The organism is Legionella cherrii, assembly GCF_900635815.1.
Taxonomy (GTDB): Bacteria; Pseudomonadota; Gammaproteobacteria; order Legionellales; family Legionellaceae; genus Legionella; species Legionella cherrii.
Map to the genome: position 1 here is coordinate 1,958,674 of NZ_LR134173.1, position 115,343 is coordinate 2,074,016.

The window sequence follows — 115,343 nt, forward strand, 5'->3', positions numbered from 1 at the left end:
GACAAGTTTTCAACTTCCTAAAATTTTGAATGTCAATATGAGCTATTTGCATGACTTAACCTTATTATTCAAATTTTTCTTTATTAAGATGGGAGTTTTTAGATAATAGTATACGAAAAATGGATTGCACAATTTTATATCCAACCTTAAATAAAGCTAACTTAGTTAACTTGTTGGTTGTGCTTAATTTATTTAATTTTTCGATTCAAATAAATTACAATTGCAATGATTTTGCATGAAATTTGATAGTCAATATGAGTATTTGCCCAATCTTCATTTAATGCAATTAATTCATAGACTGGTTCTGTTTTAGAAACAGATAATTGCTTATATTTTCGGATAATAACTTCTTCTTCATTTCCAATTTGAGCAACAACAAAATCCCCTGGATTTAATTTGGCATTAGAATTTAAGATTAGAATATCATTTGTTCTAAATTCAGGCTCCATACTGCTGTCTTTAATTTGTAGTGCAAATGCATTTTCATCAACTTGGTTTGCAATTTCCGGACTAATAGGAACAAATGTTAATTTTTCGGGATGGAGTTCATTTTTTATTTTATCAATATAAAATTTTGGATCACATGCTTGTTTGTAGTCCAGTAAAGGGATTAATGCACCAACTCCAGCATTTCTGCTAATTTCACCATCTCGATCATCAGATAATCCCATCAGAAAAGCAGGGGACACTTCTAACGCTTTTGCTAACTGCGTAATTTCTTCTGGACCAGGAGTCCTTTCTCCACGCTCATAATTGTTGATTCGCGAAATATTTAAATTTTCGGTCAATTCTGCCAATGCCTTCCTAGTCAGCCCTTTGGTTGTACGTTCATGTTTTATCCGTTGTCCAATTTTTTCTTTGACGTTCATATTGTTACCGAGCCTTACAATTTCTGAGAAATAAACAATTAGCAGATATTGACATTAATTTAATGCGTGCTAAATTATACTCTATTTGAGTTAAATTACCCTATTTGAGTATTTATATATAATCCATCGTCTAAAAGATAACACAATAAGAACTTTATGACGATAGGAAGAGGGCGAAGTGAGTAAATGGATTTTAATATTAATTATAAATTATACGATTAGCTCATCAAAAGACATTAAAAGTCAGAACTTTTCACGAGATCAGGTTCGAAGAGCAGTATATGGTTTAGTTCGTGTGGGAGTTATTACTGTACAGTCTGAGGGGATGTATTTAATTTTAAAATGCCAATTAGCGACAAGGCATTATTCCGTCCAAAATAAAGCCGCCATAAACCCGCCACAGAAAGCCACCATAAACCCGCGCGAGGAGTTCCTTGTAAATACTGGCTTATCTGAGTTTGAGCCATTAAAAGCCGACATAGGCGAATCTCAAAAAGCCGCCATACCTCATAAAGATAATATTTATATTTGTTTATTATTGCAATTCGAAAAATTTTTGCTGCTTTATCCTGAGAAAAATTCCTATTTAGCATGGAACGCTTTTTAGCTTCTAAATCCTGACAATTCATTATTCAAAAAAATCTTCAACACATTAACACCGGAAATTCAAAACATTGAAGAAAAACAAGTAAATGATATTTGGTTGGGAAGATGAAGTGACCCCGAATCAAAACCAGGAGAAGAAATATGCAGAGAATAGGCAAAGTACTCGAATTGGGTCAACAAAAGAGATTTTCTGAAATCAATGTGAAGTAGATACTGAACCAACAAAAACAATGTCATTTCATTCAAGTAATGCCAATAGTCAAGCCAAGGGCATGGATGATTTTTCTCAAAGCTCGCAGCTCTATGGCTATATCTGGTGAACGCTGTTTAAACAATGATGCATTTTGGTGAATTTCGGTGAATTGGTGGTGAATGAGTGGTGAAGAACCAATCTCTAATGCAGTAGGGTAAAGGATTATTCTTTCACCACTTGCTTCACCATGTGTTCACCGTCATTTTTTGCTTTTAATTTGCAAAATAAATTAAAAAATAGTTATTAATCATATAGATATGATGCATATTTTTGTGATGCGATAGGTGTGTGTGTATTGTATTCTAAATTCATTTTTCCTGGAGATAGAGATTTTTAATCTGTATGGGAAGTTCTGATCTGAATATTTCTAGAGCGCAATACAATTGCGTGAATGTGATTGACAATTTATCAAAAATAATTGCATTCATTTGTTGATTGTTAATACTCGTTATGATTTAATAAGTGCTCGAAACGAGTAATTAATTGGATTGAGTGAGTATACAGGAGTAACCATGAGAGGACATCAATTTAAACAGCAAATATTGTTCATCAGGGATGTTGAGCAAATTATTGGCCGAAACAGACTGACGCTACGGAGATGGTGGGCAACTGGAAAATTCCCTAAGCCTGTGAAGTTGAATAATAGTGTACTATCTTGGCACTATGATGTTATTGAGCAATGGATACATCAAAATCTTTATTTGAACAATTAATTTACTATTCAACTTTCTGTGGCCTATGAACAAATACAGTCATACTCATCAAACTCATTCACCGAGACGCCCCATCTTTTATTCCTCTAATGTTTCCATCTGTGCTAGTGCTTTAATGCGGCGTTGCTCACAATGGATACTATTAATCACTCCATCACTTCCAATAGGTTCAATGCCGAGTTCGGTTAATGAACGAATTAGATCTTGCATAATGGACTTTTTATTCAAAACAAATGTAGAGGCAAAACATCTCCAAAATTTCCATCCAGCACGTTCAAGAATTCTTTGCCGATTCATATCGTCTTCCCACTTTGACGCATCATGGTAGCGATCCCCATCACACTCTATTGCTAATCGTGTGTCATTATGGCCTTCCACTACCATGTCCAATCGGTAATTTCCGACTTTTACTTGAGGAATAACTCGATAACCACGTTCAACCAGTAAATCATAGATTTCTATTTCGAAACCTGACTCACAGAGTTCACGAAGATTTTTTACTTTTATTTCATCCTGAGCAAAAGGCGAATTAAAATGCTCAATCAAACCACGCCGTAATCGATCCACGGTACTTAAATCCTGTAGTTCAACACTTCGTACCAAATACATTCGATCACGAGCTCGAGAGGCAGCTACATTAAATCGTTGAGCATATGAATCGCGAGTATCGGCTTTAACGTTTTCTCGAGTAGCAACCATTGATAAAAACATAATATTTCGTTCTTTACCTTGGAACGTGAGAGCATCCCCGCAAGTAATTTGGTGATTTGTTATTTTATCGGGTGAGATCTTTTGTTGAATTAGTTCCCATATTTTTCTTGCTTGTTCATTACCTAACAATGAAACTACACCAATTGTCCTGTTTGCCATGTTTGGGTCGTCACAGATTCTATCTATCTCATCAACAATAAATTTTGCTTCGGCAATATTCTCTTTGTTATTACGGAAGCCATCCTCAATGATAATATCTACTAATGGTGGATCAAGGCGTTCTGATTTTGTTGGTAATCGTAATGGTTTGAGTTCATGGTTGTAAAATTCACGTTTTGAATATTCAATAATAGGAGTTACACAACGAAAATGCTCACGTAACATAACTTGTGAATCAGCGAAAACAACTTTACACAGATCATAGATTGATCGTTCGGGTGACATGGCTTGTCTATATATTTCAACTTGATTTGTTAAATATTGAACCATTAAATTATTTATCTTTTCTTCTTCTAAACCAACACCATCGGGTGAAACTTGTTTATCATCTCCAACAACAAGTAATTTATTTGCACGAAGAATAGCCGGGAGTGCGCTCAAATCTGATTGGGAGGCTTCGTCAATAATAACGAGATCAAAACATCCAAGTTCGGGAGGTAATGATTCAGAAATTCTATAATGAGGCATTATCCAGCAAGGTATTGCTTTATTGGTTAGTGCTGCTGCATTTTTAGCATCACGTCGATAACGAATTGCTCGTTTACCTGTGCCTTTCCCTATTTTTGAAATTGCCGATTGAAATGCCTGTAAAGCAGCTCTAATGTCTGGTGTTGCATTCTTGGATAATTTTAACCATGTACGTTTAGCCACAGTATCTTGATAGGTTTTTGCTAATTCCCGTTCAATCTCATGTCTTTGAGATGTTAACTTTTTAAACTCATCGAAGTGATTAATTGAATGAAAGTAATTTGCTAAACGGCGAAGGCGCCAAGCTTGTTGCCAATCATCAGGAAGTAAATGATCTATTGTACCCTCTAATGGATTTTCCTGGAGCTTTCGTGCCCATTGAGTCGCGCCAGATTGCGATATTAAATCAGTTATGGATTGTACGTCATCAAAAGCAGGTTTAAGATTTTGAATACGTCGTAATTCTTCAATCAAGCTTGTCCATTGGTTTTGTAGTTCAATATCGTTAAGCGATGGATCACCCAATGTTTCAGAAAGAAATGTTCTGATTGCATCTGAAATTGGACCATTAAAGTCAAATGTACTGTTGAGGATATTTTCCCTATCGGACCAGGCTTTTGATGAGTGATAGTAATTTATATTTTTTTCAAAAAAATCTACTAACTCAAGCAAGCGATGATCATTTTCAAAAAGATCATCATATAAGTTGTTTTGTAATAATGAAGCTGACTGTTCTAAAATCTCTGATTCAAGCTCCTTACTCTTTTTAATTGCTAAATAAATATCCAGATCTTCTTTTATCAGTTTTAAAGAGTTATCTTGCTCTTCATTAACTAATGTGAAGATTGACATTCCTGTAACAACTGAATTCCATCTCAAAATCAGTTCATTAGTTCGGTTACAAAATAAAACATAACGGTATATATATAGCCATTCTTCTTTGGTCTTGGCTGGTTTATTTAAAATAAAAATCTCATCAATTTTTTTAATTAATGATCGTTTAGTTAATATCCCACTTATACCAAACGGTTGCTTATCTTGGCTTTTATTGGCAATTCCTTGAATAACGTCCTCGGTTAATTGAAGATCCTTGGGTATTGAAAGAGGTTTTTCTAAAAAAGAACTTTTTTCAATATGTAATTCATTAACGTCAGCAGAAATTTTTTCGATAATATCTATTATTTGAGCTGTATCTGTACTTTTCAAAGAAAGGGCTAATGATTTAACCCAAGATTTATTTGCAGCGTCAATCTGCTTTCTTAGGTTTTGCAACTCATAAATGCACTGCAGAACGGATTCAATTACAGAAATATCTGATGATATGTCTACAAACTGAAGAGAGTTGTCAGATAAAACCTCTTCTTTCAGAGTTTTGTTTTTTAATAATTTGGTATGTAAATTTAAAATGGTACTAAGTTTCGGAATTTGTTCAAGCTTAGGTAATGATTTATTAAGATAAATAAGATCTGTTTGTAATTTACGTCGGGCTTCTCTCAAGTGAACTATGTCAGTATTATCGAAACTTGGTTTATTTTCATCAGCGATGGTAATTAAATCGTCAAGCCAATTAAATTCCCCATCTGCTTCAGCTATTTCTTGAGCAGCTTTTTCTGGGTGAATCTCTTGACCATCCATGTAGATAGACTGAATATTATTAATAGCCCAATTTGAAATTGATCGATCGACCCATGCTAATTGAGCATGAAGTTTATCAATAAATATCTCGTCATTTCTAATTTCACTTTCTAATTCAACACGATTAATAGTCTGTAGCTCTTGAGCAATTTTAGAAATTGCAAACTCAAACTGTTTCATTCCATCCTGTTCATTAGTTAAAAGCGAAATAGCAAGAGGTTGGATTGAAGTAGGTAGTTTTTCTTTTAGTACAGATAGAGCTGGTTCTTTCATCGATGTAACAAGTACGCGTTTACCATTTGCCATATAATGAGCAATAATATTTGCGATAGTATGTGTCTTGCCTGTACCCGGAGGACCTTGTACAACAACTCCATTGGAATGTTCTAATTTTTGAACAATTTTTACTTGCTCTTCGTTAAAAGGAAGAGGAAAAAATAATTCTTTAACTTCCGCAGTTTCTGAGGTTGAGGAATAGCTGATAGTTGATAAGCCTCGAAAGTTAGTAAGCTTTATCTCTCGATGCTCATTTAAAGGCTCTGTGACAATTTCTTTGATAATGCTTGTTATTTCGGGGTTAGTTTCATCTTTAAATTGTTTTTTGAAATTTTCTAAGTCTTGAATATAAAGACTCTTACTACGAGGTCTGGCAAATAAAATCCATGTATCAGTAACTTTTAATTCTTCACCGGCCTCGGGTAGTTTGCGGTCATCTTCTTTGGTTTGGTTCGGCCAATAAACGCCTTTAGAATCCAAATGTGTAACTGCCAATTGTAACTGTGGTTCATATGAAAGTCGTTCAAATGGAGATAAGTCTTGAGATTGCTGTGAAATCATATCATTGTATGCTTTCTGAAAGTCAGTTACCCCTATATTATCTATAGACATATACACATCAATTTCAAAAACTGGCTCGACAGATCGCCTTGGACGAATTTCTATGGCCATATCTTTTTGATTTAATGAAATTTCAGCCGACTGAGTAATGAGAGGATATCTAATATTGAATTCTGTTCTTTTCCATATACCAAGTCCAATTCCCCATACTAATTCAATTTGTGTATCGGTAATTGCTCCTTCAAGTTGTTGTTTCAGTGTAAAAAGCTCAGAATATAATTTGATTGTAAGTCTACGTTTTTTTTCTTCGGTTGACCAAATAGTCCATTGATTTTTAATGTAATTTTGAAAGAGAGTTTCTATAGTATCGCGATCTTCATATTCAGATAAAAGAATTATATTCTGTTGTTTTTGTGAATTCTCAGTACCAGGATCGATAGAGTCATAAATTTTATCTGACTCAACAGCTTTTTTTAACTGAGGTTCTGTTTCAGCTTTATTTGATATATCTAACCATACGATTAATCGATCATCTTCCGGTATTGGTGGTGATGTTTCGATTAATCTTTCAATTCGTAACCATACTTCATCTTGCTCGTCTTCACTCGTGTCGAAATGCACTCCTGGTAAAGCAATTAATTCATGCTCAAAACGTTGAAATATTCCATGCTTACTGACATCTTTGATTGGGTTAAGTTTTAAACGAGCAGATTGCTGAGCAAATTCAATAAGAGATAAAAAGCGTTCCTGTTCTATAGTTCTAGGAGTAGTTACTTGTTGAATAGACTCATCGACATCCGCATTGGAGTAATTTTGCATTAATGACCTCAAACCTTTAGCTCGTTTGTTTTATCTTGGATGTTGATTACACAACATCAAACCCATAGAAATTCTTGTCTCACAATTCCATATCTGTATTTTTAGGAGTTAAGAGTGTTTTGATCTAAATTTGATCGAGTGCGCAATATTACATCAATGATGCATTTAATTCCATCTATACGAAATGCATAAGTTGCTCATTTGGATTTAAAATTATCCTTTGTGTGAAAAAAATTATTCATTAATTCCACAGAAGATGATTTTGCCAATTATTTGGTATCCCCATTGAGCTTGCACTCCATTTATATTTCGCCAATATTGGAAGAATTAGCTCTTCATAGGATTTTGCCCACTGTTGAGTTTTATCAGAATGGTTCAATAAGTATTTAAGGATAAGTAGAATAAAAAAGGAACGATCACTTCTTGGGGTTATGGGTGGAAGCCATGCTTGATCAAGTCCATCCAATTTTGGCCTAATTGCAAGTTCTTTATTCCAAAGTCTACCGTGGTGTGCGCATATATTTCGGACGTAAGTTAGAAAATGCAGGAAATTAGCCAATGTTTTGGGATGCAAATTATATTGGGTTTCAGCAATTACTCGTTTATCTTCATTTTTTAAGCCTTTATATAAAAATGAAAGTGAACCGAAAGACGTAACTTCGGTTGCCATCCAAACGGGAAGGGTAGGGAAGCCTTCATATTTATCCATAAAATGTTCTATAAAGGGTTCTTTGGAGCGAATGATTTCGTTTTGTATCTGTAAAAGCCAAGTTTTATGTTCAAACTTGTTATGAAAATTTTCGCTTTTCTCTAGAGCAAATGCACCATAATGATGGGCCAGATGGTAGGTGATATGTGTTCTTATCGATATTTCGATGCGTTCTAAGGCATCCATAATATGGAGCCTTAACTTCCTATCAAACTCGTATAGCTCGATGATGTTTTCAAAGAAAATATTATCTTGAAACTGATTAAGGAGGTTTCCTTGTTTATCTCTTTTTTTGAAAGGTATCCAATACGCACTCAAACGGTAGTAACTAATATTGGATAAAGTAATTAAGGCTTCTTCTTCATTATTGACGATTAGTCCACGATCTTTTAATTGTTCCAGTTGTTCCTGAAAACTAAGGGCGGGCTTGAGGTATTTTATTTTTGTTTTTGTGGTCATAGCGCACATATAAAAAAACCGCCAAGGTTACGCAAGAGCCGAAACTCTCTAGGCGTGGCGGTTATGTTATCTAAATTATACATTCTTGATCACGTTTTTGTAAAGCGACTGTGACTTCAGAATTATATCCAATGCATTCTTGAATGCATATAGCCCATTTCTCCAGAGCCTCTTTTCTCTGGGGGAGCATTTCATTCTTGTTATAGGTTGCCATAATTTTAGGCATCTTATGTCCTAAACATTTTTCAATTACAACAGGGTCTACATGTAAAGACTCACCCAATTGTGTGGCAAAAGTACGGCGTAGATCATGAGCAGTCCACTCAGGTATCCCTATTCGCGTTTGGATTCTTCTGATTGCTCTAGGAAGAGCATGTTTATCAAGAGGTTGATTCTCGATCAAACCAGGTAAGACAAATAATGAGGTGGTCACGCTTTTCAATTCTTCAAATATTGATTTAGTTAAATTGGTTAAATGAATTTTAACTGTTACTGCACCTTTGGTATGTTCGGGAGGGATTGTCCATAGTGAATTGTCAAAATCAATATTTTTCCACTCTGCTAGTCGAATTTCAGCGGATCTAACTCCAGTAAGGATTATTATTTTGATCGCATTTTTTGTTTGCAAAGACATATGGCATAAATCGCTGTTCAAAAAATGCCAAATCTTGTTAATTTCATCTAGGGTGAGATAACGTTCTCGAGGTTTTTCAGGCCCACCGATATCACGTGCACGTATATGGGTAGCAGGGTTTTGTTGCATTCTACCTCTGCTCACAGCGTAATTAAATAACTGTTTTAATGTACTCAAGATCCGATTGGCAAGAATAGGAGCCCCACGTTTAACGATAATATCCAAAGCCATTGAAATGTCTAATGGTTGTATTTTTTCCAATTCTAAATCGCCAAGAAGGGGAATGATATCGGCCTCAATTTGATATTTAATTTGGAGTGGCTGCTTACGGTTTTTTTCAACATAATTCTCATACCATGACGTTACAAGCTTTGCGACGGTATACTTTTCTCTATTTAGTTCCTGCTCAATAAGTAGTTTGGGATTAGTTCCAGTTCGGCGTATTTCTCTTAACTCACCAAAGCGCTTTCTGGCTTCAGCGAGTCCCATATTAGGATAATGGCCGAAGATAATATAATCTTTCTTATTATTGATCTTATAGCGATAGATCCAGCTTTTTGTTCCGGCTGGATAAATTAAAATACCAAACCCTCCACCTTCAAATTTTTCCACTCTTTTCTCTTGAGGTTTTATCCTCTTAATAAAGGTGTCTGTAAAGTTAATCATGAATAGTCCTAATTAATATTCAATGGGTACTTTAGTGGGTACTTTTTACTGTTCTTACATGAAAATAATGATAACTCTTTGATACTGATAATAACGATAAAGTTATTAGCTGGCAAGGATTTATGGGGTGTTTTGAGTTTTTTTAATACTGGTTGATATCAATAAAAAATTGTTTCGTAATCAAAAGGTCGGGAGTTCGATTCTTCCCAGCGGCATTGTAAAATCAATAAGTTACAAGAATTTCTCTAAATAATCCTCATTGTAAGCAAGCGTAGGTCGGGCGCTTCGCCCGGCACTTCACTTTTCTTCATCGCATCCTCAAATCAAAATGGTTAGATAAACTCTCCTAACGTATTCTATAGTCAAAACAACATGAGTTAATGAAATGTCGGGCGAAGCGCCCGACCTACGCTTGCTGTTTTGCTGCCTAGTTACAAAGTATTTACATTGTTCCATAAGTTAATCTGGATTGGGGAAAATGTTGTAACGGTGTACTTTCATTTACAGTAATAACAATTTCCCTACGTGAAAAAATTGAATATGCTGATAATTTTTCATTATTTGTTACGTCTCGTCGTATTACCTTTAATGCCTCAATACAACGCGTAAATATATTAATGGTATCATCCAGGTACTGATCCTGTTTTAACAAGCCAATATCTTGCAATAATTGCACGTGAACTTCATGATGAATTGAGGCGTGAACCCCTTGCATATCAGCCAGCTTATTCGAAATGAGCTCCAATCTTTGAATAAAGCGTTGATATTCAAGATTTGAAATCTTTTTTTCTATATTCCAAAAATTAGCAGAGCATGCAGATATCCCGACTACAGGAATAAGAAGAAGCCAAGGTGTCAATATTACAAGAGCCCCGTATAAGTCAACCTGCTCTCTATAATATCCTCTTGTTTCATAGTCAAGCACTTCTTTATGAGATTCCAAATATTGGTAGGCATCAACAGCACGATAAATAAAATATAATATAATGACTAGTGAACAACAAATAGATCCACCTGACATACTGATTGTTGCCGCCCTAAAACATGGATCAGCTTGTGGAGTGCGTCTTTGTAAGTCAGCTAAATAATCTTCCATCTGCTTAATCAAGCAATTCAAAACAATCCTATCATTATTTGAATGTTGGTAGTGATAAGTGATTGCAGATGAAGGAAAGGCTTTCGAAATATTGCTCCTTGCTACAGTATTCAGATTTCTGTCTGATTTTAAATGATCTTTGAACGCTCGCGGCATCTCCACTAATATGGAGTCAGGGATGACTTCTTGTCCTATCATTAAGACAAAGTCTTCGTCATTTTTATCACCACGATCTTCAACTATTTCTTTACCTTTTTCTGATTCAAGAGATCTTTGATCTGACTCGATAAAAGCATATCCCCTAGCTTCATATGATAATATTTGATCTTTTGGTACGCTCACACTTTGCAGATATAATGCCCTTGGAGTCATTCTTGGATTACATAAATAATTGGCTTTTACTAACTCGAACAAGCTAAGAGTTCCGCTATATCGTATATAAATACTTTTTTCCATGGCATCATATTTGTCTTTTTGTTCTTCGAATAACTGAGCATAAGCACGTAAAAATTGTGCCCTCTCTCTGCTTTTAAGACGAAGCAAAATATGTTCTTGATCGGTGATAGGAAGTTGGCAATGCAACATAAATGGTGTGATATTTTCATTATTGAAAAGATGTAGGTCTGCTCCATTTTCAAATAGTATTGCTATGATCTGAACGTAATTTTTTATTGACTCCTCATCTATTGGTTGATCTTTCCTGCAATCCAATAGTGCCAGATAGCATTTATGCAATGCTGTATTACCATCATCATCTGCCTGATTAATAAATTCATTATCTTTATCTGAAATGACATGATGAAATAAAATATCTATGATTTTATGCTGACCAAGCGAAGCTGTTTTATGTAAAAGTGAAGATTTATATAGGTCACATGCAAAAATCAAAGTTTGTTGCTCGTCCTTTTTTGCCTGATTTAGTAGCTTAATAAAAATATCGCAAAATGAATCTTTTGCTGCATACCAAAAAACCGTTCTTAATTCATGGTCTTTTGTATAAATCACTTTATTATTTTTCATTTCATTAAATAAAAAGTTAGATAGTTCCTCATTACCAGTTGCTAAGGCAAGATGTAAAAGCGTTTTATTGTCATCATCACAAGCAAATAAAGAAGCCGGCGATCGTTCATTGATTAACTTCACCAGGTCTATCACATCCTCGTAGTTATTTTCTTTAATAGCTTTAATTAATGCATCTACTAAATAGTGTCTCGTGTACATCCATAACTTCCTTAATTGTATATAAAATTTTTAATGTCTTTCAGTTTAATCGATAGATCAGAAAGCTCATAAGAAAAACCTTAGTTAGTACTGTTAATTTCATATTATCTAGAGAGTTCAATGAAATTGAAGTATCAAAAATCAATTATAAAAGCAAACGTCCAAAGATATATAACTTCCTCAAATGAAAATTGGTTATATCCAGAGAAAGATATTAGGTCTAGTTGGGATTTTATGAGCAAGCGTAGGTTGGGTTGAGACCCAACATTAGATTTCTATCAAATCACTTTGCGAAATATTAAATGAAAACAATATGGGACTTTTTAAAATAATTGACGAGCAAAAAGCCAGAATCAATTAAAGTGCTTGCTGCTTTAAGTAAACGCCAACCAGGAGGAACCAAATATAAAAAGAGTTGAGTTGTCATGTTTAAAATTCTCGACCAATGCCCTCGAAATCCAAGAGGCCAGGTTAATACACCCAATGATAAAAAGTTTTGTACCCTAAGATGAGTTTGATGATTGCACCGATGCAATGATTTGCTCAATCTAATCTTGTGATTTTTCAATGACCATTGATCAGTTTTTTGCTAGTGTCATTTAATAACCATGCTCCACTTGGGGACAGCAAGGTTAACTAGCAGTTGTAATAAAATCAATAGGTTAATTGGGGAAAAGGATCATCCACTCTGGTTTGCTGCAAAATCACTAGCATCTCGAAAGTGCTTCGTCCTATGAAATCAATATTGAAAAAATATACTATACTTACTACCGGATGTATCTGATCTTCGCTCTGCAATCTGTATCTTCTGACTTAAGGATTAAGGAAAGGAGTATTATTAATGAACAACCTTATTAAATCACTGTTACTTTTTTCATCCATTTGTTTCACAATCTTTACTCCAGCCATTTTGTTTGCCGATGATTGCAACGTAGACAACTGTAAAGGTGCAAAGTCTTCAGATGAAATTGACTGCCCCGGTAAAGGATGCGGTTGTTATTGCGATGAACACGGAAATGCTCGTTGCAAATGTACTCAACCTTTGGATGAAAATAAAACTAATTCAAACACCAAAACAAACAATTAGTAACCCTTATCCTGAAAATTGTTTTAATTTTGCGATCTTATTTACCTGGTTTATTAGTAGGTTAACTGGGTAATTTCTAATTTGAGGATCGCTAATTAACAGAATTTTTTATATTTTTTTGATTACTCTCTCTAAAATTAAAATTCACTAAACTTATAAAGAAATTATTGTTGATTAATAAAATCATAATTTATTAATCATTAATATGCTATATATTGATTAATAAAAGATGAGGTTATTCATCATGAAATGGAATTGGCAGCTTGAGAATTGGCCTAATTTTACTTGGGACTCCGATAAATTAATTGTGTTTGAACAGTCTTTTACTGAGGGTGCGGGTATTATTATTGGTTCCTCCCAACATATTTCTCAAGAGGGTAAGCAAAATTTATTTATCGATTTAATGTGTACTGATGCTTTGGATAGCTCTGAAATTGAGGGCGAGCATTTAAACAGAGATAGCGTTCAATCCTCCATAAAAAAAGAGTTAGGCTTGTCTACAGAAATTCCTAGAGCGAGCTTGGCAGAACGTGGGATCGCTAAAATGATGGTTAATTTATACCAAACGATTTCTAGTCCACTAACACATCAGGTTTTATTTGAATGGCATCAATTTTTAATGGGTAATAGCCATCATTTGGAACATATTGCTTACTATCGTAAGCATGAAGAGGCGATGCGAATTGTTTCTGGGCCTGATTATGATCGAAAAATCCATTTTGAAGCGCCTCCTTCGCACTGTGTTCCGGACGAAATGGAGCAATTTATTAATTGGTTTGAACGGAGCTCTCTCACCGGTTCTGCTCCTTTACCCACATTAACCCGAGCAGGAATAGCTCATTTATGGTTTGAGAGTATCCATCCTTTTGAAGATGGAAATGGAAGAATAGGGCGAGCTATAGCAGAAAAAGCCTTATCGCAAGGATTTTCAAAACCAGTAATGACGGTATTGGCAAAAATATTATTAAAAAAGAGAAAGGAATATTATCAGCAGTTAGGTTTGGCAAGTAAAACCTTAGACCTAACTTCTTGGTTGATCTGGTTTGCCAACATCGCTCTGGAAGCGCAAGAAAGCACTTATTTGTATATTGATTTTATTATTAAGAAGGCTGTTATTTTAAGGGAAGCGGAAGGGAAAATTAATCCAAGGCAAGAAAAGGTTTTATTGAGATTATTTCATGCGGGGCCAGATGGATTCGTAGGTGGTTTAAGTGCTAAAAATTATATGAGTATAACAGGCGCACCGATCGCTACAACAACCAGGGATCTAAACGACTTGGTTAAAAAGGATATTCTCAAACGAACTGGCGAACTTAAAGCGACTCGTTATTTTTTAAATCTCGATAAGACTTAAATCGAATGATTTGAGATTTGGTACGCAGAGCGTAGCAAATAAGTCTCTGGCAGTGAGTTCCAAAATGGAACTTACATAAGCCCTGGTGCTATTGCTTCTATAGATTATTTTAAGGATATTTTCATCAATTTGTTTACGAAATAAATCTAACACGTGTACTAAAAAAAAACATTGCTTTTAATCTTGCTTTTCTAGACAAAACTAGATTGATGATAGAATAATAAATAAAAAATCTACCCTGGAATGTTATCGATATACCCTACATTAGTCATAAAACAAGTCAATTTGTAAAAGAAATGAAAATATCGAGTGAGTCCGCTTTTATTTTTCTTTTTTGATGTACACTTTTCAAGTAAATGAAGTTGAATGGTATTATTTTATGACTAAGACACTTGAAGAATTAAAAAAAATCATTAATGAACAAGAAGCGGCTTTAATGATTAAAGCGCAACAGCAACAATTAAGCCTTGTGGAGCGACAAGCATTTGAACGGCTGCGCACAAGGCTATCCGATGAAGAGGGAGTGGATCAACTTCCTTCAGTAGAAACATTACAAAAAATGTATAAACCTACTCCATCATTTAAACCCAAATCAGTAGGTGAGAATGTACTTGCTGATATAATTGCAGATTTTGAAAAACAATTTGGTAAGGAAAATGTTAGGGGTGATTGTATGTACTTTCCAGACAAAGCAACAGCAAATGTTTTTTTCCAACAACAGGCAAGTAAAGGTCGTGCATTCTTAGAGCAAGAGGTCAATAAAGACAATTATGCTTTTTCTGATGGTAAAGGTCATTATTTAATGGGAAGTAAGGCAGAAATTAACTCTTACTGCGAGAAAAATTCCCTAAAATCGCCATTTGGTCAAGAAAAATCCCTTGAACACGATTATTCACCTGTAATAGCCCCTCAATAATGAAAAAATAAGCTCGGGAATGTTTATTAAAACTATAGGTCTATTACCATTCGGGTCTTAAAGATTTTAAGAGATCAAACCAAGCATCGGGGAAAATAAAAAAGAAAAATAGTTCGAGTCAAGACTGTTTTTTTATTTTTTATTTGTATAACATAGCGATGTCTAAATTCTTTTTTCTTATCCTTGTCTGTGGATATCTATTTTACCAAATAATGAATCATTAATCAGCAACATATAAGAACCCTTACTATGTCTGATTTATATCATTTTTAAATCTCCGCATTTTCATTTAAGTTATTCACATTTTCTGTGGATAAGTCTGTTTATAGTCTGTCAAACCCCGTGTACAATTTAGAAGTTAATCAGATGACTCATCCTTTACCAATGTGTCTTTCTTATCAATATACAAGAAAAATGAACTGGTACTACACTTTAAGTAAATAGTTGAGAACATGATGTGTGGCCGATTTGCTTATATAGCTTCTTATGACAAGTTAAAATACCAATTTCATCTCTCCAATTCGATTGAAATTACCCCTCGATTTAATATTGCTCCAGGGTCTGAGGTAGTGTGTCTAGTGGAAACCAAAGCTTATGAAATTCAAAGTGTGTTATTGCGCTGGGGACTTATTCCTTCTTGGACTAAAGACCGAAAAAAAATAGGAAGCCTTTTCAATGCACGTGCTGAAACCCTTTTTGAAAAACCTGCATTTCGTCAGCCGATGAAATCCAAACGTTGTTTAATGCCCATGAGTGGTTTTTATGAATGGCACCAGGAGGGTGGAGCAAAACAACCTTATTTTTTTCAAAAAAAGAATCATGATTTGCTGGCCGTAGCTGCTCTTTGGGATACCTGGCAAGACAATGATGAGGTGATTCATTCATGTTGTCTTATTACAACTGATGCCAATCCACTTATGCAACCAGTGCATCATCGGATGCCTGTTATTTTGGATGAAGAAGCTCAATCTATTTGGCTTAATAACACTCAATGTGATAAAGCGCAATTAACGGCGTTAATGAAACCTTATCCTTATGAAGATTTGGAAGGGTATAGTGTCACTACCTTAATGAATAGGGCTGATTTTGACTATCCATTGGCGATGGAGCCATTATCTAAGTAAAAAATTTTAAAAGAAATGGTCTTAATATTCTCGAAGACTTAGTATTGATTTCGTTCCGTGTCGCTTTGAGATGGGATTTACAGTTTCTTTTCTTGCGTCTATGATAATTGTACGCAATTCAAAAAAAGAGTCATTATGTCACCACGAGGCGGAAAAAGAACAGGGGCAGGGCGTCCGAAGGGTTAGCCTCATTTTAAAATTAAAGATTTGTGCAAACGGTAGGTATTGGACCTACTAAAACAATAGCGAGGCGGCCAATTATCTTTGTGAGAAAGTCTATAAGGTCCCTGTATATAATATCACACCAAATCGTGAACAATGGGTGCAGCAAATTTCTATGGGGATGTATGGGGTGTAGGGCATTAAAGCCCTTCATTCATTGCTGGTTTTTAGGGTAATTTATAAGTAAAAAATTGATCCTGCCCTTAAATAATCTATAAAAATCAGATGCCTTTGCTGCACAATTCAGCCGCCGAAGGTAAAGAAGCGTAAGACGATGCCAATTCATTTAACCTTTTACAGTTAATTTGATCACATTTTATTACGGGTAACTTATTATCCTGACGTTGGCTTTGAACCACATTCATCGCATTCGTTGCTTGTAGTCTTTCAGTGATTATACATGCCTCCATCAGAGTCGGGACTTCAAGCACAGCGACCAAACCGTTATTTTGATTCAATTTCCAATTTTTTTGGTCGCTTAACTGTTCCAGATTGGCGAGTAACTGCTGTTTCTCTACCTCATTAAGGGGGGAGGCCAAAGAGAATCTTGTATGTTGTCGCGTTTGGTCAAATTTTTTTTCTTCTCCGAGTAATAGATTATCTACTGATCCTTGGCAGGGACTTAAATCCGATTCTTTTTCACCAAGATAGTCTAGTTCAACATCGCGTTTCAGACTTGCTTTTTCTTGAGTGTTTTTCTGTTGTTGGTTTTCTTCCGCTAAGCTAGTCAGCATCGCTCTGCACACCCGAATTGCTGCATAGTAAAAGTAAAAATAAGGCTTTTGCATGGCGTAGGTATCCGCAGCAATCTCTTCATAGGCGTTATCCAGTTTTTTTATCAATTCGGGTAGAGTACCCTTAAGGTCAGCTAAATAGGGGCCTTGATATTGCTGTGGCACAACAATCTCCCATTCATCACCGTTCTGTGCCCATTCAATGCCTAACTCTCTTGCCAAAACATCTATAGGCACTCTATTGATTAAGTCCGTGAAGGCAAGCAGACTTTTTTCATTCAGCGAATCATAATCTTCTTCATAGGCTTTTTTTAGATGGATTCCAAATTTTTGGCGGTTTACTTCATAATAGGTATTGACTTTTTTACCCTGATGCTCCACCAAGCGACGTTGCATTTCTTGCTGGTAATTTTCATTTTTCTTATTGAAGGTATTTTTATCTTCCTCTAATGCTTCTTTAATACGTTGTTCTGGACGGGACGCAGATTGGATAATTTTGGGCAATCCAGTATAAGCAGGAATTTTGGCCCAAGGGATAACCCGGAATCCTTCGCTTTCTATTTTATGGTGTTCATGTATTTTTTTTAAATCACCAAACAAATCCCTGTTTTTTAGTGCTGCAGCAGACAGTCTTTCGGAAATATATAAAACGAAATTATCACACCCGGAAATCGTAAATTGCATTTGTATATCTGTGGTGTAGAGTGTGGCTCCAGGTAAATGTTTATGGATTATTGCCCCCACAGCTGCATTATTTTCCCTGGTACTGGATTCATCATGTCCCAATGTATCTACCCAAAAGACGTTTACTTTTCCATGCTCATCATAATTCAACTGCCCATTAGCCACATGATTGCTTGTTGAATCTCGCGGACTCATTATAAACTGGGTTTGAAACGGTTGTTTCGTCGCTTCAAAACGCATTTTTGCAAATTTAAGAAATGATTCAAGTTGTTCTTTGCCATAAAGTACGGTGCAATCGTGGTCAGATTGCTTTGCAGCTCTGCGTTCTTTTTTCAAAGTCACCAGTAACCCTAGAGTTTCCCAGGTAGGGCTGTAATCAGCAGCTCTGGTCCAGGGAGCAAAAGGCAGAGAAGCTCTGAAGAGCGCAGCTGCTTTTTCTAGTTCCTCAGGTGAACTTTCTTTCCATAGGTGTTGAAAATGCTTCTTGATTGTTGGCATTACTTTTGACTCAATATTATAGCCAATAACAACGTCAAAAAAAGTCTGACCATCGCAGCCGCGCCTAGTTGGGTCAGCTCCATTTTCAATTAAAAGAAGCATCAACTCATTGAGGATCTTGATGTTCTTTTCATCAGCATACTTTAACTGTAAGGCTAAATGATTGAGTAATGGAAATAACTCGGCAACTTGCAGATTACCTATAATGCAATTGGGATCAGCTCCTCGTTTGAGCAGCAAACGAACCATATCCATATCCACAGTTTTTGTGCGGCCAACAAGACAAGCTAAAGATAAGGCTGTTTGAAAGTGATAGCTATCATGAGAAGTATGATTGACATCAATGCCTTGAACATCCAGGGCTAATTTTGCTAACTTTAAAGTGGCTTCATTATTCAATTTGACAATAAGTTGTAAAATGGCCTCTCCAGCACCATTGGTTGTATTAATAATCTTTTTACTATCAGGATGTTTCAATAGCATTTCTGCTAACTTATCCTGTTTAAACAATAAAGAAAAATGTAGTGCCGTTGATTTGTGGCCTTGTTTATCCAGACTTTGTTTGCGGTAGGTATACAGCTCTGGTTGCGCATTAAGAATTTTTTCAACTTCTTCTAAATCACCGCATTTTGCAGCTTTGAATAAGTCTTCCCCTTCATAAGACCTGCTAATCTTTTTTACATCTTTAGAATACACAGCTGTGATTCCTTATATTAACGTCAGTTATAGATAAGGAATTATCTCTGAAGAGTACAAATTTTCAAACAACAAAAATGAATAATTAAAGAAAAACTTACTGGTTTTAATATGAATCTTTTCGCTAAAAGAGGATTCTATTTATGAAATCAGTGAGTTGAAAGAATTGCAATTATCCTGAGTTTTGTAATCGGAACGTTTTTTACACAACAAAAATTTCTTTAAGAGGCATCCAGTTACATATTTTTTTTAAAAATAGGCATTTCCGTGTTTATAGTTATTGTGAGTTATTATGATTACATGATATTGGTACACAGAGTTACAACTATGTGTAACTGACGTCAAATTTTAGCTATAAGGAAGTAGAATTCATGTTAATGCTGTTGCAACAATTTATGACTCTCATTGATCCAGAACAACTTTATGAAAGGAAACATGATGAGTTAACCAATTTCACTATCCTTTTGTTCTGTAAAAATAAAACAGGTGCTTATATCGGATGTAATGATGCATTTGCTGCGCGTCTAGGTTTTGATAATACCCAAAAAATATTGGGACGCACTGATTTTGATTTGTGTTGGTCTGATTCTGCGCCAAGTTTTCGATTAAATGATTTACAGGTTATCAAAAATGAAAAACCCAGAATGACTATTGAAACGGGTAAATTGCTTAATGGTGAAATAGGTAAAGCTATGAGTTATAAGCTCCCTTTACGTTCTGTCTCAACCCATGAAGTAACGGGAGTTATCGGCATTGCCATCGAGTTTAATCAAGAAGACTGTTCCGTGGACTTATTGAGTCATTCAATTCATACTTCTCAGCTAACAAAACGGCAAAAAGAATGTCTTTTTTATTTATGCAAAGGAATGTCAATTAAACAAATCGCTAAGGTGTTAATGCTTTCTCCTCGTACTGTTGAACATTATCTTGAAACTGTTCGAGAAAAACTAAACTGTCATTCACTTGCTCGATTAGTAGAAAAAGTCTTTGAATCCCAAGTTAAAATTAAATAGGGGGATAATCCCCCTGTTTGCTCTCTGTTTAGGTCGTGTATTTTTTCTCTAATACCAACAAAAAGAGAAAAATATATGTTAAGCAAAGTTGAGAAAAAATTAGTAAATTTCATCTTCATTCCCCGACTTCATTTATTCGAATTTGGTGACCTCGCTATCCCTGATATTTTTCACGATATGATGAGAGATTATTTAGGCTTTATCGCCAAGATGGGCATTTATAATCGTACTTATCCTATTATCGAGGAAGTCATAGAGAAACAAAATTGCTCAACCATTATTGATATGTGTACAGGAAGTGGGGTGCCTGCCTTGTTGCTAAGGGAGTACTTAATGAATAAAGGTTATCCTATACATTTAGTTCTAACGGATAAATTTCCTCATCAAACTAAAGCACAATTAGTGAATAATGAGTCAAGTGAGGTAAATTATTTAATAAAATCGGTCGATGCAACAGATCTTCCTCAAGACTTAAAAGGGTTAAGAACTTTATTTGCATCCTTGCACCATTTCAAGCCGAAGCAAGTACAGGCGATTTTGCAAAATGCTGTAGATAATAATCAACCGATCGCCGCTCTAGAGTTTACCGAACGAAATTGGCTGAGAGTATTTTTGATGTTTCCGGGTACCCTGCATCTATTACTAGCTACTCCCTTCATTAAACCCTTTTCTTTATCCAGATTTTTTTGGACCTATGTCATTCCTGTAGTGCCAATGATTTATTTTTGGGACGGATTGGTCTCCAATTTACGTACTTACTCTGAGAGAGACTTAAGGATGATAATTTCTAAATTAAAAAATAATAATTTTGATTGGGATATAAAAAAAATATCGAGTCCGTTAATGCCCATCAACATTACTTATCTAATCGGTCAACCGCAAACGCATCAGCCATCTAACTTATCTTCTGTTGATCACAAAAGAATGAGCACAAACCCTGATTCGGTTCAATTCGCCACGAAAACTCGTGATTCTGTATGTGTCGTACTAGGGATGCTCAGTGGTTTTTTTGCGTTTCTAATAAGTCGCGATCCCAAGATCACTTTAGCTGTCAGTTTACTGACGGCTATACTTTGTTGGGTAGCCCCAAATAACGTTGAAATGAAAATGCAGCAATATGGTCGATTTTTTCGACCCTGTTCTTCTCAACGTAAAGGAGTTGCTGTCAATGAAATGCAAGAGTCCTTATTGGATGCGCCAACCTTAGCGACAATGAATCACTAATTGAATTGATGGGTGCAACCAGTCGCTGCTGTCTTTACAAACGGCAGCAAGAATAATGCCCCCTTATCAGGGGCTAATTTAGATGAGATGATTTGGATTTTAATGAAACTGAGCCTTAGATCATTTCCTGCACGAGCGTGTAGCCTGAGTGCATAATCGAGACAAAACCAAAAAACGCCATGAGGATAACACTTATTAAAATTAACAATGCTCCATCGACTGATTTATTTAATGTTTCCTTAAGAATTGAACATTATAATTGAGTCCAATTTATGAGCTATTCATGCGGATTACAATCAAATAGTTTAATTCCTGCATGAGCGGAGGACTGATACAACTTAGGCAATCTTAGATCAATAGGCTGGAATTATGTTGAGATAGATTTTTTAAGTTATCAGTGTGCTCAAAACAATCCAATAATAAAAACCAAAGATAAAAGCAGTATGTGTATTGCTTTAAGTTTTGATCAAACTTTTTCATCACCTTTCTTAAGCATAATCAAAAATACCTACAGCGAATTGAACCAGATTTCCAGGGCTCCCCGATTATCAGCAATTTTTTATCTCGAATCACTTAGCGGGCTACAGCATTTTGGCTGAGCTCATTATTAATTTTTGAATAGGTATCCCATGAAGGACAAATACGATCAGAATCAACAAGGGCAAATGGAGCTGATAAGAGCAGAACGCGCGCGCCAATTTACGGAGCAAAAAGTAAAGGAAGAGGCAAAAGGATTGTTAGAGCATTTAAACTCGCTTAATGAACTCTTCCATCGCTATATATTTCCAAAAGACTCGCATGAAGATATTTATGCGACTAGGGAAGGTACTGACAAATATGTAACTGCGGTGCTCGAGTTACAACCAGTACTCAATGAGTTAATCAAAAAATGGGATGGTATTGAATCCGATCTAAGACTACTCAATCACGCCCTGCAAGAACGATTACTTGCCACCGGCAAATCCAGTGGTTTGGGCGATTCATTGGAACATGAGTTAGCGCAGTTTTTTAAATGTCTTCCTGTGCTGCAGGAGCATTTAAATGAGGTGACGTCACATATTAATGACCAAGATGAAGAGCGACGTTATCATGATCAGAGTATTATCGTCGAAGTGAGACTGCTTCAGGAGCACTTGCAACACATTCTGCTTCAGTTATCTGGAGAGCAATTGCATGATGTTGATGAACTGACGGATTCAGCCGTTGCGGCCACACCGAGTACTGCACTTGACGCAGCAGAAGGCGTTGAAGACATCAATCAGGATAATCCATTGTTTGCGCTTCCTGATGAAATGATGATGCATATTCTCAGTCACTTACCGCCACAGGATTTGCTTAACGCCCGACGGATGGCGAAATCCAAAACCGCGGTAGTTGATGCCACACTCGAAATGATAACCCGACCTCATTTTATCATTGATTACTTAAGCCATGCGGATGGAATTACAGGGCATCAGTTTACCGCCTTTTATCAGCGAACTCAGCGTTATCAAGAGCTAAAGCGCAAAGTCCTGGCAAATGAGGCACTCACTGCCGAGGAGGCTATTTGCTATACGCTTACTCGCGATTGCAATGTCTTACCCGCTCACTTAAAAGAGGCAATGCACAAACTTTCGTTAGATGAAGCCACCAGGAACCATTTGGAACTGATTACTACTGTATCAGAAGAAATCCGTGCAATTGATGCAAAATATGAAGTATTACATATTTATCAGTATATTAGTGATTCTAAGGATGATCTAACTAATTTATTGGCTCGCTTGAAACCGCATCATCCTCATCAATTTGTTAATGTGTTGGCTGGAGCCAATTTTAGTGGTTTTAAATTTTCAGGTCAGGATTTTTCTTATCTCAACCTAAGTGGCATACGATTTAAATATGCCGATCTTCGCGGAGTCAATTTTAGAGGGGCTTGTCTGACTGGGGCGGATCTGAATAAGGCTTTATTGAGCGGTGCAGATTTTACCAATACGGACCTACGCGGTGCGCAGTTAAGCAGAGCGAATTTTAATGGAGTTGATCTGTCTGCAATGAATTTAGAAGGGGTTGATTTTGAATGGGCCCATATTCGTGGCGCTCAATTATTGGCTTTGGGCGCCCTAAATAGCCCGGAAGAATTATATGCTGCATTAGCTCAATTTGCACAAAGCATTGCAAAACACTCTTCTGGAAGCAAGCGTAAATTACAAGAACAGATGTTAGTGGAAATTGCGCAGCAGCTTGAATCATCTACTGAACACAGCATCAAAGAAAAAATAGCCTTGTTAGATGTTGCTATAGCAGCGATTAAGCCAGACGAGCTGATTGTAGGTATATTTCCTTTCCAAAATGCTTGCCAGGAATTAAAAGAAAAAATGACCGCCACAGAACCTAGACAGGACATTCCAGAGCATCCATTGAAACAAGAGGCGAAGGAGATTCTCGAACGTATTTTTGCTCTTCTTAATGTAACTGATAAAGGCGCAGCAGGGGCATTTGCAAAGAATCAAACTCCAAGAGAAATTAATGAGGACGCCTATAGCGACGAGTACCGGTTGTTGGTGGGTTGTATAGATAAATACCCTGAATTGGACAATAGTCTCAAGATTGCCGAAGCACTAGGTATTAGTCCTGAAATGTCGTATATGCTTTATTTTACATGTCCATCTATAGGTTTTCTATCTTCTTATAAACCACCAATTTTAGCAGGTTATCACAGGGAAAAGCAGCAAACGAATCAAGGAAAGAAATATGCAAGTGAGGTGTTTGATGGTCATATTTTTGATATCGGAGCGTTGCAAAAAATAAAGTCGGACGAATTAGACCAATATTTATATGAAGAAGAAGATTTTGCCATCTTTGAACGCAATGGAAGAAGGAAAGTAAAATTGGGTGACTTGTTTATTACTTGTTTCCCACCTCTAGCAAAGGACTTCGTTTTTTCAACGGTTGAGGTCATTGATTTTGAGACCCATAAGCTTAAACCTGCGTTTTCTTTTGATGTAAGGCGTCATGGAGGCATCCCCTTTGGGGCGTTTATGCCATTTTGGTATAATGTGGGTTATACAGTGCCAAAATGGGACTTTAGGACCGATGATATGCAATATCTTCAAGAAGCGTATACATTTAAAAAGCAAGTAATAGAACGAATTTTTGTTTCTGAAAAAATTAATCGCCATCGTAAGAAAGAGCTATTTTTCCCGAAATTTGAACAAAATAATCCAGTTCAAGTAAAAACAACCGTATCAACTACCTCTGAACAAGGTAACGAGAAGGAAAAAGGCACTGAGAAAGAGGTTATAGGAAAGGAAAATCAACACCCCAAATCTACAAAACTTACTGCATCCAGAGGCCAGGGATTGTTTGCAGCAATTCAGAAGGAAAGAGTAGGGCAACCCGTTCACAATGAAACACCAAGCAACCCCGATCCAACGCGCTTCCCAAGCCGATTGAAGTCGATGTGGTAAGCGATGGAATTTACTTGACCTCATAAATCATCCACTCTGTCGCCAATCGTATTTGTAAGCTCCTGTGTACCGATATGGTTGGCAAATACAGAAGAGAATCACTTAGCGGGCTACAGCATTTTGGCTGAGCTCATTATTAATTATTGAATAGGTATCCCCTGAACGACAAAGACGATCTAAATCAACAAGGGCAAAAGGATTGTTAGTGCATTTAAACTCGCTTATTGAATTTTTCCATCGCTATGTATTTCCAAAAGACACGCATGAAGATATTTATGCGACAACAGAAAGTACCGACAAATACCTAACTGCGGTGCTCGAGTTACAACCAGTAGTCAATGAATTAATTAAAAAATACAACCTCCCAAGGCAACTGCGTAATTCTTTGACTCATTCTCCCAACTTTTATGAACCCCATAAAGAAGGCGCTTATAAGTGAAGCGAGTTTTCAATAAAAAACTCTGCGTCAATCAAGGTCAATAAGGGTTTAGAGGGTCTCAAACTTATGAGTTGTATGTCTATAATATAATAAGTATGTTTAAATCGAGGTCGTTATGAGGGCCAGAATTCTATTTGAATCTAAAAAACTAGATGAAATAGAGGCTTTTTCACCGGATGCGAGGCACGTTAGTGCATATGCTGTATTGTTAAGAGATTTAGTTCAACAACTCGAAAACTATTTTGTTAAAGATGAAAAAACTTTAAAGACATATACCCTGCAATTTTTTGAGCCTCAGTCAAAAATATTTAATATAGATAAAAAGTCTTTAAGTCTCATCCTTGAACATTTGGCGGGGGTGATGGATCAACAAATAGTATCGTTTATTGAATATGACTTAAAACAATATCGTGAACAGGAATACGGAATCCCTGTAGATGCTGATTATAGAACTATAAACAAACTAATGAGAGAAATCGCATTAAATCGTCGGACGGAAAAAAAGCCAATGACTGAACGCGAGGAAGATGTATATTTTGATTCTTTTTTAAAAGAGGAACTTAAAAAATATTATGCTCAGCGCCATGATTTTGCTGAGTACTTTACTCATTATCCTCAAATGGAACAATCGCTTCGTCAAATTCAGCAAGATGCAATACGAAATATCGAGAAAATGCTTCAACGTATTGAACATGATTTCCCAGTGCTGGAAAAAGGATTTTTAAGTCATATGAAAGAGCCAAAACTGGTTGGTATTACGCCAAGCGGTAGCGATATGCATAAGCAAGGCCAACAAGTTTATTTTTTGACGTTTAGAGATAAGGACGAAAAAGAACTTAAAATTGTTTATAAACCAACTTCTGTCCAAGCAGATGCCATGCTCGTCGGTGATCTGAAAAAGTTAAAAGACTTAGATGCAAGCTATGAAGGACATGAGAGTTTGGCCGAAATATTTAATAGGCGAGCCCTGGAGCCTATTCCAACTTATTTAATACTGCCAAGAATTGACGATCCAGCTTCTGAATCTGTTACACAGCACTATGGTTACATTGAATTTTTACCTTCACAATCGCACCTGGACTATGATATGGCCACAAAAGTAGGGCGGACTAAGTTTAGCGAAGCATTATCTTTAGCTGCTCTGGATGAGAGTTCTTCTTGTATTTTGAGAACAGAAAAAGAGGCACAACAATTTTCATACATCATGGGAATGACTACTCTATTAATTCAATCAGTTTCTGGTTCTGATTTTCATCATGAAAATTTGATTATTTCTCGAAAAAAACCCACCATTATTGATGCAGAATGCATTTTTAATCCGCTTGTAACGCCAACATTTTCGGGATGTTCTTTTCTTTTTCAGCCACTACAAGGACCATTAACAGGAGCAATCTCACCATTTTCAATGAATTGTGAGACCTATTATTATCATAGTGATATCAATAATAAAATTGAAGGAGCAAGAGAGTTTACGGCAAAAAATCGTGCATATTATTATGATGCCGATACACAACAATTAACTTCCTTTGTCGTTGATCAAGAGTCTTTTATGGCTGGTTATCGTCACGGTTTAAATGTTATCACGGAAGATAAGGATTTTTTAAAATGGTTTGATCAAGAAAAAGTAAGGGAAATGTGTATTCGGATGCTTCCTTTTGCCACCCAAGATTTTGGACGACAAAATATTCAATATTGTAGCCAAAACTTTTCTTATGACTTATTTAAAGAATATGCTGACAAGAAGTTAAAAGAAGGTTTACAGACATATCAAGATGATTTAAGTCAGTATGATAAGATTCAATCACAAAAAGAAGATAAAGGGGATAAGGAAGAAAAATGTGAAGATAAGATATCAAGATATTTGCCCGTAATGCCTTTACCTAAGGCTGTTATTTACTCTGACGAGAATAATCATGACCAAGAGTTATTAAAAGAAGCGGCATCTGCTTCAATTCCTTATTATTGTATGCGAGCGGATGATCGGCAACTTTATGACTTTAAGGGAAAACCCATTTTTATTCCTTTAAATTTCTTTATGGCTAGAGAAGAAGTGTTTAATCAAGAATATGGTGACGGTATCGGGATAGATGCAAATGTTTTTTTTATCAAATCACCATTAGATTTTGCCCGAGAGAGAGCTGTCGCCATAGTCCATAATCAAGAACTAAGAGAATTAATGTGTGAAGATGCCCAAAATAATCTTGTCTTATTGCATGCTGGGTTAGAATATCATATCCAATTAGAAGCAGAATATGTTGTTTCGATGACAGTACAACCCCAAGTAATTGCGAATAATCCTTTTGCTGGAGGGTAATAAATCCTACTGTGAATTTTTAGCAGCGCATCATTATTTGAATTGCTAATAATAAAAGAATAATATGACTCGACTTCAACCCATTATGCTATGGCAAGCGATAAATCAAAGCGTTAATCTCTTGGTCAGTCGATTTTAACAAATCATCATCATTTATTCTCGCTTGGTTCATCTTCTTCGAAAATCTATTTTTGTCCCTTATTCTCACTAGGATGGAGTTTGATCCCTGTGTGGTTAATAAGCACTCAGTTGTCGTGAGCAACCTAAATTTATTCATCAAATTCATTGTCTGCGCATCGTTCTGCTTAAAGTAATTATTCTGATATCAATTCAAAGACTATTAAAGAATCTTGATTATGACTAACTGAGTGTTATTAATTTTGTCATTTGATTTTAGCCCTTTATTTGGATAATATGCTTTCAGTAAAGGCAACCGCTTATTTATTCTCATGAAATTTTTTGATATTTCTTTACCCTTAAGTGTTGTTCAAAAGATAGTTCGTTATGTACCTTCAGAAGATAAAAAGAAATTAAGTTTCGTAAATCAAAGCTGGAGAGAATTATTGACCCATGAGGGTTCTGAATTATTTATTGAGGCACAAGACTCAACTGATGTCTCTGAGTTACGTCCTCATATTGAAGCCTTTCTGCCTGTAATCCCCCAATCGCCGATCACAATAAAGCGTTTAACAGAAGGATTTTCTCCTTGGGCCAACAGTTATTTAGTACAAGTGGGCGATGAACGTTTTGTATTGCGTCATATAAGACATAAGGAAGGTCGAGCCCGTGAAGTGCTTGCGTCTATTTTTTTCGCGCACAGCAAAGTAGCTCCTGGAGTAGAGTATTTTGATTTTTCTTCAGGTGTTGTGATCATGCGTTATGTAGAAAATGATCCTTCAATTACTGGAAAACTTGATGATGAGCAGCTGAAACTTATTGCAAAAAAATTTGCAGTAATACACAGCGGACCTCATTTCAAAAAGCGAGAGGAAATTGAAAGTTCTACCTTGATTACTGAGCGTAGAGAGACTTTAAAAAGTTACATTAAAGCCTCACCTGTATTTTTCTTGCAACAATATGCACTGATGCAGTTGGATTATTTGTCGTCTTTGGTAAGACAAACCCATTATTGCCACAATGATGTTAACCCCAATAACATACTGGCAACTCCAGATAATTTCTATTTTATTGATTGGGAATGTGCTGGATTAAATGACCCTTTCTTGGATTTAGCTACTGTAGTTGCCACATTACGTTTAAAGACCCCTGCAGCAAAGTCTCTTTTAACTCATTATTTGGGGCATGAACCAAGCAGTGAAGAGTATTTGCATTATGTGCGCATGCAACAAATTGCTTTATTGCGATTTGCAATTTGTTTTGCAGCAAATATAAAGGATCCCTTAAGTGTGAGTCATGTTGAAATTGGATCAATTCCAGCATTTAATGAATATCAACCTAGTGATGGGAAAGTCGATAAAGGAAGTGATTTAGGCAAGTTTTATATTAGTGTGATGCTAATCAAACAAGCCATGCAAACGGTTAATGATTATCAATTTAAGCGACAACTTAACAACAAGCTATTAGGGAGCGAAAGCAAGCCAGCAAAAGATTTTAATTTTGGGGAGTTACAAGTTCCTTATTTTATTATGGGAGGAATTTTAAAATATCTCCGTAAGGATGAAATTCAAACTCTTCGTCTGGTCTGCCGCAGTTGGCGTTTATTTGTAGATGAACAGATTGTGAAACCCAAAGAACTGCTCCCTGAGGGGGCAGTAGAGGTAATCAGTAACTCTAAGGCGATTGCCACTCGTTTAAAGTCAGTAGTGCAGTCGTTTCTTCCTTGGAATGTAGGGGTTATAAAACAACTGAACGGAGGGTTATCCCCCTTTTGTCAGAACTTCCTAGTGGAAGCGTATAATCAGAAATATGTTATTAAAATATTAGAAGAGGACAGTGCGCAGGGATGGGTGGAACTGTATGCAGCCGAAGCCGCATCGTGTATGGGCATTGGTCCACGAATGATTTATTTTAATGCAGCACAAAAAGTCGCTATATATGAATTTGTAGCGAATGATCCCCGTTGGCCACTAGATAAATCATTAGATAGATTGGCATCACTTGGTTCAGTGATTAGTGCATTACATGCAATCAAAGTACCTGAAAGAAAAGTGAGTAAAGAAAGCGATAAATTTCTGCAATTAAAGTCCAGGGTTAACGATCTTGCTGAAATTAATGCTCAGTTCGAAGATTTTTCCTTGGTTATCTCTCTATTTAATGATTTAGATTATTTGTTAAGTCTCAATCCTAAAGCCAGTCTGTGTCACTATGACATGAATCCCTGGAATATATTATTTCAAACGGAAGAGAATCAATTTTCGTTAATTGACTGGGAATTTGCTCGGGTTGGTAATCCGCTTTTTGATGTGGCAACAATCGCCAATTTTTTACGTTTAAACGCGTTAGAAGAAACTTTTCTACATATTGCTTACAAGAAAGGGCGAATTAGTGCACTGGATGAAGCTTCTTACCAAATCACTAAAGCTTATGTTTATTTGCGATATGCTATTTGTTCACTTGGGCTCAATACAAGTTATGATTTGAAAATTGATCAAAGTATCTTAAGTAATTTACCACCTTTTAATCAATTTAATCCATTTCAGTTAAAAATTGATAAAAACACAAATGAAGGGCGTTATTATATTGCTCTAATGTTTGTAAAAGCAGCTATGAATTTGCTTACGGACAAACAATTCATTTCTCATTTAAAGACTTATCAACAAGGGTTTAAAACGGACTATATTCCCTCCTTTTTTGCACCTTCATCAGACAGGTTAGATGAACAAAATGGACCAGGAATTAACGCGAGTTTCAAACAAGACTTGTACTCTTGAAGATACGACTCCTGTATTGATAGGCTTAAGCTTAAGACTTCCCCACATTGAAAATGAGGAAGCTTTGTGGCAATTTTTAGTTGCCGGTAAAAAAACACGTTGTACTGTAGATAGCTCGAGAATGTGGCATAGTAAAAATGAAATGACCTATGCCAATTTATTCTCTGATTGGGACTTCTTTGCTCCAGAATTATTTAATCTCACCGCAAAAGACATCGCTCACATCGATCCTCAACAGAAATTGGCTTTGTATGGAGTACATACTTGTCTGGAACAGGTCGGCATTATGCGACAGGAGTTGCAACAGGCAACTACGGGGGTTTATGCAGGAGTGATGACTGTTGATAACTTGCATACCTATGCAAGAACTATGGTGGAAAGTGACAGTCGTTTTTTTTTGAATAATTGTGAGGCTAGTGTTGCAAATCGGGTTTCGCACTGTTTTAACTTTACTGGAGAGAGTAAAAGTATTAATGCAGCATGTGCCAGTTCTTTAGTTGCCTTAAAAGATGCGTGTGACAGTATCAAGTATGGTCAAAATGATTTTGCTTTTATTATTGGTGTGAATTACATCGATAGTGCTTTAAGGCATCAAAGTTTCAAAAAAGCAGGAATGCTCTCGAGAAGTGGTTGGTGCCATACTTTTTCGATGCAAGCAGATGGGTATTTACCTTTGGAAGGTATGGTTACTTTGCTCGTTACTTCAAAAGCAAAAGCTGATTCATTAAATCTTCCCATTTTAGCAGCTGTGGCAGGTATTAGTTGTAATCACAATGGAACCACCAGTACGATGACTGCACCTTGTGCTTCGGCACAATCTAAACTCATTCATTTGGCGAAAAAGCAATGTTTGAATCTTGATGTAGGATATATTGAAGCTCATGGAACAGGGACTAATCTTGGCGATCCTATCGAACTTGAGGCCTTAAGTCGGAATTATCCTGGTTGCTTCGTTGGCTCGATTAAAGGAAATTTAGGGCATATGGAAGCTGGTGCCGGTTTATTAGGTGTGGCTAAGTGTCTTCTTATTTTAAAAAAACGACAAATTCCTCCTCATCTACTATCTGATGCCGCTAATGTTTTATTACCAGAAACTTTAAGGATCAATACAGAATCAATTCCTTATAACCATTCACAAATTGCGGTAAGTTCTTTTGGGTTTGGTGGTGCAAATGCGCATGCTATTTTGCAAACAGTTCCTGCGCGCTCACCGATTCGTACAGAAGAACCTTTTAAATTACCTTTATTGCTGAGCGCAGCGACCAAAGAAGATTTGGAATCACTAGTGACGCTCGCTGAGGATTATGTTCTACAGAAGCAAAAGTATCATTTGGCACTAAACTCAATTTATACCCAGGAGCACCATTCTTCTTTTCGGCAGGCTGGATGGCTCAATGATCATGATGAGTCCATTAATTGGGTGTCATTGAAACATGACTTTATCACTCTTCCTGGTTGTTGTGCACAGGGTTCAGTTTACTTAAGACCCTACATGCAGCATACTTTTTTTGAACGGTTGCCGGAATATTGGATTACTCTGATTTGTGATTTTTTACCTGATATTCGTTGTATAGAGGCTTTTGGAAATGCTGTTTCTCTGGCGTTGCAGGCCAATCAAAGGATGCAAACACATTTAATATTAAATGGTGAACAATATCCTGCTTTAAGTGATTTAGATGAGTATGTATTGGAACTTATGGATGGTTTGGTAATCGACCCATCTGAGGTGAATCGACTTATTGCTGAAAGTATGGCGCTGTACCAGCATCAGTATACATTTAACGCGCTTTTGCAAAATCAACTCGATCCTGAATTAATTGCCTTGTTTGAACAACGTGATGTAGCGCTACTGTTACAAGAAGGAATTATAAATCATCAAATTATAATAATTCTTTTGTGGGCAAGAGTTAGTGTGATTAATAAATGGCAATTAAGCGCTGTCAAAAAAGAATTACTAAACCGTTTTCCTGCTGCGTTGGTTGAACTAATTGCTTTGCTTGAGCGGCAACTTCTTGTGCCAGAAGAGCTCCTATTATTATTCAAGAGGGATTCTGTTTTTATCGATCTTTTTAAGAATAGATTAATTGAGCGGGTAACCACAATTTCTGAAGCTAACTTATTTACTTTATTAAGTGCTTATTATAAACCGATATTGACGTTAACTTGCGATTCCCAGAGCAGTGTTTCTAATCAATGTATTGTTCATTTTAAAGAAGGGCAACGTATCTGTATTGATCTGGATCAAGCGGACAAACTGGATGTTTTGACATTAAGCGATGACGTAGTTCTTCAGTTATGGCTTATGGGGTTTGGTATCGATTTTGAACGTTATTTAGGAACGATGTATTTTGAGCGTAAGCCTTATTTTAAAAAAATAAAAAAGAACACTTTAGATAAGCAATTTGACACATTGCAAACCACGTTGAAATGCATCAATTATCATGAATTGTCTCACCTGAAACAGGTTCATTGGACTGAGTTTTCCTTAAATGAGCTATTCAGGCAAGATGTTTGGATCACAATGGATTATCCGGATATAAATCCAATCCATTACGTATTAGAAGCGATACGTCAAATCACGATAACATGTGGTGTTCAAGTTAAAAAGCAACGCGTGATTTACCTGCAGCTGGATGAGCTTTATTCTTCTGAAGAAGTCCAATTAGTAACTCATTTTGTAAAAGCGATTAATTTAGAAATAAGTCCACTTCTCATTAAGGTCATTGATTTTCAAGGAAAATTTTATCAATACGATAAAGTCACTTTACAATTTTCTAAGGTGCTAAATAAAGGCCTGGAATACCGCGGAATCTATGTTTTAGTTGGTGGGGCTGGTGGAATCGGCTTAAAACTGGGCGCCTATCTCCAAAAGCACTACAAGGCACAAATTTATGTGCTAGGCCGCAAACCCTATAACCAATTGAATGAACAAGTAAAAATCCAGTTACAACAAGCTAAGATGATTTATCATTGCTATGATCCGGATAAAGATGAAGTTCTTCTAACCAGCTTAAAACAAATAGCTTCCATACAGAAAATTTCGGGTATTTTCCATTTAGCTGTTGCACGAGATGACGAATGGTGGATTAAGCAAAGTGAGAACTCATTATCCACTGCATTGATGCAAGTCGTTCAACGCAACAATTGGTTAGTTGCTGAAGAATTATCTCAGTACGCCAACAACCTGTATGTCTTTACATCCATCCAGGCCTATTACCCCAATTTAGGGGCTACGATATACAGCTTTGAGGCGGCTTTTAAAAGTTATTTATCGGCGCAACAAAAAAGTCTTCCCTGTTTTGTCACCGCATTAGGAGTGATCGAAGGCATTGGCTTGGCAACATCTGCTGATTATTCACAGTACATGGCGAATAATAATTTGGCTCCTTTGTCTTTTTCTCAACTGATGACACTTTTTGAACTGCAAATTGACACCAATACGCCTTTTGCTTTAATTACCGGAACTGCAAAAAAAAGCGATTTTATTGCTCGTGTAGCGATCAACAAAAATAAGAGCCTGGACGGATTTGTTGCACTAAGTCTCTTGCTGCAGATCAATCAGTCTTTTCCCATGCATGGTTGTTGCATTGCGACATTTCTGGCACCTTTTCAAAAACATTTGCAACTATTGGTCCGAGAGTTACTTCATATCTGGCAAAAAATGCATTTTATTCATTTGGATAATGACTTTATTTTTATTGCCAAAGATCTAAAGCAACTTGAGGCACTAAAAAACAGCTATGAGGATGAATTAAAAGAAGGGGATTATGCCTCCCGACTTAAATTATTTGCAGCAGTATACGAACACTATAATGATCTATTATCAGGGAATCTACTACCGCAGCAGGTTATTTTTCCTCAGGGTAATACAGAGTTAGTCCAAGGTTTTTATGAGCATCATGCAGTTGCTGATCATGCCAATCAGGTTCTGGCAAGTAAATTGAGAAAATACTGTATGTCGGCTCAAAGAACAATAAAGATTCTTGAAGTAGGTGCTGGGAGCGGCGCTTCCACTCGGGCTATTTTAGCGGCATTACAAGGTCAATCCTATGTGTATTATTTCACGGATATTTCGCCTGCATTGGTTAATAAGGCAAAGCGTTATTTTTCTGAGTACGAACACTGCATGGAGTTTCGAATCTTTAATATGGAGCACATGGATGCTCAGCATGAATTTTATCAAGAATTTGATTGTGTCATTGCGACCAATGCTATCCATGCAACGAGCGATATTTTAAATTCCATGAACAGCTTGAGTGAATGCTTGGTTGATGGGGGACATTTATTATTGAATGAGTTAGTGGAAAAGACCCCTTTTACCACTGCTATTTTTGGCTTATTTGATGGATGGTGGAATGCGAAAGACCCACATTTACGCCAAATAAATTCACCTTTATTAAGTGCCGAACAATGGATGTCTGTATTACAAACCATGCAATTAACCGAAATTGAATATCAAAGTTCATGTTTAAATTTTTCATCAGCGGAACAAATAGTCATAGATAGCACAATAAAGCGACAGGGCAAGATAAAAAAACAATCCAATTTGTTAATTCCCTTATCGAAGGTATCCATGGCTCCAGTGAACAAGCCACAGGTCGAAGAACAGCAATCCCCAATTCATAAGACAAACAATCAGAGATGGATTATCGAGCAATTGGCACAAACACTTTATTTGGATAGTGAAACAATTCAATTAGATGACCGATTATCTGATCTTGGATTTGACTCATTAAGTTTGAGTGATTTATATCAAAAATTAAAACCCAAATATCCTGAATTAGGGATTGCTGAATTATTTGCAGTAGATACAGTAGAGGCATTGGTTCAACGATTCACTAATGAAGACTTTGAAATTCCTGATGAAGTGAATCCTGATTTAGAACATTATAATTGGGAAAAAGATATTGCCATAGTGGGTTTAAGTTATCAGCTTCCGCATACCGGATCAGATGATTTTATTTCCATGCTGCAACAGGGTAAGACAGCATTTGGGCCGATTCCTAAATCACGTTGGGCGCATGGCTCATTTGCGTACAGCGGTAGCTTTCTAAATGAGATTGATTGTTTTGATGCAGCTTTTTTTAAATTGTCTCCACGTGAAGCTGCTTTTATCGATCCGCAGGAACGTTTGCTGTTGCAAAATGCTTATTCTGCTCTTGCCGATGCGAATGCTTTTCCCATTGCGTCTGACAATACAATTGCAGTATTTGTCGGCATTAGTGGTGCTTATTATGCGTGGTTGAATGAAGATTGGACCACCCAAAAACATGCTAATTCTTCTTGTGCTTATTGGTCAGCTGCAAACCGAATTTCCTACAGTTTTAATCTACACGGACCCAGTATGGCGGTGGATACCGCGTGTTCTTCTTCATTATCAGCACTTCATTTAGCGTGTCAAAGTCTATTAACTGGTGAATCGAACATGGCCGTAGTTGGTGGGGTCAATTTAATTGTACATCCACGACAAATGGTAGAACTCTCTGATTTGCATATGCTTTCAGCACAAAACATCAATGCCACTTTTTCTCAAAATGCAGATGGGTTTGTTTACGCCGAAGGGGTGGTGGCTTTATGTATTAAAAAATTAAGTGACGCGGTTGCCGAAGGCAATAAAATTTATGGAGTAATTAAGTCGAGTGCACTCAATTCAGGTGGCAAAATGCACGGATATACAGTGCCAAATCCTGAAGCCCAAAAAAAAGTAATCCTTTCTGCTTTGCAAAAAGCAGAAATTAATTCGTCGCAAATCAAATATATTGAAGCTCATGGAACAGGAACAGTCTTAGGTGATCCAATCGAAATTAAAGCATTGAGTGATGTTTATCAAAATAAAGTATTTATTGGTTCGATTAAGAGTAATATTGGCCACAGTGAAGCATGTGCTGGTTTAGCAGGTTTAGTGCGAATTTTATTACAATATCAGCATGAAGAAATCTTTGCTGCGGTTAATGCTTGGCCGTTGAACGAGCATTGTCATTTTGAAAAAACACAATTTATTATCCCAGAAAAAAATACGGTTTGGGGACACAGTAAAGGATTTCGTTATAGTGCGCTAAGTTCTTTTGGTGCAGGTGGCTCCAATGCACATGTTATTTTACAAGACTATCCCATTATTGCTGAGCTGAATACAAAACAGCATTCTTTTAAAAAGCAAAGACATTGGATCGTTCCACGTACTGATTCAGTGGCTATTCACGAATACCCCTTATCTCTGGAAACTAAAGCGTATTATTTTGAGCAACACCGATTGCATCAACGTCCGATATTACCTGGTGCTGCACATATTTATTTTTGTTATCAAGCTTATTTGCGTTATAAAAATAAGATATCCAATATCAGCATTCGTGACATAAAATGGCTTCATCCCATTTATGCGGATCATCACGCGGACAAGAGTTCATTTAAGATTCAATTTAAACCTGAAAAGAGCCAGACGGTGTGTGAGTTATCTGGGGAGCTATTGCATTCGAGTAGCATTTATTATTCTTTAGATGAGCGGACTGTTATTAAGGACTATGCGCCATTTACTGTTGAGTGTACTCATGATTGTTCCGTGGAGGACATGTATGCTCAATTTCGCCAAAACAATTGGTATCATGGCAAAGCATTTCAATGTGTACAAACAATTCGGATTAATCCTGATAAAAATAAAGCAATTGCTGTATTAACTCTCTCAGAATCTCTTGAGGATCCTACACTGGATCCGCGATTGTTTGATAGCGTTTTGCAATGTGTTTCAGTGTTACAAGAAGAGTTACCTGAAGATCAGGTATATATTCCACATGGAATTGAGGCATTGAATTTAATTCACGTGTGGACATCTAAACTTTATGTCGTTGTTGAAGACAAATCCCAACGAAAATTTTCTCCACGTTATGATATTTCTATTTTTGATGAAAATCATCATTTGGTAAGTCAGATTGTGGGCTTTTGTATGATTCCCATTCATAAGCAGCAAATTATTCCGCAAAAAATACCAGTTCATTATTTTAAGCCATTCTGGCAGCGTATTCATTGTGAGAAAGCAGTAGGAAGAACTCTTGAATGGTTGCAAGTTACTGATAGACCAAGCACAGACTCAGAATGTTCCATAATTTTGGTGAATCAGGTGCAAGGTTCACCGCAATTCATCAGTTTACTGCAAAATATACAGTACGCTTTACAGTCAAGAAAAAAATTAAACCTGATTTTGTGTTTTGATGATTTTGGGGAAACAGCAGTTTACGCACAAGCAGTTCATGCTTATTTACGTACGGCACGACTCGAATTTCCTGAATTGCACTTCAGTGTTGTTCTTTTGCCTTGGGAATTTAGTACTCAATTGTTGCCGCTGATTGCACAAAGCCAATTGCCTACTTGGGTTAAAGTAAATCAAGAAGGCTTGCTTCATACCCAATATTATCATGCAGTCACCCCAGAGAAGAAAAGTACGCACCTATTATTTAAAAAATCGGGTGTGTATGTCATTGCGGGCGGCATTGGAGCGATTCCAAAAATTATAGCCCAGTATCTGGTAACTCAATATCAAGCTCGTGTGTTACTTCTTGGTCGACGTTATCCATCAGCAGAACATAAGCATTGGATGCAACAAAACAACATAAGCTACAAACAAGTTGATATAAGTGATTATGAAACACTCCATTCAGTCATTGCTCATTTTGTTTTAGAACAAGGAGGAAGGTTGGATGGCTGTATTCAGGCAGCAGGGATTCAGCAAGATAGTTTAATCCTTAATCAATCAGCTGATTCAATTAAAATGGCTTTGGCGGCAAAAGTAACCGGTACCTTGAATTTAGATGATGCAACAAAGGAATATCACCTGGATCATTTTCTTTTGTTGTCATCTTACTCCTCTATATTAGGCAATATTGGACAATCTATTTATGCGGCTGCTAATGGATTCTTAGATGGTTTTACTGTGTTACGTGAGTCAATGCGTATCAAAGGTGAACGTACCGGGTTTACTTGCAGTATTAATCTGCCTTTTTGGGAGCAAGGGGGTATGCAGGTTAGTGATTCGGTTTTAGCTCGTATGCATAAAGAGTGGGGCATGCAAGCAATTAGCAATGCTACTGGATGCCGTATTTTGGAAACTTTATCCGCTTTACCTTGGCCGCAAATTATTGCGCATCAAGGAGATCCAGAACTCATTTTACAGCAATTAAATCATTCGCAATCAGCGAAACAATACAGGTCTGAAGCACATATGGAATTTAAACTTTTTGTAATCAACACCATTAAAAAAGTATTGGAGCTTGACGATCATTTTGATGTGACCTCATCTTTTGGTGATCTTGGTTTTAACTCGATTTTATTTACTGAATTGGCAAACCATTTGAATGATGCTTATGATTTAGCAATTACTCCCGCAACATTTTTTAGTTATAAGACGGTTTCTGAGTTTATCGACTATTATGAACAACACGTTAAGACTTTCGTGGTAACGCCGATTCAACCAGAATTAGGTGTTGTTAACAACGCATCAATGATACCGAAGTCCCACGATTTATCCATGCTATCCATGGGCTTGCAGAGCGATGTCCCAGTTATAGTGGGGTACAGTGCATTATTGCCAGGATGTAAGGATTTGAATGATTTTTGGCAATTGTTATTAAATCAAGGAAACGTTTTTAGTCAAACGCCAGCGAATCGCTTGCACTACATGCAACAACATCCTGGAGCATTTATTGAGGGTGTCGATGCATTCGATGCCTCATTTTTTAATCTTTCTCCGCTTGAAGCAATGGTGATGGATCCTCAGCAAAGATTGTTATTGCAAGAGGTATGGCATGCTTTAGAAATGGGCGGAATCAATCCATTACAATTAAAAGGATCTGCTACTGGTGTTTATGTAGGCGCGTCAACTTTTGATTATGCCAAGTTATTGACCCGTAACCAAATTAATAATCCCTACATCCCAGTTGCCACAGTACACAGTTTACTGGCGAATAGAATATCTCATTATTTTGATTTAACTGGACCGAGTGAAGCAGTAGATACTGCATGTTCTAGCAGTTTATATGCTCTGGATCGCGCCGTGAAAGCCATCAAACAAGGAGAGATTGATCAAGCGATAGTATGTGGCGTCAATTTATTACTGGACGATGAGTTTTTTAATGCATTCACTCAATCAGGGATGTTGTCTACTACGAACGCGTGCAAGCCATTTGATAAAAATGCAGATGGATACATTAGAGGAGAAGGAGTTATTGTTATTCTTCTTCAGAAGCAATCGTTAGCACAGGCACAAAATAATACAATTTATGCGCGAGTTCTTGGCAGTGGTACCAATCATACGGGTAAAGCCAATACACTGACATCACCCAGTTCAAAAGCACAGCAACAACTGTATGAGCAAGTCTATAACTCAATTGATATAGCACGTATTAGTTATATTGAAGCTCATGGGACGGGAACTCCATTAGGTGATCCGATTGAGTTGGAAGGTTTAAAGAATTTTGTTGCCGATAAAAATGTAGCAATTGAGGTGGGTTCGGTTAAAGGGAATATTGGCCATTTGGAGCCTGCTTCAGGATTGGCGGGATTAATAAAAATTTTGTTGATGTTCCAGCATCAAATGATTCCTGGGCAAGCGAATTTGTCTGAAATTAATCCTTATCTGGTTCTGCAGCAATCAGGGCTATCGATTAGTCAAGAAACTCATCCATGGCCAGAAAAACAAAGCAAAGGCGAATTCATTCCGCGTTGTGCGGCAGTGAGTTCTTTCGGATTTGGTGGGGTCAACGCACATGTCGTTTTAGAACAAGGAGATGCAGTCCAGCCACAACAGACAACTACTTTTGTGCCGTTAATTCCTCTTTCTGCACCCAATGAGGCAAGTTTGAAGGCTTTGGTAAACAATTATATTGATTGGTTGCAAAAAACCGATCATTTTGAACCACACAGTTTCTGTTTTACCTTACAAAAAAGACGAGTACACCACCGTTATCGGGTCTTATTTCAATGGCATAATCAACACCAATTGATTGAACACATGCAGAATTGGCTCAAGTCATCTACTGCACCCTATATTGCTGACCGTTACCAGTCCATGGCACAAGCTTATCTGGCGGGTGATGCGGTATTTACCCATGAACCTAATTCTAATGACATATTGGGTGTGCATGCTACCCCAGCCTATCCATTCGAACGCAAAAAAATATGGTTTAAAAATCAAGAAAATCACTTGATGTATGTGACAAAGGAATTGAACGTTGATGTAGAAATGAAACATCAACCTCTGTACCAAAAAAATATCTTAATTATTCATGCAGAATATTTCGCTGAAACAATAGAGCAGATGAAGATTCAGCTTGAAACAAACAATAAGATTTTGAGCTACAGTCTGGATCACTTTGATCCCAATGAGTTGCAATTATTTTTAGCTGCCCATCCTGAGCTGGATTACCTTATTATCTATCCGCAGATACCCGATTTTCATTTAGAGAACAGTCTTTTTAATCATGATCTACTCCAGTTTATCAAGCCTTTATTTGATGTATTAAAGAGTGCATTAAGCACTCCCTTGTTTACAAAAGAGATTCATATAGATTGGTACTCTTATGTCGTTGAAGCCCACCATCCGCAAGTTGCCATGGTCAGTGGTTTGTTGGGTTCTTTAGCTAAAGAAATACCCTATTGGCAATTCAAACATTTCATCATCGATATACCTTTAGAATTATCGGTGGTGGAACGAGTTTATGAAGGGCCACATCAAACCATTTACTATCAAAATAAACAGTATTGGTTAAATACTTTGGATTTAGCTACGGATTGTGACGCGCATGATTTTCTCATAAGCCAAGGGACTTATTTGATTCTGGGTGGCATGGGAGGAATTGGACGTCAGTTGGCGCAATTCTTGATGAAATCTTATCAAGCTAAAGTGATTCTTGTAGGACGTAGCCCTCTAAATGAAGAGGGACGTGCATTGTTACAGACGTATGGCACGCAGATTGAGTTTATTCAAACCGATGTCACCCGAGAGGCAGAATGTGCTTTGCTGATTAAGTATCTGCATGTGAAATATCCAGTCATCGATGCTGTATTTAATTTGGTGATGCATCTGCATGACAGCACAGTTGACTCCATGACGTGGCAACAATTCCGCAGTGTGGTGGATGCCAAATTATTCAGTGCCTATTTTATTTATCAGTTGCATCAACACACTAAAGTGAACGCCGCTGTGATTTTTTCTTCCATGCAGAGCATTGCTTGTCTTGCAGGTCAAGCAAATTATGCGGCGGCAAGTAATGCTCTTGATGCCTATTGTCTGCGCTTAGAGAAAGAAACGGCATTACCCGTTAAGATTATTAATTGGAGTATTTGGCAAGAAGTGGGTGCCGTTACTGATACTTTTTACCTTAAAAGAGCGCGCAGTTTAGGTTTTATTCCTCTGACGACACAACAAGCACTTGAGGCGCTGCAAATGGGTTTAAATAGTCAGTACGTGCAGTTTGCAATTCAACATAAGAGTGAAGGTAATTGCTCTCACTCTTCTACGCCCCGCGACTTGTCTGCGGGATCCAGTGGTTTTCATTCTGTTAGAACAAATCCCAAGGCCATATCGGTTATACCTTTAAAAAAAGGATTAGAGGGAGTGAATCAATTCGTTTCTCATTTGGTTCAGGATTTACGGAAAAAACAAGTTTTTGTAAACAAGGTGATGCCTAAGTATGCACGGTTGGCAGGCTATTTAAATGATTTACCTCATAGTTCTAATGATGAATTATTGAATCAATTGCTTGAGCTTTGTTGTCAACAGGACTCCAACTATGAAGCTTATTATCGCTTAGCTTATCTTTGTTATTTGAACTATGAATCAATATTAACCGGTAATAAGGCGCCTGCAGAGATTGTTTTTTCAGAGGAAGGGCTTAATTTATTGTTTGCTCTTTATGCTAAAAGCCCTGAATCAAGGAAATGTAATCAGCAGATTGCAAAGTATTTAGGTGAGTTTCTCCGCACAACCAACAAACGAGTGAAAATCCTTGAGCTGGGGGCTGGTGTGGGTGCAACTACCGAAACCTTAATGGATGTGCTGAATCAGTATGAGCAGGTTGATTATTACTATACGGATGTTTCTTCATTTTTCTTAAATCAAGGAAAAAAATTACAAGCCAATGTTCGCTTTAATTTGCAATGCGAGCATTTGGATATGAATCATTTAGCAGAATTAGCTGATGGTTCTTTTGACGTTATTCTGGCTTCCAATGTACTCCATCTAGCCAATGATTTAGACCTAACCCTCAAGGAATTGCAGCGTATTCTCAAGCCCCAGGGTGTATTTTTGTTAAATGAGGCAGTGCAAGAACAGGCTTATTTGAATTTTATTTTTGGTTTATTTGATGGCTGGTGGCAAGCGAGCGGCGCGCAACGATTAAATGCCTCTCCTTTATTAAGCCAGCATCTTTGGCTGCAAAAATTAACTGCATCAGGTTTTAATGTGTTAGATCCAGATTTACTTGAGCAAGAAAAAGCGCAAAACGTTTTTTGTTGTCATTCTCGCTTTAATGAAGCACTTTGTGATAAAGAATTTCAAATCAGAAGTCCCTCATCCGTCCTTCGGACCTCTTTGCCCCAGACTCGGGGAGAAGGGCTCCATGATTTTTTAGAGATTACTCAGAAAATTTCTGAATTTGTTATTTCGGCGCTTCATTTGCCCAAAGGTCAGCATCTTGAAGTTGACCGTCCTTTGGCAGAAATTGGCCTTGATTCGATTACTGGGGTAAGTTTGGTTGCCAATATCAATAAAACATTCAATTTATCATTACGTACTGCAGTTATTTTTGATTATCCCACGCTACACCGTTTGGCAACTTTTGTTTGTGCCGAATTAAAAGGGGTAGAACCTGTTGTCATTCAAAAACAGGCAGTCGATTTATTTACAGGGGAGTTGATTGATGACTAAGCATCGGCGTCGGTATACCTACAGTCCTCAAAGCAATCCCTACTGGCTGGCACATCAAATTGATGGCCATTATGTTTTTCCATTAGATAATTTACTGATGATGATTTATGCCGCATTAAGTCCTCTAGCGGCTAATTCACCCATAGTGGAATTAACGGATATTGAATTAAAAAAATTAATAATTGCTGAAAAAGATCAAGAGATCAATTTGCATTTGGAGATTGATCCAATAACCCATGAATGCTTCATTGTGCAAATTGATAAGCATGGCAATGAGGAATTGGTAGTACAAAATCACTATCAATTTAAGTCATACCATGAATTCTCCCGCACAATGGACAACCACAATCAGTTAGTGATGAATGATTTTTATCAGAGTGATTCATTGCATTATTTAGGTGAGTGTTATCGAATTATTGAACACTATAATGATTCTGACGATTCATTTTCTGCTAGCCTGGATCCTAAGGGGAGCCTTCCTGCAGTTTTAGGGAGCATGTTGCATTCATCCATTTATCGCAACGATCCTTTTTTTGCTAAAAACCCTCGTCCTGGGTTACCTAAAGCAATAAAACGGGTTTTGCTACACGTGCAGCATCAGCAATGCAGCTCTTTACATATTAAAGATCAGATCGCCGCCGTTTTTGATGCACAAGGAAATTGGCAAGTCATCATGGAGGGTGTTGAGCTGACAAGCAATGAATCAGCAAAGAACAACAATAGACCTCTTTCCAAACTCGCTGAGGGGAGTGAAGTGCGAGGAGACGCGGAGCGGAGAACCGGAGTCTACACACGAGTACATGAGGATTCGAGCACCGCATTGACGAAGCAATTCACCTCCTCAGTAGATTTTGGAAGGAGATCTACTCTAGATATTGCTGTAATTGGCATGGCAGGAAAATTTCCTCAAGCAGAATCAATTGAGGAATTATGGAACTCCTTATGCGAAGGATTTGATGCGATTACCTCATTAGAGAAGCGCGGGAGAAAATACCTACGAGAGCCTAATCATGCGGGGTGGCTGGATGATGTTTTTGCCTTTGATCCAGATTATTTCCACATCCCCAAAATTGAAGCACAAGCGATGGATCCACAACAGCGCTTGTTGTTACAAACTGCAGCGGGTGCTTTAATTGATGCGGGTTATTCACCGATGGCGCTACCTGATAAATTCTGTGGTGTTTTTGTGGGTGCAAGCCAAAATAATTATTTGACTCACAGTCTGGAAAAACCAATAGCCCAAAGTTTTTGGGGAAATGCTCCATCAGTGATTGCAGGACGAGTTTCTTATACCTTTAATTTGACGGGGCCTGCAATTACTGTAGATACAGCATGTTCCTCTTCTTTGGTTGCCCTGCATCAAGCGTGTCAAGCCATTAAAAATGGAGAGTGCACTAGTGCTTTAGCGGGTGGGGTATTCATTATGGTCAGTGATGAGTTTCTGCAGCAAGCGCATCATGCCAAAATGCTTTCCTCTGATCATGCATGCCAAACATTCAGCGATAAAGCGAATGGTTTTATTCCTGGCGAAGCAGTGGCTTGTGTTTATTTGAAACCTTTAGCTCAAGCGCTTAAAGACCAAGATCCCATTTATGCAGTAATCAAGGCCAGTGGGGTGAATCAAGATGGGCAATCGAATGGAATTACAGCACCTAATGGTTTGGCACAAACCGAACTGATGCGGCAAATATATACTTCTTATGGTTTATCTACAGAAGATCTTGCTTATATTGAAACACATGGAACGGGGACAGAACTGGGTGATCCAATTGAAGTGAGTGCATTACAGCGATTATTTGCGACCCAAGGAAAAGAAAAAAGTAAAAAATCCTGTGGCTTGGGAAGCATCAAATCCAACATTGGTCATACAGTACATGCTGCTGGAATTTGCGGTTTTATCAAAAGTGTTTTATGCAGCTATTTTCAAAAAATTCCAGCAACAATTCATTGTGAGCGTGAAAATCCACAAATCGATTTTGCGAGTACCCCTTTCTATCCAGTCAAAGAGTTAAGTCCGTGGCCAAAAGATAAATCGCTTGCTGCAGTGAGTTCATTTGGTTTTTCTGGTACCAATGCACATATAGTGATCCAACGATTTACTAGTGACAATCAGCGCAAATTTCCAGTACATCCTTTTAAAAAAATTCATTGTTATTGGCAAATGACAAATGACTACTCATTATCAGCAGAGAGGACCTATTTCAGTCAACATCAAGTGAATCATCAAGCGATTTTACCTGGGGTTGTGAGCCTTGCATTAACTCAGCATTTTCTTAATGAGTTGCCACTTTATTGTGTGAATGTTCGTTGGTTAAGGACATTGCCCGCTTTGCATCAAAGGATGAATATCCATAGGAGCAAGACTGCAAATGTCGTGGAATTGTTTTATGAAGAAAGCTCTTTTTTTAGTGCGGAAATTGCAAAAGATGAAAAAATCTCTCCTTTTGACCTCAACGATTTTAAAAAGTGCCCCAATTCAATCGACTGTATCGAATATTATCGCTGTTTTGAACAAGCAGGGATTCAATATGGACCTGATTTAAGAAATATAACCCACCTTTTGGCATCTGAGGACCGGGTATTTGCACACATAGAGTGTAACAAAGATTTTAATGAGTTTTTGCTCAACCCTTACCTCTTGGATGCAGCACTGCAAACCGTGGGTTACTTTACTTTATATCAGCAACAGCCCCTTTCTTTACCCGTTAGCGCTAAAAGAGTTGTACTTCTCAAAAGGCTGTCAAACCATGCTTTGGTCTGCACGCAAAAAGTCGGAGCACTCAGCTTTGATATTCAAATTTTTGATGAATATGGAGCTTTATGTGTTGTTCTTGAAGAACTCAAGGCACATGTCGTGACCCAACATGTGGACAAGGACAGGCTTTCAGCTAACGTTCAGCAGCTTTCCGGAACAGTCTTTACGCTTGGCGAACAAGTAACAGAACGTGAACAGATACAAATTGTTACAGGCAGAGAATCGACTCGCGAATTAATTTATTCTGTTTTTTCCCATCGCTTGAACATGACTTCTGATGAATTACAAAAAATTGGGCAATTCAGTAAGCTGGGATTAGATTCTTTATTGGCCATGGATATTATTTTTGATCTCGAAATTCATTTTGGCAGTCAACCTAAAACTCTTTTATTTGAACATACAACCTTTGATGAGTTAATTGAACATTTCAGCAGCCATGCTCCCAAGAGGGTAGCGGAGCCAACATTTGATCATTCATCACCGCATATGATCCCTGCGGTTTCTGATATAGCAATAATTGGTATGGCCGTAAACTTTCCTCAAGCCCCCGATTTCCTATCATTTATTGACGTCCTGGAAGCGGGTAAAAATTGCGTGCAAGCAATTGGCGATCGCAGTTACGGTTATGGGGCCTTGCTTGAACATGCGAACGATTTTGATGCTTTATTTTTTAATATTGCACCCCATGATGCATTAATTATGTGCCCACAAGAACGGCTTATGTTGCAAAATGCCTGGCATTGCTTCGAAGATGCTGGAATTCAGCTGGATAATCAGGCTCGTTCTGTGGGGGTGTTCATTGGTGCGATGAATAATTTTTATCAATTGGCTGGTTTTGAAAAAAGTTTAAAGGAGCAAAAAACCATACTTGCGAATTCAACTGCAGCGAGTATTGCAAACCGCATTTCAAGTGTCCTTAATTTTACAGGACCAAGTCTAACCCTAGACAGTATGTGTTCTTCTTCATTAACTGCATTGCATTTAGCCATTCAAGCCATTAATGCCCAAGATGCATCAATGGCATTGGTGGGAGGGGTTAATCTCATCAGTCATGATTATAAATATCAAGAACTTTTGCATCGAAATATGTTATCCGCACAAGGGCATTGTGCCAGTTTTGGAGCGCAGGCAGATGGCTATGTTCCAAGTGAGGGAGTGGTCAGTATTTTAATTAAACCGTTACACGCAGCAATTAATGATGGTGATCGTATCCATGCAGTGATTAAAGGCAGTAGCATTGCGCATAATGGCACCAGCTCAGGATATACTGTTCCCAATGCTAATGCCCAAGCAGAAGTGATTAAAAAGGCATTATCACAAGCCTGCTTACAACCTGAAGATATAAGTTATTTAGAGTGTCACGGTACAGGGACGCAATTGGGGGATCCCATCGAAATCAAGGGTTTGAACAAAGTATTTTCTGAACGCGATACTCTTTGTTTTATTGGCTCATTAAAATCAAATTATGGGCATATGGAAGCTGCTGCCGGACTTGCTGGCGTCATTAAGGTGATTGCGCAAATGCAACAGAAAAAGCTTTATGCAAGCCTTCATGCCAATACATTGAATCCTAATATTCAATTACCAGACTCCTTAGTTTTATGTCAAACACCATCGACTTGGTCCCTGCATCCCAAAGACCAGTGTTATTATGCCGGTGTGTCCAGCTTTGGTGCAGGCGGGAGTAACGCCCATGTGATTTTAAAAAGTTATGAGAGTCCTATTAAGCCTAGAGTTAGCCCATTACCGCGAACGGTATTTCAAAGTAGGCGTTATTTTCATGATCTTGTAAAAAAACCGATTTCAGACACATTGTATGAATATGTTTGGCAGCAGCACGAGATAGGCATTGATAATGATATAACTCGTCAATGGATTGTATTAAGTACTCAAAGTAATGCTGCCGAGATAAAAAACATTTTGCCGAAGAACGCAATCCACATCATTTATACATCGGAAAATGAAAACGACTGGTATTTCGCTCAAGAGGGGAGAATAGTTACACAAAAACAAATCATTGACTTGTTGAATCATGATTTTATTCTTCTGGATTGCTGCAATGATGAGTTAGAGTTAGTTGATCATTTGAGCCTTTTGCAACAGGTTGCTCTTAGTGCAAAGAAGGGAAGCATTTTACAAATTAATAACAAAAAATCGCCTGATTTGGAGGTGATCAGTTATTTTTTACACTGTATGAATGTTCAAACTATAGGTTTAAAAACGGGCTCATTAGTGATTGACCAGCAGCCCCTTACTACGAAACTTATTCAACAAGAATTAGGCCAATTAAGCCTTCATTTTCATAAGGCTCGATATGTTCAAGGACAACGATTCATTCAAGTATTGCAAACAAAAGAACATAAAAAATCAGCTTCAGCCTCAATTGACTCTGAGAAAGTATACTTAATTACTGGTGGTACTAGTGGTATTGGTGCTGAGGTTGCAAAATGGTTAGCTGTTCGTGGCGTACGCAAATTAATTCTCACTGGCATCACGCCATTGCCACAAGAAACTTTATGGGAGCATTACCTGCATTCGTCTTGTAAGGCAGGGAAAACCATTCAACTAATTAACCAATTAAAAAAACAAGGGTGTATGGTTTATTACTATATTGGCGATTTAGCTCAAAAGGAATTATTTGTTTCATTTTTAAAAGTAGTCATGAATGAAAAAGACCGTTTTGGCTGGATTTTTCATTGTGCTGGAGTAACCCCAAAGCAAACCAAGTCGTTTACAGAGCTTACCCAAAATGATTTTATCCGGATGTTTCATCCTAAAAGAGCCGGGCTTGAAGGCTTATGGTCGGCAGTAAGTCCTTATGGTATAGAACGATTAGTCCTCTTTTCGTCGGTATCCAGTGTTATCCCGGAGCTTGCAACAGGTGTAGTTGATTATGCTTTGAGTAATTATTATTTAAATGCTTTTGCCCAAGTGCATTCTGGAAAAGTATTAAGCATTGCCTGGCCCGCATGGAGTGAATTTAGCAAAAATGCCGAGACCAGCAGCAGTTATCAACGGAGCCAACTCGGAAGTTATAAAACCGATGAGGCGCTTGCTTTACTCTCCACTTTATTAGAAAACGAAACGGTTTCTTCTGTCATTATGCCGAGTAAGAATAAGCTTTCTGAAGCAACAACTCGAGCTGATCAGGGTTCATCGATGCAACGAACTATTTCAGATACTTTAAAAATGATCCTCATGGAGGTAATCGGTATCACTGAAGATGAGGTTGATTTGGAGAAGAGTTTTGCCGAATATGGAGTTGATTCGGTTCTGTTAATGACTTTATTAAAAAAGATTGAAGCAGTAATGGGCCTAATGCTTCCTGCCGAAGTGATTATTGAACATCATTCACTTGTTCGATTGGCATCACACATCCAGAAACTAAATGGATTATCACGTGAAACGTTGAGTAAAACTGAAGCAGTGCACGATCTCCAAAAAAACACGAAAAAAATCGCAGTTATTGGCATGGCATGTCAATTTCCGGATGCTAATAATGTGCAGGAATTTTGGAATAATTTACTAGAAGGTACCATTTCGGTTACTCCAATTCCTAAGGAGCGAGTCGATCGAACTGAGTATGCTTCTGTTCGGGGCGGTTTTATTCATGAGAATGCATGGGGAACCGCGCTTGATTTTGGGTTTTCGGAGAAACATCAACAACAAGTTAACCCATTAGTGACTCGTGCATTGGCATTAAGCCAAAAAGCAATTATTGATGCTGGGTTGACACAAGAAACAATTAAAGGAATGAATGCTGGTGTATTTGTGGGAACTCGTGCTGATTTTAGTGCTGATCACGAAATTAATCAGTTTACGATCATTGGTCAGGGACAAAATTTTATTGCCGCTCATATCAATCATTTTTTTGATTTAAGTGGCACTGCTAAAGTGGTTGATACAGCGTGTTCTTCTTCTTTAGTAGCTTTAAATCATGCAGTTTCTGCATTGAAATCAGGAGATATTGAACTTGCTTTGGTCGGAGGCATTGATGGTTTAATCAATACAAGGCCTTTTGCTTTAATGGATGCAGCCAAAGCTTTATCACCTGATTTCAAGTGTCGTCCTTTTGATGTTCGTGCTAATGGAATCGTATTAAGCGAGGGAGGCGGGTTTGTTGTTTTAAAACCTTTAGAACATGCATTAGCTGATGGAAATAAGATTTATTGTGTTATTGAAGGAATCGCGGTTAATAATGATGGGAATACGATGGGTTATACTACGCCCAATCCCAAAGCTCAGCAAAAAGTAATTCAAAAAGCATTAGCTAATGCCGGATTAACCCCACAAAATTTAGATTACGTTGAAATGCATGCGACCGGTACAGAATTAGGTGATCCTATGGAGTTGCAAGCATTAACTCATGTTTTGGGAACATCTCATAAAAAATGTGTGGTGGGTGGTGTGAAAGCAAATATTGGTCATACTTTAAGTGCTGCAGGAATGGCTGGGTTTATAAAAGCCGCCTTATCCGCTTACCATCACTGTTTGGTGCCTCAACCGGAACCAGTGACGCCCAACCCTCGTTACGATTTTGCCAACTCACCATTATGTTTATTGGATGAACCGCAATTTTTAGAGCGTCATCAAACCCATTATTTTGGAGTTAGTGCCTTTGGTTTTGGTGGAACAAATGCTCATGTCGTTCTCTCGAGTATGATGCAACAAGATTCTGTCGTTTTGCGACATGAAGAACAGTATTCAGCAACAATGGATGAATTTTTTGATGTCGAATGTATTTAAAATTAAATTAACAGCTGATAATTATCTGGTAGCCGATCACCGTATTGATGGGATCGGCGTGCTACCTGGTATCGCTTATTTGGATATTATTTCTCGCTGTTTTGAATCGGAGTACTTCGAGCTCACCCAAGTAACCTATCCTCATGCAGCCAAAGTGCTCGCGGGGGAAACGATTATTTTGTCTGTTGTTTATGATTCACGATCCCAAACTGTTGAAATTTATCATCAAGAGAATGATAAAAAAATTATTCATTTTAAAGCAGCCATCGCGTTTAAAAGACCGGATTTACCTGAATCGATTGCATTGCAAACTGCTGAGACACCAACTCATTCAATGAGTACGCTATACCGTTTAGCGCGTGCTTCATTGATTGAGCATGGTGAATTTATGCAGGTTAGTGGAACCACACAAATCAATGCATCAACAATTGCGATGAAATTGACGCTTAGCGCCAAGGCTCATCCTTATTTATCACGTTTTTATTTACACCCAGCCTTATTGGATGGTGCTACCTTTGCTATAGCCGCCTTGCATTTTGATGAAGTGTCGCAGGCGGGGCCTGATGTAAGTTATTTACCTTTAGGAATTGATCGGGTGCATGTATTTGCGCGAGTGACAACCCCTACTTTAGTTGTGAAGGCTGAAGTGATACCTACTCACCATGAGTCGTTAATTAAATGCCGCATTCATTTATTGACACCTGATGGAGATTTGGTAGTGGCTCTTGAAGGATTAACGAATAAGCGATTTCAGCGCAAGCAATTTGCACAGCAAGTCATTCACAATCCTATGTACTCACAGCAAATTGTTTCCGGAGATACTCAGAACAAAATTATGGCGCTGATAAAGAATAATTTACAGGACGCGCCTGCAGTTTTACCGCCACATGTTTCTTTTTTTGATTTGGGATTTGATTCCAGTAGTTTAATTGCTTTAGTCGATGTATTGGAAAAACAATTTAATTTGGAGCTCTATCCTACTTTATTGTTTGAACAAAATACTTTAGAAAAATTAACAGCATATATTGATTCTCTTGGCGCTTCTGCAGCATCTCCCATTCGGGAAATTTCTTCAAAAAATGTTGATTATGCACTTTATGTTCCAACAAGAACTCAAATAAATCGGGGTAGCAATAATAAGCAAGTTGTAGTTATTCATGATCAGTTTAACTATGAGCAGGCACTTGAATTTTTGCAGGAGAAAGCAAAAGCAACCTGGATAATTTACGATACCCGTTATCATCAAACCGAGCTTGACTTGCAAACTATTTTAAATCAACTCGCAGAAACTTTTTCCAAATTTGTCCGTTGGTCGCAAGATGCCTTACCTCTTGTTGTTATCAGTTTATCTTCGAAACACCAGAATTTAATTCAATCGGTCTCTGCTTTTTTCTCTTGTCTCGTTAAAGAATATCCTCATCTCAATTATTCGATTTTAGTTAGTGACGCGTGTGTTAAGGATTCTGTTGGTTATTTGGCAAATAGAAATGGTTGTGTTTATCTTCACCAAGACAAATTTTATGCCAAAAGTTATATCAAACTCGATTCTCCAGTGATCCATTCGTCTATCAAAAAAGGGGGAAGTTATTTAATTGTCGGGGGTAATGGCGGATTAGGTCGTTTGCTCACTCATTATTTGATTCAGAAATATCAAGCCCAGATTTATGTGATTGGTCGCAGTGAACAAATTCCTGATGCGCGTGTGACCTATTACCAATTGGATGTAAGCGATGTTGAAGCAGTCAATGAGTTTTTCAACACCCATAATTTCCATATAGATGGTTTGTTTTATTTAGCAGGCGAAAAACATGATTGTTTGCTAATGAATATTCGACCAGAAGATATTGAGAAAACACTGCGCTCCAAATTGGAGGGTTTGCGTGTTATTCACCATGCATTACAACATCATTCACTTGATTTCTATTGTATTTATTCTTCTTTATCAGCGGATATTGGTAATCTTGGACAAAGTATTTATGCCGCGGCTAATGCTGCTTTAAATGCCTATGCTTGTGAACAAGAACAAGCACGTCTCGCTGGAAAGCATACCTCTCGATTTATAAGTATCAGTTGGCCTTATTGGTTAGAGGGGGGGATGAAAATCAACCCGCGTCAATTACAAAAACTAAAAGAAGAATATGGAACTTTACCTTTAGAAACACCTGATGCTTTTGTTTTATTAGAACAGGCATTGAGCGCTCATGTTCCTCATGTAGTGATTGCTAATTCTTCTTTGTTAGCTCATCGAGTCGTCAAATCGACTGATTATCGATTCAATCAATTACCGCAATTTGAACCACCCAGCCCTTATGGCGCACACATCAAACAAAACAATCGTCATCCCCAATGCAGAGAAGGATCTTCTGTAAACAAGGAGATGTATCACTACCTTCGACATGACCTACGTCTTATAGAGTCACCTGAAGTCGCTGAACAAGAGATAGCGATTATCGGGATTTCATTACAATTACCTGATGCTGAAAATTTGGAAGAGCTTTGGAATAACTTGAAAACGGCCAAAAATTCAATTACGAAAGCACCGAGAAATTGGCATTATACTCCTTATCCCTGGGGTGGGTATTTAGAAGATATTGCTGGTTTTGACCCTTTATTTTTTAATATCTCGCCACGAGAAGCCGCATTAATCGATCCGCAAGAACGTTTATTTTTGGCCAATGCCTGGCATTGTCTCGAAGATGCAGGTTACGCGCACATTAAAGAGAAAAAAATTGGTGTTGTTGCTGCATCGATGTTTCATCTTTATCAAAATTATGGTGTGGAACAATGTCAGCAAGAGGCGGACTTAAAGCTCCCACAATCTTTAGGCGCAAGTATTGCAAATCGTGTTTCTTATACGCTGAATTTAACAGGACCCAGTTTTTCTCTCGATTCCATGTGTTCTTCTTCATTGACTGCCATTGATTTAGCATGTCGTTATTTGGCTAATGATGAAGTAGATGCAATGTTAGTTGGTGGGGTAAATGTCTGTTCTCATCCCTATAAATTGGCATCCCTGGTACAAAACAAATTCTTATCTTCAACAGGTAGAAGCGCACCATTTCAGGCATATGCCGATGGTTACGTACCCGGGGAAGGGGTTGTTGTTCTTCTTTTAAAGAAAGCAAAAAAGGCATTCGAAGATGGTGATTCCATCTATGCGTTAATTAAAGGATTAGCGCTGAATCATGGAGGTAAGAGTAGTGGATTTACCGTACCTAATGCTCAAGCACAAGTAAAAGTGATTCAACACGCTTTGACTAACGCAAAGATTAGACCCGATCAAATCGATTATATTGAAGCACATGGAACAGGAACCTCTTTAGGGGACCCTATTGAACTTGCTGCACTAAAGGAAATATTTGGTAACCGTTCTCTAGAGAATCCATTGTATGTAGGATCAATAAAAAGTAATTTGGGGCATTTGGAATCTGCTGCTGGCATGGCCGGTATTGCTAAACTCATTGTGCAATTCCAAGCTCAGGCATTAGCTCCTTCTATCAATGCTTTGCCATTAAATCCAAGGTTAAATATCGATGATGTGCCGATTAAAATATGTACTGAGTTCGTACCTCAGCAAACACTTCATTTTGCTGGCTTGAGTAGTTTTGGTGCAGGTGGAAGTAATGCGCATTTAATTTTACAAAATTTCTCCCATAACCTTTGTGTAAGGTCGAAAACACAATATAAAAAACAGAATTATTGGTTCTCACATTCAGAAAAAATGATGCCCTATTGCTTTCAGTTGGATATGGAGCTTTGCGCGTTGGAGCCGATGTCTCAGTTTGATGAGATTTGTCAATTAGATAATGGTTCTCAACAGATGTTTTTTAACCCAGCAAAGTCCGGCTCTTGGTTCAATAAAGTAGCAATTTTTCTTGCCCTAGCAGACAAGGGATTGGATCGTCTTATTGGATTACTCAATCAATGCATCTCTGAAAATCCAGAGGCTCAATTTATTTTTATTCATCAAACCCAGAGTTATTGGATGGAGTTACATGCATTCATGATGTCCATGCCCAGGCTGCTCAAGCATTATCATAAGAATATTTTGATTCCTCATTTAACGAGTTTATCAAGTTCTGAGGTGGTGAATATCGTAACTAACGAAGCACATCAGTTCGACCATCGAATGATTAAGTATGACAAGACCAGGTCTGCTTTTGCTTTAAACTTAATTAAAACGAATAATCAATCATTACCTTTATTGCACGGAGCGCGAGTTGTCGTATTAGGGGGGTTGGGGTCTATTGGTTATCAATTCTGTCAGACTTTAATTGGTGCTGGTATTTCTCAGTTTGATATTATTGGACGAAGTGATCTTGATCCGAAACGTCAACAAATGATTGAATCTTTAAAAGGACAAGTTCATTACATCCAACATGATTTTTCAGATCCTTATCCGACTAATTCTTCTTATGATGTCATAATTAATTGTCTTGGGATTATGCCTGGTAACAGAGCAAATGAAGTAGCACAACGAAAACGACTGCATTTTCATTTAAGCCAATTCATTCAATACCATCATCCCCAAAAGTTAATTAGTATTTCCTCCTTGTCTGCTTTAGCTGGATTTAGCAAGCAAGTAGATTATGCAATTTATAACGCTTCTTTACTTGCATTAAATGCTTACTGTAAAGAGCATGTTTATGTTTACTTACCCTTTGTAATGACGGAGTCAACTCAGTCATCGGATGAATTGAACTGGTTAACATGGAGTAAGGACAATCAAGGTTTAGAGCCTTTAAGGGCAGATGACTTAAACCTTATTTGCCGGCAGTTATTAACGTTACCAGCCGGTGAGTACATACCGTTTCAGGGGAACCCCAGGCAATTTCATCGCTATTTAACTCAAGAATGTTTTAATGTTCCTCTGCAGAAATTACAGCAAGGGGGTTCAAGGAATAAAGATCATTCTTTACATGAACTCATCGAATCAATCTTGGGGATTTCAGCTCAGCACATTAAATCGGAACAGACTTTCTATCAATTGGGATTTAATTCATTGACACTCACTGAATTAACGGAGGCAATAAGCAAGCACTATGATATGCAAATAAATCCCAATCAATTTTTTGAATTCCAGACGATAGGAAAATTACAGGAATATGTGCAACAAAATAAAAAAAGTGTTCCTGATTCTTTCGTGTTAACCCGATTGGATTCAACGTTATCAAATGTTGTTATTTGTGGTTATTATTGTTCTTTTGCTCAATGTCCTACCCCTGAAGACTACTGGTACGCTTTATTAGCGGGGAAAGATTGTACCCAGATGCCTCTGCAGACGCGTTTTGATAATAAGAAGAATGACTCGATTAAGATGGGCTTTATTAACTATTTTGCAGATTTTGATTTTGCTTTCTTTGATCTGAATTTGGAACAAGCAAAATATATGGATCCCCAGCAACGAAAGTTATTAGAGCTTTCCTGGCATATATTCGAGCAAGCAGGTGTTTCACCGCTCTCTTTGAAAGGTAAAAGCATTGGTGTGTTTGTTGCCATTCAATTTGATGACTATGCGCGCTTATTGGATCGCAGTCAGTTAAGTAGTCTTTACCAAATTACAGGTTGTGCCAAGACTTTTGCTGCAAATCGAATTTCACAGTTTTTTGATTTCCATGGACCAAGTGAAACCATCGATACAGCATGTTCGAGCAGTTTCTCTGCTTTAAATCGTGCAGTACAGGCAATTAAGCAAGGTGAATGCGAGTCCGCTCTTGTTCTTGGTGTTAGTTTGCTTTGCGATTTAAAAACACTTGAATTAACTGCTCAGTTAAATGTTCTTTCTCCAACGAATGAATGTCGCCCTTTTGATGCTCAAGCCAATGGTTATGTGAAAGGAGAAGGCTTGGCTGGTGTTTGGTTAGTGGGGGAGGATGTGGCGGTAACGCAAAAGTTACGTATCGAAGCCAATATAAAAGCAATTCAAGTCAATCACGGGGGGCACTCACAATCATTGACCGCACCTAATCCTTTATCGCAAAAACAATTGCTATCCCAGGTATATCAGAATGGAATATCGATTGATGAAATCGATTATTTTGAAGCACATGCTACAGCAACTCCTTTAGGTGATCCTATTGAATTTTCATTCTTAAGTGAGTTGTTCTCATCACGAGTAAAACCACTTTATATTGGTTCGGTAAAGAGCAATATTGGCCATACAGAACCTGTTGCAGGACTTGCCGGTGTGATTAAAGGATTGTTGATGCTCAAACATCAAATGATTCCACCGCAGGTAAATTTTCAGAAAGTTAATCCTTACATTCGACTTGCAGAGAGTCCATTCCATATTGCCAGTCAAGCCGAACCCGCTGTGTTATCCACGATCGCAATTAATAGTTTTGGTTTTGGTGGCAGTAATGGTCATTGTGTTTTAGCACGCAATAAACCTTTGCCACAACAACTACCTAATTTATCTTATATTCCAATCAAATTATCTGCAAAGACGGAAGCTGCTCTAGAAAAAAAGACGGAGCAGCTTCTGGATTATTTAAGTGCTTTTAACAATAACATAAGCCTGACTCAATTAAGCTTTACCCTCAATGTAGGACGAGCTGATTTTGCTTGTCGCAAGTTGTTTATTGTGGAAAACCTTGATGATTTGATAGAGCAATTAAAATATGGTTCTGATTCAATAGCCCCTCAAGATAATCATACTTTAAGTGAAGAAACTCTTCTTGAATTACAGCAGTTACCCAATCAATTAAAAGATTATTTGAATAAGCTTGCCTATGCCTATCAAGGGGGACAACTGATTAATTGGCAACGCATTTATAAAGGAATTAATGCCATTCCTCTTGCCTTGCCTGTTTATCCTTTTGCCACTCATTATTGTTGGTTTGAAGAGCAAGAGCAGCTAAAACCAATCAATAAAGACCTAAGGTCTATAGAATGTTATGAACCCATTTGGAGGAAGAAAAAGGTTGCGTTCCTTGATCTTGATAGCTATCCGTATGTCGCTATTTTTTTGACAAGGGCGCAAGAGCCATCAGTAAAAAAAGCAGTACAACAAACAGATTATAAAGGATTTATTTATTTTGTATTTGTCGATGACACCGATTCAGTAGAGCAGGGGATGCACTGGTTGAAAGAACACCCTTGCGAATTGATTTATTACTTTGCAGGGATGTGTGACGAAGAGATCAATCCTGATTCCTTGCTTTCTTCTCAACGCTATGGGATGGCTGGCTTTTTACATTGTATTAAAAAATTGGACGAACTGGCGTATGGCGAAAAACCCTTAAAACTCTATGTATTCAGTAATAATGCCTATGGACTAAAGCAATCGACGATTAATCCCTATGCAGCAAGCATTCATGGTTTAGCTCAATCCTTAAAAAAGGAATACCCATCCTGGTTTATTGAATGCATTGACCTTGCAGGCAATACCATTATCCCTCAAGCGTTTACTGTGTCCTATCAAGGCAAGGCTTATCCATTAGTTTTAGCAGATGATGGCGTATGGCATCGACAGCTTAAAGCACTGACTCTCTCTTTAAATCATTCGATACCGAGTCATGAAGTGATTGTGCTTATTGGTGGAGAGGGCCAAGTAGGAAGATACTTGGTTCCTCAGTTCATTGAGCGTCAACCGCGAGCGCTATTTATAGCCAGTCGTAACACGGAGCCAAGAACAGAAGGAGTACAACACTGGCGAAGGGTTGATTGTACTGTTGCCGATGAAGTGGAGTCTTTAATTGACGAAGTGATTCAAAACTATGGAGCAATAGATTGTCTTTATCATTTGGGTGCTTCTTATGCAGAATCCCCGATCACTTTATTAAGCTATGAAGACTATTTAATGCAGATGGGGGCTAAGGTATTAGGAACTTATCATTTGATCAATGCGTGTCGTCGCCATGAAGTGAAGCACATTGTAATGACATCCTCAGTGCAAGTTTATACACAAAATAAAAACAGGGGTGCTTATTCAGCAACATGCTTTTATGCTGATGCATTAATTAATGCATTGCATTCCGAGAAAATAAAACTGGTTCATTGGGGATTTTGGCAGCAAGAAGATGAAGCTGCAAATCAACTGATGCGTGTTTCTGGTATTTCACCAATCACAGCAGAACAAGGTGATTACTCACTGCAATTAGCAAGGTGCTCGGACCAATCCAACCTGAGTTTTTTCAATGTTTCGGAATCAGTTAAAGCGATGCTGCCGATTTGTTCGGATGCCTTGGCTCAGGAGACTGAAGAATTACTCCTGTTTAATCAGGGATTACATGAGTTAGAACATTTTTGTTTTCATTTAATGAAGCATCATTTACTGACCCATGGTGTTGTTTGGAGTCAAAATTATTTGGGGCAAGGAGTATGCAAGGATTATGAAAAATACTATTTTGCATTGATGAACTGCTTAAAAGATTTTGAGCAGAAACATGTTCCTGAAAATAAACATCAAGTTAAATCTGATGCTGAATTGCTGCAAGACCATGTGCAACTAATTAAAAAATACCCGCAAATTAAACCTTTTGTTCAGTTGCTCACAGTGTGTGCTGCACAGTTTACTGAAGTGGTCACAGGACAAAAAACCATACATCAAGTCATGTTTCCTTTTGGACGAGATGATTTGGTCCGTGCTATTTATCAAAAAAATCTTTTGGCAAGCCATTACAATCAAGCCATTGCTTCCATAGTTAAAGAAATCGTTGCTACTCGTCATCAACGAGTTGATGTTCTTGAATTGGGAGGGGGGACTGGCGCTACTACGGAAGCAGTATTAACTCAATGCGCCAATCAGATTCATTACACCTTTAGTGACATCAACCCTCAATTCGTTGCTCAGGCTAAAGACAATTTCTCTGAGTATGCTGGCGTAGAAACCTGTACTTTAGATATCAATAAACCTGAGATGAGCCAACAATTTGATCTCATTATTGCAAGTAATGTATTGCATACTGCAGATGATATTCGTCAATGTCTGATGAATCTTATTCCATTGCTTCGTGATGAGGGAGTGGTTATTATCAATGAAGCAACTGAAAACAGTTTATTCCTTGCGTTTACCTTTGGCTTATTTAAACAATGGCATTCCCCAAAAGATGAATACCGTATTTCTGCGAGTGCTTTGCTCCATGCGCACACCTGGCAAAAGCTACTCCTCGAAATGGGGTTTGCAGTGGATGCCTATGCGATGCCCAAAGAAATCAATCAGTCGATCTTCATTGCCAAATTAAAAACACGACTTAGTTCCGAGGAACAGATACAGGAAACGTTGATTCCTCAAAAGGAAACTCCGTTGATTTTACCTAAAATTGCAGGTACAGAGAATGAATTATTGACACTGTTAGCCAGACATGTAAATTGCTCTACTGCAAATTTAGATTTAAATAAATCATTAACAGATTATGGTTTTGATTCATTAGCGGCAATACATTTGGCAGAACAAATTAAATCGGAGTTAGGGATCAGCATTTCACCTACCGTATTACTTGAAAAGGTTTCTATATCACAACTTATAAATATTATTGAAAAGAAAAAGGAAGCGGTTTTATGTTAAGTAACGAAGAATACACTGAAGTGAGGAAGTCACTGAACTTTAAACGGCGATTGACCAAAAGTCTTGGTTTTCTGATTGCCGATGTGGTGTTGCTTTATGCTGCTGTTGTTTTTTTAGGGAGGAACAGCTTATTTTTTTATTGCTTAGGGGAAGTTTGCCTGGCGATTTTATTTCTCCATAATTTCATTTTACTCCATGAGTGCGGCCATAACACATTATCCAGTAAATCCTGGTTTAATGTGGTTCTTGGTCATTACAACAGCATTTTTTGTTGCATGCCTTTCTATCCATGGAAAATCATTCATGAAGAGCATCACAAATGGACTGGGCATATTGATAAAGATCCTGTATTCGAATTATTGAAAAAAGCAAAAATAAGTAAGAAGCTACCCTGGATCTTTCATGTAGGGTGGAGAACGTTTATCCCTTTAAATGTGTTTTTTTTGCATCTCGTTTATTGGACTTATCCACTGAAGCTCTTAAAACAAAAAAAACTATCGCGAATCATGTTCCGACAATGTTTGTTCTCAGTACTCTTTTTGTTTTTTACTTATGTACTCTTGAAGTGGTGTTTCCCAAGCTTTTTAACGTTTAAAAATCTCTTTCCAGCGATTTTGTTGTATGGGGTACTTTGGGAAACGTTGTCAACACCACAGCATTTAGGTTTGGAACCCACGCAACATCGACCTACATTAAAAGAACATGCTCTAACGACGCGCAGTACCTGGTTTCCACGATGGTTGCAACATTATTTATTTTTAAATTTTGGTTATCATGTGGAACACCATTTCTTTCCCGCCTTGCCCTGGCATGAATTGGAAAAAGCACATTTGAAAATTAAACCCTTGTTACACAATGAGTATCAAATGGTAACGGGGGGAGTTTGGAACATTCAAATGCGTTGCCAGAATATGGAGAGGGCAATTGGGGTCCATGATGATTAAGGTCTCGGAAAAAAATTATCTCGAGCTTCGATCGCTTGAGGCTGCATTGCGTTTGGAGAAACAAATAGTTGTTGGCGATTTTACGTCAGAAGAGCGTACTTTGGAGCACTACATTTCTTATTTAGATTCATCGATTTCTTATGTCACTTTATGTGCAAAAAGGGATGCCAGTTTGGTTTTATGGGAAAGTAGTGCGCTGGTTGAACATTGTGCCAACCATTTTATTGTAAATGCTAATTTAAAATTGTCTTTTGACGATGTAGCACCATTTTTTGATGTGAAAAAATTAGAGCTATGGTGCGCACGAAATCGTATTACTATACATAGGACTCGAGATGAAGCGCACTTAACTTATTATTTTAACCTATTTGATACACATCGCATCACCGGTGAACTGATGGTATCTCCAGTTCTTTATTTTGCTGAAAATCCATGGGTTCGTCTTCAAGCAGATGAGGATCTGATTTCTCGGTTATTGAAGGTCAAGCCCATTGTTTTAGCAGTCAAAAAAAATCAGCTCATTTGTTTTGATAAGTATCATTATCAAATGGCGTATCACTCTGATTTTAATTTTATACGAGTTCATGATGTACATTGAAGTGATTAAAACGCAACGATTTAAATTTATAAATTATTGCCCCGTTGTTGTGGATACTGAAAATAATACCTGTATTTTTATTGATCCTTCATGGGAAAAAAAGAAATTTCAGGATTTTGTAACCCAAAATAATTTACGGGTCATTGCGATATTATTAACGCATCATCATTTAGATCATTCGCATTTGGCGAATTATTTTGCCAAATATTACCAGTGTCCTGTGTATATGAGCAGTACAGAGATTGCCTATTATGAATTCCAGTGCCATAACCTTAAGCCGATTTATCCTGTACAAAACACAATTACTATTGAGCGTTTTCCTAGCATTATTATCCATCAAACACCCGGCCACACTTTTGGGGGGCTTTGTTTTCAAATCGATAACGCGCTCTTTACGGGGGATACTTTATTTAATGAAGGTTGTGGTTTTTGTCATAGTAAAGGTGGGGATGCAGGCATCATGTTTGATTCCCTGAACTATCTTAAAAAAGTGATTCCCGATGAAGTGCTTGTATATCCAGGACATCGTTATCACCATGATTTGGGACAACCTTTTGTTGAAGTAAAAAAAATGAATATTTATCTAAACGTTGAAGATCGCGATGAGTTTATTGACTTTCGTTCTAGAAAAACTAAAGGCTTATTAAATTTTAGGTGAGTTATGAGTGTATTATTATTTCCCGGCCAAGGTTCACAATTTAAAGGAATGGGACAAGAGTTATTTAAATTATTTCCCGAAGTTGTTGCCGAAGCCAATCAGATACTTGGTTATGACCTGGAACAGGCTGTATTGAGTGATGTGATGAATCAAACTTTATATACTCAACCACTCATTTATTGTATTTCCATCATGGCATGGCTTGCTAGAAAAGCTGAATTAAAAGTGGATATGGTACTAGGACATAGTTTAGGTGAGTATGCCGCACTTTATGTGGCCGAAGTTTTTGATTTTGCTACTGGACTGAGAATCGTTCAGCGACGTGCAGAATTGATGAATGAAGCTCGAGAGGGAGCTATGGCGGCAATAGTTGGAATGAGTGCGGCTCAAATTGAGACGATTATCAAAGAAAACCAGTTGCCCCTGGTGATTGCTAATTATAATTCTCCCATGCAAACCGTGATTTCAGGAACAAAGGAATCGGTCGATGCCAGTTCCAAATTATTTGTCGAAGGACGTTTTATTCCCTTAAAGGTTAGTGGTGCATTCCATTCTCCTTTGATGCAAGCTGCTGCTGAAACTTTTTATTCCTATCTCAAACAATTTCAGTTTCACCCACCCCGATATCCCATCATACTCAATGCTACTGCACGAGCCCATGTTGATTGTTCTATCGATATGACTCAATTACTGAGCCAACAGTTAGTGAGGCCTGTATTTTGGCATCAAAGCATCGAATATTGCCTGACTTTAGGGTATTTGGATTTTATTGAGCTTGGGCCAGGCAAGGTACTTACTTCATTGTTGGATGGGATTCTGAACGATCCAGTAATAACAGGTGCCGTCAACTGATTCGAGGGGTTCAGTAATTTGATGTTGTTTACGGTACTCGTCCACTGCTCGCTGGCATTCAGTAAAGCCTCCATAATCATCAATAATGCAAATACCATTTTGCGATAACTTTGGGTATAAAGCGTTGAGTACGTCCAATGTTGATTGATAAAAATCAGCATCAATACGTAAAAGCGCAATATGTTCAATTTTATCTTTCATTACGGGTAAGGTATTTTTAAACCAACCAGGCATTAATTTTATTGACTCATCATAAAGATCATACCGTTTAAATGCCTCGAGGAGATCGTGATGCGAGGTAGATATTAAGGATTCTCTTTTTATATAGGTTAATGAATTGGCCAGAGCAAAGATCTTGTTTAAGGTTGTTTTGTCGTATTGTTCATTAGGGAAGGCTTCCATAATATGATTAGCTAAACGCTGTTGGGATTTCTTTGGAAGCAATTTTCTAATTTTTAATAAGCTCTTAAAGCGTATTAATTTAGAATAGGAAGTAACGAGTTGGCTTGACTCTGGGAATAGATCCGCACCCCAAACACTCCGTGAGGCTGTGTTGGGTTCTTGATAAACATTCAGACACGCTTTTAAATACAATAAAGCACCACCTCGCCAACATCCGGCTTCAACAATATCACCATTAACATGATTACTTGTAATGTATTTAATTGACTGTTCTATATTATCTAATCGTTTGGGACCAATGAGCGTCCTAACTTGTCCATTAGTCATAAATGATTTAAACGCTTTTGTTGTAGCAATATTAAATTGCCAGTGTTCTGGTTGAGACGTGTCTAAAGAACCCGTGAGTGATTTTTTAATTACGGTTAAGTATTTTTCCGCGATTTTATGGTGTAAGTTCATCATAATCCTTAAGGTAAGTTGGAAGAAAAATAAAATTGCCGATTAAGGATGAATCGATGCTTCATGTACTATTTCCCTAAGTGTTAATGACCAAGTGGTGAATCTAAAATGTCACGCATTATACCTATCAACTGGCAATTTTGTATCTGATGAGATGCATTTTGTTTTTTATTGATTTAAAAGACTTATTTTCCAATAAGCTGCTCATTACAGCTTTATAGCGCCCTTTATTGCTCTATGGGCTACACTGAATTATGCTCGCGAATGAAAATTAGTTGAATCGAATGAAATAAATTTATTTTTAAACGCCATATCAATAAAGGAATGTAAGCAATTTTTGAAATTAAAATATGTGGTTTGTTATCGATTGGATAAAGTTTGGTAATGAAAAGGTCGTGAGTTCGATTTGCATCAGCGGCAGTAGAAAATCAATGAGTTAAGTTTATCTTTAATTCTGTTGAGATATTTTGGGTACCAATTTTGGTACCCTATTTAAAATGTAATTCTTGGTTATCGCTGTATTCTATGAATCAGTTACTAACCACTCCTATGGAACCCCCGGTTAAAAACTGGTTTTAACCGGACAGTTTTATCGTTTCTTGTTGATGTTGTTGTTCCTCTTGTTTTTTCTTTCTCATTTGTTTAAATAGATTGGTCTTATCTACAAATACTGGTCCCTCTTCAGTTTTATTCTTTGATGAAACCATTGCGGGTTCTTGCTCCGGTGCTGCGAAAAATGTAATCCCTTTTTTGATCATTTCTTCACATACAGTTGGGAACAGATTAAGAAAGTTCTGGTTTTTTTCTCGTTCTGCTATCTGTCGGGCATTATTACCACCTTTATCGACTGCATTAGTTTCGACCTGACGTGCTTTGAGTAATTTCACAATTTCCAGTGCTGCCCGGTCGCTTCGTTTGGCCAGTAAATGTAATGCTGTTTCTCCCTCAGGATTTTTAGCATTAATATCGGCACCTTTTTCAATCAGAAACTTAGCCATCTTTAAGCTTGTCTCTTGCTCTTCTTGAGAATCGCTCGATTTTGCGTAGAGTATCGCTAAATGTAAAGGGGGATAACCGTCACTCATTTTATTAATATTTTCCGCTAACGCTTCTGCGTTACGTCTTTGATTCCAGCTATCAATATCGCCTCGTTTAATGTCTTGATGTAAGGGGGTGTCCTGTTCCCCGAAGTGCCATTGGTATTTCTCAGCATTTTTTAGGGATTTTAATCGATCTTCCATGAGCGCTATATCTGCCTTTACTATTCGAATTATTCCCATCATCTCTTCTTGTAGTTTAACTACTTCCTGAGATTCGAGAGGGTATTTAATCTTATACTCTGTTTCATCTTTAGTATCCTGCATGATTTTAACAATTTCAAGAGAGCGTTTTCCAGCGCCCATGCTGAGCTGCTCCAGGTCACCTATCTCTGCGTTTTTCTCTTTAAGCGCTAATATTAGAGACTTATGTTTTAGTAATAATTGCTGTACTACTGATTGCATTTGAGAGATTATTTTCAGTGACTTGAGTTGGATTGAATCCTGGCTACGTGCTTTTTCAGCTATGGCTTGATAAATTTTCGCTTCTTTATAGTCGCCAATTTTTTTACCTGCCAGACTCCCAAAAATCCCCATAAGAGAACCACTTTGTTCATGCAAAGACTCTGTTGCTAATGTGAGTGCGGATTTTTTGTTCCGGTCTTTAATATAGACATCTGCATATTTACAAACCACTTTTACTGCCTTTTCTTCCTTATTATTAACTAAAATGTGTAAGAGAGTATTTCCATGTATATCTTTGGCATTGGCTAAGCGCGATCGTTCCCGGGATGGGGCAGTTTTTATTTCTTCCATCAAATTATTCCTTACTTCTGCAACATTAAAATCCCTTAAACCAATATTTTTTATTTTGTTTTGCAAACTCACTTCGCGTTCTCTTGCCAACTGTTCCTCTGCTAATCGTTCCTCTTCTGCTAATCTTTCTTGAGCGGAAGGTTCGTCATTACCTTCTGCTGATTCCGCATTGGCATCTTCTAGCGAAGTTTGCTCTGCCAACGGTGCTGTACTCACTGCCTCCTGGGTTGGGGAGTTGATTAATCCCTCTTTTAAAAGCCTGGCATAGATTTCCTGATCGTCTGTAGGTGAAACTTCATCAAGAAACAATTTTCCTTTTTCTGTTGCTAAAGTTGGTTTGTCTATCTTTGCTCCAGAAAGAATCAATAAGCGAACTGCATGATGATGATCATTCTCTAATGCTAATTGCAGTGGTGTTTTACCTGTGGTATTTTCCTTATTGATAGGGTCACTCCCAACCAAAAAATTAATTGTATCACCCACGAATTTGTCTAAGGTGCTTTTTTCCTTTTGGGTTAATTCTTGAATTTGTTGAATATCTCCATTCTTTGCAGCCAGGTGAAAAATATTATTTCCAGCGCTATCCTCTTTGCTTAAATCAAATTGAGCTCCTTCTTTCTTTAAACTTTGCATAATGATTTCGAAATTGTCTCTTTTCTCTCTTTTATTAGGTTCTCTAGCCTCGCAGTATCTTTTATAGGCTAGGAATAACAGAGTATTAAATTGACCTTTAGCCGGGGTAAGAGCGTTTCTCTCTCTTAAATCATCTATTAATAAATTCACGACTGTTGCTTTTCCCTGAGAAACAGCTGAATATAAAGGGGTATGCCCGGAAGCGTTAGGAACATTCCACTCCTGCTTTTTAGTTTTTAGGTCACTGAGTAATAGGTTAAGAATCTCAAGATTTCCTTTTGAAACAGCTTCATGTAAAGGAGTATTCCCTCTGTTATTTTTAAAATTACTGTTCTTATCCCTGAGCTCATCCAACAACAAGCTAACCATTTCCGGTTTTTCCCCTAAAGCGGCAAAATGTAAGGGGGTATTACCGTCTTTATTTTTAGAGTGCCATTGCTCTTTTCTGCTTAGCAACCAGCGTGCAGCCTCAATTTTCCCGTTACGGGCGGCCAAATGTAAAGCATTATCTCCGTTAGAGTTTGGAGCATCAAGACGAATACAGTGTTCCATAATGAGATTAATTGGATCTATATTACCTTGTTCAGCACTTGATTGGAGGTGTAGGAGAAAATGCTTGTTTCGCATGTGAGTCAGATCAATACCTTTTGTTTCCTTTCCATGCGCTTCAATGAGCAGATCTGTAAATGTTTTTTCTTTGTCACTTTCTAAACCCTTCATTTTTTCCTGAAGTCCAGCTATGACGTTGTTTAATTTGAGCACCTCGTCTTCTATTATTTTTGCATCACTTGTAAGTTGTTGCTTTTTGTTTTCAAGCTCTAATATTTGTCCAGAAACTTGAGCATAATCAGATTTTTCTATAGAAAAAAGATTGGGAATAAACTGGCGAATTGATTCCTTTTGACGAAAATTTTCCAATCCTTTATATTCATCCTGCAGCGATTTAAAATCTGTAACTTGAGCGTTACTCGAAGCAATTTTGTCTGTTTCATTTTTTATTTTTTTCAAACTAGACCCTAGATTGCCTAATGTAGTATTTGTCGCTAAGAGCGTTTCTCTTTCCTGTTGCAATGGTTTTAACCAAGAACCCAATATCCAGCGGATAATGGGGTAGCTCATCCAAGAGATAGTTTTACCCAGGCTATTTATCCGCTCCTGATTACCTAGGAAAGCTGACTGGATAGCGTTCGTTTTAGTGTCTATTTCAGAGCTCTGATTTTGAAGAGATAATTTTAAACTCTCCCAATTTTGACTCTGTTTCGTTAATAAACTTTTTATTGCTTGATCCTCAGTTTCCACCTCTTTTAGTTTTATTTGGTGTGCACTTTCCCTAGCTGCGCGATTCTTAATGAGCTCAAGCTTAGTCTCTCTATTTTTCTTGATGCTTAAATTGACTTGTTGACTCAAACCCTCCAAATGGTGTTTTAAACTCGCTAAAGTATTGTGTATCTGGAACTCCTTGGAGAGCTTATCCAGTTCAACCAAAAGGTTTGCTATTTTTTTCCTTTTTTCTTCTGGGTCCTGTAATGGGGCAAAAGAACGTAATTCTTCTACAAATTGATCCATAGCTTCTTTAAAAGCTCTAGGGTCCATCTCATCAAATATTTTTTTAGCTTTGGCTAAATCTTCCGAGTTATCGAGCAAATTATTTATTTCTAAAAACTTAATTCTTTCATAGTGTTGTGCTTTTAAAATTTCTAATTCGGCTAAGGCGTTTTCCTGACCGAAGTAAAATTTTCGATATTTATCTTGAATATCTAGATAATCTTTATCTAATTGCTGATTTTCTTTCACTGCTTGCAAGCACAGGGCAGCAATTTGTTTGGAAAATTCTAGAATGTCGCGATTGATCTCTTGATATCCGGATTGGCTTAACTTCAATGCCATTAGACTCTTGTCTACCAAGGTGTCAACTGTTCTTTCTAAATCGCTTGAGTTCTCTTCAAAGCATATCTTTTCTGCTTCATCAAAATACCGGAAGTGTACTCGCGCTTTTTGTTGTTCCTCTTCTAAACGTTGTTCAATTTCTTTTAATCGCGCTTCAAGTTGCTGTACGTCTTTACCGTACTTTTTAAGAATTTCTAAATTAATTCCGATATCCGCCGGTATTTTTATTTTTGCTATTTCTTTTTGAATTGCGCTTAGATTGGTATCATTCTGCTTAAGTTGTTCCAGTGATTCCCTATTTTTTTCCTTTGCTTGCGAACTGAGGGCTGCGACTTGTTTGGAAAAGTCTAGAATTTCGCGATTGATTACTTGAGATCTTTTCTGACTGGAGCTCACTACCTCGGAGCTCACTTCAACCAAGATTTCGCCTAATTTTTTAGAATTTCTTGATTTCTCTCCAGAGTATCTGCTTATTGCTTCATCAACATACTGGAAGGGTACTTGTTTTTTTTGTTGCTCCTCTGCTAGAACTTGTTCAATTTTTTTTAATTGCTCTTCAAGCTTCTCTACGTTTTTGCCGTATCTTTTAAGAATCCCTAAATTAATTTCGATATCAGCCGGTATTTTTATCTTTCTTATTGCCTCCTCAATTACGCTGATCATATTATCATTTGCTGTAACAGCATCCCGGTGTTCATCTCCAATTTTCATTAAGATATCTACGCGATTCTCTAATCTGTTCAAGGTGGACTGATGTTCGGGTGCATCTGTTTTTCTTAAGTTCTTGATTAAAAAAAGATAATTTTTTTGAAGAGAAAGATTCTTTGCTAAACTATAAGGAGAGACTTTTATTAATTTTTCAATCATTAAATCAATGTAGTCACCCTTTAAAGATTTATTTTTTGCCAACAAGGCCCGAGTAATGAGAACACACGTACTCAATTTCATTTCATTCAACAGCTTTGATTTCAATTCCACCTTGTTTTTTACTTGTTTGACTAAATTTTCCCTCATATTTTTCAGTTGATTATGGTAATTTCCAGGACCAACACTTTCTTGAAAACCGCCCAATTTCTCATATAACTCTTTGCAATCTTTCGTAGAGGGGTTGGCGATGAACAAATAGCTACTCAATAGCTCATCCATGAGATTTGAAATTGTATTTTCTTTATCCTTTCCAATTATTCCATTAAGATAAGAAAGGAGGATTTGAAGTTCTTCTTTTGGTTTTTCAAATTTGCAAGAGTCCTCAATCACCGCTTTAAACACTTTTCGATCGTTATCTTCAAAGACAGAATTTTTTAAGACGCTTTTAAGTCGTTCTTGCACTAATTTACTAAACATAAATATCCTCTCTTAATTGATCCGCAAGGACAATAATTGAACTCATAATCACACAATTATACAATTAGTTTATTAAGTTAACATTAATGGGAAATTTTTCTGATTGGAGGAGAGTGCCGAAGTTACTTACAACTTAACGCAAGGTAATCATGCGTAGGTTTATAGTGAATACTGTTTTATTATAAATTACTTACATTAAGGACTTATTAATTAGCTGAAATCGAACCAGCGATTGAGGCGAAGCGCTTAAGGACAAATTAGATGATGCGTAAAACGACGATAAAATAGGGGGATGACGGTCGTTAAATTCGCCTAATAATCGGTTTCGCTTTACTGTTCACATAGACGTTCATACTGTTTGAATTGGTTGAGATATAAAAAGTATCTTGAGTTATTTATAAGCAGACCTCATTAAATATTTCTAAAAACGGTCAAAGCCTACTCTCGCTTTATTTTTAATGAGGTCTGTTTATTACATCAACACCAGAAACCTAAAAGTCAAACAATCTATTAATGGATATATTAATGGATTGCAACAGTGTCGTTTTAAAAGTATCTTTTGTTGCCAGTATTCCGGTTGTCAATAGGGTATCACCATTCATTGTAGATGTATTAGCAAATGATTGTTCATGTCGACTTACGCGACCTTCTAAAGCTGAAAAAGTATAGGATGCATCTATAAACCATGAAGGAGTAATAAAATAGTTCATTCCAATTTGAGCACCGCCACCCCATGCCCACATGGTGGGGGAACCATAGTTTACCAAACCGGTTACATTGAGCGTTTCACCATTGACAATGGCATAACCTATGGAGTTGTAGTTTTGTGATTGCAAACTGATTAATGAAGGACCTGCACCTAAGTATATGCTTTTATTGTCAAACTTTTTACCAATTAAAGCGAATAAATTCATATCGTGGTTAATGGTTGTTTCAACAGAATCAGCAATTGCATAGCCAAACATCGGGCTCTTGGCACCCGATGCGCTGGTGAGCACCCCAGTTTGAGGAAGGTAAAGATCACGATTCGTTACCACTGCTCCAAGATATTGATAAGTAAATTTAATCCCATAATAAATGCTATCATTATAGTTTCTTAAATATCCAGTTTGAACCTCTGGTGATAAGTTTTGGCTCCAGTTTATAAATGGGGCGGCATTACCTTGGGCAATTCCGGTAGAATTGTACACGCCGTCAATATACAAGCTTGAAATCCCTAAACCCCATGAGTTCTGATGAATCCTTAGGGAGTTGTAATTTCCACCTACCCCAATAAAAAAACCTTGAGAATTAGGCGCTGATCCCATAGTCCCTGCGAAAGCAGAGGTAGCAAAAATGGAGAGCGATAAAATGGTCTTAAATGATTTGCAACCCATTGATAGTCCTTTATAAAAATTGAAAAAGTTAGTGTATTCACTAATTGACTTGATTTCAATCTTAGAATTTTTAAAAAATGAAAGTGTTTCACTCCGTGGATGCAACATGAACTGGCAGTGAATTGCCTGATATGTAGACCTTGGTATGTTCAGTTAAATTGAGATCGATAAAGCGAAGCCCAATACGCTGTTGATAATATCGAGTCAGCCATATTATCGATTAATATGGCTGAATTAAAACTCGATCAATGTGAATTTCCATATGAAATTGGTTGTGGCGTGGGACTGTTCTCCTCAATTTGCGCCAGAATACCATGAAGCACTTCATCTTGTTCTATGATTGAAACATAATCAGGGTATTTATTCCTCAACCCGTCAACATCACTGTTATTATTTAGAACATCGATTAATAGTTTTGCTGCTAAAATTTGCTTATTGTAGCATCTCAGGTTTGATTTCATTTCCTCTTGTTCATTACTGTAAAAGTGCTGCACAAAAAAACTGAATTTCGTAAGAATGCTGCTAGGTTCTGCTGAGAGGGCATCAAGTGCTTGCACCATGGCCTCTGCCTTTTGACTTTTTTCCTGAATGTATTGTTTTAATTCCTGCATCAGGAAAAACCGGCTCGTAAAATAGATGCATTGAGGGTGATCGTCCCAGATTCCAATTCCTTGATTGTAATAATCATGTTGAAAACCCATTAATTCAGCCCAGCTGTCCCGTTCTGCTTGGGATGCAAAAGCAATAGCCAGTTCATGTCCCTCATTGGCTAAATAAACACCCTGATCACCGAGGCCATTGGAGCTTTTGATGATAATTTGATGATTGTTCGGATCAAGATTCACCATGTGGTGGAAAGACTGCAGGCTCGATTGATAAAATTTATCAATCAGTGTTGGATCATTGGGACAAGTAATACTGATGCTTGGAGGATTGTTCCAGCTTCCTTTGCAAATCAGTTGGGGGGCAATACTGGCAGTATAGGTATTCTTAACGGATTCATTGACTTTGTTGATGTAAGCGCTGACCTCTTCTGGTTTTTTATCAACAGAGTCTGCAAAAATTCTATTGATTAGATCCGCAGGTAATTTAGATAAGTTAGATTCTGACTGCAAGGAACCTTGTATTAACATCATTGCCAGATTGGTCGGATCAGAGTTCCAGTTTAATTCCAAGGGGAAATGATAATCCAGTCCGAAATCCTTGGGAATATGCCCTGCAGATGCCATTAACTTGAATATCTCCAGGGTTAGTGTCATAGCCGATTCTCCATATTTTCCGCCACATAGATCAATCCATTGAGGTTCACGATTGGGTAACCTCCTTGCATACCGATCTAAACTGTCATAGAGGTATCGTTCATAAGATTCCTCAAATACATTAGGTAATATATGGGCTTGATCTTCTCCAGGGAAGCGATAAAACCAAGTGTCATTTTCTTTGAAAAGACCAATTTCATGTCGTTCCAAATGTTTACTTGTTTTGTTAAGACAAACGATTAAATGGCGCTCTAATCCCAATACATCGAGTACCATCCGGTTTATCTGGTTGGATTGAATTTGGCTGCCTTGGGGTAATTCAAATGCGTTTTCATAAACTGTACGCTCCTTTTTCTTCGCACTGTTCACAATAGGTGATGGAAGCTGGACCTCTACTATGTAAGTCGCAAGATACTCAGAATAGGATACAGAAGTATTTTCCTTACCACAGGCACTCGTACGTTCCATTTGTTTAGTAAATAAAACCGGGCTGATTTTGGACTGTTCATTAATCGCCTCCTCAATGGAAAGATATGGATTTTTACTAAACTCCTCAATGGAAACATAAATATCATCAACAGCTGAAATTTTTTTGAACCCCATCTTGGACTGGTATACATCATTAGTTGCAACGCGAATGGTGAGCCAAGCACTACTCATTCCTTCTATCGTAGGGGATGGTTTTATTGATTCATGTTTCATTATTGCCATGGTCAATACTCCTTAAAAAAATTAAAAATTACTGCTTCACGAGCAGCTGAATTAGTTTTAGTAGGAGATAAAGTAAGACTTGATGGATTAAAACGAGTCGTTTTATCACTGAATTAAAATCTTAAGGAGTAAACAAACCGGAATTTATTTATTCCTGACCTTTATCTCAGCGACAAACCCGTTTATTCATTAAAACTAGAATAATCAGTTCTCCAGCAATCCTTAGGGGAGAAGATAAGTCGTTGTATTCCAAGTTCGATTCAGGTTGAATCCTGAAGCCACTCGAAATTAGCTAAATTGTACCAAATTAAATCATTCTGATCAATGTTGGACTAAAAAAGGACTATAAAGCAATTCTTTATTTGTGTTTAAATAATCGTACAACATGAATGTAAAGTGGTGTTCGCATCATCTATATCACCTATATCATCACCCTCAACCAATATATTTAATTCATTCTGTAAATCGCTTGGCAGATTCTCTGTGGGCAATCTATTGGCTTTCACGGCAAATAAAGATTGACTCAATAAAGAAGAAGAATAACTTGTGTTAAAACTCAAAAATTGGTTTTGGTTCCATTTATGAAATGTATTCCCAGTAGGTAAAGCTGGAGGAATAAAATCTTGATTAAGCTGCATGCAATATTCGAAAAATAAATTTAAAGTGTGGGGGAGACAGGGGGTAATGTACAAGCATCCCTTAGCAGCCCGCTCAATGACGGGGATTGCTAATCTCAAAGCGTCCTCATCGGATAATCCATTGATATTTTTTAAAGCCTTGTTGTAACCCATAAACCAATAAGTGCTCTCACGAACGTAATTATTATAAAGATTCTCCTCTATGTTTTCCGGAGCAATAGAACCATATTTGGAAATTTGCAGAACTATTGCCATATTCAGGGTGCCTATCATGATGTGCTCTAAGCTGAGGCCTGTATATTTTCCAGGTTCTCTCAATATACAAATGGCTACACCTAATACTTGATGATTCACTTGTGCACTATAGTTACTTGTTTTCATATCACGTTGAATTGCTTCAATGAATTTGGGGTAATAGGTGTTTTCTAATTCATATAAGGTAATTAATGGCATTTTTTAGGTTTATTGAATAAAAATGGGGAACAATCATATTGTTTTAAAAAAAGACGGTCAATTAATTGTTCTTTTTGATTGTTTAGTAATTGACGCGATTGTCACGCTGAAAGTACCAATTAGCGAACTTAGGTGGACAGATGGTTTATTGTGCTGCTTGAATTCCCAGTTCAGCAAGTCAGGTCAATAAAAAACTAGAAAGATGATTTAGATAAAGACAGCCTAAAGTTTAATCCCTGAGCGCATCAATTAATGTTTTTGATGAAAGTTGTCCTTCATGCCTGAGATTTCCGGGAGTAACCCGATTTATGTATTAAAAATATTCTGATCGATCAGTATGTGTTTAATTGGCTATAATTAAATACATAATCTTCATTGGAATTATCATTATGAGGCGATTAAGTTTTCTTACCGGGAATTACAGTTCGAGTGCTCATCAGTATAAACAGGGCTTTTCCTCAACAGTATTAAATTTTATTAAAACTAAAAACAGTTCTGTTTTAGATGATTTCAGAAAAATCTATAAAATAAATTCTGAAACAAGTACATTCCAGAATTTCGTTCTACATTTGGAAAAAAATAATAAAGGCCGTTCGTCTCTTTATAGGGGTATGAGTATTTCTGAGGTAACTGATATTTTAAGGAAAGAAAAGTTTGTATGTCCTCACTCAAGCAAAAAAGACTCTCATTATAACATCCCCGAGCACGTCATTCGTAATAACTCTGCTATATTTGGTTCATTTTCACCTTCATTAGTAACTGGGGGGAAATATGCGAGCAGCACTACCATAGTTCCTAGCACCGGGGCGATAACTGAAACCAATTTTCCTCCTTTCTTTATTAATCCTAAAGAACTGGTCGCAACTCATGAAGAACTTTACGAACGATATAGCAAACGTTATGAAAGTGAAGAACGGGAGCAAGCAGGAGAATTTCAAGGCTTGACTAATGTTTTGGATACGGCAGCAACAAATTCCGAAATTACGATGATTCGAAATTTTGGTAAAACCTATGTTGGTTTACAAATGCAAGATGTGAGAGCGATTCATATATTAACTGTTCCTGGCAAAGTATTGTCTAAATGGACCTCTATAAAGAATCCTTTACATGAAGTAAGTATTGAAAATCCTGGATACAAACAGAGAGTATGTTCGATTAAAGTCGGTTTTGCTGAGCATGATACTTATCTTAAGGAAGAATATGAACAAGTGAACAAAAGAAATCAACTCATGGGGCTTACTCCCGAAGGATCTAGAATCATTACGCTGCATGAGGCAAAATACATAGCCAAATCGGGTTTGTTGGAAATGCTAAACAGCATGTATGAAATTGATGGCGAAACACACGTATTTTCTCATGTTCCAAGTGACATTCGAATTAATGATGTAGAGTCTCTTTGTAAACATATAACCGAAACAATTGAATCCTTACCTAATGTGAAGAAAAAAGGTCCTAAAATAGAAGAAATTACGGATGAAGAACCGAAAGAAGGACCTACTCTGAAGTAATTTAAGAATAAGCCTGAATAAATCTTAGTCTATGCAGCGGAAATCATCTTTTAGGCTAAGATTTAAACCAATTTTTAAACGCGGACCCCCAAAGCGAGTCATCAGTGCCTCAAGCCTATCTTGGTTTAAATGGCGCAATATCAGGTTTTTCATAGTCTTAAGTCACAGCAAGCCTTTAGGGTTCAGGCCGTCCTAAATGGTTCACCACTGTAGTCTGAATTGTGCCCAGCAATAAAATATTCCCATTATTAGGGTCAAAGGTTGGTGCTGTATTCTGACTAATTGTAATCTGGGTTGAATAATACCTACTATCCACCATAACGGGATAGAGTGGTGTTTCATATATAGTCCCTAAGCCATTCGAATTGGCAATTGGGGTAAGAGTAATGCTCGTTATCGGCGCTTGGCAAGTTTGGCCTATGCCAGCCCGGATGGAGGTTGCTGCCTGATAGGCAAGTGTGGTCGTATAACAGGGTAATGCGCCACCATTTAAAAACGCGACATTCACCGCTGTTTCAGTAGCGCCACCAGAACCACCAACATTATTGGCCAGTAAATTTGCAATATCAATTTGTTGGATTGGGGCATTTGCCGCCTGCAAATTTGTCGAAAAAATCTGTGTTAGCAAACTTAAAGCGGGTATCAATACTTTTTTCATAACCCGTCTCCAATAGTGCTTGGTGATGGGACTTTTTGGGGAATACCAAAGCAATTATTAAGATTAAATGAATTTGTTTGATCCAAATTAGTAAAATTAATGGTACTACTAGAGGGGCTATTAAATGTTCCATTAATAACTACCAAATTCTGCCCTACTTGTAATTGATCCTGCATGACATAATTACCATTCAGGCTGTATGAGGTAATCATGCTTGTTGAGTCAGCTAAAGTACTACCCAATAAAATATATTGAAAAGGATTTTGGGTATCGATATAACAAACTACATTATAGTTTACTCCGGGTATCAGCCCGCTGAGGGAGAGCGACAAGCTCGTTGCGGGAGCAACATTGCCTCCACCACTCAATGTAACAATAGAACTAATTGGCGCAGCGATTACTGTTGCAGTGAGCATAGTACCTAAAGTAATCAAAAAAAAACGTCTATCCATAGAACTCCCTCCTTAAAAGCAATTACCCAAACTCCGTAAGTAATAGGTACTAATTAACATAATTCCTTACATACTGGCAATGCATTTGTCTCGGTTATCATGTAGTTTTTACATGACCCTTAATCTATCAATCTTCGATAGGTTGCACTTAATTGAAACAGGACTGCAGGTGTTATGGATTAGAGCCCCATATATGCATAGCGTTTCGTCCCGGATGTGATTGACACCTGAGGGAAGCAGCAATTAAACTTGATTTTCGTTAAAAATAGAGCCTCAAGAAAGATTATGAGTATGAAAAACGGTGAGATTTCGGTAAAAAAAATTTCTGCTGCAACAGATGTTCAAATTTGCCTTGCTATCCGATATCAAGTATTTGTGGAAGGGCAGAAAATCCCCGTTAATGAAGAAGTCGATGGACTGGATTCTACTAGCGATCATTATCTTTTGTTTTTCAATCAGTTGCCTGTGGGTACTGCACGTGTCCGTTACATTGAGGATTTTGCTAAAATTGAGCGTGTGGCCATTTTGGAGACCCACCAAAAAAAAGGGTTGGGCCATCTGCTGATGAACTTTATAATAGAGGACCTGCGCCAAAATCATCAAGTTAAGAAGGCAAAGCTTGGCGCTCAAGTCTATGCCATTCCATTTTATGAAAAATTGGGCTTTGTGGTTTGTAGTAATGAATACCAAGATGCTGGCATTCCTCACAAAGACATGGAACTTAATTTTATATAAAAACGCTTATAAATGAGTAAAAAATTCTCTTTGTTTTAAGCTTTGTTGTTCCATATCGATGTTATCAAAAAAATGGCTCACATGCTCATTACGCAAGATTTGACGAGAAACCATATCAACCACACTATTTACTGCCTTTTGGTTTCCCAATGCTCGAATACACTGATTCATGGTATGCTGCTTAAAGACTTATTTAAAATGCACCTTTTAAAAGAAACAATCAGAGTCTCAACTAACCATTAGGAATTCATGATGCAACTCACGCAATTTACGGATTATTCATTACGAGCTTTAATTTATATCGGTCTTAGTAAAGACTCGTGCACAATTAAAGACATAACAGAAGCTTATGGAATTTCCATCAATCACATGATTAAAATCATTCACAATTTAGCCAAACTTGGACTGATTAAAACCATCCGCGGTAAGAATGGTGGTATTTTAATGGCTACCCAGCCTGAAGCGATTAATTTAGGTCAACTCGTTTTTCAATTAGAGCCCCATTTTGATTTGGTACCTTGTTTTAATAAAGAAAAAGCCAACTGCTGTATCGCTCCTGTATGTAAATTAAAGGGAATCTTGCATGAAGCACAAGCTGCGTTCATGAAGACTTTAGAACGTTATACTTTGGCTGATGTTTTGCACAACCCCAATGAATTGTCCATTCTCTTGAACCTTAAATAAGTGATTATGCGATTTTTTGCGCGAGCAAAAGAGCAAACAAACCGGATAATGGTCTTCCCTGTTCATCTTGTTTATGTAAATGACCTACTGATTCTTTGTATTCAAGTATCGACCAGCCACTGTCTTGATAGACATGATAGAGTGCCTCTTTTTGCGGCAGGAAGGTGAAAAACTCTGGCATTGAATAAAGTTCTGAGTAAATAGGAAATAATAAAAAGTGATACCCTCTCTTCTTCGTGGTTTTTTGGAGTTCGGTGAGCAATTCAGGAATGCGCTGGGTATTTAAAAATTGCAGAGTAACAGTAGAAAGTACTAAATCATAATGTTCTGGTTCAAGACTCAGTGGTTGATTTAAATCATGGAGTAGGGTACTGACTCCCGACAATGCTTCTTTATGGGCGATATCCTCAAGGCTTTCCAAAGCTGAGGGATTATGATCAATCCCTGTCACCCTATGACCCATATTTGCCAAGTACAATAAATTTCTTCCTGAGCCACAGCCTACATCAAGAATTGTTGCAGCGTGCAAATGACGTAAATAAGTCTGATAGACATACACTAAATCACTGTGTGCTGCTCCTAAACTGTATTTTTTATTGAAATATCGTTGGGGCATACAATAAAACTCAAGATTTGCCTTAAAAGGTTCGCTGACAGGGATAATTTTATGCCATGCAGCAGGGGAGATGAGTAATTGGGGATGTTCTTTGTTGACTCGAGTGCGTGATAGTTCTTGTCCCTGGCCGTTTAGGAATAAAAAATCAATTGCCCCCTCGTGCAAGGTAAGTTGCCCCCAGGTTCCTTCTTTAGTGCTGTGTTTTTCCAAGAAAAATTTCAATTTTCCATGACTATCAATTTCGATGTGTTTGTAACACATTAAGTCGCTGTATTCTGCTCTCATGATGCACCTCTTATTTTTGCTTATCCATAAGTCTCTTAGGGGTTGCTGCTCTTAGTATCTGTAGGCTCTGAATGTAGCTTGGTCAAAAGGGTACGCTCGTTCGCCAATTTATCCGCTAACTGATGGTTTACATCTCGATGCTCTTCTTCATCAATACGCACGGCCAATAGCACATCACGTAATCGCGCATCAGCATCTAAGTTCCAGTATTTTTTAGCAATATCAGGAGCCTGGCAATTTTCAATGCGACCTTCATCTAATTCTTGCAAATAATGGGTGTAGCTCACAACAGCCTCCTCTTCAAGATAACCCACGAAGCGATGGGCTGTTTTTGATGAAACAATATACATCAACAAATATAAAACTACGAAAATAGCTTGTGCTATGAAAATAATAACCCGTTCAAACCAATTAGGTTTGGCAATATACATAAAAGTAATCAAATGCATTCGCTCATTTTCTGCTTCATCCAACAACGTTTTAATCCACCCCTCATCATTTTTGATTTTTCTTAAGCAACGTAAATGCAGTAATGCAGCTCCAACCATGCCTGGTACCGCGGCAACTGTTTCAAGGACTATTGCTCGATTTCCATATCGTTTTTGAAAAAAGGTATCAGCAAAAAAGCGGAAAAATTTCACAAGTCCAAAGGCAACTTTATCACTGATGGTTTTAGCAGGTTTATGAGTTGCTGACATAATGGCTCCTTTGATTAGGTGATTGATGATGATTATAATAAAGATGTATTTAAAATACAACTTTATAGAAATGCCCCCTTTGTTTCAAGATTTAAGCAGACGCTTGACTCAGACTCTTCGAGGTGTTGCTTTCCAATTTCAATTGGTACAGCGTTCAAGTGAATTTTTTCACTGATAGCAAATGACTGTATTGGAAAATTGGTTAATCCATAGCTGCAAGATCAGTGATATAATTTCACGATTTTTTTATTTATCTTGGACATTATTGAATGAGTAACGTTACGACAAATAAGGCTCGCTTTTGTTTTAAACCAGTGGATAAATCACAACATGAGCTTGTTCTAAATTGGATTCATCAACCGCATATTAATGAATGGCTTCATGGAGAGGGGTTAAACAATACCATCAAAGACCTTGATCAATTCTTAAATCATGGTGAACCCTGGGCTACTCATTGGATAGCCTATGATAAAGAAATTCCCTTTGCTTATTTAATTACCTCTGAAGTGGAGCAATCAGAAGAATATCCTGATGGCGCAATGACACTCGATTTATTCATTTGCAGGTTGGATTATATCGGTAAGGGATTGTCAGTGCAGATGATTCATGAATTTATTTTGAGTCAGCTTTCTGATGTGAAAATAGTACTTATTGATCCGGAAATCTCTAATGAGCGAGCGGTTCATGTTTATAAAAAAGCTGGTTTTGAAATCATTGGGGAATTTATAGCATCATGGCATCCAGTACCACACTATAAAATGCAGTTGAGTATTGAAGCGCTAAAAAACAAATTAAAGGCTTAGATCAATTTTTACAAGACTCAATTTGCCCTGACAATTCAGTCCTTTCTTTCTCGTCATCTCTGCGTTCATGTTCAATTTAATCAATATGCTAAACTAAATATATTGATGCGTTACGGTTGATAGGCCGGTTGTAGTTCTTAACGATATTGAAACGCTTCTGGAAATCTATATATTTTGGAGAATATTATGAAAATAAAGGGATTTTTTATATCAATAGTATTGTTGTCCACTGCAATTGCAACATCCTCATTTGCTGGTTCCGAAGAAAGCACGGTTGATAATAAATTAAATGCGGTTATTACACCTAAAATTTTTGAAATGGCAAAAAAGAATGAAAATTGGAAGCTAGCATTTGTAACAGGTAAGGATGCTCAAGTTGTTTTTATGAATATCACACCTAAAACAAATCCCAAAAATGAGATTGGGATGGAAACCCATAAATTTGATCAGGTCATCTTTGTTGTAGAAGGTCAGGCTAAATCAGTGCTTAATGGCAAAAAATCAACAGTTACAGCAGGGGATATGATCTTTATCCCTCAAGGGATACCTCATAATTTTATTAATCTTAATGCAAGCAAACCGTTCAAAATCATTAGCGTGTATTCCGCTACTGATATTCCTGAGCATGCAGCCTATAAACAGAAATCAGATATGCCAGGAGAATAACTTGACGGCATATTGACCAAGACCTTTTTTATAGGAGCTTTGCTGCATATGCAACATAAAGAATATCATCGAATTGAACGAGTTGGTTGGTTACGTGCTGCCGTATTGGGTGCCAACGACGGTATTATATCTACTGCAAGCTTATTGATTGGCGTTGCTGCTGCGCACACGCCATATCATGGAATTCTTATAGCGGGGTTTGCAGGATTAATTGCTGGTGCGATGTCGATGGCTGCGGGTGAGTATATCTCTGTAAGCTCCCAGGCAGATACAGAAAAGTCTGCCCTAAAACGTGAAAAGAAAGAACTCGAGTTAAGTTTACCCAATGAAATACAGGAGCTCACTTCTATATACATTAATCGCGGACTAGAACCTGGACTTGCAAAAAAAGTTGTAAAGCAATTGATGGCTAAGGATGCATTAGGGCGCCCATGCTCGCGATGAGCTTGGAATTACCGAAGTTTCGAGTGCACGTCCTCTTCAAGCAGCATTGTTTTCCGCGTGCAGTTTTACTGTTGGTTCATTATTACCATTATTAATGATTTTTATTGCTCCCCAAACCCATCTTATTCTAATCATCTCAGTGATGGCGGTTCTATTTTTAGCATTACTCGGGGCAGTGGCTGCAAAGGTTGGCGAAGCGCCCATAGTATCAGGAGCATTGCGTGTGGTGGTCTGGGGGACGCTCGCAATGATTGTGAGTGCTGGTATTGGTTCCTTATTGGGTATTGCAGTGTAGGATTAATGCCAGTGAAAAATTGTCACTGCCCGTGGATGTCGCTTCTGGCAGTGCCTTTTCTAATTCATTATTAGGCGATACTTTCTTTTGTGTATAAGCAATTTTTTAAAAAATTGAGGAGCTGCGTTCCCAGCTCCTCATTAGATCTTGTGCCGTTACTTGATGTGTGACGTACTGCGCAAGTCATTTACATGGTCTACAAAATAGAACAATTATTCGATTGATATCGGTCAAATTCTGATGACTTATATTCTTCTAATCGGGGGCCATTAAAAAAATAGATGCAATTGCTGTTAGGATCAGGTTGTGTTTTGGTCAAATAAAGGTTTAATTTATCGATAGCTTCGTTTTCAGAGTCTGAGAAAGATGATCTGATTTTCAATAAATATTCATTAGCTTTTCCAAAATCGAAATGACTCATTTTACTGTCTAGGTAACCATATCGTAATCCTGTGATACGACTTGCTACTGATTGGGTTTCTTGTTGAATGCGAACCAGATTTTTCTTGGAATCGTCTACGACTACGATATCTCTTGGCAAAGGAGCACGTTTTAAATATTCTCTCAAAACAATTCCTTTATTCATACCATCACAATAAATAATACCATTCTGATACATTGCAGTCTGATGTCCTGATGCTAATAAATGGTAAGAGTTCTCTGGTTCCCCATGCTTTGAAAAGTTAATTTTTATTTCCCGCATTTGTTTTTCTGTTGTATCAATAATGCTAGGGCCTCGTGAGGTTAAGGCTATGACTGGGATGTGACATTTTTGCAGTAAGTGAATAATTGCAATTGTATCCGATTCAACAGCGCCAACTTTAATATTTTTATGGATGGCGTTACGTAGCGTCAATGCCAATTCAAATGCGTCATTGTCATTTGGAAACACTTTTTGTATATGTTCTAATAATTTTTCGAACCATTGGTCGCTGCCTAAATCTTTGGAGCGTATTGGTCTTATGATCGTATTATCAAGATCAAAAACAAATATGATCCTTTCTCTAAAGCAATATTTTAGAACATCTTGAATGTTAGGACATTCGTAGATGTCTTTATCGAAACTCCAGTTTAAACGACTTAAATTTTTAGTATCTTGTGATAGAACTTCTTGATTGCAATTTCTTTTTAAATGCACCTGATAAGCATATTCCGCTGCTTTTTTATAAGTGGATGATAAAATGGATTCATCGAGTGGCAAATTTATATCAATACCATGTGCAGCAATAATATTTTGAATGCTCGGATCATGTAAAATCGCTACCATTTCCTCAAAACTATGAAATCCTCTTTTCCAGGTGAATGCAATAAATGCTTTAATAAGATTATCGACATCGGATTGAAGTAGTGTTTTGGGGTCTGATTGATGCTTAATTAAGTAACGTTCTAATACAATAATAAAAATAATAGTATGGCCTGATAAGGAATTGACAAAAGGAACATGAGGATGCGATTTTGAATAACCATGTTCCACATTTTCATTAATAAGCGCTAAATCCGCAAGTCGATTCGCTGTGGCAGGAGTCACCTCATCGAAAGGATTATATGCCAAAGATTTCATAATCCCGGGATTGCTACTATATACTTTTTCTGCTTTGGTATCGAATCGGTTCTTTCCTCGATCTTTAACTTTATATAAAGCAGAATAGTTCTTAATTGATTTATCTTTTTCAGCTATTTCTGCCACATGTTCGCATTTTTCCATACGATCAACGACGAGTTCGGCATCATCAAGCTATTGTACGATTTTAGGTATATCAATTGTTGGATCAATCTCATTAATTAATGCAGAGAGTTTTGTGATGGTTTCAAATTCCGCTTCGTTAAGGCTGTTCCATAACTCTAAAGCGAATCGGGTTTCGAAATAGCGTCTACTATCAAGCGCAAGCGGATTATCGGTCAATGTTGAAACTTGGGATTGGATCAAAGAGCGTTCATCATCAGATATTTCTTTGTGATCTCGGCAAATTTGTACTATCAATTGTATTGCGTCGGTCTTTTGATTTTTTAAGTACATAACTTGAATAGCATGCAATTCATTTTTTATTGAATCGCCGATCTTTTCCTCTAAGAACATCGTGCTCAATAGGATAAAATCAGACCAATCCAATTTTGACGACAGCATGGAATGTAGTGCATTTAATTTTTTAGATTGGACAGATGCGATATGGATATTTTTGTCATGACGATTAAAAAACATGGTAAAGGCTCCTCAAAACATAAGAATTCTTATGAAGTAGTTTTATAAAAAAATTATTGAGGAGCCTTCAGCAAAATCTTTCGAAAACGATGTAACTCAGGAAGACTCAGAGATTAGCTACATCAGCCGATTTCTTGCGCCAAATCCTATCAAGAGATCTTTAATTAATCAAGTGTTATTTAAATTGCGCAGAACGTAAAAATGTTTTAATCGTTTTGAAGAACAAGTTAATGCCAAAAGCAGATCCATAGGTTAGAGCGCCCTAGAATAACTTGATTGTAAAACGTTCCTTATGCGCTAAATCAACTTTTTTGTTGGGAATGTATTCTCGTAAAAAAATCGTAAAACCCAGTAGCTAATACGCAGATAGATTAAATTTTTATATACAATTGTTCCATTATTGATAAATTTGGATTGGGTATTCCTCATGAAAAAAGACGATCATCAGCGCGCCTCTGGACCAACAAGCGACCCCCAAACCTCTTCCACAGGATTCGCTTTACAACAATTAAATAAAGAAGCAGAAAAGAAAGAGGCCGCTGCTGAATCAGCAAAGATACGTTGTCGGATTTGTTTTAAAGAAACCGCTCCAACCCCTCGTTGTTTCGGACATGGCGGCGGTGGAGGCGGTGGCGGAGATGGTTCTGATAATACATCAGAAGAAAAATTCGGCTATGGTAATGATGAATCTTTGATCAAGGCAGACCACTTAGTTGATAATACTGAAGAATTAATAGGTGAGTTCAGTTCAATGGAAGATGGTGAAGAGTTTGATCCAGAGTCTCAGTCAGATGAAAAAAGTTTTGATCCGGGCGTCATTGCTGAGTTAGTTGCTAAAGGGTTATTGGTTATTAATAATGACCGAAAATCGATGACTCTGACTATTAATTTACAGTGTGATCCTAATTCATTACCTGAAGAACAAAGAGAAGAGTTAAAAAATTCATGAAGGCTATTTTAAAAGAATTCAATGCTCTTCAAGAAAAACATCATTTATCCGATGATTGCCTCAACATGACTCAAGATGACGAAGGAAATATAGTTTCACTTTGCATAAGTTTGCCTACATTAAAGCTATATGATGAATTTATCCAGCAGTTGGCTAATAATTTACTGCCCACACCAAGTCCGAAATTCCAAATGAAGGCTGAGCACAAGGAAACTAAAAATTTTGCTCCAACCCCTTTGTCAATGGAGCCAAAACCAACTGATAAAAATAAGCATCTTATGGACGATGCAGCCAATCAAAACAAAGATATTTCTGATATGGAAGTTGAACCTGCAGATCAGCAAGGAGTCTTTGAACTATCTCCTTTTCTAATGAAAATGAAACCATGGTAAAAAGGGATGTAAGTAAACCATGTAACTTTTTTTATTTGTATCCATTAAAAACACTCGTTTAGAAAAGGTCAATTACAATGAGGCTAAGGCACCGAAGCGTCGGTGCCTTGTGCTACAATATGGCACTCCTTCCCATTTTCCGGGGCTAACCAAGAGTGCAAAACCTAATTCGTTAAACTGTAGGTTTCAAAATTTCTACACGCATAAGTGCATCTTCTTCACACCGGATTGGGATATAAAACTATGGGTTAAAAACTCCATTATTTGCTTGAGCGTGCTGCTGGTCAGAAGGAGCTGTTTCTCCAATTTGTTGCTCGAAAAAACCACTTTGCCTGCGTTGCTTTATCGAGGTTAAAGTTAAAGTGTCTAGCTTTTTTTGTTCCAGCAATAGATGAACAACCTGTTCGAGGCGTGAAACCATTTTATGAATATCAGTAAACTGGGTATATCCATAATGTGCCGTAACGCGAATATTGTTCGGAGGGCGGACGTCTATTTCGAACATTCCCAAGTCACTAGTCTTTTTTAATAAAGCCTCTATCTGTTTCACATCACTCATTTCCTTAACACGAAAAACCAACATGGCTCCTCGTTTTTTAGGATCGTCAGGGGTAATCCACTCAATTTTATCGCCTAAATGTTGTTGTATTAGAGCGTGCATATAACGAGTAAGACATTCAGATTTGGCATTTAATTTATTCCAACCTACCTGACTCATTGTTTTGATATAGGTTTTTACGGGTGCAAGGGCAACAGGTGAGGGATTGCTGCATCTGAAAGCCCAGGCTCCTTTTTGCATCATGATTTTAGAGTCGTAACCATCAATTAAGTCAAAAACTTTGTCGGAAGCTGCTGCTTTCCATCCTTGAATGGGTGGATATTTTTCCAAGTCTGTATTTTTGTTAACATAAATGCCAAAGCCACTGCCTGCTGAACCACAAATATGCTTATAACCACAACCCACTGCATAAGTGACGGGTAATTCGCGTAGATTTAAAGTTCTATTTCCTACTGTATGCGCTAAATCCAAGCCAACAATGATATGGTATTGCTCTATCGTATCCTTTAGTGCGGTTAAAATATGTGTGATATCAAGACGTTGTCCCGTACTGAATACTATGTCCGATAAGTGTAGGATTTGTATTTGTGCAGCATGTTTTTTGACAAAATGAATAACGGCCTCTTCGCTATAGAGTCCTTTTTCATCAGGAAGGATTTTTAGGGTCAGGGTCGTGGGATTGGGTACCTGTTTCGGATCACTAAATACACCAAAATTCTTAGCTGTTTGTATCCCTCTTTTTAAGACTGATTCAATCACTGCTTGATCTGAAAAAAATTCTTTTCCCAAATGACAAAACCCTGTTTTTCCTGATTGCCAATCAAATAATGTGGGTCGGTAAAAAGTATCCACCAATCGACCTAGATTAGAAGATAAGCCTTCCTGAGTATAGAGAAATTCACAGGGCTCAGAAAAGCCTAAAATTTCCTGCATTGCATTGATTGCTTCCTCATCAATATCACAATCAAACCAATTACCTCCATGTTCGCGAGTTTCGGGAAAATGTCCCTCATGTAACTGGGTTGCTTGCAACTTATTAATGCGCTCTATTTCTTTCACAGCTGGTTTGAATACAGGTCCTAAAGAATGGCCCGCAAAAGGTGTCAAACCCTCAAACTCAAATAATTCATGTACACTGTTTAAAGGGTCAATAGAATCTAAATAAGCAGCATATTCTAGGGAAAAACCACCCGGTTTTTCTGAAATTAAGCGGATAAATTCATCCGGGTTAGATACCATAGCCTCAATTAGTTCTTTCATCATTCCCTCGAAAATCAATGTTTAAATCTCCATATTAAGCTTTTCTTTGATGTGATTCTATGATCCGTGCAAAAGACTTTTTCAAGAAAAAATAAAGGTAAATTTAGTTGCTTAAGCACATTCATAACATTCCATAATTAAACTAGGAACATCATGAAAATAGGCTTATCAATACAATAAATAGCACTGAATAAACAAATGGTTAGTTAATAATGTGGATTAAAAAAGACCATTATGTTACAATATAACACATCGTTGTTTTTATATACCGTGTTGAGTGTATAAACTATGGCTAATCCTATTCATTACCTTAATCCCACTCTACCTGAAAATATTCCTGTTGTTGTAGCACTTATGAATTCAGTCCACGGAGCTAATCCAGGGTTATTGGAAGCTTATAACGTCTATTCTCTACCTACATCAGCTGGAGAAGCATCACGCTATGTGCTCACCTTACCAGTGCTTCAATTCATAGCCGATCCATTAGTACGCTCTGATGCACCACCAAGACGTTTAGATGTTTTTGAACCGAGTTCTGACGATAAGGGCTGTTTCGGCAATGTTTTCCCGGTGATCAAATCCATCATTCCACAAGGAGAAGGCGGTTATTTTGATGAATCAGGCGCTTATGTAATAAAACAGATGCGTGCTCATCACAATCGATTGAGTGATAAACCTAACAAACCGAATATGTATGTTCGCGTAGCGAATAGAGAACAATATCTGGGAAGCCAGCATCCAACTTTAGGAATACACTATAACTTAGTCAAAACGGAACAATTTTCTTACTTGCATATGAATCGCGCTCCTGGACGCACTCTTGATTTTTATATAGATCAACTTTCTGGTGAGGAGTTTCTAAGTCTTGCTTGTACGTTAATCGAAGAAGTTCCCAAACAAATTCATCGAATAGTTTCTTCCGGCAAACACCAGGGCCGAACGATGATTCATTGTGATCTAAAACCAGACAACATTATGGCTCAGCTCAATAAAAATGAAGAGAATGGGCATAGTGAATGGACAGTCACGGTGATTGATATGGGTTTAGCCAAAACAATAAGCAAAGATGGGCATTACTCTACCTTACGGAACCATGGTAATCGAATGGCATGGGATACAAACATGTTTCTTGCGAGTTTGCTTGGAACGCTCAAGAGCTATGATATTCAAAGTGATATATATGCATTATTTGTTTGCATCAGTGAGCTAGCAGGCGCGCCAAGTCGGGATGGAACCGAAATAACTGAGGAATCAACCGAAGAATCGATTGAAAAGTTGACCGCAGATGAGCATAAGAAAATGGCGCTTGAAAGAGGTCTTGAAATGACTCAACACCCTGATTTTATAGGCATCTTTGGTAATATGGGCTTTGATCCAAAACTAGCTGAGAAATTAACAGATACACTCAGAGGCACACTCCATCCTGATAAATTGCAAAGAATGAAACCAGAACAAGCCCTAACCGTTTTTCAAGAGGCTTTAAACACAGTTCGAGAAAATGCAGAAGAAACCCTCTTTAACACACCAGCCAAAAAGAGAAAAACGGACCAAATAACTGCTGAAGACTTAAAACAATGTATCGAGCTACCACTTGAAGAGATGGCTAAGGAAAAAGAACAAGCAGTAGAGGAATATAATCGACAGCCAAGAAAAATAACTCTAAAAAAATGGCTGAATCAGTTTAATGAATTACGTTCTGCCGCAAGCCCCGAAGAATACGAACGATTCAAAACGATGCTTCCTACGGTCAGAAAAAATATTAAAGGCTCATATATTTCCGATCTGCTACGTTTTAATTTATATGAAGAATACGATGCGGATGCCTGCATTCGTCTGATCTTACGCCATGAACAACTTACTGCTCCTTTAAAAAAAGATTATCCAACCTTACCTGGCCTTTGGCAAAAACGCTTCCAAATGCTGGCTCGAGTAATTCCACTGCAATTGACGCAGAGTCAGGCTTTAGCATGTACACAAATAGGACTTTTCAAACAAAATATTACTGCTTTATTAGCATTGGAAAGCAAAGAGTCTGATCCTGAAATAATCAAAGTAATGCGTCAGGAATTAGAAACGCAATTGCAGTTGGATCCTAAAGTTTGGTACCAACAATTACCCCAATTTGTGCAACTTTTTAATCATCAATATGACTGTATCACTCAGGTGAATGCATTGGCTAATCAATTGATTCCGCATTGCTCTTGGAAAAAGGATTTTCAACAGCAATTTATAGATTGGACTAATGAGATCTTTAATCAGGCCATACAAGGAAAGTTTCCTGAAATTCAGGGGTATTTTTCCCATTACCACTCCATGATTGCGCTACTCGATAGGTGTTCGCAGGATAGAGAAACTTTAACTGGTCTATTTAATGCGCTTCCTGATTTATCACAGTCAATTATAGGTGAGGAGTCAATTGATATTGCAATTCGACAACTTAAATTGAGTGATACCCAAACTGTTATTAATCTGACTCAAAAATTAGTTTTACTTTTTTTAATACATGATGTGTTTTATCAATTAATAGATAGGGATAAAAAAGAATATGATTCGATTATGCAGACGAATAGTGCCCAATTCATCGCAATTATCCGCCAACTTAATCAACAAGATCCGCCAAAAGGGGAGTTGGTAATACAATTAGGAAATATATCCGGTTCTTTAAAAGCGCTAAATCAATTGCGTCTTTTCATGGATAAGTGTTCTACATACCCGAACATTCAGAAAGCCATCGAAATTTTATTAAAACATAACTTTAAAATCGAATCACTTGCAAACATTGTCAACGATAATTATATAAAAGTCAGTGATGCGAAACGACTTGATAGAGGTTTAGATATCGTTCTGTCAGAAGAAGCAAATCAATCATTGCAAGAATTCTCAACACGAAATGAGAGGATTTTTGCCGAAATGACTCGGTATTTTGCTATGCCTGGGAGATACTTTCCACCTGAGCCTAAAATTCATACTCAGGAGAATTTTGCTCATATGTTATTCCAGCCAAAGCCACAAGAGGCAAAGGACTCCGATGAAATCACTGCTCTTGAATTAACTCCTCCAAAAAATATCTCATGAGTAAATGTCGGATCAGATATGGGGTAAATTTCCCTCGGCCCCCTTTCCCAAGTGAGCTGTTAAAAAAATGGTATGTCATTCCTGTGCAGAAATGACATACATTCAGTTTGGCAATAAGGTGGAGAGGGTATATTGTCCTTAACCTGACTTCTATGAGCCTTGACCCAAATCTAAGGGGGCAAGGTCAATAATAGTGCGCAATAATCAAATGGTTAGCCAATAAAATGGAATAAAAAAGACCATTATGTTATAATGTAACACATTGTTTGTTTTTATATACCGTATTGAGTGAAATAAACCATGGCTAATCCTATTCATTACCTTAATCCCACTTTACCTGAAAATATTCCTGTTGTTGTAGCACTTATGAATTCAGTCCACGGAGCTAATCCAGGGTTATTAGAGGCTTATAACGTCTATTCTCTACCTACATCAGCTGGAGAAGCATCACGTTATGTGCTCACCTTACCAGTGCTTCAATTCATAGCCGATCCATTAGTACGCTCTGATGCACCTCCAAGACGTTTAGATGTTTTTGAACCGAGTTCTGAAGATAAAGGCAGTTTTGGGAATGTTTTCCCGGTGATCAAGTCCATCATTCCTCAAGAAGACGGCGGTGTTTTTGATGAATCAGGTTCCTATGTAATAAAACAGATGCATGCGGATCAAAAAGAGTTGAGTGATAAACCGAATAAACCGAACTGGTATGTTCGCGTAGCGAATAGAGAACAATATCTGGGAAGCCAGCATCCAACTTTAGGAATACACTATAACTTAGTCAAAACGGAACAATTTTCTTACTTGCATATGAATCGTGCTCCTGGGCGTACTCTTGATTTTTATTTGGATCAACTCTCTGGCGAGGAATTTTTAAGTCTTGCTTGTACGTTAATCGAAGAAGTTCCCAAACAAATTCATCGAACAGTGACTGCCGGAAAACACCAAGGCCGAACGATAATTCATTGTGATCTAAAAACAGAAAACATTATGGCTCAACTCAATAAAGATGAAGAGAATGGGCATAGTGAATGGACAATCACGGTAATTGACATGGGTTTAGCCAAAACAATAAAAAAAGATGAGCCATACTCTACCTTAGAAAGTTATGGCAATCGAATGGCATGGGATACTGATATGTGGCTTGCTAATCGAGATGGAAAGCCTATGAACTATGATATTCAAAGTGACTTATATGCATTATTTGTTTGTATCACTGAGTTAGCAGGTGCACCCAAGCGAGATAGTATCAATGCACTTGAAGATACAAAAAATCCTGATTTTACAGGTATCTTCAGCGAGATGGATTTTGATCCAAGACTAGAGGAACAATTAACGGATGCACTCAGAAGTGCACTTCATCCTGATAAAACACAAAGAATGAAACCGGAACAAGTTTTAACCGTTTTTCAAGAGGCTTTAAGCGCAGTTCGAGAAGATACAGATGAAACTGTTCTTGCAACCCCAGCTAAAAAGAAAAAGACGGAACAGATAACTGCGGAAGACCTAAAAGAATGGATAGAGCAACCACTTGATGATCTCGTTAAGCAAAAGGAACAAGCAACAGAAGTAGAAAATAGACAATCAAGAAAAGCAACATTGAAGATATGGCTGAATCAGTTTAATGAATTACGTTCTGCTGCAAGCGCCGAAGAATATAAACGGTTCAAAACCATGCTTCCTACAATTGTAAAAAATATTAAAAGCTCATTTATTTTCGATCTGTTACGTTTTAATTTATATGAAGAATACGATGCGGATGCCTGCATTCGTCTGATCTTACATCATCAACAGCTCACTGCTCCTTTGAGAATGACTTATCCTTCCTTGCCTACTCTTTGGCAAAGACGCTTTCAAATGCTGGCTCAGGTAATTCCGCTCCAATTGACGCAGAGTCAGGCTTTAGCATGTACACAAATAGGACTTTTCAAACAAAATATTACTGCTTTATTAGCATTGGAAAGCAAAGGGTCTGATCCTGAAATAATCAAAGTGATGCGTCAGGAATTAGAAAAACAAGTGCAGATGGATCCTAAAGCCTGGTACCCACAATTACCGCAATTTGTGCAATTGTTTAATAAGCAACATTTCTGTATTACTCAGTTCAATGCATTGGCTAAACAATTGGCTCCCCATTACTCCTGGTACAATGCGCTTCAAAAGCAGTTTATCAATTGGACTAATGAGACCTTTAGTAATGCCATAGAAGGGAAATTCCCTGAAAATCAGGAGGAGTATTTTCTCCATTATCGCACTATGATTGAGTTACTCAATCGTTACGTGAAGGATAGGAAGACTTTAGCTGGTCTATTTAACGCGCTTCCTGCATTATCACAGTCACGTGTAGGTAAGGAGGCAATTGATAGCACAATTCGACAATTGCAGTTGAGTGATCCTCAAACAGTGAGTAATGTGACTCAAAAATTAGCATTACTTTTTTTAATACATGACGTACTTTGTCAATTAATAGATCCGGATAAAAAGGAATATCCTGTGATTCTTCAGGCAAATAAAAATAAATTTAATACGCTGATTTTGCAACTTGCAAATCAACACGATCTGCAACTAGAGGAGTTGAAAATACAATTAGGACATGTTTCAGATTCTTTAAAAGCGCTAAATCAATTGCGTCTTTTCATGGAGAAATGTTCTGCACATACAAATATTCAAAAAGCCATCGAAATTTTATTGAAAAATAATTTCAAAATTGAGGTGCTTGCACACATTGTGAACGATAATTATATCGATATTATTCCCGCGAAAAGGCTCGATAGGGCTTTAACTATCGTTTTATCTGAAGCGGAAAATCAATCATTAAATGAGAAACTTTTTACGGAAATAACTCGGTATTTTGCTAATCCTGGGAATTATTTACCCCCTGATCCTAAAATGTATACTCAGGCAAACTCAAGTCAACTGTTATTCCAGTCTATCCCACCAGGGGGAGAGGACGCAGATAAAATCACTATCCCTGAAATTGCTCTTTAATCTTAATCCATCCTTTTAGGTGGGGTCCAAGACTCATGGTCCTAAAACAAACGTGGTTATTCCTGCATAAGCAGGAATCCACGATTTCTTTGAATCATTTTAATGAATTAAAACCAATAGGGTTGGAATACAACGTTAATCGTTTGCAGACAATTAAATTGTCAGTAAAGTCAAACTATTTACAAGAATGGAGAATAATTGTATTTTCCGTTGGATTCTTTCGATACTCGAATTGAATTGTCTTATACGTTTATGGAGCAGTTGACCACCAAGCGTATCCCTTTATTTACATTCAAGAGGTTTTAATATGAAATTGTTTCGAATGATGTTACTGGGCTTTTTATTTTCCGCCTCCTTATTCACTCAAGTTTCTGCTGCTCCAGTAGAGGATCACGCTTTGGCTGTTCCGGTAGAAGATTATGATTTCCAGCAAGAGCGAATGAAACTCACTCCTGATTCTGTGATAGTTATTTCAACATTTGATAGTGAAGATCATGTTACAGCCTATACCTATGCTGGAGTACGTTTATGGAATGCTCCATTTCATGCGAAGATATTATCATGGCAAATTGCAGGTGATTACGTTTTTATTTTTTCTAAAGATCGTAAAGGAACAAAAACTTATATCACTTGTCTGAACAGACATACTGGCGCTCTTATTTGGCAAAAACCTTAAGTTTGTCGAGGCTTTTTGCGATCAATGGCTGTTGATCACCTCTCTACGTCCCGCGGGATCTCGAAGAGCAGTAAATAGCCACTGTCTTGAACGCTTATTTCAAGACAGTGGCCAGGTCATTTCTGCTGGAATGATTTGACTCCAAAAATGTAAAAATAATATACAATAAAGAAAGGGCACCGCAGGAAAGGATACGGTTATGATCGGTTTAGGTGGTAGTTTTAGACTTTTAGGTAGAGTGTTCCGAGTATTCTATCAAAATATTAAGGCTTCCTATCAAATTACCAAAATGCCAACCCCCATAGTTGCAATTTTAGGGTCATCTAAAGCAAAACAAGAAGGCAGTTATGCGCAGAATGCTCGATTACTCTCGAGAAAATTGGTTGAACAAAAGATATCAATCCTAACCGGAGCTGGAACTGGAATTATGGAAGCTGCCAATCGAGGTGCATCTGAAGCGAACAGTTCGGAGAAGCGATCTTTTGGTATTGCCGTAGGAGCGTTCAAAGTACAAAATAACCCGTTTTTAGCCGGTACTATCAATGTGGATTATTATTTAATTCGCAAAATTCTTTTACTCAATTATGCTTCCGGATTTATTTTTTTTCCAGGAAGTTTCGGCACCCTCGATGAACTTTTTGAAATCATTACCATGCTAAGACACAAACAAGTGGAGTTATACAGAATAAACAAAAATGCATTACCGAAAAAAGTACCCATTATTTTACTAGGAAAAGAATTTTGGCAGCCGTTGTTGGATTGGATAATTAGTTTTCCCTTAAAAAATAATTTGCTTTATCATGATGATATGAAAATGATTCATATTACGGATGACCTCGAAGAAGTAGTAAGCATTATTAAAGAATGTTGTTGTAACGTGGAAATGAAACAACAAAAAATTCACACGGTTATTCATTAAATTACTGAATTAAGATTGGCCTCTCAGCTTGCCTCTAATGGTCATGGCTTACCATCCCAAGAGTATATTTTTAAATCAACTCGACCATTTACAATGATAATGTCTTCCTTTTCCAATAGGTCTTGCTGCAGAAAATACAGGGGGTATCAGCAGAAAATGACAGTTTTCCTCCGGATTTCAGCACGCGTTGCCAGGGAAGGTTATGACTCTGAGTACAGGAATGAAGAAGCCATCCAACACCACGTGCTCCTCGTGGGTGACCTGCTAGTCTGGCAATATCTCCATAAGTCACAACTTTACCTCGGGGTATTGACCTAATTAATCTAAGCACTTCCTTAGAAAACTCAGTTTGTGTGTTCATTCCGCAAAAAGTCAGTTCGGCTGTTTTTCTATTATAGGACTTTTACTTCATGTCTCAATTTTCTTAAAATAACTACTAGAATTGATTCGTAGTGAAATTGTACTTTTTTATGCAAAACTCTCAAACCTTTATCTTAATTCACGGTGCCTGGCATGCCTCTTGGTGCTGGAAACGTATTGCAGAAGAGCTTTCCCTGAAAGGGCATAAAGTGTTTACACCTGATTTGCCTGGGCATGGTAGTTTAAAAAATCAAATAAGCAGTTCAATAGGTCTTGCTGATTATGTGAATAGTGTTGTTCAATTAATTCAACATCAACAAGAGCAGGTTATACTTGTTGGTCATAGTATGGCGGGTTTAGTTATTTCAGAGGTTGCCGAAGTAATTCCAAACGCTATTCGTGAACTCATTTTTGTCGCCGGCTATGTTCCACAAGACCAGAAATCACTGTTTTCAATAGCGCAAGAATCCGAATCAAATAACCTTACTCCTTTTTTAATTATTGATGAAACATTACAAGAAATTCGCCTTCAGTTTTCACCCGCTTTAATCAATGTTTTTTTTAACTATTGTAGTAAAGAGGACGCGCAAGAAGCACTATCCAAATTACAGGCACAACCCTTACGGCCATTTTCTGAACCAGTTCATATCGGCGAACAGTTTACTCGTATTTCTAAGCGCTGTTTGGTTTGCCGATATGATCAAGCGCTACACTTAAGTGATCAATTACGTATGAGTAGAGAAGTAACCGATAATATTGTATATTTAGACGCCGATCATGCCGCCTATTATTCAGGTGTGAGGCAGATTGTTGATGAATTATTAAAATAAGAGAGTTGCTTTTATGCAGGAAAAAATTTTAAAAGAGCACAATGTTGCTACGACCTCATTATTAGCGAATTACTGGAAGAATCAGGCTAAATCTAAAGATAACTGGCCAGAATTAACACAAAAACAAGGCGCTAGAGAAAAAGACTTATTCAAAGATCCTCTGATGCAGAGTTTCGTTAATGAACAAGTTAAAGAAGAAGCAGAGCAAAGACTCGATAAAAGAATGTGGTTGCCCCTAGCCACCAGAACCCGTTTTTTTAGGCAAACCGTAGCAGATGCTGTGAAAAACAAAGAAGTAAAACAGGTTATTATTTTAGGTAGTGGCTTTGATACCTTACCTGTGCGCAAAATAAAATACACGCAACAATTTGGTGTTCGTTTTTTTGAAGTTGATCAGCCGCAAATTTTAAAATGCAAGGAACAGATTTATGCTGAACAATATGTTAACAAAAATGCCACTTATATTGGTTTAGATTATGTTAAAGGTGATTTAATTGCAGAATTAGCAAAAAATGATATCGATTTCACCAAACCTACTTTAATTTTATGGGAAGGTAATACCTTCTATCTCGAAAAAGAAGAAGTTATTAGAATTTTACGTGAGTTATCCAGTAAGTTTAGTCACCTGGTAATTACCTTCGATTACATGCATGCTTTGATGCAAACAGGAGCACAGCAATTAGACTCATCCGCTAAAGAAAAGTGTTTAGAAAAAACATTAGATGAGTTTGCCAGTAAAAAATCTCCCTTTAAAACATTTTTTGAACCAAGTGAAATTGTTTCTCTCTGCAGCGAGTTAGGAATACAATGTGTTGATCATAAAACGGCCGCAGAGTTAGCCAAAGAATACCAAGTGGATCAAGAGCCGTACTATACAGCTGAAACTTATTCTATGGTAACGTTTGAGCATAAGTAACCTGTTCAACAAAACTACATATTAGGGATGAACGTCATCCCTGATTTTTTCTACATTCTCATTTGATGGTTATGTCCTGGGCTATTTTTATTCATTGCTTTTTTCCTTTACCTCAAAGACAATGCGTTCCTAAACTTTAATATCAAACACTGGAGGTGGGTTGTGAAAGAAGTAATTCTTAAACAGTTACAGGAAATTCAGGAATTAAAGAATAAAGTAGCTCAAAGAGTATGGTCCAAAGCTCTTCCTATCAGAGAAATTGATGAAGATAAATTTGATGGAAAAGGGGAGGCGCTTACACAGAGTGCCATTAAACAGCGCACGGAACTTCTGGCAGCGCGAATTATTAAAGAATATCCTGATGCTGATCCGGTCCTTATCAGTTTGATGGATGGAGCAGTTCCTTTTGCCGGTCTTTTACAAAACGAATTAAACAATAGCGGCTATAAATATTCATATACAACCATGCAAGCAAGTAGCTATGAGAATAAAATGGCTCCTGGGGAGTTAAAAATCGGCTCTAAGCCAAAAATTCCATTAGGTGGAAGAACTGTCTTTGTAGTAGATGATGTATGTGACACGGGAAATACCTATTTAAAAATTAGAGGGCTTTTAGAAAGCCTTGGTGCAAAAAAAGTTTCTTTAATCGTTCTTGTTGATAAAGTACAAAAAAGAGTGAATGGATACAGACCTGAATATGTGGGATTTGAAGTGCCTGCTAATGCATTTATTGTTGGAATGGGTTTGGATTATTACGGTGAACTGCGTAATGCACCTGAAATTCGAGGAGTAGATCCTTCTTCTTTGCCTACCCCAGAAGAACAGGAATTATTGGATTCAGAAGCGTCACTGAATGAACAATTGATGAAACTCATTGCCTTGGAAAAAACAACCAAACCGGGTAGCAGTACTATGACGGTGTTTGGCGGCAGTCTTGATAAATTAAGTAAATCAGATTCTAACATTCTGCCAGAACATCTTTCCACTGATTCACCACAACACCAGCAAAATAGTACTTCTCAGTTTATCTAAAAATAGAACTGGGTAGTCAGCCCGTATCGTTATGCACCTCATCGTCCCGCTCCGCGACTTGTTTGCGGAGGGAGGAATTGGATGAAAGAGTATAAAATGAGTTGGCAAGCAGCCCTGATTAAGTACCATTTAAGGATGAATTGATTCCCCCATTTTACTATGTGGAACATTTCAATACGAAAACCTTCAATTAGTTTATGTTCAATAAGTACTACCTCTCAGTAGCTCACATCCACCCATAAATAACAAAAGATTTCGGCATTTTTGCATAAGCATCTTGTTGGTCTATATTTAAATAAATTGATCAAATATTGGTGAGTCGACGTGTCGCAGATTAAAATTGATGGTTATAATTTTGCAACAGACGGTGATACAAAAAAACGAAATGGTCCTATCGGTTTTGCAAAAATCCAAGGGGCATGGGGCGTGCCTCCAAATATGACACTTCAGAAAAGTCAAGAGGATGATGTATCTGGGGAGAGGATGCCTGGATTTAATCTCTTATCTGAGCCCGAGCAAGATTTTGCGTTAAAAGAAACGACCAGAATAATGCAAGAAAAGCATGGAAATAAACAAGCAGTTGGTGCAACCCTAGCCTCACTGATCGCATGGAAGAATCCGCAGACAAATCAACTGCATGGGGTGACCTGTAATGTTGGCGATAGTCTTGCCATTTTTGTCATTATTGGTGCTGATGGGAAAGTACGTTTTGAAAAGCAGCTTAATAATTTACATGAAAATCAGGATAGATCAAAAATAGCAATAGGAGTTAAACGCTCCATAGGCGATAGAGACTCAGAAAAGGATGGACTAAGGCATGATCCCGATATCACCCATGATGTAATTCCTTTACAAGCAGGTGATAAGGTTTTTGCAATTGCAGCAACTGATGGGATTTCCACCAAGAATTTACATTTTGGAACTCCAGCCTTAACAACGACTGATATTGCGCAGACTTTAAGTAAATTTATCGCAGAGAATCCTAATTGTGGTCCAGATGATATTGCAGAAGCTTTAATATCTAGAGCCTTTGCAGGAGGAAAGGGGTCGGTGGATAATACTGCTGTGATTGTCGCTGAAGTGGGTATAGAGCCTATTTCTATCTTGGCTACTGATGGACATAAAGATGCACTTGAAGCAGACGAGCTTGGAGAAAAAGGGGATGACGTTTCCAAAGCACTTGCAGAAAATTTTCATGCTCAATTACAAACTCAAATGAAATTAGTTAAGCCTCAAGATTATGTTGATGCCTTAAGAGAGGGAAATTATGAAGTGGCAGCAAATCTAGGGCGGTTATTAAATGATAGGTATATACCATTAAATGGTGGAGTGGAGTTAGGTGCTGACGAGGTCACTCCTTTAATGGCGGGTTTATTCGCAGAAACAGACCTCACTATTGATGACATAGTAAGGCTTAGGCTGGGAGTCTCAGCTTTATCTTTTGATCAAGAGGCTCAGTACTATATGACGCAAATGGTGTCTGGCGCATCAACCCTATTAAGCAATGAGGCATCTTTAATGAAACAAGATGCCAATAAAGATATCCCTCCAGCTGACATTCGCCAAATGGTAGCAGGTAAAATTAAAGAGGCACTTGCAGGGCCATATGTAAAAAATGCGACTCAGGACGTAGTCGCAGCTATAACTAGTATGGAAAAGAATCAAGAAATGGAGGAGTTGGTTAAAAAGAAAAGGTCTCATCAACAAGTATTTACTTATGCTCTTGAGCATCTAATCAAAGAAAATGTTCCACAAATACGTGCAGCAGGAAATATACTTAATAATTACCACGAAAAAGTAGTTGAAAATATTCAACATACTGAGTCCGAATCAATGAAGAAGGTAAATTTATTAGAAGAGGAGATAAAGAAGCTAAGAGAGGATTTAAAAGAACTGAATAATGAAATTGGAACTCCTTCAGACAAAGATCTTTTGGCTCAAAAAAAAGAGATAGAAAATACGATCAAAACAAACATTCAGAGCAAATTAGAGATACTCACATCAATTAGGGAAGCCAATGCCCATAAGAATATGGTAGTTGAGCAGATTATGCATTTGTGTAATAAACCCGAGGAGTTTAAGGATAAAAATATTCTGGATAATTATATTCAGGACTTTTTTAGACAAAGTAGCAAGGAGCGCAAAGTTTCAGTACAAGAGGTTTTATCAGGATTACCTGTTCACGAGTCTTTACAGCAGGTACAGCAAAAAATCGAATTTTATTTACACTTTTTAGACGAAAATCCCGTCGACGAACCTGAAAAAAATCCAAGGTTACTAAAAGCCTATGAAGCCCGGAAAAATGCGGCAGAAAATATGCTTCTCATTATTAAAACTGCTGGCTTAAGAGAACCGGAAGCGACACTCTTTCATTTAAAAACTCATACTAAGACTATTGAAGCGAATCGTCCTGGCTTAAGAGAGTTAGGATTTATTGGCTGGCTGAAAAATTTCTTTGAAAAATACAAATCAAAGATGACAAAAGAAACTGATGCGACTTTAGAGTTAACTAAAACAGAATTAAAAAAACTTGGATTTTCAGATAGTTTTAGGAATGTTAAAGAAAGACTTGAGCAAGTTAAGGAGTTACATAAGCCCACAGAAGAGGCTCGTTCTGGTCCTGACCCTAATTTGTAAAGAAAAACTTTTTTGATAAAAATAGAGTATTGAGTCTGGTTGCAAATGGAATTACCGCAATCACCTCCGTATGGACTGCTACAGCAACCTTTCAAAACGGAATAGTTAAGCGATGCAATATATACTCCCAATATTGGTTTTAAGGCGAGCGGCATTATTATCCGACCAACCCAAGCAATGCTTACCACAAATGGACAGAGGTTTAAGTGTCCTGTGCGTACAGCGTTGTTTTAATAAGGGATTATGAGCTCATTAAGGCTCATTGTTATCGCGATAAGACTTGAATTAGTTGTTCTGGATAATTTTATTGGTACCCATTGCAACAAAAGATAAAGGATTAAGGACCTTTATTAGTTTTCATACTGTGTAATTCTTCTTTTAGGCTCGTTTGTTGCTCAAATCGTCGTAGTTCTTTCAGCTCATAGTCATTATACATACGAAATCCAATAAAGGGTGCGCGTAGCAGTCGTAGTATCACATTCATGATATGCTGAGGAGGATTTACTTTTAATAAATTTTCATTCACTTTTTCCACAAAATAACCTACTGCCAACTGATATGCGTTAAACAGAGCTTTTTTCTTACTTATTTCAGAAACCTGGCTTAGCTGCTTTGGAATGTCTTTTGCTTTTTCTAATCGAACTATTAAATTTTGTACCACAACATATGCGTCTAGTAGTTGCGGGGGAAGTTTGGCAAGAGGTTTGTGCTTTTTAAGATACTCCTCCTTATGTTGCATTAATTCGCTTAAACCCGTTTTAGCCAGTTGATAAAAATTCTCAATTTTCAGTAGAATATCGTTTAAAGTAAGCATTGTTTCAGGTTCTGCCTGCTCACCACGTAACTTCTTTTGTAGAGCAAACATGAGCGCACGCAATTCTTTAATGCCCTCTTCGCCTTGGGTTGCACTCGTGCCAATAGTGTCGTGTGTAATTCCATAAAAAAGCTTAAATCTTTGAATTTCTTCATCTGATACTCTCCATGGTAAGTTTTTATCCAGTTGAGTTAAGGCAATCACGATGGGGGCTTTCGTATCTACTTTGCGGATCTCGCGAGCATAGTACCAAGCCTCTTTAAATGAATCCCTCTCTGATGGATCAATGCATATGATGTTGGTGTCTGAATTTTTTACTGTATTAGGTATCATTCCTTGTATAAATCCACTAAATTTATGTCTTAGAGATCCAGGAAGCGTGCAAACTTCATAATCAAATGTATTATTAAATCTTGATAACTCCATGCCCATCGAAGGGAAAAAAACTGGAAGATATTTTTTACCTTTTAATGCAGTGCAGAGTTGTGTTTTACCAGAACCTGAGCCTCCCATAAGGGCAATTTTAATCGGTCGATTATTATTTTTCTCAATACTAAGTCGGGTCATAGCAAGTAAATTAGTCGTTTATGATTTAATTAAACATAATAATTTGATTAAAAAAAAATCACAATGATTTTTATAGATCAATCCAAGCTGAGATAAATGAACCAACAACATTCAATCATGCGATAATTAAGGGAAGCCTGAGACCCTTATATGGTCTAGTAATAAACCGAAGAAGTGGCTGAAATTACAATGATGTTGACGTGTAAAGTACTCTGTAGCGCTTGGCTCTTAATTGGATATTTTTTATACAATTCAATATCTTTTGATAAGTTATCTTTTATCTTATCTTATGGTACGATTACCATTTTTTTACAGCCTGAGAAAAATAATGCCATCGAGCCAATTGTCTTCATTATGTGAACTGATTGAAAATCAAAAGACTGATCATTTCGCTAAATTTTACATGTATGTGAGTTTACTGAATACTCTGACAGTAAAAAATAAAACTTTTGTAGCCGGTTTACCACAATATACTGGATTTTTTGGTACTACTACTGATTTGGATATTGGAGGGCCTTTACCTATCCAATTTACCAAACAGCTAACCTTTTATGCCCGAGAGTTTAATAATACCCAACCGCATTGGTCGAAAACACTTCAAAATGTGGTAATGACCTATGTTCGGAAAGGGAAGATTTCCGATCTAGCCCATATTATTGATATGATGTTATACCATCTTGCTGCGATACAAGGAAGACAAAGTTCTAATCACGGCATTTACAGTGGCATTTCCTTTGCTGACAAGAAGGAAGATTTAACTCAATTTATTGAAAAGATTTCGGCATTTAATCATCAATTATTATCTACTGCTGATAGTGGTTTTAATACGGCATTGTCTGCATTCGCTGTGGTCACAGGATTCGTATTGGTTTTAGCTTCTATTGCGTCTGTTGTCCCTTTGATTATTGGGTTACCTCTCTTATTAGGTGGTGGATATGCTCTCTATCATTATTCAACTAAAGCGATAGGCCAGATCGACGAACTAGGAAATCAAATAAAGCTGATACAAGACTCGGTGAAAGCGATAGCAAGAGAAAATTCGCTTTTTGAAGGTAGTGATTATAACCAGATGGTTTTTTTGGCGACAGCGGTTAAACCTTTACCTTATGCACTGGCAGCCGCAGGGGAGCAAATAGTGATAGATGAGTCTCAACAGAAACAAGTAACCAAATATCGTCATGAGCTGGATTTAGAGTTTGCTCGTCTTCGCATTTAACGTTTCTTGACTGTAGTTCTTGACTCATGGGCACGCAATTTGTTTATAACTTGTTTTGTGTGCCCAAATGACCTCAGCTGGAAGCAACGAAATTAGCTTCTTCAGGTATTTGAGCTCATTGAGTACTTCTATATTGCCCTACTTACCTATATTTTGTTGTATGAATTAGGTATGATTACCTTGCCAATAAAAAATAAATACATGGGGCAATGATGAAAAAATTAGTTCTTATTATGGCATTATTTTCATTCAACGCGTTTGCTGCAGATGAAGTAAATCCAAATTCTTATGCAAACAATAATTGTGAGCGCATCAAAGATCCTGCCGAGAGAAAGGATTGTTTTAATATCGAAAAGAAAAATGAAGCGGAACAAAACTTTAGAAATTTCGAAGAAAACAGCCCTGCGGCTTATGAACAAACGTTCTAAATAGAATGAGGCAGTAGCCGAAGTCGATAAGTTAATTTACTAGGCAGTATTTCTAAAGTTTTCATTGTAAAAACTTTCAGAGATATTGCCTATTTTTTATAGATGAATCCTGATTACCTGATACATGCCAAGAATTCAAATTCCGAATTTTGCTCAAACAAATCAAGAGAAATATTTCTGAAAACCCCTAACAAACGTCCTATTTATAAACTATATATACATATAATGATCAATATATGTATGTATTGGTTATTATGTGTCAGAGTCTAGGAGTGAACTATGAAACGAATAATAATCTCGTCAACTTTGCTCATGTCTTTAAGCTTGGTTGGTTGTAATACAATGAATAATGTAAGCCAATACAGCAATTCAACCGTAGGAGCCGGTGTAGGTTACACCGCGCACGTTGTAGGTACAGGGGTAGGTTATGTAGCTGATACCGGTGCATTTATAGGTAACGGGGTTGGAAGGGTAGTTGATACAGGGGTTGGCGTTGTAACCGGCCATCCAGCTAGTTACCATAATAAGCATGTTGTTTATCATAATGGCCATCACTATGTACTGGAAAACGGTCGCTATGTTCTTGTTCGTTAATCCAACATGGCTCTTCTTTAATTCATTTAAGAAGAGCCAATCAATATGACAATCCATTTGAGGATGATAAAATAGTCTTATTTCAGTTTTGATTATAAAAAGAGTACCATCTCTTGGGGGAGCTTTTTCTTTAAGGGGCAAAGCAGAAAACTCTAAAGTAAAGATGGAAGAAAAATATGTCAGAGTTGAATCAGCTCTCAGTTAAGATATTAGCAAAATTAATTCGTGGTCGTGAATTGACGGTTTCTGAGCTACTTGAACATTTCATTCGGAAAATAGAAAGAGTAAATCCAAAAATAAATGCTTTAGTGCAAACTGATTTTGCTGTCGCCCGTCAAGCTGCTTTTGAGGCGGATCAAAAGCTCAAAGACGCTCACTTTATACCCGATGAATTATTTGGTATCCCGTTTACAGCGAAAGATTTATATGCTGTTCCAAACCATATTGTTACGTTTGGCACAAAAGGCTTAATGAATACTTTATGCCATGAGGAAACCACAGTTATTTCCCGTTTAATGCGAAAGGGAAGTATTTTTTTAGGTTTGACCAATACGCCAGAATTAGGTCTCTCATTAGAAACTGATAATTTAATTTATGGACGTACAAATCATCCTCTGAACCCTAATTATTCAAGTGGAGGGAGTAGTGGCGGGGAGGCTGCGCTCATTGCAAGTTATGCTTCACCGATGGGAATAGCTGGCGATCATGGAGGTGGGGCCAGATATCCGGCTCATTGCTGTGGTGTAGTTACTTTACGTCCCTCATTGGGACGTTTACCGCAAACAGGATCTGTGGTGCCAAAACGTGGTTGGGTGGCTTTGACCAGTCGAATTGCTCCCATGACCCACAATATTGATGATTTAGAAATTTTATTCCATGCAATTCAAGGAGGAGATGGGCTTGACCCATATGCTGAACGACTTAAGCCATCTAAAAAAATAAAGCTTAGGAAAAATATTCGTATCGCTTATTTAGTCGATCACCATTTTTCTGATCTGGATCCGGCAATACCTAGTGCAATCGAAGAACTATGCCAACAACTTGCTCTGGATGGAATGCACATTGAAGTAATAAGCACACCGCTTTTTGAAGAAGGAATTGCTATCGCGACACAATTGTTTCAAGCAGATGCTGGGCAAGGTTTAAATAATCTTCTCCAGGTACTCGGCACGCAAGAAGTCTCCCATCAGGTACAATCATGGTTGACTCAGCTGCCAGAACAGCCCATGACTCTCGATCAATATTTAAAACTTTGGGCAAAGTGGGATGAATATAAGATTAAATTTTTGCAATTGTTTCAAGCTTACGATGCATTATTATGTCCGGTGTCGCCCCAGTGTGCATTACCCCATGGAAAAACACTTGAGCCCAATGCGATTTGGCCACTTATTCGTTATACAGCAAGTATCACTTTAACTGAGTGTCCTGTTGTTGTCGTTCCATGCGGCACGAATCGACAACAACTTCCTATAGGTATGCAAATCATAACCAAGCCATGGCAAGATGAATTGGCTTTGGCACTGGCTAAAAAAATGTATGTTTCAATGGTAGATGGATGAATTTCCCTTATCCGCCCTTATCGGCTCCCTTGTTCCCGCGAGAAGAAGGGTGTTTGCGTATAAATCGACTCATACAGTGTGGGAGCTGTCTGTTTCCGACAGTTCCGCTAATTTTTTTTCACTCCTAATTTCTTTGGTTATGCATTTGATAAGATTGGCTTTATCCCCTATGGGAATATCTTTATGAACTTTCGTCACTCTATGCGTTGAGGTAGTGCTGTAATTCTCATTTAATTCCTCTAACTCCTCAGAATCTACTACACTCCACCTAGGACAGTTCATTTATGGTGCTGCGTCCGCTTAATTACTTAACCTAATTTAGACGAAGGCTAAATCACTATTTATAAAGTATAGGGGCAATCTCTGTGTTCAATTTTTTCTAATTTTTTACTTCTAATTTCAGCTATTATGTACTCAAGTAGAGATTCCTTGTGTCCTAAAGGAATGTCTTTATGAACTTTTAATACCCGATGAGTCTCCGTTGTACGATAGTTCGCATTAAGACTATCTAACTCCTGAGAGTCGACTACGCTACTTGCATCCTCTAGTGTAAGCAACCGTTCATCCCTCGTTATTAATCCCAGTTCTCGAGCTCTGAAATTCATTTTATCAAAATGCTTTGCGGTAACTCCTTCCGAGAATACCACTTCAAGAGACCATACTCTTTTTTTGAACTCAGGATTTGTCCAGTCTTGGACATGTACAATTTCATCTGAGGACATAAATTTACCTAATAAACGACCAGGTCCCCTAACTTGGATTATTTTTGCTACATCTTCAGAAACTTTGAATGCCCAATTATCCTCTTTACGAGCACCAACAATCACCGTGATTTCATTATTACTGGCTGCTGTTTCCTTAATGGGATGATATTTTTCGTCTTTTTCTAATTGTTGAATTTGTCTTCTTGAATAACTATCAAACATTTCTTCATTTAAGAACAAATGCTTTTGCGGGATTGTGTACACTTTGGGTAATCCCAATACCCATATATAACCTTTGCACGGGATAATCGATATTCCTGCCGCATAAGGTCTTACCGTGTATTTACAGGGAGAGGTAGAAAAGAAGTATCTACTGTTATTGCTAACGAGGTAATCGACCAGATCATGGCTTGGTGCTTTTTTTCTTTGTACGGAAGACATGCCCAGATAATCAGTAGTCATCGCCTCACGAACTTCTTGAGTTCCTTCGGTTCCTCTAAAAATAAAGTTCTTATCTGATGAGAGACTGTCATGCAATTGAGCAATACCTTCATTTATTTCAGTTGGCGATAATTTTGGATAAGTTGTATCCAGCTTATGAGACAAAGGGAAAAATAGGGAACCATGTGTTTTGTTCAGAGAGGACAATACACTTTTATTAAAAGTCGCTAGTGTTCTTAGTATCGGTTTTGTTAATCGTGATTGCATAGTAGAAATACTCAGATGTTATTTAAACAAGTTAAATAAAAAAGACCTATATATGGTCTTTGTGATTCAAAAAGAATCATACCAAATAAATTTTGTTTTGTTTAATGAAAAATAGATTTTTTTGCGTTCATTTTGATAATTTTGGGATTGGAGTGTTTTTTAAAGATTCATTAAATGTTTAATTAGTGGTTGTTTTGTGCCAAAAAAAGTTGAGACATCCCTCTAATTAAAGGGCGGTTAACGTTTAGAAGGAGCTGATAATGAACTGCATCTGTGTCATTTCCTTGCATGCGGAAATCCATCATCAGGCACAATGAATCGATTCACGCATGCATGGTATAGCCTATGATTTGTTCCACCAAAAAAAATTAAAAGTGCGAACAGCTAGGGTGAAGGAGTCTTAGAGGTTTCTTCCTGTGGTGTCGGTTTCTTATCTCTTGAGGCATACAGACGATGGGGATTAAGCAAACCCTGCGCCGCTGCCTTTACACTTGATTTGTTTGCTGAATGTCCGAGCTCTAGACCATCTAAATGTTTTTTAAATATTTGGAAGTTTGCTTCATGTTCTTTATCGATTATAGGGAATACAATGTGTTGAAAATGTTCCGCTCGCTTGGCAATTTCTTCACGATATATCTGGGCAACAATCTCTGGATTATTTCTAAAACTTCCACATCCCCATGCGCCTAAGACTGCATCAGTTTTTCCTTTAAGTATCAAAGTATCCAACTGAGCACCTATTCGACGGCTTAAATCGTGTATATATTCCTTTAAAAATTCTTTATTATTAAAGTCGATTTTTTTACCTATGAGCTCAGGAGCAGCTGATCTGATTTCATAAAAAGGGAATATTTTGTTTTTTGGAAGGAATGCGTAGCTCAATTTAGTGTCAGTAGTTAATGTTCTCTTTGATGTAAACTCTTCTTCGAGCTCTATGGGAACTAAAATTTCTGCTTCTCGAAAACAAATCTGGGGTTGATCATCCATAAAGACTTTAAAGGCCTGAGGAGTTTTTACTCCACGTCTTATGCTTAAAGATTCCAGTTCTTCAGGACTCATTTGTTCTTGTGCATTTAAAAGTTTTCTGGTGTTCTCGTCATAGAGAAAACATTTTTGTGCCTTATCATAATAAACTCCTTTGCCGAGTAATGAACGCGCACAAGTTGAACGATGCCACAGATTTTCTTCTTGGGCACTTCCTCCTTCTAGGACAGCTCCGCCAGGAAATAACGAATTGGCCATGTTGAGGACAGGATATATTTTTCCATGCTTTTTAGTTACCTCTAGCGTTGCCTCTCCAAAATCCTGAGGTACTACCTCAACTTTTTGCGGGGGATCTACTTTATCTTTTTCCCATAATTTTAAATTATTCGATGCATGAGATTGCAATTCTTCAAATTTCTTTTGATCTGTAATATGGTCTAATGTTAAGCCCATACTGCGATGACGCCAGCGATCGCCAGAAAAAATACCGGCTATCAAACTCGGTTTATTGTCCAGATGTGCTTCTTTTAATATAGAGTACTGGAGGTTAGTGTGGGATTTACGTAATTCTCGTACTGCTCTCATGCATCGCTTCCTTAATTTTCTGTCTCATTCAGGTATTGGTGGACATAAAATCCAGTAAAAATTTGATATAAATTAATCAATGTTGGTCTTTATTTTACATTATTGTTATCACATAGTGAGCTATTGAGTAATAAAAAATTTCTTGTGGCAAAGCAGAAGGTAAGAAACAGTACTGGAGGTTCCGCAAAATATTTTAGATGAGGCAATCACATTACTGAATACTTATCGATTCAGTAATGTGATGTATTTTATTAAAAAAATTCTATTTTTTCAATATCTTACCATCTATAGTATCTATGATGATAGCCATGATGACGATAGCGATGATGATAACCATGATGATAACCATGGTGATAATACCTTACAGGATAATATCTATGATGATAACCATGGTGATATCCATGGTGATATCCGTGGTGATGCCATCCATTATAGGCCAATGCGATCGGACTTATACTCATGAATAATCCTATTAAGAGTACACCTAATATCTTAATCATAAAAAGCTCCTTTTAATACTCCACGTATTAAGTTTAGCTTGGTTTGTACAAAAAAAGTACTTTGTGGGTCGTTTTTGTTTTTTTGCTTGGTTAAACATTCACTTCTTGGAGGTATCAATTTAAATTGGCCGCAGTTCAAGATGTTAATTGAAAAATACCTTTTTTATTTTGTTATCGCGTCAGAGATGCATGCAAAAAGCTTTTATAAAATAAGACATTGACTCATATATAAGAGAAAGATTATAGGATACTTTGAATTACCTCTAAATTTTGTGGCGTTATTGGAAAAATAGCTAGGCAGGCGTGAGATATACTAATTTTATAGATCATTTCCGCTTTCGCGGTAATAATAAACGATGATTGTTTTCAACAAAGCTAATTTTGTTGCGATGTTATGGTCACGTACTCATTTATAAAGAAGTACTTATTTAAGGAAATATGATTTGAAAAAAATCCATAGGTGCCTCCAGCACTCTTTATTGTTGCTCCTAATTATTTTTTTTGAGAAAGGGTGGGCTGAGCAAAGGTTGCCGCTTTTAAGCGATTTTATGCGAATTAAGACGGTCAACGAACCCGACTTATCGAAAGATGGAAAATGGGTTGTCTACACTTTAGAAGAAAATGTTAGCAAAACAGAGGCAATCCGTAATATCTGGTTGGTATCGTATGACGGAAGTGTGTCAAAGCAACTCACGAATAATAAAAAGGAAAGTAGTTATTCACCTAAGTGGAGCCCTGATGGACTATGGATTGCCTTTTTATCGGAGAGAGGTGATTCTAAAAATTTGAGATTATTAAATAGAAAAAGCGGCGAAATAATTAAATTAACGAATAACCAGTATGATGTTAGCGATTTTACTTGGGCGCCAGATTCCCAAAATATCGCGTTTATTGGTCATAAAGTAAACAGTGAAAAAGAATCTAAAAACAAACCCATAGTCATTACTCGATTTCTCTTTAAAAAAGATAGAGAAGGATATCTTGGTAAAAAAAGAACGCATCTTTATCGTATAGCAATCCAAAGTAAACACATTGAATTATTGACTCCAGGGCCCTATGATGAATGGGCTCCAGCGTGGTCTCCTGATGGAAAATATATTGCTTTTGCGTCTCAAAGAGGAACCGACCCCGATAGAAATTTCAACTCGGATGTGTTTGTAATCAATACAAAACCGGGAAGCAAAGCCAAACAGCTCACCAAATCCCCTGGAGCGGAAATGGATCCAGAATGGGAGTCTGTTCCCGCATGGAGCCCTGATAGCGCTGAAATCGCTTATTTGAGTAATAGTAACCACTCCCACATTTATGCCCCTACACAAGTAGCTGTTGTTGGATTGAGGAGTCAACAGGAACAAATTATTGCTCCTGTGGATCGTTGGTTTACCAAACCTAAGTGGTCTGAAGATGGTAAAAATATCTTTGCATTAATTGAAATAAGTAGAAATATTCATCTAAGTGAGATTAATGTCCGTACCGGTGTCGTTAAAGCACTAACTCATGGATTGCGTGTTGATAGTAATTTTTCAACAGCAGATCGACGCATCGTAGTTGTCTCCTCAGATGATCAACATCCACCAGAACTCTTTGCAGTAGAAAATACATTAAGGCCGTTAACTCACCATAATCAAAAGCTTTTAGAGCAAGTAAAATTTTTGCCAGCAGATGATATTGAATTTAAAAGTTCTGATGGAACAGTGATTGAAGGTTTATTGCTAAAACCAGCAAACTACAAAACAGGTCATCAGTATCCTGCTGTTTTAAATTTACATGGTGGGCCAGTTTATCAATTTAGCCATGAATTTAATTTTGACTGGCAATGGCTCGCTGCCCAGGGATATGCAATTATAGCCCCCAACCCACGTGGAAGTTCTGGAAGGGGATATGATTTTTCCAGAGCAATTCATGCAGACTGGGGTAACTTAGATGTCAAAGACGTTTTAGCTGCAGTCGATTACGTCATTAAGAAAGGTATTGTGGATCCTAATAAATTGGCGGTGGGTGGCTGGAGTTACGGTGGCATGCTTACTGATTATGTTATTGCCAGTACACAACGCTTTAAAGCCGCAATTAGTGGGGCAGGGACCGGGAATATCCTCGGGAATTATGGCGTGGATCAATATACATTAGAATATGAAGCCGAATTGGGTAAACCTTGGCTCAATGTGCAAACTTATTTGAAATTAAGTTATCCATTAATGAAAGCGGATAAAATTAAAACGCCTACTTTGTTCATGTGTGCCAGTCTGGATTTTAATATGCCATGTATTGGTTCTGAACAATTATATCAAGCCTTAAGATCACAAAATATACCGACACAATTAATCATATATCCTGATCAATATCATTCACTTGATAGACCGGATTTTCAAATGGATCGTTTAAAACGATTTAAAGATTGGATCGATTTATATCTGTAAGAGTATCGCAGAGATACTCATTACATTCCTGGTCTGTATGGCTCGAGCTCTTGCAGGCTTGTCGTTATCTCTTCCGCCTGTTCTGCACTGATGAGTCCTTTCTTTTGTATTTGTCGAATAAATTCTATGGCTTGTTCTGGAGTATCGAATACTAGGACAATTACATCTTTTCCTTCATATTGTTTTAGATTCTCTTTTTCTTCTTCGGATAAGTCTTGATAATGTTGACTGTTTTTAAATTCAGCTAAAGAAGTATAAGATTGATCCTCGGCATTTTGTTGATTCATAAATTGTCTATAGTACGCAAGGATCTTCTGCCTCTTTTCGTCATCGTCTACGCTAAAAACCACAGATTTAGTCATAATAGAAAGCCTGTAAATTTTATTTAGTATTAAAATTTTACCTAAATTTGCCTCGGATCCGGACCTGTTGGACAAATTTTACTCTTTCTTTACGAAGGCGCCTCATAAGCAATATAAAAGTTTAGTTCAGACTTCGTTTACCTCACCTCTCGAAAACTGGCCAAAGTGATTCTCCATAGACTATAAATATCTATAGGGTTTTTAATTTGCTTCTAGAAAAGAGCGCTTATGGATAAAGAAAAGTGTAATATCCTTTATGTTGATGATGAAGCGAATAATCTTACCGCCTTTGTCGCCACTTTTCGCCGCCATTTCAACGTATATACTGCGACCTCTGGACGCGAGGGTATGGAGATTATGCGTCACAAGAACATTCAAATTGTGATTACTGACCAAAGAATGCCGGAAATGACAGGGGTGCAATTTTTAGAGTCCATTATTCCTGAATATCCCAATACGATTCGAATGATTTTAACCGGTTTTACTGACATTGAAGCAATTATTAAGGCCATTAATACCGGTCGGGTATTTCGTTATATTACTAAGCCATGGGATCCAGTTGAGTTAAAGATTAATATTGATACTGGATTGAAAATGTTAAACCTTGAGGAAGAGCGGTTGTCTTTGATTGAAAAACTGAATCATGAGGTATTATATCAAAAGCGAATTATGGAGTTGTTTCAAAAATATGTACCTAAAAATATAGTCGATGAAATTTTAAATGATCAGGGGGAGGATTCGCTCATTCGGGGTGAATACCGCATCATTTCAGTCATGTTTGCTGACATACGCCAATTTACCTCATTATCGGATAAATTGGGTTCTGTTAAAACTGTAGAACTTCTTAATGCCTATTTTGAGTTAATGACTAAAAGAATACGAGAGAATCATGGTTGCATTAATAAATTAATTGGTGATGGAATCTTAGCTTTATTTGGCGCGCCTGTTTCACATATCGATAATCAGTTAAATGCTGTATCTGCAGGATTAATGATGATCGAGGCCCTAAAAGAGTTCAACGACACGTATCGTAATGACATAGGTCATGAGATTACAATCGGAATTGGTATCAATACGGGAGAGGTCATTACAGGAAATATAGGGACCAGTGAGCATATGGAATATACCGCTATTGGTGATACCGTGAATATTGCATCCCGCATAGAGGAGCTTACGAAAGATAAACCCAATACCTTGTTGATTAGTGAAACAACTTATAAGCCTATTTCCAATGAAATTCGAGTTGAAGAGTTAGAGCCACAAATGATTCGAGGCAAGGATGAAAAGATCAAGCTTTATCGAGTACTTGGAAAGAAAACATGAGCCTCAATACAATAAAAACTTGGCGATTCTGCTACCAGAATCTAGTCACAGGCTTTCTTTATACATTAGGCGGTTTTGCAAGTAACATTTGGGTCATTCCAAACACATTGGTGACACCACTTTGGCTTCCGTCAGGTATCGCTTTAGCGATGGTACTATGGTATGGAAATAATGTGGTTTTTGGAATAGTAGTTTCCGAAACCATTGTGACTGCTGTGTTAGGTAATCTAATGTCATGGCAAAACTGGATTGCATCCACAATAATTGGTGTTGGTGCCGGACTACAGGCAGTTTGGGCTGGAAAATTCATTCAATACTATACTCATACCAAAACTCCGTTCTATACCGTTCGCGATATTCTACTTTTTACATTCGGTGGCGATTTCCTTCTATCCCTTACGAGTTGTACTTTAGGAATAATCGCACTTTTTGTGTTTGGCTTTATTGAGCCCACGTTAGTTTTAAAAAATTGGTTCGTTTGGTGGATAGGTGATGCTGTAGGTATTATTGTGATGACACCACTTATCATGACCTGGTACCAAAAAAAATTCACGTTTCATTTAGCTCAATTTCTTGAGTTTATTATTTTGATCGTTTTGTTAGGTCTCACGATTAGCTTAATCTATATGTTGCATTATCCTTTAGCCTACATCTTACTTCCTTTTGGAGTTTGGTCCGCTGTACGCTTCAGTACTCGCTTTGCAACACTCATCGCATTTTTTATATCAATTTCCGTCATTTGGCTTGAAATACATGGTTATAAAGAGTTTTATATGACTAATATTTCAACCAGCTTATTATTTTTGCAAGCGTTTGTGGCTGTGATATTTTTTACTACTTTAGTTTTATCTGCTGTGATTACTGAACGTAGAAGAGCACAAAGCGAACTACTGCAAGCTAATATTGAGCTGGAATCGCGTGTAGAACAACGCACGCAAGATTTAAATGAAAAAAATATTCAGCTAAATCATGCGTTAGACACGTTGAAACAGGCGGAGACTCAATTAATTCAAGCAGAAAAAATGTCTTCCTTGGGAGTATTAACTGCTGGAATTGCACATGAAATTAACAATCCAGTTAATTTTATTTCTGCCAATATTGGCCCCTTGAAAAATGATATTGAAGAAATTATGCAATTATTAAATAAATATGCAGAAATTACCCCTGACACATCGATAAAAGATAAATTAATCGAGATTTCAAAATATAAAAATGAAATCGATCTGCCTTTTACTTTGCAAGAAACTCATAATTTACTTAATGGTATTGAAGAGGGGGCAAGGCGCACAGCAAATATTGTGAAAGACTTACGTACTTTTTCTCGGCTTGATGAAGGCGCATTGAAACGGATTAATATTCACGAGAATATCGATTCCACATTAACCTTATTAAATAATTCATT

At 37.4% G+C, this 115,343-nt stretch carries 69 protein-coding genes and 1 pseudogene (2 of these 70 only partly in view); 44 read left to right on the forward strand and 26 right to left on the reverse strand.

What is annotated here, in order from left to right; translation table 11 throughout:
- On the reverse strand, window positions 1–52 hold the beginning of the coding sequence (locus tag EL022_RS08390) for an ATP-dependent endonuclease (RefSeq protein WP_028382112.1). 2,189 nt of this gene lie to the left of the window's left edge; 52 of the gene's 2,241 nt are visible here — the first part of the coding sequence; it begins with the start codon at window positions 50–52; its stop codon lies off the left edge, out of view.
- A 136-nt stretch (window positions 53–188) separates the two neighbouring features.
- On the reverse strand, window positions 189–869 hold the full coding sequence (locus tag EL022_RS08395) for a helix-turn-helix domain-containing protein (protein WP_028382111.1): 681 nt from the start codon (window positions 867–869) through the stop codon (window positions 189–191).
- A 178-nt stretch (window positions 870–1,047) separates the two neighbouring features.
- Between EL022_RS08395 and EL022_RS08400 the strand changes: the two genes are divergently transcribed.
- The gene (locus EL022_RS08400) at window positions 1,048–1,476 is read left to right on the forward strand and encodes a hypothetical protein (RefSeq protein WP_051544503.1); all 429 of its coding nucleotides are present in this window, start codon (window positions 1,048–1,050) and stop codon (window positions 1,474–1,476) included.
- 764 nt (window positions 1,477–2,240) lie between these two features.
- Complete coding sequence (locus EL022_RS08405; protein ID WP_019349809.1) at window positions 2,241–2,441, forward strand: helix-turn-helix transcriptional regulator; 201 nt, start codon at window positions 2,241–2,243, stop codon at window positions 2,439–2,441.
- 78 nt (window positions 2,442–2,519) lie between these two features.
- Here EL022_RS08405 and EL022_RS08410 read toward each other — a convergent pair whose 3' ends face one another.
- The 4 genes from EL022_RS08410 to EL022_RS08425 form a co-directional block, all read right to left on the reverse strand.
- Window positions 2,520–7,130, reverse strand: coding sequence for an AAA domain-containing protein (locus tag EL022_RS08410; protein ID WP_081776912.1), 4,611 nt, complete (start codon window positions 7,128–7,130; stop codon window positions 2,520–2,522).
- A 241-nt stretch (window positions 7,131–7,371) separates the two neighbouring features.
- Window positions 7,372–8,298, reverse strand: a complete 927-nt coding sequence (locus EL022_RS08415; protein WP_051544513.1) for an Abi family protein — start codon at window positions 8,296–8,298, stop codon at window positions 7,372–7,374.
- Window positions 8,299–8,368: 70 nt separating this feature from the next.
- A complete protein-coding gene (locus EL022_RS08420; RefSeq protein WP_028382108.1) occupies window positions 8,369–9,598 on the reverse strand; it encodes a tyrosine-type recombinase/integrase in 1,230 nt (409 codons plus the stop codon).
- Window positions 9,599–10,040: 442 nt separating this feature from the next.
- Window positions 10,041–11,915, reverse strand: coding sequence for an ankyrin repeat domain-containing protein (locus tag EL022_RS08425; RefSeq protein WP_028382107.1), 1,875 nt, complete (start codon window positions 11,913–11,915; stop codon window positions 10,041–10,043).
- An 841-nt stretch (window positions 11,916–12,756) separates the two neighbouring features.
- Here EL022_RS08425 and EL022_RS08435 point away from each other — a divergent pair.
- The 5 genes and pseudogenes from EL022_RS08435 to EL022_RS16340 all read left to right on the forward strand — a co-directional run.
- Window positions 12,757–13,002 carry a hypothetical protein gene (locus tag EL022_RS08435; RefSeq protein ID WP_028382105.1) on the forward strand — a complete coding sequence of 82 codons (246 nt, stop codon included), beginning with the start codon at window positions 12,757–12,759 and terminating at the stop codon, window positions 13,000–13,002.
- Between the two features lie 244 nt (window positions 13,003–13,246).
- On the forward strand, window positions 13,247–14,356 hold the full coding sequence (locus EL022_RS08440; protein ID WP_028382104.1) for a Fic family protein: 1,110 nt from the start codon (window positions 13,247–13,249) through the stop codon (window positions 14,354–14,356).
- 379 nt (window positions 14,357–14,735) lie between these two features.
- On the forward strand, window positions 14,736–15,272 hold the full coding sequence (locus tag EL022_RS08445; protein ID WP_126325158.1) for a hypothetical protein: 537 nt from the start codon (window positions 14,736–14,738) through the stop codon (window positions 15,270–15,272).
- 455 nt (window positions 15,273–15,727) lie between these two features.
- Window positions 15,728–16,396, forward strand: a complete 669-nt coding sequence (locus EL022_RS08450; RefSeq protein ID WP_028382101.1) for an SOS response-associated peptidase — start codon at window positions 15,728–15,730, stop codon at window positions 16,394–16,396.
- A gap of 215 nt (window positions 16,397–16,611) precedes the next feature.
- A pseudogene (locus tag EL022_RS16340) lies at window positions 16,612–16,756 on the forward strand (Y-family DNA polymerase); the annotation flags it as partial.
- Between the two features lie 83 nt (window positions 16,757–16,839).
- Here the strand turns inward: EL022_RS16340 and EL022_RS08460 are convergent.
- Window positions 16,840–19,230, reverse strand: a complete 2,391-nt coding sequence (locus tag EL022_RS08460; protein WP_028382100.1) for an ankyrin repeat domain-containing protein — start codon at window positions 19,228–19,230, stop codon at window positions 16,840–16,842.
- A gap of 371 nt (window positions 19,231–19,601) precedes the next feature.
- Between EL022_RS08460 and EL022_RS08465 the strand changes: the two genes are divergently transcribed.
- From EL022_RS08465 to fabD, 13 genes are all read left to right on the forward strand, one after another.
- The gene (locus EL022_RS08465; protein ID WP_028382099.1) at window positions 19,602–20,243 is read left to right on the forward strand and encodes a helix-turn-helix domain-containing protein; all 642 of its coding nucleotides are present in this window, start codon (window positions 19,602–19,604) and stop codon (window positions 20,241–20,243) included.
- Window positions 20,244–20,318: 75 nt separating this feature from the next.
- Window positions 20,319–21,467: a hypothetical protein gene (locus EL022_RS08470; protein ID WP_028382098.1), complete on the forward strand. Its 1,149-nt coding sequence runs from the start codon at window positions 20,319–20,321 to the stop codon at window positions 21,465–21,467.
- Between the two features lie 629 nt (window positions 21,468–22,096).
- The gene (locus EL022_RS08475; RefSeq protein ID WP_051544502.1) at window positions 22,097–24,913 is read left to right on the forward strand and encodes a pentapeptide repeat-containing protein; all 2,817 of its coding nucleotides are present in this window, start codon (window positions 22,097–22,099) and stop codon (window positions 24,911–24,913) included.
- A 205-nt stretch (window positions 24,914–25,118) separates the two neighbouring features.
- Window positions 25,119–25,352 (forward strand): hypothetical protein, encoded by a 234-nt coding sequence (locus EL022_RS08480; RefSeq protein WP_028382097.1) that lies wholly within the window; start codon window positions 25,119–25,121, stop codon window positions 25,350–25,352.
- Window positions 25,353–25,557: 205 nt separating this feature from the next.
- On the forward strand, window positions 25,558–27,666 hold the full coding sequence (locus EL022_RS08485) for a DUF4135 domain-containing protein (RefSeq protein ID WP_162151248.1): 2,109 nt from the start codon (window positions 25,558–25,560) through the stop codon (window positions 27,664–27,666).
- A 449-nt stretch (window positions 27,667–28,115) separates the two neighbouring features.
- Window positions 28,116–30,557: a phosphotransferase gene (locus EL022_RS08490; protein ID WP_028382095.1), complete on the forward strand. Its 2,442-nt coding sequence runs from the start codon at window positions 28,116–28,118 to the stop codon at window positions 30,555–30,557.
- Window positions 30,502–43,470, forward strand: a complete 12,969-nt coding sequence (locus EL022_RS08495; RefSeq protein WP_126325160.1) for an SDR family NAD(P)-dependent oxidoreductase — start codon at window positions 30,502–30,504, stop codon at window positions 43,468–43,470. Before EL022_RS08490 ends, EL022_RS08495 begins: the two co-directional genes overlap by 56 nt.
- A complete protein-coding gene (locus EL022_RS08500) occupies window positions 43,463–50,971 on the forward strand; it encodes a beta-ketoacyl synthase N-terminal-like domain-containing protein (RefSeq protein ID WP_028382093.1) in 7,509 nt (2,502 codons plus the stop codon). Before EL022_RS08495 ends, EL022_RS08500 begins: the two co-directional genes overlap by 8 nt.
- A complete protein-coding gene (locus tag EL022_RS08505; protein WP_028382092.1) occupies window positions 50,955–60,479 on the forward strand; it encodes an SDR family NAD(P)-dependent oxidoreductase in 9,525 nt (3,174 codons plus the stop codon). The genes EL022_RS08500 and EL022_RS08505 overlap by 17 nt, the downstream gene beginning before the upstream one ends.
- Complete coding sequence (locus EL022_RS08510) at window positions 60,473–61,423, forward strand: fatty acid desaturase family protein (protein ID WP_028382091.1); 951 nt, start codon at window positions 60,473–60,475, stop codon at window positions 61,421–61,423. Before EL022_RS08505 ends, EL022_RS08510 begins: the two co-directional genes overlap by 7 nt.
- A complete protein-coding gene (locus EL022_RS08515) occupies window positions 61,413–62,021 on the forward strand; it encodes a hypothetical protein (protein ID WP_028382090.1) in 609 nt (202 codons plus the stop codon). Before EL022_RS08510 ends, EL022_RS08515 begins: the two co-directional genes overlap by 11 nt.
- A complete protein-coding gene (locus EL022_RS08520) occupies window positions 62,008–62,679 on the forward strand; it encodes an MBL fold metallo-hydrolase (RefSeq protein WP_241972143.1) in 672 nt (223 codons plus the stop codon). Before EL022_RS08515 ends, EL022_RS08520 begins: the two co-directional genes overlap by 14 nt.
- A gap of 3 nt (window positions 62,680–62,682) precedes the next feature.
- Window positions 62,683–63,531: an ACP S-malonyltransferase gene (gene fabD / locus EL022_RS08525; RefSeq protein ID WP_028382088.1), complete on the forward strand. Its 849-nt coding sequence runs from the start codon at window positions 62,683–62,685 to the stop codon at window positions 63,529–63,531.
- On the opposite strand, the gene EL022_RS08530 is transcribed toward fabD, so the two are convergent.
- From EL022_RS08530 to EL022_RS08550, 5 genes are all read right to left on the reverse strand, one after another.
- On the reverse strand, window positions 63,478–64,395 hold the full coding sequence (locus tag EL022_RS08530; RefSeq protein WP_237761256.1) for a TylF/MycF family methyltransferase: 918 nt from the start codon (window positions 64,393–64,395) through the stop codon (window positions 63,478–63,480). The genes fabD and EL022_RS08530 overlap by 54 nt on opposite strands.
- Before the next feature lie 572 nt (window positions 64,396–64,967).
- Window positions 64,968–70,109, reverse strand: coding sequence for an ankyrin repeat domain-containing protein (locus EL022_RS08535; protein ID WP_051544501.1), 5,142 nt, complete (start codon window positions 70,107–70,109; stop codon window positions 64,968–64,970).
- Between the two features lie 491 nt (window positions 70,110–70,600).
- A complete protein-coding gene (locus EL022_RS08540) occupies window positions 70,601–71,485 on the reverse strand; it encodes an outer membrane protein (RefSeq protein ID WP_028382086.1) in 885 nt (294 codons plus the stop codon).
- A 245-nt stretch (window positions 71,486–71,730) separates the two neighbouring features.
- Window positions 71,731–73,455 (reverse strand): hypothetical protein, encoded by a 1,725-nt coding sequence (locus tag EL022_RS08545; protein ID WP_028382085.1) that lies wholly within the window; start codon window positions 73,453–73,455, stop codon window positions 71,731–71,733.
- 368 nt (window positions 73,456–73,823) lie between these two features.
- Entirely contained in the window at window positions 73,824–74,546 is a 723-nt protein-coding gene (locus EL022_RS08550; protein WP_028382084.1) for a hypothetical protein, read from the reverse strand.
- Window positions 74,547–74,935: 389 nt separating this feature from the next.
- Here EL022_RS08550 and EL022_RS08555 point away from each other — a divergent pair, with 389 nt between their 5' ends.
- Complete coding sequence (locus EL022_RS08555) at window positions 74,936–76,054, forward strand: hypothetical protein (protein ID WP_051544500.1); 1,119 nt, start codon at window positions 74,936–74,938, stop codon at window positions 76,052–76,054.
- A gap of 175 nt (window positions 76,055–76,229) precedes the next feature.
- Here EL022_RS08555 and EL022_RS08560 read toward each other — a convergent pair whose 3' ends face one another.
- Both EL022_RS08560 and EL022_RS08565 read right to left on the reverse strand, forming a co-directional pair.
- Window positions 76,230–76,712 carry a hypothetical protein gene (locus EL022_RS08560; protein ID WP_028382083.1) on the reverse strand — a complete coding sequence of 161 codons (483 nt, stop codon included), beginning with the start codon at window positions 76,710–76,712 and terminating at the stop codon, window positions 76,230–76,232.
- Window positions 76,709–77,164, reverse strand: a complete 456-nt coding sequence (locus EL022_RS08565) for a hypothetical protein (protein WP_028382082.1) — start codon at window positions 77,162–77,164, stop codon at window positions 76,709–76,711. Before EL022_RS08565 ends, EL022_RS08560 begins: the two co-directional genes overlap by 4 nt.
- A gap of 291 nt (window positions 77,165–77,455) precedes the next feature.
- Between EL022_RS08565 and EL022_RS08570 the strand changes: the two genes are divergently transcribed.
- Window positions 77,456–77,899: a GNAT family N-acetyltransferase gene (locus tag EL022_RS08570; RefSeq protein WP_035901183.1), complete on the forward strand. Its 444-nt coding sequence runs from the start codon at window positions 77,456–77,458 to the stop codon at window positions 77,897–77,899.
- A 6-nt stretch (window positions 77,900–77,905) separates the two neighbouring features.
- On the opposite strand, the gene EL022_RS16065 is transcribed toward EL022_RS08570, so the two are convergent.
- Entirely contained in the window at window positions 77,906–78,070 is a 165-nt protein-coding gene (locus tag EL022_RS16065) for a globin family protein (RefSeq protein WP_155832656.1), read from the reverse strand.
- Window positions 78,071–78,151: 81 nt separating this feature from the next.
- On the opposite strand from EL022_RS16065, the gene EL022_RS08575 reads away from it, so the two are divergent.
- Window positions 78,152–78,583, forward strand: a complete 432-nt coding sequence (locus EL022_RS08575) for an Rrf2 family transcriptional regulator (protein WP_028382080.1) — start codon at window positions 78,152–78,154, stop codon at window positions 78,581–78,583.
- 4 nt (window positions 78,584–78,587) lie between these two features.
- Here EL022_RS08575 and tehB read toward each other — a convergent pair whose 3' ends face one another.
- Both tehB and EL022_RS08585 read right to left on the reverse strand, forming a co-directional pair.
- Complete coding sequence (gene tehB / locus EL022_RS08580; protein ID WP_028382079.1) at window positions 78,588–79,484, reverse strand: SAM-dependent methyltransferase TehB; 897 nt, start codon at window positions 79,482–79,484, stop codon at window positions 78,588–78,590.
- A 35-nt stretch (window positions 79,485–79,519) separates the two neighbouring features.
- Window positions 79,520–80,182, reverse strand: coding sequence for an alternative oxidase (locus EL022_RS08585; protein WP_028382078.1), 663 nt, complete (start codon window positions 80,180–80,182; stop codon window positions 79,520–79,522).
- Between the two features lie 269 nt (window positions 80,183–80,451).
- Between EL022_RS08585 and EL022_RS08590 the strand changes: the two genes are divergently transcribed.
- The 4 genes from EL022_RS08590 to EL022_RS16835 all read left to right on the forward strand — a co-directional run bounded on the left by EL022_RS08590 (window position 80,452) and on the right by EL022_RS16835 (window position 82,390).
- A complete protein-coding gene (locus tag EL022_RS08590; RefSeq protein ID WP_028382077.1) occupies window positions 80,452–80,985 on the forward strand; it encodes a GNAT family N-acetyltransferase in 534 nt (177 codons plus the stop codon).
- A gap of 186 nt (window positions 80,986–81,171) precedes the next feature.
- A complete protein-coding gene (locus EL022_RS08595; protein ID WP_028382076.1) occupies window positions 81,172–81,651 on the forward strand; it encodes a cupin domain-containing protein in 480 nt (159 codons plus the stop codon).
- A gap of 48 nt (window positions 81,652–81,699) precedes the next feature.
- Window positions 81,700–82,095, forward strand: coding sequence for a VIT1/CCC1 transporter family protein (locus EL022_RS16830; RefSeq protein WP_277873264.1), 396 nt, complete (start codon window positions 81,700–81,702; stop codon window positions 82,093–82,095).
- Window positions 82,096–82,102: 7 nt separating this feature from the next.
- The gene (locus tag EL022_RS16835) at window positions 82,103–82,390 is read left to right on the forward strand and encodes a VIT1/CCC1 transporter family protein (protein ID WP_479684527.1); all 288 of its coding nucleotides are present in this window, start codon (window positions 82,103–82,105) and stop codon (window positions 82,388–82,390) included.
- 196 nt (window positions 82,391–82,586) lie between these two features.
- Here the strand turns inward: EL022_RS16835 and EL022_RS08605 are convergent, their stop codons facing one another.
- Window positions 82,587–84,077: a DUF2608 domain-containing protein gene (locus tag EL022_RS08605; protein WP_164715638.1), complete on the reverse strand. Its 1,491-nt coding sequence runs from the start codon at window positions 84,075–84,077 to the stop codon at window positions 82,587–82,589.
- 48 nt (window positions 84,078–84,125) lie between these two features.
- Entirely contained in the window at window positions 84,126–84,590 is a 465-nt protein-coding gene (locus EL022_RS08610; RefSeq protein WP_028382073.1) for a hypothetical protein, read from the reverse strand.
- Window positions 84,591–85,017: 427 nt separating this feature from the next.
- Here EL022_RS08610 and EL022_RS16345 point away from each other — a divergent pair, with 427 nt between their 5' ends.
- Together EL022_RS16345 and EL022_RS16350 are read left to right on the forward strand one after the other, a co-directional pair.
- A complete protein-coding gene (locus EL022_RS16345) occupies window positions 85,018–85,539 on the forward strand; it encodes a hypothetical protein (protein ID WP_241972144.1) in 522 nt (173 codons plus the stop codon).
- On the forward strand, window positions 85,536–85,931 hold the full coding sequence (locus tag EL022_RS16350; protein ID WP_241972145.1) for a hypothetical protein: 396 nt from the start codon (window positions 85,536–85,538) through the stop codon (window positions 85,929–85,931). The genes EL022_RS16345 and EL022_RS16350 overlap by 4 nt, the downstream gene beginning before the upstream one ends.
- Window positions 85,932–86,172: 241 nt before the next feature.
- On the opposite strand, the gene EL022_RS08620 is transcribed toward EL022_RS16350, so the two are convergent.
- A complete protein-coding gene (locus EL022_RS08620) occupies window positions 86,173–87,753 on the reverse strand; it encodes an aminotransferase class V-fold PLP-dependent enzyme (RefSeq protein WP_058387561.1) in 1,581 nt (526 codons plus the stop codon).
- Between the two features lie 285 nt (window positions 87,754–88,038).
- Here EL022_RS08620 and EL022_RS08625 point away from each other — a divergent pair, with 285 nt between their 5' ends.
- The 4 genes from EL022_RS08625 to EL022_RS08640 all read left to right on the forward strand — a co-directional run bounded on the left by EL022_RS08625 (window position 88,039) and on the right by EL022_RS08640 (window position 95,405).
- Window positions 88,039–90,825, forward strand: a complete 2,787-nt coding sequence (locus EL022_RS08625; protein ID WP_028382070.1) for a protein kinase domain-containing protein — start codon at window positions 88,039–88,041, stop codon at window positions 90,823–90,825.
- Between the two features lie 300 nt (window positions 90,826–91,125).
- Window positions 91,126–93,810, forward strand: coding sequence for a protein kinase domain-containing protein (locus EL022_RS08630; RefSeq protein WP_028382069.1), 2,685 nt, complete (start codon window positions 91,126–91,128; stop codon window positions 93,808–93,810).
- A 307-nt stretch (window positions 93,811–94,117) separates the two neighbouring features.
- Window positions 94,118–94,486: a hypothetical protein gene (locus tag EL022_RS08635; RefSeq protein ID WP_028382068.1), complete on the forward strand. Its 369-nt coding sequence runs from the start codon at window positions 94,118–94,120 to the stop codon at window positions 94,484–94,486.
- 199 nt (window positions 94,487–94,685) lie between these two features.
- Window positions 94,686–95,405 carry an LOG family protein gene (locus tag EL022_RS08640; RefSeq protein ID WP_028382067.1) on the forward strand — a complete coding sequence of 240 codons (720 nt, stop codon included), beginning with the start codon at window positions 94,686–94,688 and terminating at the stop codon, window positions 95,403–95,405.
- 88 nt (window positions 95,406–95,493) lie between these two features.
- Here the strand turns inward: EL022_RS08640 and EL022_RS08645 are convergent, their stop codons facing one another.
- The gene (locus EL022_RS08645) at window positions 95,494–95,766 is read right to left on the reverse strand and encodes an MGMT family protein (RefSeq protein ID WP_197718056.1); all 273 of its coding nucleotides are present in this window, start codon (window positions 95,764–95,766) and stop codon (window positions 95,494–95,496) included.
- A gap of 109 nt (window positions 95,767–95,875) precedes the next feature.
- On the opposite strand from EL022_RS08645, the gene EL022_RS08650 reads away from it, so the two are divergent.
- The 4 genes from EL022_RS08650 to EL022_RS08665 all read left to right on the forward strand — a co-directional run bounded on the left by EL022_RS08650 (window position 95,876) and on the right by EL022_RS08665 (window position 101,180).
- A complete protein-coding gene (locus EL022_RS08650; protein ID WP_028382065.1) occupies window positions 95,876–96,595 on the forward strand; it encodes an alpha/beta hydrolase in 720 nt (239 codons plus the stop codon).
- A gap of 13 nt (window positions 96,596–96,608) precedes the next feature.
- Window positions 96,609–97,511 (forward strand): class I SAM-dependent methyltransferase, encoded by a 903-nt coding sequence (locus EL022_RS08655; protein WP_028382064.1) that lies wholly within the window; start codon window positions 96,609–96,611, stop codon window positions 97,509–97,511.
- Between the two features lie 162 nt (window positions 97,512–97,673).
- A complete protein-coding gene (locus EL022_RS08660; protein WP_028382063.1) occupies window positions 97,674–98,543 on the forward strand; it encodes a phosphoribosyltransferase in 870 nt (289 codons plus the stop codon).
- A 324-nt stretch (window positions 98,544–98,867) separates the two neighbouring features.
- A complete protein-coding gene (locus EL022_RS08665) occupies window positions 98,868–101,180 on the forward strand; it encodes a hypothetical protein (RefSeq protein ID WP_028382062.1) in 2,313 nt (770 codons plus the stop codon).
- A gap of 337 nt (window positions 101,181–101,517) precedes the next feature.
- On the opposite strand, the gene EL022_RS08670 is transcribed toward EL022_RS08665, so the two are convergent.
- Entirely contained in the window at window positions 101,518–102,561 is a 1,044-nt protein-coding gene (locus EL022_RS08670) for a GTPase domain-containing protein (protein WP_051544499.1), read from the reverse strand.
- Between the two features lie 328 nt (window positions 102,562–102,889).
- On the opposite strand from EL022_RS08670, the gene EL022_RS08675 reads away from it, so the two are divergent.
- From EL022_RS08675 to EL022_RS08690, 4 genes are all read left to right on the forward strand, one after another.
- The gene (locus tag EL022_RS08675) at window positions 102,890–103,777 is read left to right on the forward strand and encodes a hypothetical protein (protein ID WP_028382061.1); all 888 of its coding nucleotides are present in this window, start codon (window positions 102,890–102,892) and stop codon (window positions 103,775–103,777) included.
- A 209-nt stretch (window positions 103,778–103,986) separates the two neighbouring features.
- Window positions 103,987–104,205, forward strand: a complete 219-nt coding sequence (locus EL022_RS08680; RefSeq protein ID WP_237761258.1) for a hypothetical protein — start codon at window positions 103,987–103,989, stop codon at window positions 104,203–104,205.
- Between the two features lie 279 nt (window positions 104,206–104,484).
- On the forward strand, window positions 104,485–104,799 hold the full coding sequence (locus EL022_RS08685) for a hypothetical protein (RefSeq protein WP_028382059.1): 315 nt from the start codon (window positions 104,485–104,487) through the stop codon (window positions 104,797–104,799).
- Window positions 104,800–104,975: 176 nt separating this feature from the next.
- On the forward strand, window positions 104,976–106,358 hold the full coding sequence (locus tag EL022_RS08690; protein ID WP_028382058.1) for an amidase: 1,383 nt from the start codon (window positions 104,976–104,978) through the stop codon (window positions 106,356–106,358).
- Between the two features lie 341 nt (window positions 106,359–106,699).
- On the opposite strand, the gene EL022_RS08700 is transcribed toward EL022_RS08690, so the two are convergent.
- The 3 genes from EL022_RS08700 to EL022_RS08710 form a co-directional block, all read right to left on the reverse strand.
- Window positions 106,700–107,770: a hypothetical protein gene (locus EL022_RS08700; RefSeq protein WP_028382057.1), complete on the reverse strand. Its 1,071-nt coding sequence runs from the start codon at window positions 107,768–107,770 to the stop codon at window positions 106,700–106,702.
- Window positions 107,771–108,154: 384 nt separating this feature from the next.
- Window positions 108,155–109,339: a TIGR02452 family protein gene (locus EL022_RS08705; RefSeq protein WP_028382056.1), complete on the reverse strand. Its 1,185-nt coding sequence runs from the start codon at window positions 109,337–109,339 to the stop codon at window positions 108,155–108,157.
- Window positions 109,340–109,617: 278 nt separating this feature from the next.
- Window positions 109,618–109,839: a hypothetical protein gene (locus EL022_RS08710; RefSeq protein ID WP_126325162.1), complete on the reverse strand. Its 222-nt coding sequence runs from the start codon at window positions 109,837–109,839 to the stop codon at window positions 109,618–109,620.
- Between the two features lie 548 nt (window positions 109,840–110,387).
- Here EL022_RS08710 and EL022_RS08715 point away from each other — a divergent pair.
- Entirely contained in the window at window positions 110,388–112,256 is a 1,869-nt protein-coding gene (locus EL022_RS08715; protein ID WP_197718057.1) for a S9 family peptidase, read from the forward strand.
- A 20-nt stretch (window positions 112,257–112,276) separates the two neighbouring features.
- On the opposite strand, the gene EL022_RS08720 is transcribed toward EL022_RS08715, so the two are convergent.
- The gene (locus EL022_RS08720; protein ID WP_028382053.1) at window positions 112,277–112,618 is read right to left on the reverse strand and encodes a hypothetical protein; all 342 of its coding nucleotides are present in this window, start codon (window positions 112,616–112,618) and stop codon (window positions 112,277–112,279) included.
- A gap of 228 nt (window positions 112,619–112,846) precedes the next feature.
- On the opposite strand from EL022_RS08720, the gene EL022_RS08725 reads away from it, so the two are divergent.
- Window positions 112,847–113,941 (forward strand): adenylate/guanylate cyclase domain-containing protein, encoded by a 1,095-nt coding sequence (locus EL022_RS08725; protein ID WP_028382052.1) that lies wholly within the window; start codon window positions 112,847–112,849, stop codon window positions 113,939–113,941.
- A protein-coding gene (locus tag EL022_RS08730; RefSeq protein WP_028382051.1) for an MASE1 domain-containing protein crosses the window boundary here: on the forward strand, window positions 113,938–115,343 show its 5' portion. The gene runs 388 nt beyond the window's last position; 1,406 of the gene's 1,794 nt are visible here — the first part of the coding sequence; its start codon is at window positions 113,938–113,940; the stop codon falls past the right edge of the window. The genes EL022_RS08725 and EL022_RS08730 overlap by 4 nt, the downstream gene beginning before the upstream one ends.

Excerpts from the sequence above, each read along its gene's own strand:
- EL022_RS08395 (WP_028382111.1), bottom strand. The coding sequence starts at position 869 with ATGAACGTCAAAGAAAAAATTGGACAACGGATAAAACATGAACGTACA.
- EL022_RS08405 (WP_019349809.1), top strand. The coding sequence starts at position 2,241 with ATGAGAGGACATCAATTTAAACAGCAAATATTGTTCATCAGGGATGTT.
- EL022_RS08410 (WP_081776912.1), bottom strand. The coding sequence starts at position 7,130 with ATGCAAAATTACTCCAATGCGGATGTCGATGAGTCTATTCAACAAGTA.
- EL022_RS08415 (WP_051544513.1), bottom strand. The coding sequence starts at position 8,298 with ATGACCACAAAAACAAAAATAAAATACCTCAAGCCCGCCCTTAGTTTT.
- EL022_RS08420 (WP_028382108.1), bottom strand. The coding sequence starts at position 9,598 with ATGATTAACTTTACAGACACCTTTATTAAGAGGATAAAACCTCAAGAG.
- EL022_RS08425 (WP_028382107.1), bottom strand. The coding sequence starts at position 11,915 with ATGTACACGAGACACTATTTAGTAGATGCATTAATTAAAGCTATTAAA.
- EL022_RS08435 (WP_028382105.1), top strand. The coding sequence starts at position 12,757 with ATGAACAACCTTATTAAATCACTGTTACTTTTTTCATCCATTTGTTTC.
- EL022_RS08440 (WP_028382104.1), top strand. The coding sequence starts at position 13,247 with ATGAAATGGAATTGGCAGCTTGAGAATTGGCCTAATTTTACTTGGGAC.
- EL022_RS08445 (WP_126325158.1), top strand. The coding sequence starts at position 14,736 with ATGACTAAGACACTTGAAGAATTAAAAAAAATCATTAATGAACAAGAA.
- EL022_RS08450 (WP_028382101.1), top strand. The coding sequence starts at position 15,728 with ATGTGTGGCCGATTTGCTTATATAGCTTCTTATGACAAGTTAAAATAC.
- EL022_RS08465 (WP_028382099.1), top strand. The coding sequence starts at position 19,602 with ATGTTAATGCTGTTGCAACAATTTATGACTCTCATTGATCCAGAACAA.
- EL022_RS08470 (WP_028382098.1), top strand. The coding sequence starts at position 20,319 with ATGTTAAGCAAAGTTGAGAAAAAATTAGTAAATTTCATCTTCATTCCC.
- EL022_RS08475 (WP_051544502.1), top strand. The coding sequence starts at position 22,097 with ATGAAGGACAAATACGATCAGAATCAACAAGGGCAAATGGAGCTGATA.
- EL022_RS08490 (WP_028382095.1), top strand. The coding sequence starts at position 28,116 with ATGAAATTTTTTGATATTTCTTTACCCTTAAGTGTTGTTCAAAAGATA.
- EL022_RS08495 (WP_126325160.1), top strand. The coding sequence starts at position 30,502 with ATGAACAAAATGGACCAGGAATTAACGCGAGTTTCAAACAAGACTTGT.
- EL022_RS08500 (WP_028382093.1), top strand. The coding sequence starts at position 43,463 with ATGACTAAGCATCGGCGTCGGTATACCTACAGTCCTCAAAGCAATCCC.
- EL022_RS08505 (WP_028382092.1), top strand. The coding sequence starts at position 50,955 with ATGTCGAATGTATTTAAAATTAAATTAACAGCTGATAATTATCTGGTA.
- EL022_RS08510 (WP_028382091.1), top strand. The coding sequence starts at position 60,473 with ATGTTAAGTAACGAAGAATACACTGAAGTGAGGAAGTCACTGAACTTT.
- EL022_RS08515 (WP_028382090.1), top strand. The coding sequence starts at position 61,413 with ATGATGATTAAGGTCTCGGAAAAAAATTATCTCGAGCTTCGATCGCTT.
- EL022_RS08520 (WP_241972143.1), top strand. The coding sequence starts at position 62,008 with ATGATGTACATTGAAGTGATTAAAACGCAACGATTTAAATTTATAAAT.
- fabD (WP_028382088.1), top strand. The coding sequence starts at position 62,683 with ATGAGTGTATTATTATTTCCCGGCCAAGGTTCACAATTTAAAGGAATG.
- EL022_RS08530 (WP_237761256.1), bottom strand. The coding sequence starts at position 64,395 with ATGATGAACTTACACCATAAAATCGCGGAAAAATACTTAACCGTAATT.
- EL022_RS08535 (WP_051544501.1), bottom strand. The coding sequence starts at position 70,109 with ATGTTTAGTAAATTAGTGCAAGAACGACTTAAAAGCGTCTTAAAAAAT.
- EL022_RS08540 (WP_028382086.1), bottom strand. The coding sequence starts at position 71,485 with ATGGGTTGCAAATCATTTAAGACCATTTTATCGCTCTCCATTTTTGCT.
- EL022_RS08545 (WP_028382085.1), bottom strand. The coding sequence starts at position 73,455 with ATGGCAATAATGAAACATGAATCAATAAAACCATCCCCTACGATAGAA.
- EL022_RS08550 (WP_028382084.1), bottom strand. The coding sequence starts at position 74,546 with ATGCCATTAATTACCTTATATGAATTAGAAAACACCTATTACCCCAAA.
- EL022_RS08555 (WP_051544500.1), top strand. The coding sequence starts at position 74,936 with ATGAGGCGATTAAGTTTTCTTACCGGGAATTACAGTTCGAGTGCTCAT.
- EL022_RS08560 (WP_028382083.1), bottom strand. The coding sequence starts at position 76,712 with ATGAAAAAAGTATTGATACCCGCTTTAAGTTTGCTAACACAGATTTTT.
- EL022_RS08565 (WP_028382082.1), bottom strand. The coding sequence starts at position 77,164 with ATGGATAGACGTTTTTTTTTGATTACTTTAGGTACTATGCTCACTGCA.
- EL022_RS08570 (WP_035901183.1), top strand. The coding sequence starts at position 77,456 with ATGAAAAACGGTGAGATTTCGGTAAAAAAAATTTCTGCTGCAACAGAT.
- EL022_RS16065 (WP_155832656.1), bottom strand. The coding sequence starts at position 78,070 with ATGAATCAGTGTATTCGAGCATTGGGAAACCAAAAGGCAGTAAATAGT.
- EL022_RS08575 (WP_028382080.1), top strand. The coding sequence starts at position 78,152 with ATGCAACTCACGCAATTTACGGATTATTCATTACGAGCTTTAATTTAT.
- tehB (WP_028382079.1), bottom strand. The coding sequence starts at position 79,484 with ATGAGAGCAGAATACAGCGACTTAATGTGTTACAAACACATCGAAATT.
- EL022_RS08585 (WP_028382078.1), bottom strand. The coding sequence starts at position 80,182 with ATGTCAGCAACTCATAAACCTGCTAAAACCATCAGTGATAAAGTTGCC.
- EL022_RS08590 (WP_028382077.1), top strand. The coding sequence starts at position 80,452 with ATGAGTAACGTTACGACAAATAAGGCTCGCTTTTGTTTTAAACCAGTG.
- EL022_RS08595 (WP_028382076.1), top strand. The coding sequence starts at position 81,172 with ATGAAAATAAAGGGATTTTTTATATCAATAGTATTGTTGTCCACTGCA.
- EL022_RS16830 (WP_277873264.1), top strand. The coding sequence starts at position 81,700 with ATGCAACATAAAGAATATCATCGAATTGAACGAGTTGGTTGGTTACGT.
- EL022_RS08610 (WP_028382073.1), bottom strand. The coding sequence starts at position 84,590 with ATGTTTTTTAATCGTCATGACAAAAATATCCATATCGCATCTGTCCAA.
- EL022_RS16345 (WP_241972144.1), top strand. The coding sequence starts at position 85,018 with ATGAAAAAAGACGATCATCAGCGCGCCTCTGGACCAACAAGCGACCCC.
- EL022_RS16350 (WP_241972145.1), top strand. The coding sequence starts at position 85,536 with ATGAAGGCTATTTTAAAAGAATTCAATGCTCTTCAAGAAAAACATCAT.
- EL022_RS08620 (WP_058387561.1), bottom strand. The coding sequence starts at position 87,753 with ATGATGAAAGAACTAATTGAGGCTATGGTATCTAACCCGGATGAATTT.
- EL022_RS08625 (WP_028382070.1), top strand. The coding sequence starts at position 88,039 with ATGGCTAATCCTATTCATTACCTTAATCCCACTCTACCTGAAAATATT.
- EL022_RS08630 (WP_028382069.1), top strand. The coding sequence starts at position 91,126 with ATGGCTAATCCTATTCATTACCTTAATCCCACTTTACCTGAAAATATT.
- EL022_RS08635 (WP_028382068.1), top strand. The coding sequence starts at position 94,118 with ATGAAATTGTTTCGAATGATGTTACTGGGCTTTTTATTTTCCGCCTCC.
- EL022_RS08640 (WP_028382067.1), top strand. The coding sequence starts at position 94,686 with ATGATCGGTTTAGGTGGTAGTTTTAGACTTTTAGGTAGAGTGTTCCGA.
- EL022_RS08645 (WP_197718056.1), bottom strand. The coding sequence starts at position 95,766 with ATGAACACACAAACTGAGTTTTCTAAGGAAGTGCTTAGATTAATTAGG.
- EL022_RS08650 (WP_028382065.1), top strand. The coding sequence starts at position 95,876 with ATGCAAAACTCTCAAACCTTTATCTTAATTCACGGTGCCTGGCATGCC.
- EL022_RS08655 (WP_028382064.1), top strand. The coding sequence starts at position 96,609 with ATGCAGGAAAAAATTTTAAAAGAGCACAATGTTGCTACGACCTCATTA.
- EL022_RS08670 (WP_051544499.1), bottom strand. The coding sequence starts at position 102,561 with ATGACCCGACTTAGTATTGAGAAAAATAATAATCGACCGATTAAAATT.
- EL022_RS08675 (WP_028382061.1), top strand. The coding sequence starts at position 102,890 with ATGCCATCGAGCCAATTGTCTTCATTATGTGAACTGATTGAAAATCAA.
- EL022_RS08680 (WP_237761258.1), top strand. The coding sequence starts at position 103,987 with ATGATGAAAAAATTAGTTCTTATTATGGCATTATTTTCATTCAACGCG.
- EL022_RS08685 (WP_028382059.1), top strand. The coding sequence starts at position 104,485 with ATGAAACGAATAATAATCTCGTCAACTTTGCTCATGTCTTTAAGCTTG.
- EL022_RS08690 (WP_028382058.1), top strand. The coding sequence starts at position 104,976 with ATGTCAGAGTTGAATCAGCTCTCAGTTAAGATATTAGCAAAATTAATT.
- EL022_RS08700 (WP_028382057.1), bottom strand. The coding sequence starts at position 107,770 with ATGCAATCACGATTAACAAAACCGATACTAAGAACACTAGCGACTTTT.
- EL022_RS08705 (WP_028382056.1), bottom strand. The coding sequence starts at position 109,339 with ATGAGAGCAGTACGAGAATTACGTAAATCCCACACTAACCTCCAGTAC.
- EL022_RS08710 (WP_126325162.1), bottom strand. The coding sequence starts at position 109,839 with ATGATTAAGATATTAGGTGTACTCTTAATAGGATTATTCATGAGTATA.
- EL022_RS08715 (WP_197718057.1), top strand. The coding sequence starts at position 110,388 with ATGCGAATTAAGACGGTCAACGAACCCGACTTATCGAAAGATGGAAAA.
- EL022_RS08720 (WP_028382053.1), bottom strand. The coding sequence starts at position 112,618 with ATGACTAAATCTGTGGTTTTTAGCGTAGACGATGACGAAAAGAGGCAG.
- EL022_RS08725 (WP_028382052.1), top strand. The coding sequence starts at position 112,847 with ATGGATAAAGAAAAGTGTAATATCCTTTATGTTGATGATGAAGCGAAT.